Raw genomic sequence first — 115,343 nt, 5'->3', positions numbered from 1 at the left:
AGCCATGCCAGATGTCCTTCTACCTGCTATAGGTTTTCTTCTAAAAAGACCAGCGAAGTCAGGCCATGTAATAGCATCATTCTGCCCTATGGTGTCCAGTTTTCACCTTCCTCAGTTATAAAACAGGGAGTACCTGGTGCTACCTGTATCCAGGACAGACCTTGTTCTATTTTAAAGCTATTTTCTTTGTTCAGTTTAATGGAAGCAGATGTTCTTTTTGTCTTATCCGGAGCAGGTACTTGTTCTTTAGTTATGAGTTTATAAGGTTCGTTTTCTTATTTCTGTTCAATGAATTTTATTTTCGCTGATGTTTGCTTTAACACCGTCCGACGTGACTGCTTGCTTGGTTATTTCAATGTTACTTTTCCCAACACTTTTTCTGGCTTACCTTTGTTCTCAAGCTTTTTAAACAATGTTAAAGCCTGCGCCACTACCTGATCCATATTATAGTACTTATAAGTAGCCAGCCTGCCGACAAAGTGCACACCAGGGGTTTCATCAGCTAGCTTCTTGTACTTTGTGTATACTTCTGCATTTTCCGGGCGTGGTACAGGATAATATGGGTCTCCTTCTGCCTGCGGGTATTCATATACCAGACTTGTTTTAGGATGCACCTGGCCTGTCAGATATTTAAATTCTGTCACGCGAGTGTAAGCATGCTCATTAGGGTAGTTCACTACTGCAGAAGGCAAATGTAGAGGCTTGTCCAGCGTTTCATGCTTAAATTCAAGGGATCGGTAAGGCAGCTTGCCATACCTGAAATCAAAGTACTCATCTACAGGCCCTGAATAGATTATCTCCTTAAAAGGAATTATATCCAAAATCTCATGGTAATCAGTATTAAGCATGATTTTGATATTTGGATGTGCTAGCATCCTTTCAAACATAGCTGTATACCCATGCAAAGGCATAGCCTGGTACGTGTCGGTAAAATAGCGGTCATCGCGGTTTGTCCGGACAGGCACCCGCGAAGTTACCGATTTATCCAGCTCTGAAGGGTCCATACCCCATTGTTTGCGGGTATAGTTGCGAAAGAACTTCTCGTACAACTCACGCCCTACTTTGCTCACTACCACATCCTCAGAGGTACTTATGGGAGAAACTTCTTCTGCAACTGATTTAAAGAAATCATCTACCTGAAAGGACGTAAGGGCCAGGCCGTACAACTTGTTTATAGTATCCAGGTTAATCGGCATTGGCACCTCCTGCCCGTCTACGCTTGCCAGCACCCGATGCTCATAAGGCCTCCACGCTGTAAACTGCGACAGGTAATCAAAAACATCACGTGAATTTGTGTGAAAGATGTGTGGCCCATACCTGTGGACCAGTATCCCATCTTCGTTATAGTGGTCGTAGGCATTGCCTGCTATATGATTTCGCTTATCAATAATAAGCACTTTCTTGTTTAACTGTGAAGCCAGCCGCTCGGCCAGAACGCTACCTGCAAATCCTGCCCCTACTATTAAATAATCAAACATTGTTTACCTTCTGTGTCTCTTATAAACTTTTCTTACTGCTGGACTTTTGATGTGCTGCCTGTGCCAGTAACTCCACCATATCACGCCATGTCTGGTCCCAAGACATGTTAGCCATAAAAGTTTTCACATGCTCTTTCCAAGCATTGTTCTCTTGCTGCAACATAGCTGCCTCAATTGCCTCAACAAACTCCTGGGCAGTACTTGCTATGTGCACCAAGCCCTCCTCCCCATAAGGACGCACTACATCACGTATTGGAGTTGAAACGACTGGTTTTCCCGCAGCAAGGTACTCAGGTGTTTTGGTTGGGCTGATAAAAGCAGTAGATTCATTTATAGCAAAAGGTAAAAGTGCCACCTGCCATCCACTTAAATAAGCAGGCAGTTCCTGGTACGATTTACCTCCAAGGTAATGAATATTGGGGCGCTGCGGAACCGAGGCCGGGTCTATTTTAACAACAGGCCCTACTATGACAATTTGCCATTCTGGTCTAGCATCAGCTAGGGCAGACAACAGATCAAGATCCATACGTTCGTCTATCACACCAAAAAAGCCAAGCCGTGGTGCTGGTATAGAGGCCTGATCTGCTGGTTGCGGCAGTTCCTCCTTTGCCTGTGCAAAATGGGCTTTATCAATGCTGCTCGGGAAAGCATGTACCGCCTGGTGCTGCTGCTTCTTTACTTCATACAGGCTTTGGCCACCCGTAAACACCAAATCAGCTTTTTTATACAGCGCTTGCTCCAACTCTTTTAAGCGTGCCGGTGCAAACTTAAAAGCAGACAGTTCATCCATACAGTCATAAATTGTAAGCAGCGGCTGCAGATGCTCTGTAAAGCTAAGTGCCATTGGTGTATAATACCAAAGTATAGGCTTTACCAGCAATTGGCTTTCGAACATTTCGTCCAGTAAATTACGCTGTATCTGTTCTACTTGCTCTGCCTGAAGCCCATGAGGTAAATATGGTACTGCTATGTGTATGTTCTCTCCCCGAGTAGAAATATCCAGGTATGGTTCCTGCACATCACCATATATAGGTTCTTCCATAAAGAAAAGCCTGCTATAACGGGCGAAGCGGGTGAGCAGGTGCTGAGGGCGTTGGTATACAAAATCCCAGCGTAAGTGTGAAAGGCATACCACGTCAGGCATGCTCTGCAGAAAACTATCGAAGCTTTGGTTTTCTTTTCTTTTACCTTCTTTGGATGATAAACTGCCTCCTCCAACTTTCAATTCTATGTTCCCGATGTTACCTTGTACAAAATGCTCCTGTGTTTCTTTAAACATAAGTCTGCTATAATTAAATGTAAAGTTAGGGGTGCTGTCAAGCTACAGTAGCACTAGCCAGTACAGGAGCTTGATTCAGTTATTACGGTATCAATCAAAAAAAGTCAAATCAGAAGCAGTAAGCGAAGAATAAATTATTCAATTTGACCCTTTTTTTAACTTTTACATGAAATTACATAACCTTATGCTGCAATAATTAGAAACCAAACTTTAATATAAATATTTATTAATATATATGTATATAAGATTAATTGAGTAATATATATTCTCTCCTATGTTACTAAATAAGCTTTATGATTAGCTCAAAACATGCTGGCTTCCAATATCTTACTAATATAATATTTCTACAAATGAAGTTATACCTAGATGAAACATATGTTACTTATATAAAAAAGTCTCCTTTTTATAAGGCTAATAAGGTATTTGTTTTGTATTGTGCCTGTTAAAGGCTTTGCATTATAATTTAAAAAGGAGCCATGAAAACTTTTATCATTGATGATGACCAGTTCAGTTCTTTCCTGACAGAGACCATGCTGAAGATGGAGGACTTCTCAGAGCATGTGGTGACATTCTCTTCTGCTGAGGAAACACTTGACTATCTGACAGAGGACCTAGAGGTAAATGTACCGCAGGTAATGTTCCTGGACCTGAACATGCCTACTATGAGTGGGTGGCAGTTTTTACAGGCACTGAAGCCACTTGAAGATTCTATTTCAAGTAACTGCTCTGTCTTTATTTTAAGCTCTTCTATAGATTCAGCAGAAAAAGAAATGGCTAAATACCATGCAATTGTCAAGGGGTTTATCAGTAAGCCTCTTACAGAAGGTCACCTACACGAAATCAAACAAAATTTAGCGCGGGTTGCTTAATTCTACAGAATACTTCAAAAGCTAATTTGCTTTCCCTGCACCCCTGGATTTACAGGGGTTTTTATAGGATAGTGCTTTCAAAGTACCCTCTCCTTTCTTTCTATTTACCAGGAGAAAAAAAGTAGATGCAAAAAATGAAATATTGTAGCCTAAGCTTAGTAGTTTTTCTCTGTTGAGAAATTTTTCTGTTTGAGCATAAAAGCAGGGCAATTTCTTCTTCGATAGCTGGTTTCCCTTTTAAATTTTAGGGATATTGAAGAAAATAGATGTACCTTTTTTCTCCTCACTTTCTACCCAAGTCTTGCCGCCATGTAATTCCACAATTCTTTTAACGATGGACATACCCAGGCCCGTAGACTTTTGTCCTTTATTACCTGGTCTTCTGGCTTTTGAAAACCGATCAAATAAAAATGGCTGCAAACTTTTAGGAATGCCAATACCATTATCTTTTACGCAAACCAGAACCCGCTCCTTATCCTCTTCCAGTGATACGGTAATTGCGCCTCCCTCTCGGGTAAATTTAACGGCATTAGATATAAGGTTATTAAATACCTGCGTAAACAGCACTTCATCAACCTCTACATAAACAGATTCATTAGCGGATAAAAGCTTAAAACACCTGTCTAAAAGCTTCTCCGAGTGCTTGTACTCATCAAACACATTTTTAATAAGCTGCACAAGATCCAGCCTCTTCCTTGTAAGCTGCATACTGGCAGACTCCAAAAACTCAACGTTAAGGAGCGAATGAATCATATCCAGGTTATTCTTGCAAACCTGGCCAATTAGCCTGGTGTACTCATTTACCTGCTCATTACCCAATGCTTGCACATGCTTCTTCACCTCCTCATTCATAACATTAATCAGGGCAATGGAACCCTTAAGATCATGTGACAGAATCTCAAGCACAGCGCTTTTGCGGGAATTATTTTGTGCCGATAAATGCTCAAGTTCCTTTCTTTTTGTTATATCCTCGACTAATCCTACAATAAAACTTTTCACATTACCCTCGAAGATATAATAGACGAAAAGTGAAAGCCATTTAACAACGTCTTTCTGCAGCAGTATTCTAAACTCAATCTTTTTACTGCTTTCCCCATTCAGAAAATCATGGTAACTTTCTTCTACAAAGCTTCTATCATCTGGGTAGATAGAGCCCCAAAGAGACTCTTCACTATATTCCTTTTTACTTACCTCCCATATTTTCTGGAAATTAGGATTAATAAAATCCACATGCCTTGTTCTAAGATTATAAAGAAAGAAAACCTGGTCTGACTGCATAGCTAGCCGATCCAGTACAGGTAACAGAGTTAGAATATCAGCTGAATTTATTAAGCTTTGTTTGTGCATGGAATTAACCTTCGTGCTTATTCTTGTTAAAAGCCAAATATAATATAATATAATATAATATAAGTATAGAGGTTTTAAGTAAAGAAGTCCTGCCTGATTATTCAGAAGAATCTTGTACTATATTAAATTTAACCATATAGACTCCTTTTAACGCTGTTTATTGCCTGTCTTGCAGGGAAGATGTTATTACGTACATACAGACTAAGTTGCACGATGAGAAAACTTATACATAAGAAGGCTTGCAACGTGTTGAAGAATTTGGACAATATTTAAATGACAGGTACAGACAGCTTTGAATTAATTATAGAGAAAAGCCGATTTACAGAGTGTGCAAATCGGCTTTTACAAACAAAGCCTGTACTAATAGCAGCGGAATATTTTGAATGACTTTTGCCTCAGGAGTTGTGGCAATTAACTGTTAAGGACTGGTTATCATACTTAATTCAGAATAGTCCTTATTTATCATTTTTAATTGAAGGATTTAGCTCTCAAAACTTTTTTCAGCAGATGCAGGGTGTCCTTGCTTATCTGAATTTAACGCCTCCTCAATTTCTCTGTCTGTCGCTCCATTCCAGAACTTCCTGTACTCCTCAGCATTTTTCACCTGCTGTACAGGCTCCAGCTCTGGCGCCACCTTCTTTAAGGTACTTACAAGTGCTTCATACGGCCTGTACCCTACTATCAATAAGCCCGGCTGCCCCGGCTTATTGATAGTCAGCGCGGGGTAACGGCTTATCCTGTGGTAGCGTACCTGCTTCAGGTCCTCCTCAAAAGCCCTTCTGGCAGCCTCACCACTCAGTTCGTGCTCAAACTCTGTTAAATTAAGCAGATCCGGACTTTCCCTGGCAAGCTCCCTTGCTACTTCCAGGAGCACTTCTCTTTGAGATATATCCTTACCATGCAACATAACAGCCTCCCGTACCCGGCGCAGGTACATTTCTGCTGCTTCAGCAGACTGTAATCCCGCACATTTCACGGCGATACAGGATGGATAAGAAGAGACTGGAGGATTATGAAACCAAACCTTGTCCTCTAACGGCATACCACTAAGATGCTTTGCCTCCAGCCAGACAGGCCCCATCTGGATTGGCTTGTTCACGTGGTTCACCGGATCTCTGTAAGTGTTCCAGTTAGGAATAAGCCCCGCCATACGATAGCGCCACCTTATCTTGCCACTGAACTCATAGCGTAGTTTGCGCCACTGGGGCTCAAAGGCCCAGCTCCAACAGCAAAGAGGGTCGGTGTAGACCTGAATCTCCACCAACCCTGCTTCATTTTCTGATTCTTTATTTTGTGTTTTTTTATCTTCTGTCATATCAGCACCCTACGCTAAAGGTCCTTTTGTGGATACGTGCTCCACTGATTCTCCCCTTTAGGAACAGATGATTTAATGTGGCTGCTGCGCTCCTCGCTGATCTGCATGTTGAGTTTATCTGTTTCCTCCATGTTGCGGTTGGTTCCCTGTGGCTCATGGTCTTTTGTCATGCCATTGGTCTCAACCACATGTTTCACAGGATCATCCACATATAACCATTCCTCACCTGTTACCGGTGTTTGCCCCTCGTTCCATGGCCCGCGCACCTCTGCACCATTAGACATGTTAAAGTAAGAGTTGCTGTAGCGTGGGTCGCCCTGGCGCACGCCTGGCGGGAAGTTTGGAGTGATGGTTGCCAACGCTGCCTCAAACATCTGGGCATGTGCCACCTCACGTGTCATCAGGAAGCGAAGCGTCTCCTTCACGTAAGGATCATCTGTAAACTGCATCAGGTACTCGTACACGATCTTTGCACGTGCCTCTGCCGCAATATCAGTGCGCAGGTCCACGGTCAGATCGCCGTTTGCATGGATGTAGGCAGCATTCCACGGCACCCCCTGGCTGTTGGTGAGTGTAGGGCCTCCTCCGCTTAAAGTCAGGAACTGCGGATTCACCATCGCCTCATGTATTATGTTTTCTTTAGCTGCCTTGCCCTTAAGCAACTGCATAATCTCGGATTGGTCAGCCAAATCCTTCAACTCTCCGTTTACCGGGCCCAGCAGCATCTGGATAGTGGCACCCACTATTTCGAGGTGGCTGAACTCTTCTGTGGCAATATCCATGAGCATATCATACTTGTCCGGGTAAGGCTGTCGGGCAGGAAAAGCCTGCACAAAGTAATTCATGGCTGCTGCGAGCTCTCCGTTGGCGCCACCGAACTGCTCCAGCAGCATGCTGGCGAACTTCGGGTCCGGCTTAGATACCCGCGCGTTAAACTGTAATTCCTTTACGTGGTAAAACATTTAGCCTCCTTTTTAAAGTGAAACAATCTTATTACTTTACTTTTAAACGAGCAGCAGCAGCAGAAAGGTTATAACAGTCCCCAGTTCATGTGAACATCCCTGTATTTAATTAGCATTACGTTGAGCCATTATCACACATACAACTACTTGATTATGTGAAGCATTACTTACCAGTGGGGCAAAAAGGATGTCTCACAAAAGCATTAAAAATGCTCAAAGCGGCCTTTGGGCATTTTCATCAGGGCATGTATATTCGAGCAATTTTTGAAGGGGCCGGTGAAATCAACAGAAACAATTCCAATTTCTATAATAACGGGAGTAATAAAAGCAGGAAGCGCAACTTCTGGAGCCTAACTATAACCAATAATATTTTACAGTTATATATTAAACATTGGGCAATACCAGTCATAAGAGACCTGGTATCTTTTTAATGGTTTCTCGAATTAACTTTGCTTCAAAATGCTTGCAGATATTCTTATACTGAAAAAAACTATTGCTCTCTTCCTGCAAGGTTTAGCAGCCTGTACCTGTAGTTTGAGAATTCTGATTCTTTAAATAGACGGTAAATGTAGTACCTAACCCAACAACACTATTGACTTCAATTCGCCCACCAGCGTTCTCCACCATGCGCTTAACCATATAAAGTCCTACACCAGAGCCCTCCACATGATCATGAAAGCGCCTGAACATGGTAAACAATTGCCCTACCTGCTTCTCATTCATACCTGATCCGTTATCCTGTACAGTAAGCACAGCATAACCCTGTTCCTTATGGTATGCTACCTGCACTAGCGGAGAGCGTTCAGGAGAACTATATTTTATTGCATTAGAAATAAGGTTATAGACAATGCTCCTTAAGTTTTTCTCAGAGAAGTGAATAGTTTCACATTTTGTGACATCTATCTCTACCTGTGCATTTGATTTCTGAATCAGCTGCTCCAGGTCCAGTAGCACTTCCTGTACGACCTCCTGAACAATTATTGGTGTTATCTCTTTGTTATTTTCTTTCTGTAGTTTAGTAACATCTGTCAGGTTACCAATCGTTTTCTTGAAGCGTTCCACAGAGCCTTGCATCATATCCAATATTTGCTGCACTTCTGTTCTATCTTCCAGAACAAGAGAAATCTCATCTGAAAGAATTTCCAGTAACCCTTCAATATTGGCGATAGGTGCTTTTAAATCATGTGATGCCGCATAAATAAAGTTGTCCAGGTCTAAGTTAATATGCGTGAGTTGTTGGTTTACTGATAGCAGTTCCTTATTAGCCTCAGCCAATTCTTCTGTCATATTCTGCAGTTCCTGCTCTGACTGCTTTCGTTTCGTGATGTCGTTACAGGAACCTACATATCCGACAAAGGTATCATCCAAATAATGGGGTACACCTTCAGCCAGGCACCAGCGGATGGTTCCATCAACATGAAGTAAGCGAAATTCTGCGTAAAAAGGGGCTCGGGCATAGATATCATTCAAAAGCTTACCTGCAATTCGCTCCCGCTCCTCCTCCAGAATAGAAAGCACCCAGCCATTACCTAAATGAGTTTCAAAAGGCCTGCCCGTCCAGTCAGTCCATGTTTGATTGACATAAATAATAGCTCCATTCTTATCCGTCATCCATAAAGACACAGGAGAAGTATCAGCCAAGCCTTGTAGCAAAGCTTCATTCTGTTCTCCTCTCTTACGGGCCATTACCTGCTCTGTGACGTTGGTTACCTGATGAATGATATAAAGCACTTCACCTTTGTCATTAAGCACAGGCGTATTTAAAGGTAACCAATAGCGAGTTTCAAAACCTCCACCCAATGCTGCAGGGCGCTGCACATCGTAATGCTGTACCAGCATCTCATGAGGTTTACGGGTAGCCAGCACAGTTTGCAGGGAGGCTTTCAAGTTAGCAACGCCATGGGCATCAGGCACTTCGGGGTTATCAGGAAAGACTTCAAATATGTATTTACCTACAATGTGTTCCCTTATAGCAAGTGTTTCCTTCAGGTAAGCATCACTAACGGCCAGGATAATCAACTCTGAAGAGAGGAGCAGGTACAGCTCAGGCAGGTTTTCAAAAATCTTCCTGAAGGCTATGGCTTCGCCATGCGTTTCGTCGGGGGATCTACTTGGCATCAATTATTAAATAAATATAAATAAAGGTGTTGGAATAGAATACGCTTTACCCATTCCCAAGTTCCCGCAATTAGCACCTCAATTTATATATAATGACTTCTAAATTTAATTATTTAAGATAGCATTTTATGGTTTGGCAAGAACATCAACTTTATATCTTTACCCTACAAAAGCAGCATCCTGAGCTTTTCTAGCTAAGAGGTAAATAGCCGCGTTGTCAGAAATGGATAGTCTTAGTGTTACTTTACCACCACACCTGCCTTAAATATTCCTGTGCAGTGAGGAGCTTAAACTAAAGCAGGAGGAAAACCTCTTCAGCCGAATTGGTCCTTACTCCACTTATTGCTATGGGAATTACACCTTAAGATAATTTTCTATAAGATAATTTTCTATCGCCGTAATGGTTTCCAGGGGAGCACTCAGGTTTGGACAATGGCCTGAAGCATTTAAATTAACCAGCGTAGAGCCTTTGAGGATATTATGCATGTATTCTCCCACTTCAGCCGGAGCAATCATATCCTCCGCGCACTGCAGAATCAATGACTTTGTCTGTAGCTCAAGTAAATCCATGCGATTATCAGATAGAAAGGCAACCTGGGCAAAGCGTTTTGCTATTATGGAATCTGTTTTACAGAAGCTGTTAGTTAACTCCTCCCCCAGCGATGGCCTGTCCGGGTTTCCCATAACAAAAGGTGCAAAAGCACTTGACCAGCCTATATAATCAGTTTCCATAAGCTCCAGCATTGCCTGCACTTCGGCTCGTTCAAACCCTCCTGTATAGTCTTCATCGTTGATGTAGCAGGGAGAAGGCCCCACCAGCACAAGTCTCTCAAATCGCTCAGGTTCCTGAATTGCACTTAAAATACCAATCATCGCCCCCACGGAATGGCCTACATATATGGAATCTTTCAGGTTAAGGTGCCTGCATATTTCCAGTATATCCGTCGCGTATCCCTGCAAGGTAGAATATTTAGCTTCATCATAGGCAGAGGCATCAGAATCACCTGCCCCTACATGATCGAGGAGTACAATTATATATTCTTGCTGAAAGGCTGGCGTAATGTACCGCCACATGTTCTGATCACAGCCAAATCCGTGGCCGAAAATCATAGCCTGTTTTCCTTTACCAAAAACTTTTACATTGTTTCTCTTCAATGGGTCCATGCGACACTAACACATAATTAAGTATGACGGGCAAAGATAACCTTGTTGGTGTAACTAATCCAACTTGGCTAAGAATAAAGAAGGTTATTATTAGGGAAACCTTGTTTTACAAGCATACAACTGTTTGCATTAAAAAGTTTAATAAGACAAAAGAATAGTAAATCTACAAAAGGTCCTACTGCTTTAAACTTACTTAATTTTATTCAAAACTAAAAAAGTGTTTTATCATTAGTCGCTCTGGTTTAAAGTAAACTCTATAGCAGGCATATATAATACTCAACAAAATGAATATACTACAGGCTTACTTATAAGTAGCCACTTAAGCAGCGAGTTATCACGCTAACTTAGCTAAAAATACTTTTGAATACAGAGTTTGCTTCCTTATATCACTAAAACTTCTTTCTACTTTGCAGAAGATAAACAGAAGATGCTGTTGTTGGGCTAGTAGAGGTTGTGTTATGCTTTAAAAGACCTTGCTGATTGAAGCCTAATAGTGTTACTAATTTATTTGATTAACTATTTAATCAGATAAAGATCAGCTAAATTGGCTCCCAATGTTGTTAGCATAAACATATGCAACAGACATTAATGTAAAGGAATTAAAGAAAATTACGGAAGCGCTAAAAACACCTTCATGCATTGTTATTATTAGCTTTTGCTATATGCCTTCAGGAGGTTTTATTTAGATGTAGTGGCAAAACTATTCTGCGATTACTAATACAAAACTATGTGGAGTAACATTCGAATATGGCTTCAGGGCCACTATAATAAGATAATTAACAGTATTGCATTTTACCCTGCTTTTATTGCTTTGTTGTTTCTTATTTTGTCTTGTTTAGTTATTGCTTTTGACTTTTCAGAAGAAGGCAAAGAAATAAAATCGCAGTTGCATTGGCTCAGCCTGAAAGATGCTTCAACCGCCCGAAGTATTATCTCTGCTATTGTTGCAGGAGTTATTTCGCTGGCCGTGTTTAGTTTCTCAATGGTAATGATAGTACTCAATCAGGCGGCCTCTCAAATGAGTAACCGTGTACTGGATAAGCTGATAGGAAACCGTTTCCAGCAGGTGGTTTTAGGTATTTATATAGGCACTATAGTTTATGCTCTCTTTCTGCTAAGCACGATCAGGGGTATTGATTCCGGCATTTATATACCAGCTCTAAGCACTTATTTACTGATCGCAATTACTGTCTTCGATATTTTCCTGTTTATCTACTTTCTTCATTATATCACCCAATCTGTGAAGTACAAAGTAATTATTCAAAGAATATATGAAGAAACTAAAGCTGCGTTAGAGCGATCGTGTCAACTACAGCAAGAGCCTTCAGAAGCTACCTCACTACAAGGTGATCAGTTCATTTTTGCAACATCATCAGGCATCTACGAGGGTTATAACAAACGTTCACTAATTAAGTTATGCGATGAGAATGACTGTATCCTACAAATTCTGCACACCTCTGGAACATTTGTTTTAGAAGGTTTGCCAGTGTTGCAAGTAAGCAAACAAATACCCGATGAAGTAAAAGAAGCAATACTTAACACAATATATCTGCATAATAATGAATCTGTTGAAGGTAACTTCTTTTATGGCTTCAGACAGCTAATGGAAGTGGCTATTAAAGCTTTAAGCCCCGGCATTAACGATCCGGGAACTGCTATCGAAAGCCTGCGAGCTCTGTTTCAGTTGTTTTCCTACAGGGCGTGTTATTTCCCTGCTAATACCATCAAGAACAAAGAAAATAAGGCACGAATCATTACCAAAGAACTAACCTTTGAAATGATTTTTGCGGACTCAGTATTACCTATCTGGGATTATGGAAAGAATGACAGGTTGGTACAACATGAGTTGCAGCAATTGCTTACACAGCTACAATCCATAGCTCCGCATGCCATTATAGGTAAATTATTACAAGAAACTCAAAAAAGCATTAAACATAATAATGCTCTTTAAGCATTAAAATTACTCCCAAAAAAGAACCAGCACTCACTGACTCTGATGAAACATACTTCTACGCCACACCTAGGTTTCTGCAAAAAGTTACTTTTACTGCTTGTATTGGCATCCTTCACTGGCTGCATCCCCCACACAACCCACACGGCCTCACTCGGGGGCTGCCCTAATGCCCTTACTTCAGGTGAAAAAGTGTTAATAGGTGAGGCTAAAGGTGTAACAGCCAACCAATCTTATAAATTATATGAAAAACTTGCCCCACAGGTAAGCGAGACCGGACTGCTACCATCTTACGTTGTTGAGCAGGACATGTACCTGCGCATGCATGGCATAAAGCCTGACCAGGCTACTGATACCAGTAACCTGGCAAAGATGCAACAGTTAGGATATGGATATTATCTTCAGCTGTCTGTTGGAAACCTCGAGGCAGGATTAGGTTATTATTCAGACAGTGCCGATGAAATAAGACAAATGCAACAATACGAAGGACTACAGAGCCATGCTGATGATACTAAGGCTACCGTACATTTCCAGCTGTATTCCACCCAAACAAGGAATTTAATTTATACCCTCGCCACTACTACAGAAATGTCTGGAATATCCCTCCCAAATAAAGATTACGAGAATGGATACAGAGGCAAAACAACCCTAAATGTCTCTACTGTTCCTTCAGCAGTTAGCAGGGCGTTGCAAAAAGGTACTAAAAAGCTGCTCAAGAACTGTAACTGCTGTCAGTAACTTTTACTTTTGGTTAGAAACAGTTTTTTGGCAGCTTAATTATACTGCATTTTATGCTAGTGCTAGCCAGATAAGCAAAAAAGGCACAGATGGTGCCTTTTTCCTAAAGCCTTTCACTATAAGGTTTTATTTCCTTCTATTCTCTTTATAACTAGGAACTGACTATAGCCCCTGAACACTACTTCTTTGAATTTTGATTTTGAATAGCCCCATAAATAACCGGGCTAAAATACCGCAGGTTCTCAAGGACACATGCCATTCCATAGAACTTATTCGGATCAATTTCTGAATTCTCAGCCATGGCTACTAGTAGAGAGTCCAGTGTCTCTATAAATCTTTTATCAAACTCTTTTTCTGTCATTTCCATATTGTAGTGACGCTTATCCGCAAAGGAGTAACCTTTATTTTAAAAATATAATTTCATAAGAAACTATAAAAGAGACTTTACCCGAAGCAGCAGAAGCCCTATAATTTGCGCCTTGACTTTCAGCCAAACGCTGTTACTTTTATGCTTAAAAAAACCAAATCCTCACAAAGATAAACATATAGTTACCCTTCAAAGCTTTCATTTTCACAAGAAGGAATTACTTCCTATATTAACCACATTTTTATGCTCCTGATGTTGCTGCTGTACTTCTTAAGGAGCATTAAGTTAGTTATTGTCATAGAGTAATTTAAACCTATGAACTAATGCTTAAGCTTTATATTCTCATATTTATTTCGCTCATGACATTATTAAATGCCAAGTGCCAAACAACACCTGTCACAAAAGTAGCGCAGGATGTCTTTGACCTGCATTCCTCATATAAAGAACTATCACTACATAACCGACGGTTTAAACACCAGGACATTGTTCCGCTTTTGCAACAACTAGCCAAGAACCCGCTCTTCCAGGTGCAAACTGTAGGAAAGTCAGTAGAGCAGCGTGATATTTTTTTAGTTAAAGCAGGTACTGGTAAAACCAAGGTTTTACTTTGGTCGCAGATGCATGGCGACGAATCAACGGCTACCATGGCTTTATTTGATTTGTTCAATTTTCTACAGAAGACAGATAAACTGGATGCCATTCGGCAGCAGATTCTGGAGAACACGACCCTTTACATAGTGCCCATGCTCAACCCTGATGGAGCAGAAAGATTTACACGTCGTAACGCTCTGGAAATTGACCTGAACCGAGATGCACTACGGTTACAAAGCCCGGAGGCCCAGTTGCTGAAAAGTCTACGCGACAGCCTAAATCCTGAATTTGGATTTAACCTGCATGACCAAAGTCGTCTCTACACGGTAGGTACAACCTCAAAACCAGCTACCATTTCCTTTCTGGCTCCACCATTTGACCATGCACAAACTGTAGATACTGTTCGGGATAGGGCTATGCGTACCATTGTGGGCATGAACGAAGCTTTGCAGCAATTTATTCCGGGCCAAGTAGGCAAATATTCAGATGAACACGAACCACGTGCATTTGGTGATAATATTCAGAAATGGGGAACCAGTGTCATCCTGATTGAGTCCGGGGGCTATAAAGGAGACCCGGAGAAACAGTACATACGGCAGCTTAATTTTGCTTCCCTCGTTTCAGCACTACACCTTATCGGGGAAAACGGGTACACCAATTACAGCCGGGAAAACTATTACAAAATACCACAAAACGAACGCTACCTGTTTGACCTGGTGGTACGAAATGTTCGCTACCAGGATAATGGGCGTAGCACTCTTTTGGATGTGGGTATTATTCGTGATGAAATAGATGCGCCTCGAGCCAATAGAGACTTTTACTACCGCAGCAGCATACAGGAAATTGGCGATATGAGCGTTTTCTATGGTTACGAAGAAGTAAACGGAGAAAGCCTTTCACTTGTACCAGGGAAGGTTTATCCCGCCCCTTTTAAAGACATAATGGCTCTAACGGCAGCGCGTTCAAAGGAGTTATTAGCGGAGGGCTATACCACAGTTCGGGTGGAAAAGCTATCTGCTAACAACATAGACCCAATAAACCTGCCCCTGAATGTTACCAGAAAATCAAAAAAAGTAAGCCACGATCTTAACTTATACAGCGGGGCAAATTTTGTATTGAAAGATGCCAAGGGCCAGGTTCGTTACGCTATAGTAAATGGTTTTGTGTATGACCTTACAGGTACCAAACCATCACTTTTTCATGGACTGGTACTTTAATAGTGTACCCTCTAGCTATGTAAGCGTAGCATTTTTAAACAGATGAATGGAACCCAAAAATGTTCTGCTATAGTACCACCTTTGATTCAGTAGTACTATAGCAGAACATTTCTTTTCAATCCTCTATATAGTTATCAACTTATATAATTGACAGTTTCAGAAATGAGTTTAGCTTTGTATATTTCAAGCTCATTTCATACCAATCCTTTTCTACATGGTTTTAAATTATCTTTGGGCAGGTTTCTTCCTGATCGCTTTCTGCATAGCTTTGTTTCAGCTTATCTTTTTCCAGAATACCGAAATCTTTCAGAAGCTTGTAGCCAGCACCTTTGATAATGCCAAACTCGGATTTGAAATCTCTCTGGGCTTAACAGGGGTAATGACGCTCTGGCTTGGTTTAATGAATGTAGGCGAACGCGGAGGTATTATTGCTATTTTCGCCCGACTTGTAGGACCTTTCTTTAGCCGTTTATTCCCGGGGATTCCCAAAAACCACCCAGTATTCGGATCAATTCTTATGAATTTCTCCGCTAATTTGTTAGGGCTGGACAATGCTGCAACTCCACTGGGCCTGAAAGCTATGAAGGAAATGCAGGAGTTAAATACCGATAAAGAAACTGCTTCCAATGCCCAGATCATGTTCCTGGTGCTGAACACATCGGGGCTTACCATTATTCCAATAAGCATAATGGTATTCCGGGCACAGCTTGGGGCTGCTGATCCGTCTGATATATTTATTCCAATCCTGCTGGCGACATTTTTCTCTACCATCATAGGCTTGATAGCAGTAGCAATCTACCAGCGTATTAACTTACTAAACCCGGTCATTCTTGCTTACCTGGGAACATTGTTATTGCTAACTGGCGGCCTTATTTACTATTTCAGCACTATTTCTCAAGAGAAGATCAGCGTTATTTCAACGGTTGCCAGTAATGTTATTCTGTTCTCCATCATTATTTCTTTTATTACGCTGGCTTTAATCCGGAAAGTAAATGTATATGAGGCTTTTATTGAAGGGGCAAAAGAGGGCTTCACTGTTGCCATTACCATCATTCCTTACCTGGTGGCCATTCTGGTTGCCATTGGTGTATTCAGAACTTCGGGAGCGTTGGATTTACTGGTAGACGGAATGGGATATGCTTTTGCTGCGCTGGGTGTTAACACAGACTTTGTACCTGCTTTGCCTGTTGCCTTTATGAAACCTTTAAGTGGCAGTGGCGCGCGAGGCATGATGGTGGAAGCCATGAACATGTATGGAGTAGATTCTTTTGTAGGGCGTTTGGCATCAACTATTCAGGGATCCACGGAAACTACATTTTATGTACTAGCCGTTTACTTTGGCTCAGTTGGTGTCCGCAAAACCAGGTATGCACTCACCTGCGGCCTTATAGCTGATCTGGCAGGCGTTGTTGCAGCTATTTTTATTGCTTATCTTTTCTTTCATTAGAAAGAAACTTCATCTAAACTAAAAGAGACTATAAACACTGTAGCTGAGAAGATACTGAAGCAAAATAATTCCGGCTGCCTACCCATCTGACCTGTGGTTGTTGACAGTATCGCCTGCCCAATACTTTTTATAAGCATCCATCACAGTTTCCTTAGATAAGGGCTTCGAAGTAAACTCCTGGACCCCTAGTTCCTTAAAATGCTTAATATCCTCCTTGCTTGAAGCGATAGCTAACAGGAGATATACCACCTCTACCCGTTCCAGAAGACCTTCCTTATTCAATAACTGCATTAACTTCTTGCCATCCATAACAGGCATATGGTGGTCCAGTATAACCAGTTCAGGGCTGTTCGGGTTTGTTTGCCACCTCCTGGTCAGGTAGTCGTAGGCAAGCTGTCCGTCGGTTAACACTTTTACTTCTTCGGCAATCTCCAAACTACTTAAAAGTCTTGCATTCAAAAAATTTGTGGCCTTATCGTCATCAATCAATAAGATCTGTTTTAGTTTTTTCATCTTGAATGATTCTCACATCTTGCAGCCTCCTGTAACGAAGCTATTAAAAGCCAGGTTTTATTTTAGTGCCACACCACCGTTTGCAAACAACCTGATCTATAGTCATATTTTAGCTATGAACTCCTCCCCAGTTAAAGCTTTCTTATAAAAACCTTTAATAAGCCCTATATTCTTATTGCAATTATTATGTTAATTACATTACCTGCCTCAATCTCCCATAACTGCTTTATACAACTAGGCTGAAAAAATACCCCTTAAAAAGCTACTTATCTTACACCTATCAAGGGTACAAAAGCTGGCCAGGCAAATTATACTGTTAAAGGAGACATGACGATCAAAGGAATTAACAACTCTATTTCATTCCCTGCAACTGTTGCTGTAAAAGATGGCGCGGCCATAGCTAAAGGTGCCGCTACTTTGGACAGAACTAAGTTCGGTTTTTTGTTAAAGAACTACAGCTTTCTGGTTTAGTAATTTAAAATGACAGGAATAAGAACAGCCTCTTTCTTTTTGAGAAAAAGGCTAGATTACTTGTTACACAATTAATTAGTAAGACTAATCTTTGACAGGTAAAGAATAAAATAACACTGTTATAGATAACAGTGCTTAAGATCTCTGCCCAACTGTCCAGCCTTTGCGTTTTACGGGATGGCGCTCTGGTCCTGCAATAAGGCTATCGGCTACAGCGCCAGTAGTAAAGGCATAGATTCCTTTGTGCAGTAAATCAATCGCTTGTTCATCTTTAGGCCACGTCCAGGGTGGTGCACCAGCACCAGTCGCATTCTCCAAAGTTTGATCACATAGCAGGCGCAGGTTTGTAAACATAAAAGACCCTACAGGTCCTCCGAAGCCATATTCAGCCATCATCCCTCGTACGACTCCAAGTAAGATGCCTTCTCCCCAGTGCATGGTCCAGTTGAAACCTAACTTTTTAGAATCTGGCTTAGGTGAGCGTCCTAACAGCAGTTCTAAAGTATGGGCCGGTACATAGGAGTTTGGCCGCTTTGTAAGTTTCTGTTCTATTTTCTCTGCCAGAGTCATTGCTGCCACTCCAGCGGCTCCCGCAAATAAACCATAAAGTGCTGCCTTGCCTACCATAGTTTCTTTCTTACCACCCGTTTATAACTATCAGGTTGCCTGTTAACAAACATTAAATGAATTCACTTTACTTAAAACGATCAAATAAAACCGCTATTGGTTTTACGCTTGATTGAGCAGGTGGTTCAGGTAACACTTATTTTAGGCAGCATGCATTATAGCATGGGAATCAGGCAAGGCTATTATTTTGATAGATGCGGCGGCTCAACGCTCACAAAAATATCCTTTTGCCTTACCTAAAGACAAAAGGATATTGCAACATTTCTTAGGCCTCTTCCGGCTCCAGATGGACTTTAGTTTTTTTTAACTGCTTTGCTTTTGCCTGATAAATCACCATCACAAATTTGGCTTTACAGCTACTCTTCTGCTCCAGCACCTCCAAAGCAGTACAAAAGCTCTCGTTTGCCTTTTCCTTCGCCTCCTCCCCTTTTAAGAAATGGTAGTTCTGATATTTGCGCCTATCTGCAGTTTCAAAGCTTTGGGTAAAGTCCCTTACCTCAAGCTCCCGCACATGGCTTGTCTCATTAAGGTATGCTATTTTAAAACCATTCTCACACAATTCCTCAGAAGCTAAAAGGGCCGATTCAAAATCAGCAAAGCCCATGAGAAGATATCCAGTCTTCAAGTCAACAAAATTCATCGTTGTGATTATAATATATTAAGTTTGTTTTATCACAAAGGCATCTCTCCTTTGCTTTAGATTATGTACACCTTATACATTAAAGCGCCTATTTTAGTGCCGTATAAAAGCAATAATTAGCAATTTGTTTACATAATATAGTAATTTATACCGATTCAAACGCCACTTTTCATTGCTGATAAAGCACAAAAGCACCTCAAGGCACCTGTCTGTTTCCTAAACAACGATAAGCTGTTGATGCTGTGTTCTGACATCACCTATGATCAGATAAAGATGAAACTAATGCCTATACTCTAATTCCGAAGGATTGTTTTCAGAAAGAAGCAAAGGTTTGTAAAACACGTGTTACTGAAGGAGAACAAGATACTTTCAGTAAAAACAAAAACCGCTCAAAACATGTTTTGAGCGGTTTAGTTAGCTAACGTCGTTTAACCAATGCTAAATACTTTACACCATAGGCATTCTATTTTGCCTGTAGTTTATCCAGCAGTTCATATCTTGCCCGGTTAAGTTCTGGTTTTGCTACGGTAGTTACATTCAGGTGCATTACCTGCACTTTATCACCTTTGTTAGCTGCTGGCCATGTTGGCAGGCCTTTGCCATTCGGATTTCCAGTCTTTATGAAATTGGCAAAGTAGCTTTGCATCATTTCAGATACCTTATAATCCTCCGGTGTCCAGTCATACACTTTATTATAATCCAGGTTACCCATAGCGTATTCAATTTCGGCAGAATGAACCGCACCACTGGCAGGAGGCATTTTAAAGGCATTTGGGTCTTCTTCTTTCACCACACCACCAGCCAGTCCAGATGAAGCATTTCCCATTTCAGGCACCATTGGTGGGCGTGGGCGGGAAAACAGGTAACGGTAAACAGGTTCATTCGCTGTCTGGCTGTGCAAGTCTATCCACTTCCAGGTGCTGTAGGCTATAAAACGGTCTCCGGCAAGGTCAGTGGCAGCCTGTAATGCTTCTTCATCTGTGGAGGCTGCATAAACTTTCAATACCTCATCAGCTCTCTCTCCATACAACCTTCGCACTGCCTTCTTGTAATTTTCCAGCGTCGGTTTCTCTTGCCCCATCACGTACATATAATTCATTTCCTCAGAATTCCAGCCTGCCAGCAGCGGTACCTTCACCTGCTCCCCTGCGGCAAAAATGGCGGTAGGAGATTGTGGAAAGAAATAACCATCTATGGTTGCCACAAAAGGACCTGCTCCTTGTTTACCTGCTGCCTCTAAAAGCTGCTGCGCAGGTATGGCACGAAGCTCCGCCAAAGTATTTGCCCCAATGCTGCTTGCAAACTTTACCCCGTTCTGCTCGGCAACCGAAAGCGGAACTGGATCTAAGCCCGAATTCACTAAGGCTCCACTCTCCCCGATAGCACGTGCTATCAAACCTTCAGACAAAGGCGTTGCCATTTGCGCACTAACAGAAATAGAGCCAGCAGACTCACCTGCAATAGTCACTTTTGAAGGGTCTCCGCCGAATGCCGCAATGTTCTGCTGTACCCAACGCAGTGCAGCATTCTGGTCCATGTAGCCATAGTTTCCCGATGAACGATAAGGCGATTCTTTCGTCAGCTCAGGATGTGCAAAAAAGCCGAATGCGCCAAGGCGATAATTTACCGTGATAGCCACAATACCTTTCTTAGCCATGCTTTCCCCATCGTATCGGGCTTCAGAACCATCGCCGGCCACAAATCCGCCGCCATAAAAGTACACTAGCACGGGCAGCTTTTCCTTTTCAGATTTAGCAGGCGTCCAGACATTCAGGTACAGGCAGTCTTCGCTCATCCCATCGGACCGGAAACCCATATCCCCGAAAACTGCCAGTTGCATGGCGCGTGGCCCAAATTTTTTGGTGCTGCGTATACCTTGCCAGTTCTTTACAGGCTGAGGTTCCCGCCAACGTAAATCACCAACAGGAGGTGCCGCAAAGGGCACTCCTTTAAAGGAGCGCACACCGCTTTCTTCTAGGGTTCCTTCTACAAGACCATTCGCCGTTTTAGCCTGATTTGAGGCCAGGGTGCCGGAAGTTTTTTTGTTATTCTGAGCATAGGCCACAGGCATAAGCTGCAAGCCAGTTAGCATTATGATTAAGAGAGTTATGATGTGCTGCATATTTTATATTACATGTTTGTAACTGCTTTATTATTATGTTAATTTGACATAATGATAGAAAATAATTTTATCATGTCAAAACAACATAACACGTTTATATCTATATAATGTCTGGGAAAAATATCACCGCTAAACAACCTGCCGGAAAATCTTCTCCTTTCTTATCTGAACTCACGCTGGACTGTGTTATTTTAGGTTTCCATGAGGACCAGTTAAAAGTATTGCTCCTACGCTGGCGAGGCACTCAGGAATGGAGTTTGCCCGGCGGACCTATACGTAAAGAAGAGTCTGTGGATCAGGCAGCCTGCCGCATTTTAAAAGAAAGAACAGGTTTAAAAGACATTTTTCTACAACAGTTCCAACTGTTCGGCGATGTGGAGCGCTATAACCGGAATGAGATTAAAGAAAAGCTTAAGCACCTGGTCGAACCTGAAAAGTGGTTTGAGCGGGCTGTTTCAGTAGGTTATTATGCCTTGGTAGATTATCCCAAAGTGGCACCTACTCCTGATGCCTTTACAGAAGAATGCCAATGGTGGGGCATTGATGAAATACCTAGTTTACTCTTCGACCACAACCACCTTATTAAAATTGCCCTGGAGTCTCTCCGTATTCAGCTAAGCTGGCAACCTATCGGTTATAAGCTGCTTCCGGAACAGTTTACTCTACCGGAACTGCAACGGTTGTACGAAACCATTTTAGGGCGCACACTGGACCCTCGCAACTTCCAGAGGAAAATGCTTGGCCTGGGCATATTATATCGCTTAGAGACACGAAGAAAAGGAGGTGCTCACAAAGCCCCATATCTGTACCGTTTTAATAAGCAGCACTACAAAGCCATGCTAACTAAAGGCAGCCTGTTCTTTAGTTAAGTTTGTCAAAAATCAAAAGAGAGTACTTTGATGTGTTTGTCGAATTAATTTATAATCAACACTTAAACTCCACGTCATCTTTATTAAGTATAAAAGCCCCCTTATAATCCTGCCCCCGTCCGTAGTTAACGCTAAGCTAATATCCTGTACTTTTTGATATAATTTTGATAAAAATTCCGTTACTTTAGGCTGAGAAAAACAAGTTTATCTACAAAGATAGATTTTATAGAAATTTCACCCTTCATTATCCCTGCCAGATCAATAACATGGAAAACATCATTAGTTCGATTAACGACATCGTTTGGAGTAATGCACTTATTATACTTTGCCTTGGTGCAGGGATCTATTTTTCAATAGTAACCCGTTTTCTGCAAGTCAGGTATTTACGTGAAATGATTCGCCTGCTCTTCAATGGCCAGTCATCAGACAAAGGCGTAAGCTCTTTTCAGGCGTTCTCTATAGCCATTGCCGGACGTGTGGGTACAGGTAACATAGCCGGTGTGGCAACAGCCATTGCCATGGGCGGACCGGGTGCAGTATTCTGGATGTGGATGATTGCTTTCCTGGGAAGTGCCTCTGCTTTTATTGAAGCTACCTTAGGCCAGATTTATAAGCAGGTAAAAAACGGAGAATACAGAGGCGGTCCTGCTTATTATATTGAAAAGGGCCTGGGTGTAAAATGGTATGCTGTTGTTTTTGCGATAGCCACCATTATAAGCATGGCTTTGTTTCTGCCAGGCGTACAAAGCAATAGTATTGCTTCCAGCATAAATACAGCCTTTCAGATACCAGTGGCTGTAACGGGAGCTACGATTACCGTCTTGCTGGCACTTATTATTTTCGGAGGTGTAAAGCGTATCGGTAAGGTAGCAGAAATTGCTGTTCCTTTTATGGCAGGGGCATATATCTTAATGACTGTTGTAATTATCGCCATGAATATAACAGAAGTTCCCGATGTCATCAGCCTTATTGTCCGTTCTGCTTTCGACGCAGAACCTGCTTTTGCCGGGGTGTTTGGTATGGCTATCTCCTGGGGAGTGAAAAGAGGCATTTACTCTAATGAAGCAGGCCAGGGAACAGCGCCACATGCGGCAGCTGCGGCAGAAGTCAGCCATCCTGTAAAACAGGGATTGGTACAGGCATTCTCTGTTTATGTAGACACTCTTTTTGTATGTACCGCCACTGCCTTTATGATTTTGTTCACCGGGCAGTATAATGTTGTAAACCCGGAGGGGGGCTTTATTACTGAAAATCTACCTGGTGTAGCCATTGGGCCGGAATATACGCAGCAAGCTGTAAACACTTATTTCCCTTCGCTTGGCAGTGGTTTTGTGGCTGTCTCTTTACTGCTTTTTGCCTTTACGACCATAATGGCTTACTACTATATTGCTGAAACCAACCTAAGCTACCTGAACGCCAAAGGCAATAAAGTTTTGTTATGGTTATTAAGGGCTTTGATACTGGGAGCTACTTTTTATGGTTCTGTTAAAACAGCCGAATCAGCGTGGGTATTAGGCGACATTGGCGTGGGTATAATGGCCTGGCTAAATGTGGTGGCCATTATTCTTCTGCACAAACCAGCTCTTCTTGCACTTAAAGACTACAGCTCTCAGCTTAAAGCAGGAATAGACCCTGTATTTAACGCAAAGAAACTAAACATCAAAAATGCCGGTGAATGGGAAGCTCCTGAGCAGGAAGAATACAAGAAAACGTATGCAGGATAAGCTTTTGAAGCAAAGAATAGCATAAATAAAGAAGGCCCTGAAACATAGTTTCAGGGCCTTCTTTATTTATGCTATATAGGTTAACATTTTAATCAACAGGCGCTAGATACTCCCCTCTTGTTATCATCTCAAACTTTATCTTTGTTAAGGATGAATGGTAATATCAGGTAGCTTAAACCACTCCTCTGCCTCTTTTCTTTTAACGAAATAGTGCATGTCAAATTTTATTGCCTCTTTCCCATTTACCATAATGGCTGCAATGGCCATGTGAGAGTCAAGATCTTCTGGAACAACTATAGCTACTTTTTTCACCCCCAATTCCGAAAGGCGCGGCAATAGTGTTTTGCTGGTCCACCTTTGGTCATCGGGCTGTATCTGGCCAATGTTTAAGGAATTTGCAAGCCAGAATTTCAATCCCTTAGATGCTACCAGGTCCATACAAAATGTAACAGCTTCCCTGTATTGACCAGACGTAAAAGAGCCTGCCCAATTCATTATTAAAGACTCCTTCTCTTCGTCTACTTCAACAGTCAAAAAGGGAAACTCCTTATATATATAGCCCATACAACTTTCACATTTTAATAAAGCATTTACGGAAAGAGATATTTTTTGATAAAGAATATTAAAGGCTTCACCATCGGCACCGCATAATAACCTTTCTTCGGATACTACGAATAACAGGCTATCCTTCCGCATACTATTTACTCAAAAACAAGCATGTGCAAGAAGGGTATTTTATTTAGATTATAAGTTATGCGTGTTTTTTTGCTACCCGGGTTCGGCGAAGATGAATCCATTTTCGATAAAATATATCCACACATTCCAGGAGAAAAAATTTTCCTGAATCCGTGGGTATTACTTGGCAGCCAGCCCAGAACTGAAATAAATGCTCTTCGGTATGCAAGAGAACTAACAAATTGGTATGCTATCAAACAGGAGGATGTTATTATCGGCCACTCAACGGGTGGCTGGGTGGCACTCCATATAAAGCATATACTGAACTGCCCGATTATACAGATATCTTCCTGGACCGAAAGGTATAAAGTAGTTAAACCGGAAACAAAACCAGAGTTAGCGTATTGGCTAACAAAAAAGGGACTGCTGTTTAACCGGCTTACAAAGTACCTCCTGATAAAGAAAAGATACGAAAGCAAGCCCTCTGCTCCCGTCTTCGCCTCTGTGTTTGATAAGCTGATAAAGGGAAACAAAAACAATGTAAACAACCAGTTACGGTTAATCTTTGAGGATGTAAACGAACCAGTAACTGTTGAGCCCGATCTAAGGATACATGCACGCGCGGATAATATCGTACAGGTCCCTGATCAGCCATTTCATGAAGTACCGGGAGATCACTTCTCTCTGTATATCTATCCTGAAAAGGTTTATGTGCCTATTGTAGATTTTTTAGCAAAGTACCAGACTGTAAAGTAATGAAAATTATAAAAATGAAAACTACTCCTCTATCTGCTAAACAAGTAATTAACTCCTAATGTAGCAGCCGAAAATCTTAAAGCATAATTAACGTACTGGGTAACAGTTGCAGGAGGCATGTAAATGGCAGAAAGCTCGTACTTCTTGTTCAATATTATGCCACTACGCAAAGTATAAGCAACCCAAAATGGCTTTATATCAAAGTAATCTTCATATATGGTAGGCTTATATTCATAAGAAACAGAGGGGTTTTCATGTTGCCTGGTATAAGTATTGTCGGATATATGAGAATAGTATATACCAGCTCCAAGGCCAACATAAAGCTTAAAGTTATCCTTGTTGTACAGGTTATAAATTAACTGCGGACCTAAACCTATAGACTGCTGAGAAACTTTATAGGTATAACTTGTCGAGCCGCTACTATAAAAGCTTTCTTTTTTCGCTAAGGTTGAGCTTGCAGTTGCAGCAGTTGCTTCTATCCGAAGCAGCATCTTCTGTACATGCCTGTTCACAAAAATATCTACTCCAGCAGTAATCCGAGGTGAAAAACGCGCAGAGTTTTTATCTACATTGCTCATCGGATGCTTTCCCTCTATCACGGCCACGTTTCTGCTTAAGGCAATACCGGCATAGAATCTTGAGTTTTTTATTTGCTTGTTTGCGGCTGCTATTTCCGAAGTAGTACTACCATTCAATAAGCTTACTATATCATTCAGATCATAGTCTTTGTAGTCAGCTTTTTCAATAGCACGCTTCAGCCCTGGCACCCCATATTTTGCAGCCAGAACTACCAACTGCCCGATATAAATCTTCTGTGTCATTAACTGCGCATGTCCTGAAGCAGAAGAATAGTACCTGCGGTAGTACAGTTCAACAGGCTCGCCTCCGTTGTTCTCCTGCACAAAGTACCTTGTTTTAAGCTTATCCGTGTAAGACAAAAAGTTCATATTTTTTCCTTTCTCACGTAGCTTCAGAAACACCGTCATCGTATCAACTTCGGTAGTACTGGTATGGTTCAGCTCTTCAAGCTTTACGGGGTTCATGGTTACAGGACCTTCGTAGCGTTGGTAAGCTTCCATAGCGTTAATTTCAAAGTAGCTCGCAGTAGTAGCATCAAACACCTGTTTAGCCCCTCCTTCTTCTGCAGGACTGAAGGAGATAGAAGCAGGGTTTTGCACCCACTCCTTATAATCAATAAAGCCGTTAAGAGTGTCACCAGCTGTTGTAACAACATAGCCTGGTTTGTAATTTGATTGAGCTTGTATGCATAGCGGACACAACAAGAGAAGGTTGAATGGTAAAGCTAGCCGCTTCCATGTTTTCATAACTGATGATAATAAAGGATTATAGAAACACAATTATATCTAAAATAAAACAAATATCCCTATATAGTGCTTTTAATTTCCACATGATTTTGGCACCAGCCGATATTTTACTGAATTCAGGCACTCCCTTTTCTTACTGATCAATAAACCTCTACTTTTTAACTTATAGCTATGCTTACTCCTTCTTTTACTTATCCTTTACCCATTTCCAAATAAAAACAACAACCAACCTGCTTCTATAAAAGTAGTACTAGCATAATAAAGGTATGTGCTGTATGAATAAGATGAAGAAAGGGCTATGTAGTTGCTGGCTGTTACTATGCCTGTGTGTTATTCCATTTGGGTGTAGAAACACATCAACAGGCTCAAAAGCAGAGAAAACGGTTACGCTGAGAATACCGAACCACCCACTCCGAAATGAACAAGACCTGGACGTACTACTACAGCAGATTGGAGACGCACGGGTAGTATTGCTTGGAGAAGCATCTCATGGCACCTCAGAATATTACACCTGGCGCTCAGCCATCAGCAAGCGGCTAATTCAGGAGAAAGGATTTGATTTTATAGCTGTAGAGGGCGAATGGGCCGACTCTTACCGGGTGAATGAGTTTATTAAAGGGGATGCAAAAGACAGCGCAGCTGCTGTTGCGTTACTGGAGCAGTACAACAGGTGGCCCACCTGGATGTGGGGGAATTATGAGGTGGCCTCACTGGTAACATGGCTTAACGGGTACAACCAGGGTAAACCCGCCACATCTAAAGCAGGCTTCTTTGGCTTAGATGTGTATTGCCTGTGGGAGTCGATGATCGAACTTATGCCCTACGTAAAGGACGACCCTTCTCTGGTGAAGGCAGCAAGAAAAGTACACCAGTGCTTTCAGCCTTACAGTGCAGATGCCATGCAGTATGCACAGGCTGTAGCCAATGTTTCTGCCAACTGCAGGGCTGAAACAAACCGCCTCTGGAAAGAAATACAGAAACAGAGCAAGGCCGAAGGAATTAGCAAAAGAGAGGCTCAGTTTGTAGCGGAACAGAACGCACTGGTAGCGCTTAACGGTGAGCGCTATTACCGGGCAGCGGCCAGCAGCAACTCTAACTCCTGGAACATCCGGGATCGGCACATGGCCCAAACGCTGAAACGTTTGCTTAACTTTCATGGGCCAGACTCCAAAGCAATTATCTGGCAACATAATACCCACGCAGGCGATGCCCGCTATACCGATATGGCCAGTAGCGGGGAAGTAAACGTAGGGCAACTGGTGCGAAAAGAATACGGTAAGGAAAACGTCTATATTGTTGGTTTTGGCTCTTACAGCGGCTCTGTAATTGCATCCGGAGGTTGGGGCGGACCTATAAAGACAACAGAAATGCCACCTGCCACGCCAGGAAGTTGGGAGCAGATTCTCCATCAGCTAAGCCCAGTTAATAAAATCATCATCTCTAAAGAACTCAGAGAAGAAAAACACCTGAACCAACCTGTGGGCCACCGGGCTATTGGTGTCATATATAACCCTGCGCTGGAATACCTGGGCAATTATGTACCCTCTGTTATACCAAAGCGATACGATGCTTTTCTGTACATAGATAGTACACACGCCCTGCACCCGATCCAGACCATAACTGTCAGAAACGAGCCACCAGACCTCTACCCTTCTGGTACCTAATCTGTGTCTCACTTTATAAAGTATCCAGAAAACCTGTGCAATAGAAAAGGCACAAGCAAATGTCACATAGCTGTAGAGGAATAAAATGTGCATATTTGCGCTACTAACAGATAAAGATGCCATCAATAAACAAGCAGAGAGTTGCCCTTAGCGTTTTCTTCTTTCTTTCCGGATTTAATTTTTCCAGCTGGGCCTCCAGAATACCAACTATTAAAACAAGCTTAGACCTGAATGAAGCAGAACTGGGTACTGTCCTCCTGACGCTGCCGGTCAGTTCCTTGATCGGACTTCCCTTGTCTGGCTGGCTGGTTTCCAAATTAGAAACCAGAGTACCCTTAACAGTGGCCATGATCATAAATGCCGTCTGCCTTTCTTTTATAGGTTTTGCTTCTGATTCTGATACATTCACACTCGTAATTGTGCTGTTCCTGTTTGCTTTAAGCTTAAGGGTGTTTAACATCGCCATGAACACTCAGGCTATTACACTTCAGAAGCAGTTCTCCCGAAAAATAAATGGTTCCTTTCATGGCCTCTGGAGCACGGGCGGCATTATAGGTGTTGGATTCACCACCTTACTTATTTCTTTAAATGTTCCCATTGTACCGCATTTACTAACTGTGTCGGGGCTAACTATTCTTATTGTCTTAGTGTCGTACCGGCACCTGTTACGAAACGACTTATCTGCCTCCGGTAATAAACTTGTTTTGGGAAAGCCAGACCCTTATATCCTTTACTTAGGACTACTGGTATTTTTTGCTGCCGTATGTGAGGGAGGCATGTTCGACTGGAGTGGCATCTACTTTCAGGAAGTAGTGAAGGAGGAGGTGTTTACTGCCGGCTACCTGATTTTTATGTCGTTTATGGCGCTTTCCAGGTTTGTTTCAGATCGCATTATTGATAAAATCGGGATGGGCACCACCTATGTCATGAGTTCTTTACTTATCTTTTCCGGCATTGGCCTGTCTATCCTTTACCCAAGCTTCTGGCCTGCTATGGTTGGTTTCTCACTGGTTGGTTTTGGTACTGCTTCCGTTGTGCCCATGACGTATACCTTAGCCGGTGCTTCTCCGAAATACTCACCCGGCATTGCTATTTCCTTAGTCGGCACATTCGGTATTATCGGAATGCTGGCCGGCCCGCCCATCATCGGCTACCTGGCACATGCTTTCAACCTGAAAGTTTCTTTTATGGCCTTTGCCTTATCCGGTATCATGCTGATTCCAATCTCGCAATTGTTTTTTAAGTTGGAAAGGGGGAAGTTAGTTACCAAAGAGTAAGTTTTGACTCTTAAACAATGGGAGGAGTAATTAAGAACTCTGCTCTGCTATACCTTTCCAGGAACTTTAGCAAGGTGAACAAGTACAACAGCAGCTTTCCGTTTAGATGGCAACAACATTAGACTTTGTTGATACTCAATTGTTATATCAGAAGCAGGAATACATACATTTGAATCCTGTAACTGCAGGTTTAGCAAGAACTTCAACATATACTTTCAGAAGTTCGATTAAAAGCCTGATGCTGCTTTGAAAGAAATACAACAACAATCAATGGAGCGGGTTTTCAGCTCTTATTCCCTATTACAAGGTCTCTGGATTTGCATTCAATCAGCAAAGCCAGAGACCTTTAAACTCCAGATTCTGAGCCACCGATACGCCCAGCCTTAGCGTTTTACTATTGCTGTACCGGCTGCTCTACTTCCTGCGTCAACTGGATGTTGGCGACAAGTTTAATTTCTTCGCCCAGCACTAAACCACCTGTTTTACTTAAAGGGTTATAGGTAAGACCAAACTCCCAACGGCTGATGTTACCGCTTACTTCAAATCCAGCTTTTCTGTTACCGTATTCATCTTCTGCAAAGCCTCCGAATTCAGCCTGCAACTCTACAGGTTTGGTAATGCCTTTGATAGTGAGCATACCGAAGAGACTGTACACTTCGTCATGCATTTTACTAAAATAAGTGGACTGGAAATTGATGTGCGGGTGGTTCTCCGCATCAAAAAAGTCTGCTGACCTCAAGTGGTTATCTCGTGCTTCCACTTTCGTATCAATACTCCTAACATCCAGGGAAAAATGAATTTCGGCATTGTCAAAAGTGTCTCCCTGCACTGTTGCACCTCCTTCAAAGTTATTAAAAGAACCTGTTACTGTAGAAATAACCAGGTGTCTTACTTTAAACTGAACATCTGAATGTAAAGGATCGATTATCCATTTTGTTATTGTCATAGGTTTATAATTTTAATGGTTAGTTAATAAGGTGTTTCAAGGTCGAAAGATAGAATAATTGTACAATTAAATATACATGTTTAGACACCAATATGTTTAACATTTGTATCAACAACAAAAACTATGCCTTGGGTTATGGCAAAATAGCAGAACTTACATCGGGAGCTAAGTTGGTAGAGTATTCCTGATGATCAGTGGAAAGGTAACTTTTTACAGCTATGGCATTTATAAAATGTATCAAAAAGAATAAAATTGTACCTGATTTCCAAAATTTCAGCTATACACATAAACTATACTATAGTTAAGGTTTATGTTTAGGAGGGGCAGGAGTAGTTAGGTGCGGCACTGCCAAACACAACTACTCCACCAGATTCAGGTAATAACTTTACCCTCTCTCCCACTTCACCTCTGGGAATACCACCTCCAGCTGCCTTTTGATCACCCGATAGTTGCCTTTCCAGAAAGTGGCCAGGTCAGAAACCGTGGTGATAGGCTTCAGCTCTGGCGTGAGCAGGTGCAGCTCTACGGTCATTTCGCCTGCATCTACGGTTGGGCTTTGCTCCCAGGCCAGTACATCCTGCAAACGTATCTCCAGCCTGGGCTGCTCCCCGTTTGGTTTATAGTCCAGTTCTATACTAGAGCCATCAGGTAAAGCCAACGCTGCGGGAGCCAGCACGTCCAGCCTCTCCCGCTGTTCTGCATCTAAAAATTTCGCCTCCAGAATCGGCAGCAGTTCCAGGCGCATCAGGTCGTCGGGGTGTTCTATATCTACTAAGTAAGGGCGCAGCCAGTCCCAGTTCGTGAGCAGCAATGTTGGCGTGCTCACGTCGGGCCAGCTTTCCTGTGGCCGCCATTTGCGCAGGCTCAGCACGCGGTTCTGCCACTGCGTTAGCTCCCCGTTAAAGTCCAGGAGGTGTTCGCCTTCCAGTTTAATGGCTTCGGAGATGGCGGGTACGCGGTGCTTCTCATCGGGTGGCGGCAACGGTTTGCTTTGCAGCACAATGCTGCCGATGCGCGTGTCCAGCGAGGCAGTTAGCTCGCCGTCGTTTACGTCCCAATGGTAGGCCTCCTGCTGCTTTACGAGCGGTGCAAGGTCCTTGGGATTGAGCGGCGAGGCCAGGAAAATACGGCCCGGATTATCCTCACCACCGGCGTGCAGGTGCGCAATCGCCAGCCAGGGCTCGTGCGCCAGATCATCCCGGTGACCAGCAGAAGCATACTTGCCGTTTGCCAGCTGGAACTGCGCATTGTTGCCAGGGCGGGCATAAGCAATACGCTCAGGGTAACAGTGCGCCAATAGCACGCCTGTTTCGTACTCGTCGTAGTTGCCGTTCTCAGGCGCTATACTAAAAAGTGTGCGGTACGATTTGGCTACCTTCTCTATCTTACCGAAACGCTTGCCCTTCCCCTGCTCTTGGCGGTAGCGGCGCAGCGCCTGCACCCGCAGGTTTATGTCGATGCCAGCGTTGCGGTCCAGCGGGTCGCGCTCTTCCAGAATAGAAGCAATATCGGTGGCCAGCGCCAGCTGTTCAGTTTCTTCTGCTTTCAGCAGCATGTGGGCGATGCGGGGGTGGCAAGGCAGCGCGTGCATCTTTTTACCGTGCGCCGTAATGCGGCCATGCTCCAGCGCCTGCAACTGGTGCAGCATTTCGGTGGCATATTGCAGGGCAGCACGCGGCGGCGGGTTCAGCCAGGTAAGGCTTCGGATATCCGTAATGCCCCACTGCGCCATGTCCAGCACCAGCGAGGCCAGGTCAGCCTCCAGTATTTCGGGGGTGCGATGCGGGGCCATGCGCTCCTGCGTGGTTTTGCTCCACATGCGGTAAGCGGTGCCCGGGCTCAAACGACCTGCACGGCCTGCTCGTTGGTCGGCGGCGTCTTTGGAGATGCGCACTGTTTCGAGGCGCGACAAACCCGACTTCGGATCGAAGCGGGAGGTTTTGCCGAAGCCCGTATCCACTACAATGGAAATACCTTCTATGGTAAGGCTGGTTTCGGCTATACTTGTTGCCAGCACTACTTTGCGCTTGCCGTTGCGGTCGGGCAGAATGGCGGCCAGTTGCTTATTAAAGGGCAGCATACCGAACAGCGGGTGAATAGCAAAATCGCGGAGCTGCCGCCGCAGGAGTTCCTCCACCTTTCGGATATCGTTCTCGCCTGGCAGGAACACCAGCACATCGCCTGCCTTTTCCTGCACGGCCTGCTGCACCACTTTGACAGTCATTTCGGGCAGCATGCGGTCGTCGGCATCGCCAGTGTAAATCGTCTCCACGGGGTACTGCCGTCCCATACTTTGCGCCACAGGGGCGTTCAGCATTTTCGTAAGCTGGGGCATATCCAAAGTAGCCGACATTACCAGCAGGCGCAGGTCAGAACGCAGCGTGTGCTGTGCCTCCCGACTCAGAGCCATGGCTACATCGGCATGGATGCTACGCTCATGAAACTCATCGAAGATCACGATGCCAATACCTGTCAGGGCACGGTCGCTGTGGATCATGCGCGTCAGGATGCCTTCAGTTACAACCTCGATGCGGGTTTTATCGGAGATGCGGGTCTCGAAGCGGATGCGGTAGCCAACGGTCTGGCCTACCTCCTCGCCCAGCAGCTGTGCCAGGCGCTCGGCAATGGTTTTGGCCGCCAGGCGCCGGGGCTCCAGCATAATGATCTTCTGGTCTTTCAGCCAGGGCTCGTCCAGCAAAGCCAGCGGCAGCAAGGTGCTTTTACCGGCTCCCGGAGGGGCGTTTACGATCAGCGTATTCTGCGCCGCCAGGTGCTCCCTAACGGCAGGTATAATCTCCCGAACGGGTAGGTCTGTGGTAAATGGGTTGAAGGGCAATGTTTGTATTTATTAATTTATATAAGACTTTGTAAAAATAAAGACATTTGTAAATGCATCTATTTGTTTCTCATTCGAAATAGGAATTAAGATATTATGTTATATATTATTATATTTACATTGAAGTATTCTTTTAGAGTTATATGACATTAGATTTAGTAAAGGAACACTTATCTAATAATTTTATAGGTATTCTGGCTGCAAAAAGGTTTTGTTATTTAACGAAACCACCTGTAGATAGCGGTATAGATTATACTGTTAACTATAATATTGCAAGATTAAAAAATGGTAAAACTTCTTATTTTACTGCACCTCACCAAATAGACCTACAATTAAAGGCAACTACTGAAAAAAGTATAAGTGTTGTGGAGGACCATATAATCTACGATCTAAGAGCGAAAAATTACGATGATTTGATTGACCGGAGAGACAATGGTTTCTTTCCACTTATTTTAATATTATTCATACTTCCTGAAGATGAAAATGAATGGGTCAACTGTCTTGAGGACCAATTAGTTTTATGTAGAAGTGCTTATTGGTTTTTGCCTGATTCCACTTATCAAGCAACATCAAATGTAGGAACAAACAGAATTCGTATACCGCTAAGCAATAGACTAGATATTGACTTTTTTGATAAAAAAATAAAAGACTGGATTCCAGAATGGAAGTAAATAATCTTAGTTATAGAATATACATGCTTCTGAAGAAGAACAGGTGGTCATATAAAGGTGAATTTGATAACAAGTTTTTTTATATGAATCCACCTTCAGACACTTCTAATGAACAAAAAATCAAGATTGCATTACCGATAAGTTCTAAGAGTAAAAACTTTTATAGGTATATGAAAGGCATATTAGACTTTCTGTTAGAAACACACCAGAATGATAAAAGGAAAATACTCCATTTGATAACTTTAAATGAAAATTTAAAGCACAGGTTTGATAAAAAATGGATAATTCCCGAGATTAGAAGCCAAATACCAAGCTCAAATAAATTTGATATATATATACCGTTCATTAAGATTTAGAGTTCAGCAGTATTGACATTAGACTCAGATGGCTTCGGCCATCATGAAAGGCGAGTCGCCTTTCTGAGAGGAACCGGTTTTCAAGCCGTTTAGTAAATAAATGTTTGTTTTGCGGAGCAGAAACAAATCATTTATTTACACGCGCTGCGGGGTTTCCTCGCGCGTTGACCTCTCTTTTTTTTTGGCACCGCTGTTCGAACGCAATGTTGATTCGACATTTAGTAATGTTAGCTGCTGAACTCTTTTATGAATTGGGTTAAATATCAAACTAATTTTATCAATAGAGCTAGTGATCGTGGACTTGACGAAGGCACTATAAATTTCTTATTAGCTTATGCTAAAGCTCTATATGATAATGAGCTACCAATAATCTTTGATAAATACCACTTAGCTAACTTAGTAGGATATAAAGTATCGTACTTAGAAAGAGCAACAAAGAATACATCTCGCTTTTATAAAACCTATGAGGTTCCTAAAAAGCAAGGAGGAAAAAGAATAATATCGGAACCACTTCCTAGTTTAAAGCACATTCAGAAATGGATTTTAGTTGAAATACTTAATAAACTGAAACCTAGTAAATATGCAAAGGCGTTTATAAAGCGTAGAAATACAAAATCGAATGCTGTATTCCATAGGAATAAGAATATAGTTCTAACTATAGATATAAAGGATTTCTTCGGATCAATTAAAGCTCCTGCTATAATTGATTTATTTAAGAAGCTTGGATATACAAATCATTTATCTTGTTTATTAGGGGATTTGTGTACTCTTAATGGAAAACTACCACAAGGTGCTTCAACTAGCCCTGCTTTATCAAACCTTATATTTTTTGAAGTTGATAATAAAATTTCAGACTACTGCTCTAGCAATAATATATTTTATTCAAGATATGCAGATGATCTAACTTTCTCTGGCGACTTCAATGTTGGTAAGATGATCACTTTTGTCAGAGAATGTTTTAATGAAGCCAACTTCACTATCAATGAGGAGAAGCTAAGAACAAGAAGACCTCATCAAAGGCAGGAGGTTACCGGTATAGTCGTAAATCAGAAATTACAAGCTCCTAAGGATTATCGCAGACATTTTAGACAAGAAGTTTATTACATTAAGAAGTACGGTCTACAAGGTCATTTAGAATTTATTAAAGAAAAGCGAAATAATTATTTACTTCATCTTATAGGCAAAGGGAATTATATATACTTTCTAAATAAGAATGATATATATGTCAAAGAAAGTTTAATCTTTTTAAAAGAGTTATACTTCAAAATGATGAGGTGAAATCCCACATTAAGAACCCTGCAAATTCCGCTGCTGGCGCGAGCTTGTAGCTCGTGCCTTCTATTTTCCACGCAGCTATACCTTCANAGTTATACTTCAAAATGATGAGGTGAAATCCCACATTAAGAACCCTGCAAATTCCGCTGCTGGCGCGAGCTTGTAGCTCGTGCCTTCTATTTTCCACGCAGCTATACCTTCAGCTAAAATCATAGTACGAGCTACAAGCTCGCACTAGCATTGTAATGTTAGCATTGCATTCTTAGCATCGCAATCCTAGTGTAGCAATTGCACTAGCACAGAAATACGATTAGCAGCTGTTCAAAACCTGTAACGTTCGCATTACAGTATGACTTCGCTGGCGCGAGCTTGTAGCTCGTGCCTTTTACTTTCCACGCAGCTATACCATCAGATAAAGTAACAGTACGAGCTACAAACTCGCACTAGCATAGAAATACCTTCAACGAACGAAAAACAATACTGAACCTAAAGAGCCCTTGCAGCTCGCGCCTTTTAACTTTCCAAGCAGCTATACCTCTAGCGAAAGCAAAGAAATTTCTGTTAGTCATTTTTCCTACTCAACAGCGTTTGCCGAATAATGGAGACACGAGCTGCAAGCTCGCGCCAGCAAGGCCAGCAAGTTTCTTATGCTAGTGCTGGTAAATATAGCTTTGCCAGCCTTATTCTTGAATTTCAGAGATGAAGACAGCTTCTGAACCTGAATGTAGCTTTAGCCAGTATAATCCCACATGAGCCGGAAGTATAAATTTCATAACAAGGAAGGGCTGTACTTTGTAAGCTTTGCGGTGGTGTACTGGATAGATGTGATTACGCGAGAAGAATACTTTGCCATACTTACTGAGAGCCTGGATTACTGCCGCAAAAACAAGGGCATGGAAATCTATGCCTGGTGCATTATACCAAACCACGTGCATCTAATTATCCGGGCCAAGGCCAACAACCCGAGCGTGCTGCTGAAGGAGCTGAAAACCTATACTTCCAAAGCGCTGCAGAAAGCCATTGCCGAAAACCCGCAGGAGAGCCGCAAAGAGTGGATGCTTTGGCTGATGGAGCGGGCTGGCCTGAAGAACAGCAACGTAAAGCACCGCCAGTTCTGGCAACAGCACAACCAGCCCATCGAGCTGTGGAGCGCTGCCGTCATAGACCAGAAAGTCGACTACATTCATAACAACCCCGTTGTGGCTGGTTTTGTGTCGGAGCCGGAGTATTGGAAGTATAGCAGCGCAATTGACTTTAGCGGCGGGAAAGGGGTACTGGAGATTGATGTTGCCTGAACAATGGAGGCACGAGCTGCAAACTCGCGCCAACTTATTAATAGGGTACTTTACTTGCTCCTTATTGTCTTGCATAAAATTACGCCGAAGCACCACCAGATGCTTAGAATTTCGTAACTTTAGAGTATGAACCGAACAGAAACACTCGAAGAGTTTTACAAAACTAAGCTTAACTGGGTGCCCGATACTATCCGGAAAGAAATAGGGCATTTCAACGTGTTTAAACTCGATGATTTTGTCGGTTGTCACTCCAAACCTATTCCGTATAGCCGCAAAGACTATTACAAGATCAGTCTGATTATCGGCAGAAACAAAGTACACTATGCCGATAAAGTAGTGGAGATACAAAAACAGGCGCTGTTGTTTGCCAATCCGCAGATTCCGTACAACTGGGAGCAGGTGGATGCGCAACAGTCAGGTTTCTTCTGTGTCTTTACCCCTGCCTTTTTCCATCATTTCGGCAACTTAAACAGCTATACCATGTTTCAGCCTAACGGTACACCTGTATTTGAGCTGACCGATGAACAGGCAGCCAAAATAAAGGCTGTGTTTGAACGTATGTTCGAGGAAATAGACTCTAGCTATACGCACAAGTACGATGCCCTCAGATTACTGGTATTAGAGATCCTGCACCAGACTGCCAGAATGCAACCGGCACAGCAGGCTGAAAAACAGCATACCGATGCGGCACACCGCATATCGGTTTTGTTCCTGGAGTTGCTGGAAAGGCAGTTCCCGATAGAAGATACCCGGCAGCGGGTTGCCCTGCGTTCTGCCTCCGATTTCGCCGATCAGCTTTCGATACATGTAAACCACCTGAGCCGGGCGGTGAGAAAAACCACGCAAAAAACCACTACCGATCTGATTGGCGAGCGCCTGCTACAGGAAGCTAAAATCCTGCTGAAGCACACCGACTGGAACGTGTCTGAAATAGCCTTTGCACTGGGCTTTACCGAAGTAACGCATTTCAATAACTTCTTTAAGAAAAAGCTGCAGCTAAACCCCACGCAGTTCCGGAATGTTAGCATTTCGTAAGGTATGGTTAGCTTTTCGTTACCTGAGGGGCTACTGCCATACTACCTTTGTTCCATCACAAAAAACAAAAACGATGGACACAAAGAAAGTATGGCTTGTTACAGGCGCTTCAAAAGGTTTGGGGCTTACCTTTGTTAAAAAACTACTCGCAACCGGTTACCGTGTAGCGGCTACATCCCGCAACGTGCAGTCGTTGGTGGCAACCGTAGGGGAAGCCTCGGATGTGTTTCTCCCCCTGGAAATGAGCTTAACAGAAGAAGCAAGTGTAAAAGAAGTTATTGCCAGCTGCGTGCGCCACTTCGGGCAACTAGATGTGGTAGTGAACAATGCCGGTTACGGTTTAATTGGTACGCTGGAAGAACTGAGCGACGAAGAAGTGAAGGCAAACTTTGATGTGAATGTATTTGGGTCGCTGCATGTGATCCGGCACGCTACACCTTACCTGCGCCAACAAAAGTCTGGGTACATCTTTAACATTGCTTCTATCGGCGGCTACACAGGAGGCTTCCCCGGCTTTGGCATTTACTGCGCCACCAAGTTTGCCGTAGCAGGTTTTACCGAAGCGCTGGCAGAAGAAATGAAGGCCTTTGGCGTACACGTATCGGTGGTGTATCCGGGTTATTTCCGCACAGATTTCCTGTCGGGCGGCTCTGTAAAAACTGCTGCCACCCCGATAGCGGCCTACGAAAGTGCCCGTGCCGTAGAACAGGCGCATCTGCAGGAGATAAACGGCAACCAGCCAAACGACCCTGAAAGAGCAGCCGAAATTTTGATAGAGCTAAGTGAGCTGCCGGAGCCACCTGTGCATTTGTTCCTGGGCAAGGATGCGTATCAATTCGCTACACAGAAAAACGAGCTTATCCGGCAAACCATGGCAGACTTTGAAGCTTTAGCTACCTCCACTGGGATTGTTAAAAGCTAAGCTCTCGCTGGCGCAAACTTATGGATGTCTGAGAAATGTAGACACCAGCTGCAAGCGTAGCAGCACGAGCTAAAAGTCCGCACTAGCGGAGGCACCTGATCTCATCCTGTGGCACTTTTTTGATATTGACCCAGATAACCCGTTGTTATTCCCTTTTAAGCCGTACACTATAGTATGATAGAAAACAAATTTCCCATAGGGTCTGATGTGTTCGCAAAAGTGAATCCAGACCTAATATTAACTATCCGCCAATACCTGAAACGTATCTATTACTGTACTGTAAAAGGGCAGCCTTCGCAGAAGGACCTAGTTTACTTTGAGCGGGAGTTAGTACCTGTACCGATAAATTAAAAATAAAGCCTCTGCTAAAACAGAGGCTTTTTTACGAATCTTAAACCGTTACCAGGAGCTTAATCTTCGAAGCCTTCCCGTAATCCTTCTAGGTGGGCATAACATACGGGGCTGCTGTTTTCCTTCCGCTCTGCCTTTTCCTTTACCAGTGCATCGTAGTTGTCTGGGGTAGCTAATATCCTGCACTTCGGGTAAAGTACTACGCCCCGCCGGATGATCTTACTATTCACTTCTATCTCCTGCGCATTTACCCCTTCTGCCCCATATACATGAATCGTGAAGAAATGATAGTTCGTTTTTTTCGCGTATCCTTCTGCCGTTATCCTACCGGTTATAGTCCGCTCCCCTATAAAGTCCGATGCCTTTCCTGCTGTATAAGGCGTGTACACCGACTCCGTCCATGCTACTTTACATCCTACTGTCAGATTCATAATCCTGCTATGTGCTTTACTAGCTTTACGTTTAACGTGTCGCAAACTACTAATTTCCTGGCGCACTTCTTTTGGTACGTCCTACACCGTCCGCTGGCGCGCACTTGTAGCCTTATCCTTTCCTACTTACGCAGCTATACCTCCAGCTTGCGCAACAGTACGAGCTATAAGCTTATATTAGCGAAAATAATACACGCGTAAAGCACTTACGCTGGCGGACTCCCATCCTTTCCAAAACCTGTAAGCTGCTGTTCAAAATGCAGTCTGGTACATGAGCAGGAAGCATAAACTATTCGGACTTAATGGCTACAGCAGCACGATAAACAGCAAATCATCTTAAGGCTCATAAATAACTACCCTGAAAAAGCTAAAGCGGCTCATGGCTATTTACCCATTTGTAGCTACTTACAGGTAAGTAGCTATTTCTGGATTTGTAATTCAGAACTCTGGAGAACCCCGATTTGCAATCCGTTTTAAACACACTCAGGCACTTTCGGGTGTACAATCCGAAACCAATTCCTATCTTGTGCACCTGTTTTCAGTGTTAAAAATATAAGGCATTGCGGTACTTCTTCCATATCGGCTACAACGGAGTGAACTACAGAGGCTGGCAGCGCCACCCCTACGGAATAAGTGTGCAGCAAGTGCTGGAAGAGTGCCTGCAGAGAATCCTGAAAGCCCCTGTTGCTATTGTTGGCTGTGGAAGAACTGATGCGGAGGTACATGCCAGCCAGTTCTTTTTCCATCTGGATGTAGAAAAGCCGTGGGAATTCGATATGCTTTTCAGGATGAACAAAGTGTTGCCTCCCGATATTGCCATATTCGATGTTATTCCGATGGAAGGTTTGCCCCACGCCCGGTTCGATGCCGTGCAAAGAAGTTACGACTATTTTATCCATACGTATAAAGACCCGTTCCTGAGCAACGCCAGCTCGCTATACCTTATCCGGAACCTAAACTTGGACGCTATGAAAGCGGCAACGGCCCTGCTCCCCCTTTACAGCGACTACCGCTGTTTTTGTGTTACGCCAGCGGAGCATAACACCACCATCTGCCATGTAACAGCGGCCAGGTGGCTCTCCGACAGCAAAGGCGACAGACTGCGCTTCCAGATTTCGGCGAACAGGTACCTCAGCAGGATGATCAGGGTTATAGTCGGCAAACTCCTCCAGGTAGGAATGGGCACCTTATCTATTGCAGAATTTGAAAGCTACCTGGCCACAGAAAAAGCCCCCAAAGCGCTGACGCCTGCCTATCCGCAAGGGCTCTATCTCTCTAAGGTTACCTACCCTTTCCTGGACCTTCCAGTGCGCAGTTCTTTTGCTGCTGCCCTGCTGCACCAATCGGATTCCTATTGGCAGGCGCTTTGAGCAAATCGTCTTAAGTAGCCCACGCAACCCGCCACCAAGTATCAATTAGTATTTAAAGGCTTCATTATTTAAAAATCTTGAACTTCCATTTCCTGCTACAGGGTAAAACACTTCTGCCAGGTGCACCAACGAAGATTTTTTGTCTGAGCGTTCAGCGAATGGAGGAAGCCCCCTCTGTTATTGTCTTATCAAGTAGAAATTAAGGCCCAGCCGGCGAGGCGAAAAGCCTGCTAAGAATAACGTGCTTCACAAGTTGCAGAGAAGTTTGCAGGTACATATAACAGATTATGCAATGGAAGCTACATCATACAATATACTTATGCGTTATTACCCGAAGTATAAGATGCCACACTCCCAACACTAAAGCGCATCTGCTTCCACTCCTAAAAAGATGTTTACACAACCAATTGCGTCCATCGTTGTATATATTCATTTCAAGATAACTTCTCTTCTAAACCACTTGCATACTATAGGATCTGCCAAAAACAAATTTGACCTGACTGCTTTCCAACTGATAGGAGACCAGTACGATGGGGTCTTCTTTGTTTATGACCTTGATGACAGGAAATTCATTTATCTGAACGAAGCCTTTGAGCCTGTCTGGAAAAGAAGAGTGGACGAGGTTATGGAGCACCCGGCTTCGTTGCTGGATAGTATCCACCCCGAAGACCGTGACCATGTAGTAAAGAATTATGAGAAGCTGCAAGCAGAACGCCTAAAACTACGCATGCAATTCCGGGTGGTGTGGCCTTATACTACTGATAGATGGATTCGGCTGAAAGTGTACCCCTTAGCGCAGAACGGACAAACGAGCTGGGTGGCTGGTATGGCCGAGGATGATTCTTCCCGCATGAAGAACATTTTTAACATGCAGAAGATAAATGCCCGCAAGGATTCTATGCTGGAGATTCTGTCGCATGACCTGCGGGGGCCTATCGGTATTGTACAAGGCCTTGCCGCCGCTATTGAAGAAGACCTGCCAAAGTCAGACGTTAGTCAGAGCCAGAGACATTTACAAATTATTCAGCAGATCTGTCAGCGTAACATTGATCTGATAAGGGATCTGGTTCATCAGGAGTTTCTGGAATCATCTGAGGTAGAGTTAAGCAGAGAGCGACTAGACCTGGTGTGGGAGATTAACAAAGTAATTGCACAGTACCGGAATGCACAGGAAAGCCTGTCTAAAGTTTTTGAACTTACCTCTTCACAGGAGCAGGTATATTGCAAAATAGACAGCATGAAATTCATGCAGGTGATTAACAACCTCATCTCCAATGCCATCAAGTTCACCCCCGACGGCGGTATAATCCGCATACATGTTGAGAAAAAGAGAAGCGAGGTTCTCATTACTGTGCGTGACAACGGCATAGGAATTCCTGAGAAGCACCATCCCTATTTATTCGATAAGTTTACCGAAGCCCGCCGGCCAGGGCTTAAGGGAGAGGAATCTGTGGGACTGGGTAGGTCCATCATTAAAAACATTGTCGAAATGCACAAAGGCAAAATATGGTTTAAAAGTGAAGTAAACAAAGGCTCTTCCTTTTTTATCCAGCTCCCCATCTAGAAGCAAGAAGTTGACAGTAGTGCTTCGTGTGTTCTTTCAAGGCAGTTTCAAGATTGGGTAAGATAAGGTGGCTTGCGCTTAGAAAAGAGCTATCTTTTAAAAAGCTCAAGTTACTTTTTGCTTTCTGTCTTAAAAGCTTCCCCACTCCTATCCCCTCCTCAGAAGAAAATATTTAAGCCTTCGCGTCTTTCTCCTTCTGGGAGTGCCAAGGGGTAGGTTTCCGGCATAAGGTGTTTTACTGATTCGAAGCAACGCAACTTGCGTTAATAATGTAACTCCGGCTGTGTGGCAGGAAGGCTTTAGGATAATTTTCCTTAATTTGTCTCCCGTAAAATCAAAACCCTGTCTCTCCTTAACCTAAACACATGAAACCACTATTGCCTGTCCTTCTCTTCGGCTTGTTCCTTATGCAGGGTTGCACAGCCCCTCCCGATGACTCCGCAGCAACGGAGAACAAGGACATAACTTTGCAGGAATACCACGATAGCTCCAACAGGGCAGATGAACTGAGCGGAGGTGCGCGCATGATTAAGATATCCACCCCTAAAGGTGATTTTAATCTGTGGACGAAGCGGGTAGGCAATAACCCGACGATGAAAGTACTGCTATTACACGGCGGCCCCGGCGGCACACACGAAGCCTTTGAGTGTTTCGACAGCTACCTGCCGACGGAAGGCATTGAGTACTATTACTACGACCAGCTGGGCTCCCATTACAGCGACCAGCCAAACGATACCAGCCTCTGGAGCATACCCCGTTTTGTAGAGGAGGTTGAACAGGTGCGCAAGGCTTTGGGCCTGAACCAGGACAACTTTTACCTGCTGGGGCACTCCTGGGGCGGCATACTGGCGACGGAATACGCTCTAAAGTATCAGGATAACCTGAAAGGCCTGATCATCTCGAACATGGTGTCGAGCGTACCAGCCTATAATACGTATGCCGATGAAGTGCTAGGTCCGCAAATGGACCCGCAGGTACTGGCTGAGGTAAAGCAGATAGAAGCGAAAAACGACTTTACCAACCCCAGGTATATGGAGCTGCTGCTGCCAAACTTTTATACGCAACATGCCCTGCGTATGCCTATAGAGCAGTGGCCAGACCCTGTAAACAGAATGTTTAACCACATGAACCAAACCGTTTACGTGCAGATGCAGGGGCCCAGTGAGTTCGGTATAAGAGGCAATGCCTCGCTCCTGCACTGGGACAGGTCTGCTGATCTTCCGAAGATAAAAGTACCTACCTTGACTATAGGCGGCCAGCACGACACTATGGACCCCGAGCACATGAAATGGATGTCCACGCAGGTACAACAGGGCCGCTACCTCCATTGCCCCGAAGGCAGCCATATGGCGATGTACGACGACCAGAAGACATACTTCACGGGCTTAACCCAGTTTATAAAAGATGTCGATAGCGGCACAATGCAGAAGTAACCTATATATCTTTGATACGAATGCAGGCATGACAGTTAAATGATATGCCTGCTTTTGTTTTGTTTAGAAGTCAGTTTTTAACTCCTTAGAAATAACAACGTGAACATGAAAGATTCGGGAGTAATGTTCTACATTTTGCAAAACCATTTATATCGTTACCTGCCAGGTTAGCATTCAGTTAAGCAGCAGTTTTATCGATAGTAACATTTTAGAAACCAATGGCACTGCTATTAAATTATATCTGAAGCTTAACACAAGATACGAATCAAGGCTATCCAACAGGTTCAGACTGCAGGCTTTAAAATAACTACTAATCCCTCATCTTAAAATTACATTTAAAAAATTATTTGCTTCACACATCCTGCTGTAACCTGCTTCCAAGCGAATACCCTTTGTAAAAATAATCATATTTTAAAAATAAAATCAGTAACAATTTTTATGCATGTTGCACCACTAGGTTTTGACACAGACTTTGCTACTCTAAATTTAAAAAGTACATCGCCTTATCTTTTTAGTGTTTTTGATTAAAAAAACTAAACATTTACGTAAAAATAAACGTTAGTTTCTATATCCAAGTAAAGTTTCAGAAACCTGGAGGTCGTTTACTCTTGGTTATTTACACCAAGTTACACCTCAACAAGATTATATTAATTCTGTGTGCATCTTCTGTTAAAAGATGAATACATTAATATAAAATTGCACTTTTTGGCTAAAATTCTATTAATTTATCCATATATCAGAATTAATAGCTATTTTAGAGATAACTCATTGCTGTATAACGCTTATCATATCATTAAACCATGAAGAACAAGTTTAAGGCCGTTTCAAGTTTTATTTATTTTAGTATCGGAGTATTTATAGTGGGGTGTTCGGCTGAAAGTAAAGTGGTTAATGAGACAAAATCAGAACAGGTACTGCCTGTTACACAAATTATTTCTAAAGACACTGTCCTACAACATCAATACGTGGCCGATATACAGGCCGTGCAAAATGTAGAGCTTCGGGCACGCGTGCCAGGCTTCCTAGAGAAAGTGTATGTGGATGAAGGACAGGAGGTAAAAAAAGGCCAACTGCTCTTCAAGATAAATGACGAAGAATATAAAGAAGAGTTGGCAAAGGCCAGGGCAAATCTGCAAAGTACTCTGGCAGAAGCGAAAGGAATAAAACTGGAAATAGACCGACTACGGATGCTGGTTGAGAAAAACGTAATCTCTAAAACAGAGATTGACGTAGCCCAGGCAAAACTTGATGCCGCAAACTCCAGAATCGGCGCAGCCCGCTCCTCAGTATCCAACGCCGCTATTAAACTGTCCTACACTAGTGTTAAAGCTCCTTTCGATGGCATTATCGACAGGATACCTCAAAGAACAGGAAGCCTGATAGAACAAGGCACTTTACTTACCACCGCCTCCAATATCAGCGCTATTTTCGTTTATTTTAATGTTTCCGAGAACGAATATCTGCAGTATGTAAAAACAGAAGCAGACAACCCCGAAAAGAACAGTAACAAAGTAAGGCTAACACTTGCCGATGGCAGCCCCTACCCTTACGAAGGAAATATTGAGACTGTAGAAAGTGAGTTTAAATCCGGTACAGGTTCCATCGCTTTCCGGGCACGCTTCCCCAATCCTGATAAAACGCTGAAGCACGGTGCTAGTGGTAATATTATACTCTCTAATGCTGTAGAAGATGCAGTACTGGTGCCTCAGAAAGCTGTGTTCGAGATTCAGGATAAGAACTATGTCTTCCTGGTAGACTCTACTAATCAGGTTAAAATGCAAAGCTTTGTTCCCCGCACCCGCTTTTCGTCCTTTTATATAGTGGAATCCGGGCTGAAGCCCGGAGACAGAATTGTGCTGGAAGGCATACAGAGTGTAGAAGCAGGTACGCGTATTACCCCGAAGCATGTGGGCATGGATAGCCTGATTGCCGCCACTCTATAGTTGAAATTTGAAGATGAATGCTTTTAAGACCTTGCTGTAATGTTTGATATTTTTATACGAAGACCCGTACTCTCTCTTGTTATTTCCCTTTTTATTGTCTTGCTGGGAGTACTTGCCTTTTTTACCTTACCTGTAGCCCTGTTCCCCGATATAGCACCACCTACAGTTTCCGTAAGGGCTAAATACCGTGGTGCCAATGCCAGTGTGGTGGCAAACACCGTTACCACTCCGCTCGAAAAAGCCATTAACGGTGTGCCCGGTATGATGTATATGTCTTCTGTATCAAGCAATAGGGGTACCGCTGGCATTAAAGTTTATTTCGAGGCGGGTGTAGACCCTGATCAGGCAGCAGTAGAAGTACAGAACCGTGTAACAACCGTTGTAAGTAACTTACCCGAAGAAGTAATCAAAGCGGGGGTTACAACAGAGAAAGAGGTGGAAGGCCTGCTGCTCTACATTAACGTAATGAGCGAGGACCCCGAACTCGACGAAAAATTCATCTACAACTTTGCCGACCTGAACATACTACAGGAGCTACGGAGAGTGGATGGCGTTGGCTTTGCTGAGATCATGAGTACCAAGGATTACTCCATGCGCGTGTGGCTGAAGCCTGACCGTATGACAGCCTATAAGGTTTCCACCAATGAAGTTATAAATGCAATCCAGAACCAGAACATAGAAGCCGCCCCGGGTCAGACGGGTATCAGCTCCGGTAAAACACCACAAATGCTACAGTATGTGCTGCGCTACACAGGTAAGTTCTTTGAGCCCGGACAGTATGAGAAATTGGTGATAAGAGCCAACGACGACGGCTCTGTGCTGCGGCTAAGCGATGTGGCTGACATTGAGCTCGGTAACCTGAATTATGGCCGTATCTCTAAAACAGATGGCCGCCCAGCCGCCTCGCTCATGATTATTCAGCGGCCAGGTTCCAATGCCAGAGACGTAATTGAAAGGGTAAAGGAACGGATGAAGGTTATAAAAGCCAACTCCTTCCCTCCCGGCATGGATTATAAAGTGACCTACGACGTGTCCCGATTTCTTGATGCCTCTATCGAAAACGTACTGCACACGCTCATAGAGGCCTTCATCCTGGTGTTCATCGTTGTATTTATTTTTCTGCAGGATTTCCGCTCTACACTTATTCCGGCACTTGCCGTGCCAGTGGCTTTGGTTGGTACGCTGTTCGGCATGGAGATGCTGGGCTTTTCGCTTAACCTGCTCACCTTGTTTGCACTGGTATTAGCCATTGGTATAGTAGTGGATAATGCCATCGTGGTGGTTGAGGCGGTGCATGCGAAAATGGAGGAAGAAGGCATGGACCCACGCGAAGCTACTTTTGCTGCCATGCATGAGATCAGCGGGGCCATTCTTGCTATTACCCTGGTCATGTCTGCCGTGTTTATTCCTGTTGCTTTTATGTCAGGTCCTGTAGGTATATTTTACCGTCAGTTCTCACTTACGCTCGCTATTGCCATTGTTATATCAGGTATAAACGCTTTAACGCTTACGCCTGCTCTCTGCGCTATTATGTTGCGTAACACACATCACGAAAAGAAGAAAAAGAACCTGCTACAACGCTTCTTCGGAGGCTTTAACAAAGGCTATAATGCACTTTCCAATAAGTACAGAGGCAGCATCTCTTTCCTGGCAAGCCGCAGGCTTGTTACTGTTGCCATGCTTCTTGTTTTTATTGGCGCCACTTGGGGAATTGCGGCTATCTTACCTACCGGCTTTATTCCGACGGAAGATCAGAGTGTGGTTTATGTAAATGTTACCGCACCTGCGGGAGCGACAGTAGAGCGTACCGAACGCGTGCTGGACGAAATTAACCAGGTTACCGCAGGCTTAACAGAGGTAGAATCCTTTACTTCACTAGCTGGCTATAGCCTTTCTACAGGTTTGTCGGGCGCCTCTTTTGGTATGGCCATGGTTAACCTGAAAGACTGGAGCGAACGGGAGGAACCTATAGAGGAAACTATCCGGAAACTAGAGGCAAGAACAAGGAACATCACGGATGCCCAGATTGATTTCTTTCTTCCTCCTACGGTGCCGGGCTTTGGTAACTCCAGTGGTTTCCAGATGAAAGTGCTGGACCAGACTGGTAGTGGAAACTTACAGAAGATGGACCAGGTAGTAGACCAATTCGTTCAGGCGTTGAAAGAGACTCCTGAGATTAATACTGCTTTTTCTGAATTTGACCCTAATTACCCGCAGTACATGATTCATGTAGACCAGGATATGGCTGCTAAGAACGGGGTAACTATCAACCAGGCCATGAGTACACTCCAAACTCTTGTGGGGGGCTTGTATGTTTCAGACTTTGTACGTTTCGGGCAGATGTATGATGTAATGGTACAGGCAGACCCGAGGTACCGTGCCAAACCCGAAGATGTACTGAAACTACAGGTAAAAAACGAGGACGGTGAAATGGTACCTTATTCTACCTTCATCAGCATGGAGAGAATGTATGGACCAGAGCAGCTTTCCCGCCATAATATGTATACCTCGGCAAAAGTGAAAGGTGGCCCCGCCCCCGGCTATAGTAGCGGTGACGCTATTGCTGCGATAGAGAGAATTGCTGCTGAAACGTTGCCAAGAGGCTACAGCTACGACTGGTATGGTATGACCAGGCAAGAGGTGTCCTCAGGTAGCCAGGCTATTTATATTTTCATTATTTGCCTGGTGTTTGTGTACCTTCTTTTGGCTGCCCAGTATGAGAGTTTTTTACTTCCATTACCGGTTATCTTATCTTTGCCAACAGGTGTATTCGGTGCCTTTCTTGCTTTACACCTGCTCGGGCTTCAGAATAACATTTATGCCCAGGTAGCCCTGATTATGCTGATTGGTTTATTAGGTAAGAATGCCATTCTGATTGTGGAGTTTGCCGTGCAAAGGCGCCAGGAAGGACTTTCGGTATTACAGGCCGCCATGGAAGGCTCTGTGGCAAGGCTGCGCCCTATCCTGATGACTTCTTTTGCCTTTATTGCTGGACTAATACCGCTTTGCATGGCTACAGGTGCAGGTGCTCTGGGTAACAGGTCTATTGGTACAGCGGCAGCCGGAGGTATGTTAATTGGTACCATATTCGGCTTGTTTCTAATTCCTGGCCTGTATGTGCTCTTTGCAAGTATGATCAGTAAGAAGAAAGAAAAACAGAAGAAAACTGAACCTATAACAGAAGAAGTAGAAGTATCCGTTTCCAATAACTAAGTAATCATAATATGTCCTTCCCTAACCCTTTAAATAAACTTTTATGCTTCTTTTTCTTATTGTCGCTGGTTTCCAGCTGTAAAGTTTTTTCTCCTCCGCAGCCTCAGCCGCTGCCTGCGCGGGCAAAAATGCCTGACTCTTTCAATGAAAGCACCGACACTACCAGCCTGGCAGATCTTTCATGGAACAACTTTTTTAATGATGAACACTTAGTCAGCCTTATTGACATAGCGCTACAGAATAACCCTGATCTAATGGGTGCTTATCAACGGATGGAGGTGGCCCGTGCAAATTACGACATTGCCAGGGGAGCAATGTTGCCCTCTCTTGATGCTCGTTTCAGAGCCAGGTCAGGAAATATTTATAACAATTTGCTAAGCGGAACAATCTACGGCGACCGTAATACAGTTACGCAAACCCAGAATCATTTTCTGGGACTGCAAAGCACCTGGGAAATCGATCTTTGGGGAAAGCTGAAGAACCGGAAGAAAGCGGCCTATGTGCGTTTCCTGGCTACAGAAAAAGGACAACAACTATTAACAACAGAACTGATAGCCGAAGTAGCCCGGCTCTATTACGAGTTACTGGGCCTAGACAATGAACTGGAAGCTATTGACAACAACATTGAGTTGCAGGAAACGGCACTGGAGATTATCAAAATACAAAAGATAGGCGGCAGAGCTACAGAACTGGCTGTACAACAATTTCAGGCCCAGTTACTGCGCACTAAAAGTTTAGGGTTTGAGAAGCGGCAACGGATTACGGAGGTCGAGAATCAGCTTAACCTTTTGCTAGGAAGGTATCCACAACCAATAGCAAGAGGTGAATCTATCCTTTTACAGCACTTACCCGATGTAGTTAATGCAGGTGTTCCATCAGACATGCTGCTTCGCAGGCCAGACATACAGCAGGCAGAACTGGAATTACTCGCAGCCAAAGCTGATGTAGAGGCGGCACGGGCAGCTTTTCTTCCTTCGTTCACCATTACGCCTTATGCCGGATTCCATACCCGTAGTTTACCTTCTATATTTAACACACCGGAGTCTTTGGTGTTGGGCTTTTTAGGGGGCGTAACAGCCCCGATCTTCCAGAACAGGGTTATCCGGTCAGACTACAACAAGACTATTGCTCTAAATAAAGAGGCTTTTTATTCTTACCAAAAAAGTATCCTGACAGGATACCAGGAGGTAGTATCTAATCTACAGAAAGTAGAAAACTACAAAAGTGCTTACGCTCTCAGGGAACAGGAGGCAGAAGTATTAACCAACGCCGTCAGCACTTCTAATGATTTGTTTATGGCAGGATATGCGACTTATCTCGAAGTAATCACAGCGCAGGGAAGCGTGCTGGATGCAGAGTTAAGTAAAGCGAATACACGTAAAGAAATATTCTTAGCTCTGATAGATCTCTACCGTTCCCTGGGTGGCGGCTGGAAATAAAACTGGCGAACCCTATGTTGTACATTTACTGTAGCACTGAGACAATACCTTGTACAAAGCTTCTCTTTTCTGCCAGCCAGCGTTAGCAAAATGGTTTTACCAGTTCCGAAAGGTGCTTCCACAATAGAAGGAATAATCACTCTTTAAGTACATACTTTCTGAAAGGGAGATTTACTGGGAATAGTAAAAGGTATGGGTGCTAAAACATAGTTATCTTTCCGAAGATACACAGCAGCCTCAATCTCCACTATTTCCCTATAATGGGAGGTATAACAAAGCAGCTTAATTAAGCTTAGTATAAAGGTTAAGCGGAAAATTGTTTGGGGTTATGGGTATCTACATTCGTTCTCGATGTTCAGCAGCATAAGTAAAAATTCTTGTCAATCATATCTCTCCATCAGAACCACTATTTGTTGTAAGTTTGTAATACGAATTTAAATAGCCACCACGAACAGATAATTGATGAGACTGATTGGAAACATCCTTGATATAAAGCAAAACAGGGAAAACGGGAACAAGGATATAGAACTGCATATCAGCAGGGTAAATTATATCACTCAAAAAAAAGATGGACGTTTTTTTCAGCCTTTCGAATATGAAGATGAGTTGGAAACGCCGCTGGTTATTACTGGCGACCGCCTGGCACGCATAGATTATAAACACCAGGAAGAGGGAGACTTTGAGTTTAAAGTGTACGACCTGGAGGCGGAGGAGTATGTTCTAAATGAGGATAAGCAACTTTCGCTTACCCTAACTTACGATTTTGATGCAGATCTGCACATCCTGACTTCTCTGTACTATGAAATTAATATTTCGAACGAGGAGTTTGAACAGCTAAAGTGGGAGCGTGCACAGGCACGTAAGCAACAGAAAAAGCGCGGCAGACGCTAAATCTGCCGCGATATAGAGAATATTTAAGAACCTTTTTTGCCAAGAAAAATACCGTAGGCTACCAAGCCGGCAGCAGCGGCAAAAACAAGATACTGCTTCTGTTTAACCGGAAGAGTTTTGTAAAAATCAACCCCTTTTTCCGGGTCATTCATAATATCTTTTACTTGTGAAGGTTCCTCTACAAGGTTTTTCAGAGAATTTGTACTGTTGTTTTCCATTGTGTCATTAATTATTAGTTATTTTAAATAGATACGGTACTTGGCCTGTAATAGATATGCTGTTCCAGCTCTAATATCAATAATCTTCACTACTTCAACTATCGCTTTCCAAGTTCACTTAAAATAGCTCTCAGTGATGTAAGTTCAATCCTATTGATCCAGTTGAGGCTATCGTACAGCTAATTATTAATAGCATCCTTTTTTGTACAATGCGACTACCTAAGCTATAAAAAGTAAAGGCCCTGCTTTAAAGCAGGGCCTTTACTTTTTATAGCTCTATTGATTTTAATAATTGCTTTGTCTCTCCGCGCGTGACTCCAGGGCTTTTAACTCATGTTCTGCTGCTTTTAGCCTGTCTTTGGCCGCTTTTTCACGTTCTTCAGCTTCGTCTGTGTATCGTTCTGCCTCTTCTACTTGTCTCTTTAGTTCCTGTATCTCTCTCTGTTGAGCTGCCACAACCGGGTCATTAGAAACGCTGCTATTACCTGAAAAAACAGAGCAACCAACCATAAAAGGAAACAACGCGACCATAGCTCCACTGGCAATTGATTTATATGTAAAAGACTTCATATGTCAAATATTTTGTTTGTTACTATTATACTTTACGGGTATAGTACAATACAGGTTTTTTACTAGCTATATATACCTAATTGTACCTCCAGGCCATCATTCACATGAATTTATTAACTCTGTTGGCAACAGCATAAAAAAAATGATTACCTAATTTGTATTCTACTATTTTTAAGCAAAGAGCCTCAACACATTTTTCAGTATAAAGTACATTTTAAAATTCAAAAGAACATCTTTAAAGCTAAACCTGTAACTAATGCAACTATGGCAAAAGGTGCCAGTCAGAGTAAAAGCACTAAGGTGATTTAGTGCTTTCTGCCCTTATTTAGTTTCTTCTTTACTTTTATCATTACTTTCCCAACGGCTATATAATTTGGCAAAAGGATATCCGGTTAAGCCATGAACAATGGTTGACCCAAATACTATAAGGCTTCCCACAACCCAAACCTCATGCATTCCGGTTTTAGAAAGAGTCAGCGCCATATAATATATAGCCGCAACACCGATTGGGCCAAACCAGCCAACCATTACCAAATCAGCTTTTTTTGGCAACTTTTTAAGGAAAGGGCCTAAAGCAAAAATTACAGGCAAACGCCTGAACAAGAGTACGGCAACAACAATTATAACTGCATTCCAGCCAAGCGCCCACCAGTCAGACCAAGGCAGCACCAAACCAAAAAGCACAAAAATCGGAATAGTGAAAATGCGCTCCAGCGATTCCTGAATTTCTTCCTGTTCCAAATCTTCATCCTTATCCAATACTAAGTTAGCCGCAAAACCAGCGGCAAAAACACCTAAGATGCCATTCGATTTTATTATTTCCAGCAGCCCCAGCACAGTAAACCCCAGCGACAGCGAAAAAGACAGCAGTACGGATTTTGTCATCCAATTGATATTACGGGCTTTTACAAGTAACTTACCTGCTGTGTAGCCAATAAGTACACCAAATAAAATTCCACCGCCAGTTTCCCAAAGTACAGGCTTCAGCAACCATTCCTGCCAGGCTCCTTCTGGCTTCTGAAGCAACAATAAAGGCAGCAACACCAGCGGAAACGCCATGCCATCATTAGCCGCCGATTCAAAAGAAATAGCATGGCGCACCCGGTCTGGTATAAGTTGGCGGGCTGTTTCACCCGACACAACGGTAGAGGAAACTACCGGGTCTGTAGGCGTAATAACAGCACCTATCAGCAGGCAAATCAGCCAATCAAAGCCAAAAACCAGACGCATGAGCAAGGTAGAAAGAGCACACATTCCCAGCATCCCAAAAAAGAGAAGTATTGATTGCAAACGCCAGTGCTTTTCTGCATAGCTTTTGGGAATCCGGAAAGCAGTAGCCATAAGAGCCATACTGATAGTAAGCTGGCAGGCAGCATCCAATATTTTTTCAAATGGTCCCCACTTATGCATGTCGAGCAGATTTAATACTGCCGGCCCCAGTACAATGCCCATAGCCAAGGCTATAATAGGCTCACTTAAAAAAGATCTTTTTATTTTTTTATAAATAAACCCCATTACCAGCACCAAAAAGCTAGTACAGGCTAAGGCTAAAATAAAGTCTTTCATTTGATAATAAATTAAGCAGTATGCAGAATAGTTTACTATATAGGCCTGGTGCAGGTTCTACAATAACAAGGTTGATTAGTCGCCACTGTCATTTTGGAAAGATTTATGAGATGCAGAAGGTGGCTTACCAGAGAATCAGTACAAACCTAAAGCTAATTACAAAACAACAGGCCTTTTAAGCTAGAAGAGTTCAGTTCAAATAAGCTTCGATAGCTCGTTTGTTCGTTTTCGCTGCACATTTTTTTGTATCAAACAGGAATGTTACTCATCTTGCGCATCCAAAATTTTTAAAATAAACTTCTATAATGAAAGTCAAATACACATACCTTGTTGCAGCGTTATGCCTGTTCTGCCTAAGCTGTACTTCATCAAAAAGCAATTTGGATAAAACGAATATATTACCGGCAACTGCTTTGCAGCCTTATGGAAGGTTCATCTTGAATAATGAGCAGAACCTGGAGCTTATCAGTTCAGCAGTACACTTTGGGTTTAGCTTTGAAGGAAGCGAAGCCAGTATTTATGCCTCTATTCCTGATGCTGAAGGTCATAGTTACCTGCAATATGAGTTAGACGGTGAGTATCAGGAAAGAGTTAAGGTATCTGGAAACTCACAGGAACCAATCGTGATAAAAGCACCTACTGATGGCGAACATACGCTATGGGTATATAAAGCTACCGAAGCACACACTGGCCCCATTGTTATAGAAAAAGTAACCGGTGAAAACATAAAATCTATCCAAAAACCTGCTGCTCCAATTATAGAATTTATTGGAAACAGTATTACCTGTGGTGCTGCCGCCGATCCTTCGGAAGTAGCTTGTGGCACCGGGGAATATCATGATCAGCATAATGCCTACATGGCTTATGGCCCCAGAGTAGCCAGAGCATTAGATGCTAATTTTGTATTAAGTTGCGTAAGCGGCATTGGTGCCTACCGTAACTGGAACAGCAACGGCCCTACTATGCCCCAGGTATATGAAAAAACTGACTTTCAGGAGAACAGTGCACAACAATGGGACTTTGGCACATTTACACCTGAAGTAGTAAGTATCGCATTGGGCACTAACGATTTCAGCAATGGCGATGGTATAAAAGAAAGGTTACCTTTTGACAGTGCGAGCTTTGTAAGCAGTTATATAAACTTTGTAAAGCTTGTAAAATCCAAATACCCGGAAGCCCAGATAGCTTTACTAAGCAGCCCGATGCAGAACGGCGACAGCAGAACCAAACTGAAAAACTGCCTGACTGCCATAAAAGAAGAAGTTGATGCAGCTTACCCGTCTGATAAACCAGTAGCTATACACATTTTCCAGCCGATGCAGGCAAGAGGTTGCACAGGGCATCCTAATGTGGAAGATCATGCTATCCTTGCAGAAGAGCTGGTTCCTTTTTTTAAACAGTTGCTTTAACCAAAAGTCTTTTTCTTCTACTTATAGAAACATACTGTCTTCTGCCTGAATTTTATTTAAACTTTGCCAAAGAGGACAGACCACATAACCGAAGCCACTTTCAGGTGCTGAAAGTGGCTTCGGTATTTTTAAAAGTAAGATTACAGAAAGCCTTTATTTTTTAAGTTTCTAAAAATCTTTTTTCCTGTATTCAGAAAGCAGTGTGATGAAGAAAAGCTGACCCGTTTCTGTTGCCACACTAATATGCGTAAACAATCAGCACCGTTGTAGCAGAAGTAACAGAGTCAGTTGAAGACATCTATTACCAGACAATGCGTAGGCTGAAAGAAATGACTAAGTTACTTGGCAATTTAGACAGCCACTTCAAAGAAACTAATCCCCCGGAAGTTGCTGCCTTATGCTTCCGAAAGTTAGAAAGAGCCCAAGTGGTGCAAAGTTGTGGCTTCAAACTGAGTTGCTTAGCGGAAACAAACAGTTCGAGAAAAGAAGCTAAAATAACACCTTTCAGCTTCTTTTAGGTTGTAATGTAGCTGATGCAAAATGATGATGGCTCATTCATTCATCTATTTAAAAATATATTTTCTACCTTTAAGCAGCTATGCTGCCTGAGGTGGAAATCTGAGAGTGGTGTCTAAGGTAAAAATAATGTTTTTGGTAAAAAGGCTGTTATTGACATGTAGCTGAACTAAGCAACATGCCTGGCTTAACCTAGGCGTAGTATCATCGTTCATATAAGGGAAACTTTTAACTGCACCAGGCTGGTCACCTCCGACTAATTAAAGACAAATATGACAAAAGCTGCTTCTTTTACGCCGGAAACACTCAAGCTATTTGAAGCCGTACCAGATTCATACCTGATTTTATCACCTGATCTTACCATTCTTACGGCTAGTACACCTTACCTGAAGGCAACTCTTAGAGAACGTGAAAGCATACAGGGCAAAAATATATTTGAGGCCTATCCCAATAATCCAGCCTTATCTAATTCTGATCCTACAACAAACCTTCGTCATTCCCTGGAGTGGGTACTACAGTATAAACAGCCTCACCAGATAGGGCTGATTCGCTATGATATTACTCAACCAGGGCTACCAGATAGCTTTGAGGAGAAATACTGGAGTTCATCGAATACACCTGTCCTGGATAGTGAAGGGAATATACAATACATCATCCATAAGGTTATTGATGTAACAAAACAATTAAAGACCGAAAATCAGGTAAAGGAATTTGAGCAGCAGCTTGCGCAAGCGCAGGGGCAGCAGGAAATAATTAATGCAGAATTAATAGTTGCCCGAGCTGATGCAGATCGTGAACGGGAAAAATTATATGATGTACTGATGCAGGCTCCGGCCATGATCTGCATTTTTAAAGGACCAAAGCACGTGTTCCAACTTGCTAATCCTCGCTACCAGCAGCTGGTCGGCGACCGCCCTCTGCTGGGTAAACCCATAGCCGAGGCAATGCCTGAGCTGGCTGGGCAGCCTATATTTGAGCTGCTGGACCAGGTGTATACTACCGGAGAAAGTTTTCATGCCCACGAAATGAAGGTGCAGTTAGACCACAACAACTCCGGCGAGTTAGGAGAAAACTACTACAACTTCACCTACCAAGCTACCCGCAATTCTAATGGTATTATAGATGGTATTTTGGTGTTTGCCTACGAAGTGACTGCACAGGTGGAGGCCCGGCAGGAGGTCGAGCAAAGAGAACAAGCGCTGCAAGTGCTCAATGAACAACTGACAGCGGCCAATGAGGAAATAAGAGCTGCTAATGAAGAACTGTCACAAACGCAACTGCAGCTTCAGGCCTTTAATATAGAACTGGAAGAGCGGGTAACAACCCGGACAAAAGAACTACAACTTTCTAAAGCAGAAACAGAAGTGCAGCGAAATCGCCTGCAGAAACTCTTTATGGAAGCTCCCGCTCCAATATGTGTACTGAATGGAGAGGATTTTATATTTGAATTAGTTAACCCTGCTTACCAGCAACTGCTGCCAGGCCGCAGGTTATTAGGCAGTTCTATGTTAGGTGAAGCCTTGTCTGAACTAGCAAGTCAACCCTTTGCCAATATGCTGCGGCACGTTTACCGAACGGGGGAAACAATGGAGAGTAAAGAAGAGCTTATTAGTGTGGCCCGGCATGAAGGAGCGCCTCAGGAAGAACGTTACTTCAATTATATACTACAGGCCCGGCGAAACGAAGAAAAGCAAATTAATGGTATCATAGTTTTTGTCCATGAGGTAACAGAACAGGTTGAGAGCCGGCGCACTGTTGAGCGAAGCGCCAATCAGTTACAACTTATAACTGATGCCTTGCCAGTGCTGATCGGTTATTTAGATAAAGAGGAAAAATATCGTTTTGCAAATAAGGCCTACGAACCTTGGTTTGGACAAAAGCCCCAGGACCTGCTAGGTAAACCTGTTCGCAAAGTGGTTGGGGAAAAAGCATACCAAGGGGTAAAAGGGTACATCAAACAGGCACTCGCTGGAGAAAGGCTTGACTTTGAGAGCAGAATGCCTTACCGGGAGAATTTTGTAAAATATATTCATACTAGTTATGTCCCTGATGTTAAGGAAGGAAATGTAGCAGGATTCTTTACCTTGGTTAACGACATTACTGAACAGGTAGAGGCACGGCAAAAGCTTGAAGAAAGGGAAAAGGAAGCACAAGCTCTTACCATGGAACTGGCTGCGGCCAATGAGGAACTTCGTACGGCGAATGAGGAACTCACCCGCACAAACGTTGACCTGGACAACTTTATTTATACAGCCTCCCACGATCTAAAGGCTCCTATCTTCAACATTGAGGGCCTGATGCAGTTGCTCATTGACTCCCTGCCCTCTCAGGTGCTGGCAGCACATGGGCTGACAGGTGTCACGGGTATGATTAAAGAATCCATTGAGCGCTTCAAACGCACAATTGAACACCTGACAGAAGTAAGTAAACTACAAAAAGAAAATAACCATGACGCTGTACTGGTCGATCTTTCAGAAGTAATACGGGATGTAAGGCTTGATCTTTCTTCTCAACTAAAGGCTGCTGAAGCTGAGCTGGAAGTAAATATAGACACCTGCCCTGGCATTCACTTCTCTGAAAAGAACCTGCGTTCGGTAGTCTACAACTTACTATCCAATGCTATTAAGTATCGCTCTCCCGATCGAAAACTTAAGATACAGATTAATTGCAAATCTGAAGAGAAATATGCCATTATCACCGTCCGCGATAACGGGCTGGGTATGGACTTACGCAGAAGCCAAAAACTTTTTACTATGTTTGGGCGCCTGCACGACCACGTGGAAGGTTCTGGCATTGGCCTCTATATGATTAAGAAGATCGTTGAGAATGCCGATGGCCGTATTGAAGTGGAAAGCCAGGAAGGTATTGGTACTACCTTCAGCGTTTACTTTAAAAACTGAAGCCGGTACGGTAAGCTTGTTAAGTAAAATGTTAACTTTTTAAGCCAGAAACCCAATGACTAAGGTCTTCTATGTCTTAGTTCAATGGGCTTCTGGCTTTTTAGGTTTACTAGCAGAGCAAAGCGCGGAGAAGCATATGTACTTTACTACCTGACACATATTGATTCAGAATCACGCTGGGGCTACTGTAAACCTGCAATATAGCTTAAGGCAACTACACTAATCCTTATTTCGGCGTAACAACACTAGGACTGCAGTGGTTAGAGCAGCACATACAGCTGCTTTTTGCAGTAAACCTTTACGGTTATATTTCCATTCTGCTTTGTAACCTTTTTCTGCAAAAATGTTGGGCACGTAGCCACGTTTCAGGTCATCAATAACTCCTTCCACTACATCTACTCGGTCTGCCATAATCAAAGGTAACCAGTGCGCAAAGCTTCCTTCTCCATAATTGAAAGCATACCGCCTGATTATGCCACTCAGCCCTCGCGGTGGCTTAGATGTCCCAAAAACAGCTGTTATGTTTGGTCTTTCAATAGAATGCAATACTTCAACATCAACAGGTTGCTGTGCAGGCCGTTTCCAACTATAGCCACTATGGTCGTCGTTAGAACGTTTCCTCATCGGGTAAGTAGGGTCGTTCTTAGGGTCAGCATCTACGCCCCATCCTTTAATATGTGAATAGTCTTTTGTTTTATTTTCCATAATAATGCTTTTTATACCTTGGCAGATGGTGGAATAAGAACTGGTTTAATACAGTTGTCCAGCTTATTTGCAAAAATGCGATAAGCATCGGACACTTCTTCTAAAGGAATGTGGTGCGTTATAAGGGCTTTCGGATCAAGAGTACCATTTTGTATATGATCAATAAGCCTTGGTAGCAGACGCTTTACCGATGCCTGGTTTCCACGGATCGTAAGACCTTTGTTCAGGGCATTACCGATAGGAATAAGGTTACCCGTAGGACCATACACACCTACAACAGAGACAACACCTCCTTTTTTGGCTGAGTTAATGGCCCATTGCAGCGCTGTGGCAGAACCTGCCTGCATCAGTGTTTTTCTACCTGTAAATGTTTGCAAAGCACTGCCCGCGGCTTCGGCACCAACCGCATCGATACAAACATCTGCACCCAGCGACTCGGTTGTTTTTTTTATGAATACCACAGGGTCTTCAATCGATTTGAAATTATAAGCCTCGCATTGCGCATACTTCCGCACAAAATCAAGCCGGTACTCCTCCTGATCAAAAACAATAACGCGTCCGGCCCCAAACAACCAGGCACATTTTGCCGCCATAATGCCGATAGGGCCTGCTCCAAATATTGCCACAGTGTCCCCCTTCTGAATGCCACCCATCTCTGCGGCCTGGTAACCAGTTGGCACAACGTCTGTCAGCAAAACAGCATCATCCGGGTGCATCCAATCCGGTAATACTGTAGGGCCAACATTGGCATAAGGCACACGAACGTACTCTGCCTGCCCACCATTATAGCCTCCGGCTATATGCGAATAGCCAAATATACCTCCAACAGCCGTAGCCTGAGGATTTGCTTCATGACAGTTCCCATACAGTTCCTGCTTACAGAAAGTACACTCTCCACAAGCAATATTGAAAGGCACGATCACCTGGTCTCCCACTTTCAGCTTGTGTACATCAGCCCCTATTTCTTCTACTATGCCAATAAACTCATGCCCAAAAGTCTCCCCTACACGGGTATCCGGCACATTGCCATTGTATAAATGCAGATCAGACCCACAGATACAGGAGCGGGTAACCCTCACAATGGCATCCTGCGGATGCAGTATTTCGGGCATAGGTTTATTACGATCGAGGCGGACCCTTTTAGGCCCCCGGTAATCCATTGCTAGCATAAGTATAGTTCCTTCCGGTTAATGTAAGACATATAGTACTATTTTAATGTTCTTCCAGAATGCTGCTTATCAGTGCAATATTCTGAATGATGTATAAGTAAATACTAATCTGCTATTTCAATGTTTCAGTAACTTTTTAAATAACAGGAATTATGAGTTTATACATCCTCCTTTATAATGTTGATGCTGTATAAAATAAGAGCGTTGGAGCAGGAAAAGTAAATACTTATATAAGTTCGGTTTTACAGGAGGTTTTAAAATCAGATCAGCATCATTAATAGTTTATGATTTCCTGCCAAATATTTTATAAAGAACCACCTCCCCTTCAATTATAAGTATGACATTACCGTGCATTAAATGCATGTAAGCCTAAAGAAGTGGATATTCAGCGTTGGGTAAACCTTACCGGCTACGCAGCGTTTTAACATATCTACCAACTTATAGCACAATAAATTATGTAATTATTTTGCGCCCATGTCACACTTTTTCATAGCAACACCTTTTCATCCTGTCAGCAGAAAGTACTTATGGGTGCGTATCAAATGTCTGCAACAGATAAAACAATAACAACTAATTCTTATATAACAACAATGTTCCCTGTACTATGGCAAATAATAAAACACAAAGCCAAAAGAATACTGGTTTTCAGATCAACAGAACAAAGCTCAAAACAGCCACTGCCGCGCAACAGGACCTGCACAACCTGTCTACGCCCGCCAGGCCTGTAGTAGACCCGGCTGATGTAGTGGTACCCGATGGGTATAAGATAGAACCTATAATGGTGGGCCTCTCCTTTCCTACTGATGTCTCCTTTTCAGATGATGGTACTATATTCGTAAGCGAAGGCGGCAGTTCCTGGCCTACCCGCCCCTATATGCCAGCGCGGGTTATCGTGCGACACCCTTCCGGAGATACAGAGGCCATCAGCATGAATGTGCATGCAGGTCCCAGAAGTGTAACATGGCGCGACGGTGAACTTTATATGGCCTTTAAAGGCGGATATCACATGCAAATCGCTAAATACAACCTGAGCACCAGAGAGTTAAAAATACTGATAGACCAAATTCCAAGCGGAGGCTGGCATGAACCGGGAGGACCTGTCTTCGGTCCGGATGGTATGATGTATTTTGGCCACGGCTCTGTTTCGCAACAGGGCGTGGCGCTGCCTGCGGGCTTTACCGTAGACCTTGCCAAGCACCCCAATGCGCACGATGTGCCGGGGCAGGATGTAACACTGACAGGTAATAATGTCAGGAGCCGCGACCCGAGAATGCCTTATCCTTTTATGGTAGATACGGGTGCTTTTAAACCTTTCGGCACATCGGCCAAAAAGGGAGAAGTGATAAAAGGAGAGCTGTTCTGTAACTCAGCAGTGTGGCGCTCCCGCCCTGATGGCTCAGACGTAGAGCTACTGGCCTGGGGCATACGCAACCCCTTTGGCATGGCAATCAGTGACGGAGGTGAATTATATGTAACAGACAATGATTTTGAAGAAAAAGGAGAGCGAGCAATTGCCAATGACCCAGACCGCATCTGGCATATTAAGAACGCTCGAAAGCCATTTGGTTCTATAACAACACCTGACTGGTACGGTTTCCCTGATATTTGTGGTGATGGTTTGCCGGTTAACCACGAGAAGCACCTGCCCAGCCGTGGAACTGCAGCGGAACTGCTACTCGAAAACCCTCCTGAATGGGCAGGTCCGGCCGTCTTTCTGGAGCAGCCACACTCCTGTATGTGCAAAATGGACTTCTCCCGCTCTGATGCCTTTGGTTATAAAGGAGAGCTTTTTGTGGCGGAATGGGGAGCACTGGCACCCCTTAACTCTCCGCGTCCGGAAGACCTGGACCATGGCTTTCGTGTAATTCGGGTGGACGTACAGAAAGGCACAGCAGAGCCTTTTATGCACAACAAAAAGATGGGACCAGCATCCACCTACGGCGGCGGCGGCATTGAGCGGCCTGTTTCCTGTAAGTTCAGCCCCGACGGCAAAAGCTTATATGTGCTGGACTTTGGGGTGGCAAAAGTAACACCTGGCAATATGCTGGCCTTTGCTCATACCGGAGTACTTTGGAAAATATCAAGAAAGGAGGACAACAATGAATAACACTACACAAGCCCCAATAATACTTATTGAACTGGACCAGGAAACCAGAAGCAAGCACCTTGATCGTGCCAAAGCATGGTTCGATAATGTGCTCCTGACACAGGCATCAAACCGGAAGCTGCTGGAAGACACAGTGGAGAAAATAGAGGAACCACATATAAAGCAATATCTAACAGAGATGGTCGAACAGGAGAAAAAGCATGAAGAGAAAGCAAGGGAGCTATTTTCTTTAATAGACAGGGAGCCATCTGATGTACGACAATTACTGGGGGAAGTAATGGGCAAGGCACGGCAGGCCTTAGGTGACTTTATAGCTGTTGCGGGTGGAGCCAAAGGGCCCTGGCAGGACCTGCACCAGGTTTATCTTTCTAATTACAACTCTTTGGGAGCCTTCGCAGTGGCAGAGCAGTTGGGTCTGGCACTAGGCATTCCCCGCATTGCTGAAATTACTTTCGGGGTGATGGCAGAAAAATCGACCAGCCAACTACTTCTACAGGAATGCGTGCTGGAAATGAGTTCCATGTCTATATTATACAAAGAGGATTTTTAAAGTTAGCTGCTGTACGTTGCTCAATAAGAGAGGTATACTGTGATCAGATTCTGTTTCGGTCTGCCTCTCTTTTGGAGCTTACAGTATTATTAACAGGCTTACTACTGCACCTGGTGGAATATTGGGAACCAATACTACTTCTAATTTAAGGTTTTGCAGTTGCTTACATTATCACTATTACAAACATCTGTAATACTAATATTTATACATAATAGTAATAAACCCAAGCTGCTTTCATCTCATAAATTTCCTAAATCTGGCAAAAGACATCAACCCTATAAATTGCACTCCGTTTTATACTTTATAAAGAAAGTATAAATAAAGGCACATGAAAGACACAAGAGGAAGACAAGCAGAAAAACCGAGTGAAATACCTGGGGCTGGATGGAAAGAAGTGATGTTAAGGGTAAAAGATCAGTTAAGTACTGATAACATAAATATAGTTGCTGCAGGTGTAGCATTTTACTTTTTTTTAGCACTTTTCCCTACTATAGCGGCCATCATCTCTATTTACGGGCTATTAACAGAGCCTGCCCAAGTAGAGCAGCAAATGGAGCAACTTACTGCTTTTTTACCACAGGAGGCACATCAGTTACTAACAGATAGGCTGCGTAGCGTAGCGCAAAAGTCTAGTACGACACTGGGCTGGGGAGTGTTATTAAGTATTCTCCTAAGTTTGTGGAGTGCCAACAGCGGCACAAAGTCCTTGTTCGAAGGTATCAATATCGCCTATGACGAACGGAACGACAGAAGTTTCTTTAAGCTAAACGCGCTGACCTTACTTTTTACACTTGGAGGGATTATAATAGGCAGCATCAGCATGGCTTTAGTCGTTGCTTTTCCAGCCATTATAGATAAACTGGGACTACCTGGGGGGGTTACCACAGTTCTCCAACTGGGAAGATGGCTTTTGCTGATTGCAATTATCATGTTGGCTTTAGCGGTTATTTATAAAGTCGCCCCTAACAGAGATAATCCTAAATTTAAGTGGGTAAGTTGGGGATCAGCTGTTGCCACCATTCTATGGGTGATAGGTTCCCTGTTGTTTTCATGGTATGTAAACAACTTTGGTAACTATGGCGAGACTTACGGCCCTGTAGCCTCAGTCATAATCCTGATGCTATGGTTTAACCTTACAAGCTTTATTATCCTGCTGGGAGCAGAAATTAACTCTGAACTGGAACACCAAACAGCTAAAGACACTACTGTAGGTGAAGAAAAGCCTATGGGCAGACGCGGTGGTTACCATGCAGACCATGTGGCAGACGGATCAGATAATCAATAGTAGTGTTACAGAGAGTACATACTCTGAAAACCACCAGGTTAGGGTAGCTCGTAAAAACGCTTAAACCCCATCAATAACTAAAAAGGCTCTTAAACACAACACAAGTGTAGGTTTAAGAGCCTTTTTAATTTATTTTAGATTACGAACTGTATCATCCATAGATATGGACTTTTCTATGCACCAAGCGGGAAGTTAAAAACAAACCTTGTGCCGTCAGGGGTTACGCCATCTATTCGGGCCATTCCGTTTTGAGATGATTCCAGGGCCGAATCAAGCTCAGCGACATTGGCTATTCGCCTGCCATTGACACTGATAATAATAGTTCCTTCCGGAATACCTGCTGCATCCAAAAAGCCGCCACGTTGCAATTCAGTCACTATCACACCTGAATTTAAGCCATAGCGCTCCTTATAAGAATTCGGTATAGGAGCAAAAGAGGCTCCTAGCTTCGTATGTAAACCACTCTCTGAGTTATTGTTACCACTAGTAACAGCGTTAGTCGGCTCTGCCCCTTTCAACGTTACAGTTACTTCATTTTGGTTTTTTCCACGCAGGTAGGTTAGTTCCACTTTGTCTCCAGGTCGATGCCGGGCGATTCTTTCGGAAAACTCTGCTGATGAGTAAACTTCTGCGCCGTCTACGCTCAGGATAATGTCACCTGTTTTTAACCCTGCCGCAGCAGCAGCACTTCCTTGTTGTATACCTGTAATATATACTCCTTTCACTGATGCCGGATCTATGCCCTGTTCTCTTAATATCTGGTCTTCCACCGAAGGAGCCGGGAAGCTTACACCCAGATACCCACGCCGGACTTCTCCATACTCCCGGAAGTCTGCCACCACTTTTTTAGCAAGATTTGCAGGAATAGCAAAACCGTAACCTGCGTAGCTCCCTGTCTGGGAGGCAATGGCAGAGTTAATTCCCACCAGTTGTCCGTTGGCGTTAACCAAAGCACCTCCGCTGTTGCCAGGGTTAATGGCAGCATCCGTCTGGATAAAAGACTCAATAGCCGTTCCAACTGACACCTGTTGTCCATCTAGGTTGCTTTGCTGGCTCGGACGGTTCAGAATGCCAATGCTTCTTCCTTTCGCACTTACTATACCCGCTGTAACAGTGGAATTCAGCGACAAAGGGTAACCTACAGCCAACACCCATTCCCCTATCTGTACATCATCGGAATTTCCCAACTCCACAACCGGCAAATTATTTCCCTCTACTTTTACCAAAGCCAGATCAGTGCTGGGGTCTCTTCCAATCAGTTTCGCATCGAATGAACGCCTGTCAGGTAAAACAACTTCTATCTCAGATGCATTTTCTATAACATGGTTATTGGTAACAATGTAGCCATCTGCCGAAATCAAGACACCTGAGCCGGAAGCCCTAGCTGGCGTGTTCCTTCGGGGAGAGCCATAAAATTCTTCTAAAGGATTGCGGGATCCTGCAGTTGAGGAAGCATAAGTGGTTTTAATATGCACAACAGCAGGAGACACCATGGATGCAGCCCTGACAAAATCAGGATTTCCTGCTGAGGAAGTTGTTTTATTAACATTGCTGGTGAAGCCTAGGCTCTGGTTATTCTCCGGTAATGAATTGCCTAGCATCTTTTTATCTACATACCGGTATCCTGCTATAGCTACAATGGCTGAGATGAGTGCTATCAACAGAATCAAGCCTGCTTTTTTCATAACTTTTAATGGTTTCGTTTTTGTACCTCTACCCCGGCCAGCTCTTAAAGAACCGCTCCTTTCGCTCCCGCTATACAAGATGATGCTCATAATATGTGTAATCTTTGGCTTATCTATTATTATATAGTCTTTGTTTTTTAAACTCAACTCCAGCATTAACCTCTTTCAAGAAAGTTTAAAGAAATATCTGGCGTTACCGGATTAGCAGCATTATATAAGGGAAAAACAGATTATCAGGCGCTCCTGATAGACTTAATACTACGAAGCAGGTTCTTCAATGTTTAAAAGATTCAGCAGTAGCCTTACCCTATTCTCAACAATACTAAAAGCATACTAAATCTTAGAAGCCAATAGCTTAACCAAACTACTTTATATGTATAGTTTGTTATTTACTTGCATAAAGCTGTAGATAAACAGCACCCCACAGGCTTCTTAAATTTTAGCGGGAAATCAACGTGAGCCGAACAGCAGATTTAGGTAAAGATCCTATTTCATCTTTGTTCTTCCATAAGCTTTATCTTTTTAAGGTTGTTCACAGCTGCTATATTAGCTATGCAACCTATTATGGCATTCAATATAGGAGTACAATTACCGCAAAGAGTGTTAGAGATATCCAGGTTCTCCATGCTTTTTTCTTTATTTGTAGGTGATACAGTTTATGTACTTGGGCTCGTGTTTCCTGGTTTTCTGATTAATTTATTTTCTAATCAGGGAGCATCTTGCAAAAGCAAGAGTTGATTAAGAAGTAAGCCTGCTACCTGAGCTATAATCTTGAACTTTATACACAAAAAGTGCTTCCTATTAAAGCAGTTCCACATCTAAAACCAGGACTTTTCGCACCAGCATAAGAGAGGAACAGGAAGCAAAACAGCAACTTACTAGTTCTGCTTAAGTTCTTGTACTGAAGCATTCTCCCGCGACAGTGCGAAATCATCAACTTCTTTTACAGCACCTGGTTGTAAGTCACCTAGCAATGTAGCTCCAATACGTACCCGAAGCAGGCGCAAAGTCGGGAAGCCTACCGCAGCTGTCATTCTGCGCACTTGCCTGAACTTGCCTTCGGATAGAATAATAGAAACCCAACTGGTGGGGCCATGGCGGTCGTCTCTGATTCTGCGGCTACGCTCAGCAAAATCAGGGGGCGTTTGGAGCCTGAATGCTGTACAAGGCTTGGTTTCGTACCACTTCTTTCCTTCCCCTATCACCACCCCTTGCTGCAGGTTTTCAATAGCCTCATCCGTTATCAAGCCATCCACCTGCGCATAATACTCCTTCTCCACTTGCTTACTTCGGACCTGCTCACTCATTTTGCCATCGGTTGTGAGCAGTAACAAACCTTCACTATCTTCATCCAAACGGCCAATAGCCATGGTCCCTTCCGGAAAATAGTGCAGCTCTCCCAGCAGCTTTTTATTTTTATGTTCACACACGAACTGGCTGAGGTAACCGTAAGGTTTATGAATAACAAAATGTCTGTGTGTCATTTTTTGCTTCTTGCTTTTTCTTGCAGCATCTTCATAATGTCGCTACAATAAAAGATGTAAAACCATTTTCAGGCTTTTTAAACTATTCCAGCTTTATTTCCCCGAAAGTAATAGTTTTATTTTATCTGCAACTATCCTTCATGTGCTAATGTTGTCAGCAACTCCGGTTCAATGAACACCTGTTTATAGGCAGGATATTGTTTCTGAATGTTTTGCCGGATTCTGTTGATTGACTCTGCTGTGGTTGCCTGGTTATAATCTCTGCTAAAAACAACAGGTAAAACCAATACAATCTCTTCAGGTGCCAGGTACATCGATAGCGGTGTCAACACTTTTTGTGCAGCAGGATCAGCCTCTACCAAAGCCACAATAGTATCAAGTTCCTTTTGGTCGGCACTCTCTCCCATCAGCAGGCTACGGCTCTCCCGGGCCAGCAATATGGAAATGGAAATCAGGATAAGACCGATAATAATGGAGGCAATACCATCCAGGTAAGGGTTTTGCAACTGGTGCCCCAGGAAAACCCCCAGGAAAGCAACAACAAGCCCCAGCACATCAGCGGCATCTTCAAATAGCACCACAAAGGTGGAAGGATCCTTACTTATTCTCACCGCGCTCCAGAACGGCGTGCTCCCTCTTTGCCTGTTAAACTCCCGCACAGCCGTAATCAGAGATATACCATCAAAAACAATAGCCACCCCTAATACAATGTAGTTCCAGATTGGATTCTGGATAAGCACGGGATGCTGAATATGCATGATTCCTTCATACAAGGAAATGCCACCACCCACGGCAAAAATCAACAGCGACACAATAAAGGCCCAGAAGTACAGCTCTTTGCCATAACCGAAAGGTCGGTTTCTGTCGGCTGGCTTTTGGCTGCGTTTTATGCCAAACAACAGCAGCACTTCGTTACTGGTATCTACCAGAGAGTGGATACCTTCAGAGATCATAGCAGAACTGCCGGTTATACCCGCTGCAATAAACTTTGTGACAGCAATCAGCAGATTTGCCAATAAGGCAGTATAAAGAGGCACTTTAGAGGCAGCCATGTAGTATTATTAAGTTTGTTTAAGCTTTTTCAGTTCTTTCGCGGTACTCTTTAACGCCTGGTCGCTGGGCCGGGTTGACCTTTAAGAAAAGATAAATTGCTCTTAAATCTTAACATTTACTGAATAGGACCTTGTATAACCTCAGGGACCATTGAACATAGACAGCACAGCAGGCCTTGCTCCACGAAAGTGCTTCTCTTCCCTATATCTCAGCGGGATTTAGTACCTCTTCCTGTAAACCATTCCATCGCACTACCAGAGATATGGGCCGGAATTTCATGCACACCGTCAAACTCAACATAATTTACCGCTAAGCCCTGGCGCTTCAATTGTGACGCAATACGCCTGCCACAGGGGTCGATCCGCAACACAGGGTCATTCACTCCATGAGAAATAAAGACAGCAGGCTTTCCTGTATTTTCCAATGTAAAAACAAAGCCCGGAGAGAAGGCAATAAGGTGGGTAAACAGGTCTCCATTAGTTAAACCTAAACATAAGGCATACGAAGCACCATCCGAAAAGCCACCAATGGCTACATGTGCAGGGTCAATAACATACTTTTCAAAAGCAAGTTCCAGAGCCTGTTCTATGAAAATGACATCCGGTCCGAAGGCATCGCTGACAATAATATCCCAAGAGTATTTTCGCGCAGCCGGCGCTATCAGGATAATGTTGTTGGCATCGGCATACTGCCTGAGCAACGACAGCCCCTGCTCGGCTGAGCCACCAGCCCCATGTAACATAACAGCCAAAGCCGCAGGACGGCTGCTGTCATACTCTTTGGGAACGTAGATAAAACCATCCTTTTTATTGTCTAAACTGAGCTGTTCAACCCCTGTTGTAAACTCAGCTTTTGCAGTGTGCTTACCTGGTGGTGTTACAGTTAAGCGTCCTGTTTTGTACTTATCCCTTTCTGTGACCATATCTTCCCTTCCCTATTAAACCAAAATTATTTACAGGAATACGATAAAATAACAACTGCTGCTGAAGCTTTTGGTTACTTTACAAAAAAAAGCTGTCACAGGTAAACTAGCTAATAAATAAGCTTTGCAAAACAGCTTTGAATAATCTCCCTTCAAAAGAAGAGGATATAAGCATGCATTTAATAGGTTAGACAGAAGTAACTACTCTTAGCAGAGTAATCCTTTCTTTATAAAAGCGTTATATTTACAAATATCTTCTACTGTAGCAGCCGGTAGGTAGTATTTTAACTGAATAGCTGCCTGATGATAAGATGAAAAACTGGGCTGGTAATATAGTGTTTAGCACTGAAAATGTGTATTATCCTACATCGCTTGAGGAAGTACAGGGACTGGTAAAGAAACTTGACAAAGTAAAAGGCCTTGGATCCCGCCACTGCTTTAACCGAATTGCAGACAGCAAGTATAATTTTCTTTCGCTAAAAGAGCTGAATAAGGTGGTGGCGCTGGACGCTACGACGCAAACAGTTACTGTAGAGGGTGGCATAAAATATGGGGAACTGTCTCCTTACCTCCACGCAAAAGGCTATGCATTAGCTAACCTTGCCTCGCTTCCCCATATCTCTGTTGCTGGTTCCGTTATTACAGCTACGCATGGCTCAGGTGTTAAAAATGGAAATCTTGCCACTGCTGTATCGGCCCTAGAGATTGTGACAGCCGATGGTGATGTACATATCTTATCAAGAGAAACTGATGGCGGTAGTTTCAATGGGGCTGTTGTTAGTCTGGGCGCTCTTGGCATTATAACAAAAGTAACGCTCGATATTGAGCCTACCTTCATGATGCGGCAATATGTCTATGAAAAGCTACCCCTGTCACAACTACAGGAACACTTCAGAAACATTATGGCTTCAGGGTATAGTGTCAGTCTTTTTACCGATTGGGCAAGTGACTACATAAACGAAGTATGGATAAAGAACCGGCTTGATGAAGGAGTAAACTTTGAAGTACTGCCAGACTTTTATGGAGCAACAGCGGCAATAAGAAATATGCATCCCATTCCGGAATTACCCTCTGAAAATTGTACAGAACAAATGGGAGTTCCTGGCTCCTGGCATGAACGGTTACCGCACTTTAAGATGGGCTTTACACCAAGCAGCGGCACAGAGCTTCAATCTGAGTACTTTGTATCAAGTAATAATGCAGTAGACGCAATCCTTGCTGTAGCACGTTTGGGTAAACTTATAAGCCCCTACCTTTTAACTTCTGAGATACGCACCATTAATGCTGACAATCTTTGGATGAGCCCCTGCTACAAACAATCCTGCGTAGCTATCCACTTTACATGGAAGCAGGACTGGCCTGCCGTGAGTCAGTTATTACCAATAATAGAAAAAGAACTGTCTCCTTATAATGCTAGGCCACATTGGGGAAAGCTATTTACAATGCCTGCAAAAGTGCTTGAAACACGTTATGAAAGGCTGCCAGATTTTAAAAAGCTAATGGCTCAGTATGACCCGCAGGGTAAATTCCGCAACGACTTTATTAATTCGACCATCTTTAGCAACTAATAAGCAAGGTAATTACAATGATCAGGGGAATGTTCGCGAAGATCGCTTAAATAGAACCGTCAAAATAGGAAGCTTCTGAATTAACCTCTTGGCTAGTTTTGATCCTGATTGAAGATGCCAGAACCTGCCACATAAAAAAGGAGCCTGATGCTCCTTTTTTTATAGCAATTGTACTTTCAGATTAATATTTGTCTGATGTATTGGCACTACCAACAGTTTCGAAATGAGTAGCTTGTTTTATAGTCTTCTCTTTCCCATCGGCATCTTCATAAGAACGTTCCTCCACTTCTACTGAAAGGGATTTTCCTTTTAGTTCTTTAGAGTCTACCTCAGCTCCCTCTATACCTACTGCCTTTAAAAAAGAAGCCAGAATAGGTTGCCCCGGTTCGCTCAGGTAGAAGCGCTGGTTCACAAAACCATCTTCATTTTCAAGGCGGCAGTTAATAAAAGGGATCTCCTTTCTTTCGCTTTTACCTTCTTCTACTTCAGTTATGGTTACCATATGCCGGCCTTCCGGTAGAAATGGTTTTTCATTTATATTGAGTTTCATATTATCCTCTTTTTTTACTAACTAGATACGCAAATAAAGATAAAAGTTAACATACCACCTACTAATGCTAAATTATTTAGTATTAGTAGGTGGTAATAACATCCTCCAATCTCTATGGCAAGCGCCTGTTAAATTATTTATTCCTTCTGCTATCTGCCTCCGTGTCTCCTTATGTAAAAACGTTTGTCACCTTATATTAGATACATATACTACACTTCTATAAGACCAGGAGGACATTGTGTAAAATCATCTCTAAAACAGGAAGTATTTTGTTTCTAATTTACCTGCTACTCATGAGCCTTGCATTCTTTCATCAGGGGCGTTTCATTTCCTTTCTACATAAATTGCCACCAAACTACCTGTTTAAATTTAGGCAGGAGTTTGAAGAAGTCTTGATTTCTGTACCCGTTTATGCTAAAACTGGACTCCTGGGGAGAAGCAGCCAGCACCTATACAGATCTTTACTATGACATTTTTCTGTTAGGCTATCGTGGTTTTGGTAAAAGCGAAGGGGGTAATCAGCAGCGAAAAGCAATTTTATGGAGATGTACAGACAGCATACAATGTGCTAAAACAAAAGTATGCCGAAAACCTAACAGTAGTGACAGGACATTCCGTTGGAACAGCCTCAGCCGTCATGCTGGCAGCGAAAAACCAGCCCAGGCAACCTAGTTTCTGCAAACTCCATATTACAATTACAGCCTAAGAGACTTGTGCGAAACCTATATCTTTTTGAGCCTTCCTTTCTGCTAAAATATAAGTTGGAGACTTTCCGTTTCATAGAAAGCACTAAAACTCCTGTCAGAATCTTTCACGAAGACAGGGACGAAGTCATTTATCCGGTATCCATAGAAAAGCTGAAAGTACATCTGAAACAAACGGACAGGGTAACATTACTGGAAGGTCAATGACATAATAGTATGAACAGAAACTCTGCTTATCAAAAGAATTAACAATCCTGCTTTCCAGCAAGAACTAAAGCGTCAGGGGCTTCTTAATTATCTATAAAGGCATATACTTTAAAACAAAAGTCAGGCTTATTTAGTAACAATCTTAAATTAGTGTTTAAACCCATGGAAGGTATCTTCAGAAAAACCGGAAAATCGCCCCACAGTACCTATTCACCCCAAAACGAGCAGGAAGCCTGGATTGCTATTATGCATGCCTGTATAGCCGTTGACGATGATGTTGCCGATGAAGAGCTTGATGAGCTAGCTGAAACATTAGCTGGCAAAGCATTGTTTGAGGGACATGATGTGCTAGCCTACAGTAAGGCAGTCTTTTATACCCATACCCAAATAGGCAGCAAGCGCTTAATTGACTATGCAGTAGATAAAATATCACCTGAAAACCGGGCCACTCTCTTTGCCCAAACCATACAACTGGTACTTGCTGATGGTATTTTAGAAGATAGAGAAAGAGAACTTGTTGGCTACCTCTACTCAGCCCTGGACTTGGATGCAGATTTGGCAAATAAAATAGTTGACGTGATTCTTATTCTGAATAAAGACAACAGCTGATTGTGGTAAAAAGTAACAGCCTCTAGGATAGTCGTAAAAACAATACTTACTCCGAAAGCCTCACTACCACCTTACCCACCGTTTTCCCTTGCTGGAACTGGCGTATCGCTTCATGCATTTCTGCAAAGTTATATACCTGCCCAATATGCTGTGGTTTCAGCTGGAGTGCCTGTAGTTTCTGGAGCATCTGGTGCATCATGTCGGTCTGCTCGTAGAGGTAGATAAGGTTGAAACCCATGAGCGACTTGTTCTGGGTAGGCAAGCGCAGGGGATCTATTTTGGGGCGCTTAAAATATTTCCAGAGGAGCCTGGGGTAGTTAGGCTTATCTCCGTGACTGCTGAAACTAGCGTTACCGTACACGACCATCCGCCCCATTGGGGCCATCGCTTTCCAGCCTTGCATCAGAATTTTACCGCCTATACATTCCATAATCAGGCGGAGCGGGCGGTCACCCAGCGTGTTCTTAAGTTTGTCATAAAAGCTGTCAGCCCGAAGTATGACAGCATCATAGGCTTCTTCCTCCCGCAGAAAATCGACTTTGTTGGCGCGGCCTACGGTGCCAATGGTGTACGCCCCGTATTTTTTGCAGATGCGGTTTGCCAGAATACCGACACCGCCTGCTGCACTGTGTATCAGCACGGTCATGCCCTGCTGCAGATTACCCAGTTCTGTGAGAGCATAAAAAGCCGTCAGCCCCTGCACCAGGAAGCCTGCCCCTTCCTCAAAGCTCCATCCATCAGGTAGCGGAATAATATAGCGATGGTGGCTGTTGATGTGTGATACATAACCACCGAATTTTGTGGCTCCCATCACGCTGTCGCCCACTTTCCATTCCGCAACGTCCGCTCCCACTGCTATTACCTCACCTGAAAACTCCAGGCCAGGAATAAACGAACCTGAGGGAGTGGCACTGTAGAGGCCCTGCATGGCAAATACGTCGGCAAAGTTTAGCCCGATCGCCTTCACCTTCACGCACACTTCATCCGCTTTAGGCGGTTCTAACGCTTCTGTCTGTAGTTGCAGATTTTTTATGGAACCTGCTTTGGGCATGCGGTAAACCTGGCGTTCAAGCATAAGCTATACTTTAATTTTGTTTTTGAATCTGTTCTATGATTTACTCAAGTTAAGTAAAAGCAGGCAAGTACAGAAAGCAATGTATACACTGAGGTTTATCTTGGTAGGGAACATGTAGATTAGTTTGCTGGTGCGAGCTTGCAGCTCGTACCTCCCCTTTATACCAGCTTTAACCAAACTTTGATAACTTAATCATCTGTCATAAATTAACCATATAGAAGTAGTAGGCTGCTCTTAATTATGAAAAGGAACGAGCTGCAAGCTCGCACCAGCCTCAAAACTAAAATCTCAAGATATGCAGCTGTTCCTTATTTCTCCTCACAAGATTAGTTTCAAAGTGCACTTCTACTGCCTTAGTAATTATAAATTAGCTACACATGCAATAGCACCTTCTTGTAAAATACGCCTGCTTTCAACTTACCTCTATATAACGGTTAATCCAAATGTGCTACACTTCCCTCACACGATCAACGAATAACAAATTTCTACTGCTTTCCCTCGTCCATGCGCTTGCGAACGCCGTCATCTACACCTCTTCCTTCTTGCATGGGCTCGTAAAGCGAACCTGGAGTGGGTGGTGCTGGTGGTGCGTTCTCGATCTGGTATTTATGTATAATGTTGCCAGACAGCCATTCGGTGAAGCGCGGGAAATACCGATGGGAAAGCCAGGCTCCCTTTGCCTTCCAGCCCACTGGCAGTTCATTTTTGCGGCGAAGCGAAGCCCGAATAACGGCATTCACTACTTTGCGTGGCGGGTCCATAGCGGCCATGCGTGCGGTGCCGCCACTGTAGTTGGCCGCGTGCCTCCAGAAAGGTGTGTCTACGGCCCAGGGCTCCACAGTAATCACCTCTATGTTCTTATGTCCGTCAAGCCTTAGCTCCTGGTTTAGCGCCTGCCCCAGATTTAGAATTCCGCCCTTGGTAGCGGCATAAGAGGCATAGTAAGCCAACGGATTTACACTTTCGATAGAGCCCATATTAATAAGCCGTCCGTAGCCCTGCGCCCTAAACTGCCGAATGGCGGCTAGCTTCCGTAAATAAAACCCTTCAGGTTAATGTCGACAATGCGTGCCTGGTCCTCCACGGGTATTTCCCAGAAACGCCCGATGCCGCCAACTCCCGCCATATTGATCCACACATCGATTGTGCCGTATTGCTGCACCGCGGCATCAGTCAGCCGTTGCACATCCTCCGGTTTGCTATTGTCCGTAGTCACCACCAGTGCTGTTCCGCCTGCGGCTCTTATGTTACTGGCTACCTCCTCCAGCAGCTCTGTTCTACGCGCGGCTATTACCACGTTGGCGCCGTAAGCTCCCATTTTCTCGGCCACACCACGGCCAAACCCGCTGGAGGCACCCACAATCACCACAGTTTTACGGGCTATCTTACGCTGACCAGACTTCCCTAAATCCCAGGTGGCACAACCGCCTAATCCAAAGCTCAACAGCACAAACAATAAAACAAGTACCTGTGCCCGACCAGCAAGTATAGCAGTTCTGCTCCGGTTGTGCTGGTAAAAAGGCTCACCTGAGTTGCCACCACATGGCATTACCAACCTCTGAGAGGTATTTAAATTATAACCTATACCTGCTTCATTGTTCCTGTTGCGAATTCGTAACGCGGCCTTAAGCTGTTTCAGAGGAGTCATAGTTTGAAATGTAAAAGTGTGCGATTAAATAGAACGCTGCAGTATGATGTACCACAGCTATACATTTCACGGTGTATGGATAAAGAAGTTATACTTAATTATTGAGACAATAGGCTTTTGAGTAAGTACTTTTTGTGAGGCCGGGAAATCAGCAGATAGTTAAAGATAGACAACAGCTTTTTGATTACTATAGAGTATCTGCCAGGAAGGTTTATAAAAGTACCTGATATTATTTGCAAGTTATTTTATACTTTGTAATGCATACCTTGAACGTACGAAAGACAAGCATCAGTTACATTCTATAATCAATAATGAAGCAAAGCCAAAAACTCTGGAGTAGAGAAGAGTTGATATTAGCAGCTAACCTATACTGCAAGCTTCCCTTTGGAAGACTTCATCGAAATAATCCAGAGATTATACATTTAGCCCAACTCATAAATCGAACACCGAGTTCAGTTGCTTATAAATTAGTAAATTTTGCTAGTCTTGATCCTAGTTTACAGTCAAGAGGTATAAAAGGAGCACAAAACACAAGCAAATTGGATAAAGAAATATGGAATGAATTTTATCATAATTGGGACACCCTCTCTTATGAAAGCGAGAAATTAAGAGCTCATTTTGAGCATTCCACTGTTGAAGAGATTAATAATATTAATAATACAGAACTTCCAAGAGAAGGAAAAGTAAGAGAACAGCTCGTAAAAGTTCGTGTTAATCAAAGCTTCTTCAGACGCACGGTTCTTGCTGCCTACAATTCTACCTGTTGTATTACGGGGCTACAAATTTCGTCTCTTTTGATTGCAGGTCATATAAGACCTTGGGGTATAGATGAAAGCAATCGGTTGAATCCAAGCAATGGAATTGCTATCAACTCTTTACATGACAAAGCTTTTGAAGCTGGGCTTCTCACTATTACACCAGACTATAAAATCAAAGTTTCTCCATCATTAAAAGAACAGATAAAAGATAAAGAAATTGTACAGGAATATTTTCTAAAGTATGATCAGAAAGGAATAATTTTACCTTCTAAGTTTTTACCTGATAAAGAGTTTCTAGCATATCATAACAGCGAAAGGTTTATTTCCTGATGATCAACCATAACCTCCTCTCCCACTTCCAGAATATCAACACCTGGAAAAGCAAAGGCATTCGTGCGCCTCACAAGCCGCTGCTGATGCTATTGGCTTTGGGAGAAATACAAAGGGGAAACACGGGTTTTATACCTTACACAAGAATAGAGCCAAAACTGAAGGAGCTTCTCCTGGATTTTGGGCCACACCGCAAAACGCTTTACCCAAACTTTCCTTTCACGAAGCTGGCGAACGATAAGCTCTGGCAGTTTAACAAACCTGAGCTACTGGATACCAGGCAGGATTATAGTTCGAAGTTTCTTCGTGACCATGACCTCCAGGGGAAATTTCCGGATGAAGTGACACAGCAGCTAAAGCAAAACCCTGAGCTGCTACGGAGTGTGGCAGAACAGCTCCTGGAGCAGAACTTTCCTGACACGCTGCACCAGGATATACTCGATGCAGTTGGCCTGAACATCGAGATCAGCAGAGGAAATTCACAACAGAAACAGGTAAAAAAACGAGATCCGCTTTTCAGAGAAAGTATACTGAAGGCCTACGAATACCAATGTGCCGTGTGCGGTTTCGGTGTTTGGCTGAAGCATAAAATTCTGGCACTGGAGGCCGCACATATCATGTGGCACCAGGCGGGCGGACCTGATGTGGAAGTGAACGGCCTGGCCCTCTGCGCCACACATCATAAATTGTTCGATTTAGGCGCATTTACATTAAATGAGGATTTAAGAATGTTGGTTTCTGATGAAGTAAATGGCATTGGAGCTAACGAGTGGCTCCTTCAGTATCATGGTAAGTCTATTAGACCTCCTCAGAAGAAATCTTTTTATCCTAACCCGGCTTTCACCTTTTGGCACGTAAACGAAGTCTTCAAGGGAGGATATAGAGACTTATAATATCCATGCTATTAATAAGCCGGCCTTCAATAACAACTTAAAATACAGTCATCTCTAAGCAGAAAAAAACGTACCTTTAGGTAAAATTAAATATTATACCCATGGGAAAGTCACAAGATTCTAAGAAAGAGGTAAAAAAGAAACCTGCTAAAACCACCAAGGAAAAGCAGGCTGCCAAGCAGGAAAAGAAAAAGAATAAGTACGATTAATAGACTATAATAAATTATGATCGGGTTGAGCGTCAATAGATAAACAAGTGCTTCCACTACAGAAAAAGTAGGTTATAGCTACCATACCATTGCTTGGTTTCTCATAAAAGATCAGCTATAGTAGCCGCTGTACGCACAGCGGCACTAAGTATTACTATAGAAAAATTTTGCTTGCTACGAAGTTAAGAACAGGAGAGTAGCTGAAAGGCTGCAATAGAGCCAGGCAGCTACCAAAAAGCTTTTTCTTAATTCTAAATACTTCTTTATAGCTGCCATTTCTCTCTTCCACATAAATCATTAACATCAACTCACGTAAACTTAAGCTCTGCTTTTAACTGGTTAACCACCATAGGAATTACTTTAGAAACAAGTTGAATATTGGCTGCTATTTCGGAGATGTTTTCTTCAGCTTTGGCACTATTCTCTATCTGCCGGACTACATCCTGCAACTTCACAATATGCATCAGATCGATAGTAGGCTTAAGCTTATGCGCTGCTTCACTTAGTCCTTGCCAGTCCTGCAGCTTGTACTTTAACTGCATATCTGAAACAACAGCAGGAACAGTATCTACAAAAAGTTGTTTAGACCTTTTAATAAAGGCTTCTTTCCCTCTGGACATTTTGTGAATAGTTTTCAGGTCGAACAAGGGCTCCATCTGCTCGTCTTCCTCGCTTACCAAAGCAACATTCCCTTGCTGTAGTTGTAGTGCCCCGGATTTCCTTTTCACATGCCGGGCAATAGTCATAAAAAGCTTCTCTTCTTCAAAAGGCTTTGTGACATAATCATCCATGCCCGTACCCATGTACTTCTCGGCATCACCTTTGATAGCATTGGCTGTAAGAGCAATAATAGGAACATTGGCCTTGAGCTGATCCGGCAATTGCCGGATTTGCTGAGTGGCATCCAAACCATTAAGCTCAGGCATCTGAACATCCATCAGCACCACATCATAATTATTTTTGGAGGCTAAAGCCACAGCTTCTTTACCGTTACAGGCAACGTCTACACTTACTCCCCAGCTGCTCAGGATCGATTCTGCCAGGTAAATATTAATTTCGTTATCCTCTGCCAATAACACACGAATATGACCAAGGCTTTGATAATCGATTTCAGGCTTTTCAGCATTTTCTAGAAGTTCATTGCTCTTAAGGTAAGTGAGGACGAATCGGAAAGCGCTGCCCATCCCCTCCTGGCTGTCTACCCAAATGTTTCCTCCCTGCAGCTCCACCAGGTTCTTACAGATATTAAGTCCTAACCCAGTCCCCCCATACTTCCTTGTAATGCTGGAATAGGCTTGTGTAAACCCTTCAAAAACCGCCTGTTGCTTACCTTCCGGTATACCAATACCGGTGTCGCTCACACTAAATTCCACTGTCACGGCTTCATGGGTGTCTTCAATTATAGTAGCAGACAAGCGCACCGTTCCATCATCCGTAAATTTAAGAGCATTGTTTAACAGGTTAAGCAGAACCTGTTGCAAACGGTAAGGGTCTCCCAAAACAGTCGAATGCACAAACGGCAGGGGCTCCAGCACATAAGCTATTTCTTTCTCTTCAGCCTTGTACATTAGCGTAGTAAAGGCGGCTGTTATTGTTTCTGAAATATTGAATGGAATGTGTTCAATATCGAGCTTACCAGCCTCAATTTTAGCAATGTCAAGGATGTCGTTGATAACAACCAGCAGGTTATCAGATGAGCTTTTTATAATCTTCAGGTAATTCTGCTGCATCTCGTCCAGAGAAGTCTTACCTAATAGGGCTGCCATACCCAGAATACCATTTAAAGGAGTTCTTATCTCATGGCTCATGTTAGCCAGAAAATTCTCTTTAACCCTGGTCGATTCCTCTGCCGCTTCTTTTGCCTGTTTAAGCTCTTCTTCCATCAGCAAGCGTTCCGTCAGGTCATGCCCGATAGCTATAACATAAGGCTCAGCACCACTTTCTTCTACTTTATAACAATAGAAATGCAGGAAACGAGCTTGTTGATCCTTATCTAAAACAGAGAAAACACCATCAAAAGAGACATGCTCCTGCAGATAATCAAGATAACTATCGATAGAAGCTTTCTGCTCAACTGGTAAAAACGCCTTCAATGCTTTACCGATAATTTCCTGTTCTGTATATGCCAGGTTCTTTATGGAGAAAGGGTTTACAGATAATATATTCCCTTTCATGTCATGGCTTAATATATAAGCCTGGCTGTACTTTATCAGATCTTTATACTTCTTCTCACTGATAAGCAGCGCCTCATTAGCTCTCCTTCTTTGTGTAATATCCCGCGTAGAAGACTGCAGTTTAACTACTTGCCCCTTGTCACCAACAATAGGCCTGATGTTAGTCTCTACCCAGATATAAGAACCATCTTTCCTGCGTTTACGGTGCTGTGTAATAAAATTTTCTTTATTACGCAGCACCTTCTCTCGCCTTAACTCATGAATATTTTGCACATCTTCCGGATGTGTTATATCATATGGTGAAGTTCCGATCAGTTCACTCTGAGAATAACCAAATAGCTCCTTAACGGCACTGGACAAATACACGTAAGTTCCGTCTGCTTCATGGAGGCAGATAAGGTCTTTGGAGTTTTCAGATAACAGCCGATACAGCTCTTCTCTTTTCTCCAGCTCTTCTTTCGCCAGCTTTTCTGCAGTAATATCTAAAGACATACCCAGAATATGTGCTGCGCCAGATTCAAGGATGAGAGGCTTTTTAATGGTACGCAGCCATATAACTTCGCCGTTGCTTTTAGTAAGTTTCTCCTCATAACTCTGAGTCTCCATTGTCTGAAGCAACAGCTTATCCGTTTCAGTGAATTCAAACACCTCATCCTCCTGGGTATGGACATCACGATCAGTTTTACCGATGATGTCTTCGGGTGCACGTCCAAAATGCACTGCAAAAGCTTTGTTAACGAAAGTAAACTCGCCTTTCTCGTTCTTAACAAAAACGAGGTTTGAACTGGTGTTCATCACCTGTCTGATAAGCTCATCCTTTTCCCTTATCTGCTTATCACTGGTTTTCTGCTCGGTAATATCACGAACAATTACCAGAACTTTTTCAGCTTCATATTTTTTAATGCGGGCCTCCCTATACCTAAGGCCACAAGCTGTTTCAATAACGTATTCAGCAGAAATAAGAGAGCCAGTATTTAGTGCTTGGTTAATTTTCAGCAGAAGCTCATGTGCTAAGTCTGGAGGCAGCATTTTTTGCAAAGCACTACCAACTATTTTATCCTGTGGTAAAACAGTAGCAACCTGGTTTGAGTTACTCATTTCCAGAAACTCACCATTACGGCTGACAATAAACATTAAGTCAGGAATGGCAGCCAGAATAGCCCGGTTTTTAGCCTCGCTGGCTATAACTTCCTGTTGCACTTTCTTCAGCTCTGTTGTATCCAATCCGTTGGCAATCATAAAGCGAACCTGCCCCTGCTCGTCCAGAAGAGGTTTAATTATACGCAGAAAGTGTAGTGTCTCTCCTTCTCTGCTTAGCAAGGTTTCCTCAAACTCAACCATCTGCTTTTCATGCAGCGCCTTTGCCAGGTGCTGCGCTCTCCGGCCTATAAACTCTGGCGACAGGTTCCGGAAAGCCCCGTACTCCTCCTGGGTCTTTCCAATAATCCACTCTCTTACCTCCTTGTCTTTAAATGCCTTTAAGTTTGCGTACTGGATCCTGAGTTCTTTGTCAAAAACAACTATATCTGAAGGTAAATTATTTAAGATAGTTTCGTAATATCCTTTTTGCTGAGCCAGTTCCTGTTGGTGCAACTTTTGTTCTGTAATATCCCTTGCAGAACCTATTACCTGTTTTACCTCGTTGCCTGCATTACGCTTGTAAACAGACTCACGGCAACGCAACCACCTTATTTCTCCATCTTTGTTCCGTACTCTATATTCTACTTTAACTATTTCACCATTTCCGGCTTTAGACATTTGTTCTTCATGAATCTCCATTTTATAGAGGTCTTCTTCGCACACAATTGAAGCAAAGAAATTACCTCCCATAGCATCTATGTCAGCTTTTGTATAGCCTAAAACACTAAGTACCTGCTCGTTAAGGTATATATTTTTCCCAGCCTCAAAATCATTTATATAAATTATATTGGGAACAGTTCTGACAATGTTATTTACGAAATTCTGACTCTCTGCCAGTGCCAGATCTCTTTTACGAACTTCTGTTAAGTCATGAAAATAGATATTAATATAGCCATCTTCAGGAAAAGGAGAGGTTACTACATGGTAATAGCCACCTTGTATATAAATAACTAAATTGTAGCGATTTATAGCTTCTTCTGGTTTACTAACAGTACGTTGAACCTTTCTTTGTAAAGCAGCCAATTTCTTTGGGGATAATTTTCGAAGTTGTTGTTGAGCAGCCAAGTTAGCAAACAGAATCTCCCCATTATAACTTAACCTTATAAGCGGATTAGGACATTCATCCGTAAGATCAGACTTTATTTTATAATCAGGGTCGGGGTGTTTTACACTTATCTCGCGGTAAAGCCAGGCTGTTCCGTAATGCTCCGGAGCATATTCAACAGGTATTGCCTCACATACTATGGTGTTCCCGTTTTCATGAACAAATTCAAGGTGGAAGTTTTCGTCAGTAGCCTGTGTTATGGCACTGGTCAGAGGGGCAAATGCTACTATATCTAGCTGTGCCAGTAGCGACACATCTTCACCTATATACGCTTGGGATGCATCGGGCAATTGAAACAACTCACCAAAACGTTTATTGACATAAACTACTTTGTTACCGGCATCTGCTATAAGTATGGCATAGCTCAATTTTTCCAGAAAAGCAGTACCAGGGAAACTGAAACAGCCTTGTTCGTCATTAAAGTCCTCACCTCTTCTTTCCTGTAAAAGTTGCTCTGCCTTTACTCTCCTTTTTTGTTCAATTTCCAACTGCTGGCGAAGCAAATATATTTCCTGCTCTACTTCCATAAATACAAATTAAAGTAGTGCAAAAATATACTATTTCATAAAGTAACCTAACCTATATTGTTATATAATTTTACTTTTAATTTTGAGTTACAACACTAAATAAACATTACAATAAGAACAGAGAGACTGACTTTTTGTAACTTCTTAATGATTTACAGCTAACACTTAACCTATCAAATTAAATACAAAAAGTCCAAATTGTTTTTTACCTGTAAGAATCTTGATCATAAAATAAATTCTAAAGGGACATCCTACCCTTAAGCTAAACAATAATTCACTACAATTTTAAATAATTTTTAACTGCAATAATTCACATACACCAACCATAGGGTTAATAAAGGGAGAAAAAACATAGCTCAGGGAATAGGCCTGCAACTGGAGAAGCAGATACTGCTCCCTGGTCCACTAATAACAGAATAACAGCTATTATTGCATATGCTGACTGATGAAGTACACCCGGAGCAATAAATAAACTATCAAATTATTTAAATAGCATGTTCTGCCGGGACTGTGCTTTAAGGTAAAATCAGTAGCTGTTGGTAATGAAGCAAAAAGTTAAACAGCCTTAAGTTCCGGTATAGGAAAACCATTGCACTTAATATGCAACATCACTACCACACGATCAACTGACAACTAATATTTTCATAAACAATTTCACTCAAGCTTCATTCACTATTGCTGAAGGTGTTTAGTATAAATTTAGTATTACAAACTCTCTACTACAGCCAGGAACTAGTTTATCAACAACAGACACGTTATACTATAGCTATAGCTAACCCTATACTTAACTTCGTCCGTACAACTTATTATGCTGGAGTTATCCAGTGGTTGATAAAATGATGTTTCACAAAAGAGAAGGAGAAAAACCATGTCAGATAATAAAGATAATATCAGCAACGAATTGAACACACACGCAGGAGTAAGCGGACAGCAGCCCGGCCAACAAACAGGCCCTGTAGGTGGTAGTGCCGAAAATACGCGCGGAGAGAATAAACCAAGCAGGGAAGGTACAACTGGTGGTGCCAAACCAGGAAAAGCTAGCCCTGATAAAGATACACAGGAAAATGCCACCACTACAACCCGTGGTGCAGATAGCTCTGACAAAGAATTTCGCAATAACCAGCCCAACGCCAGTACACTAAAAGGGCAGAAAAACAACGAAGGCTTAGGCAATGAAAAATAATTGGCCTAGCCACAAATAAATATTAACATATAGCTTTAAAACTACAAAAGACCCGGGTAAAACACTCGGGTCTTTTGATTTTCAGACACAGCATGAGTCCGAAATGTTTCTCTATTTTAGATTATCCAGCACTTTATACATTTTATGTACAACTGCTGAAGAGGAGCCACTATAATTATTAACTAGGAAGGAGAAAATATATTCCTTCCCGTCTTTACTTCTATGGTAGCCACAATACCCTCTTACACCTCTTATAGACCCGCTTTTCATTTTCATGCTATTATAAAGTGGCAGAGCTGTATAGAAACCGTTGAACCAGGCTTGTTTCCGGGCATGCTGCAAAATACTCACCTGCGCATGTGTAGTTACCCTGTTCAATGGCGAAAGGCCGGAGCCATCCACTAGACTTACTTCTGTTTCCGGTATACCTTTTTGCTTCCAAAAGTTTCGAATTAACTCTATCCCTTCGTTAGTAGAACCATTCCCTTTATGTTTTGAGGCCATTGTTTTCAGTAAAGCTTCTCCGTACAGGTTAATACTCTTTTTATTGAACCAGTAAATAATGCTGTCCAGCGGGGGTGACGTTACAGTATGAAAGGTAGTACAGCTACTGATAGGGAAGTTTAGTTTATTTTGTTCCGCCGCTGTTTGCGGAAGCCTTATACCTAAAAGCTTAAGCGTATCTGCTAAGGTGCCTACAAACTGACGAGAAGCAATAGGTACAGCTCCGGAAATCTTAAAGCTGTTTTCGTTGACAGGAATAGTACCTCTGATAACGCCAGTTGCTGCACTTAAAGGAAAATAAATATACGCATTATCACCCGTACCAGCCGCTGCAGAAGTAAGTTCCGACGTTAACGAATAGCCATGCAAGGCCGGTACGGTTTTAACAATGGTAACCGGGTCGCCTATTTGTTTACCTGATTTTAAAAGAACATCGTATTGGTTCTCGCGCCAGTTCAGCTTGGCTGGTCCTGCCCCGTAATAATTGCCTATGTCCTGCCATATCCAGCCATCTGGTACTGTTTCTTCGTCCCAACCTTCATTAACCAGCAGCACTTCATTAAAAGACTTTATTCCTGTTTCCCGGATAGCCTGGCTTAGCTTTTTTAAGACAACACTCTCTTTTGTATCACGCCAGCGCCAACTGCCAAAAGTAGGGTCTCCGCTCGGGAAAATCAGAAGCGACGACTTCTCTTTGTTGTTGAGGTAAGCAAATGTTGTCTCGTACTGGAAATCTGCACCTAATAGCTCATAAGCACTTACACTTGTAATTACTTTCATGGTAGAAGCCGGAGCTAAGCCAATCATTGCGTTTCTGTCAAACACTACATGCCCCGTTTTCGCGTCCACTACATACAAAGAGGCGATGCCATTGCGCAGTTGCGGGTCGTCCTGAAAAGCTTTGAAGGCAGCTGAAAGTTTCTCCGTAACAGTTTGAGAACAGGCCAATGTGTGCACCAAAGTGCACGCTACCATTAAGGTTAATTTTGCTATCAGTTGTTTCATCACCTTAAAGTAAATAATAAATCCAGTGCGAAACCAACCATAGCTTTAAGAGTTGTTCATAAGTTGCTGCTGCCATAAGCTATATAGTTACTGTTAATCATCGGGCTTAAACAGCTTAAGCAATAAAAGGTTAAATGCCCTCTACCATTCCCATTCTTTTCTGGCACATCCCACTAAATTCAACTATTCTTGCAGACTTTTTGTTAAAGAACCAAGCTGGTAAAGTCACAATAAAAGAACATACTTTAACAGAAATAAAACAATCAAAACCGATACTTTATGCAGAGCCTAAGCTCCAAAGAATATAAAAATGAGTTTGTAAGTACATTCGATGGCGATGAAAGTGGTGACTTAAAACCACGGCAAACACCGGGAGTCTTATATAGCAAAGCCATTCCTACGCCTGTGAAGCAACCAACACTGCTGGCTTGGTCAGAAGATCTGGCGAAAGAGTTGGGAATACAAAAACCGACAAACCAGAAGGAGGTTGATATATTGGGTGGGAATCATGTTACAGCTTCCATGCATCCGTACGCGGCCTGCTATGCCGGGCATCAGTTCGGGCATTGGGCAGGCCAGTTAGGTGACGGCAGAGCCATAACATTAGGTGAGTGGGAAACGGCTGCCGGCACAACATGGGAATTCCAGTTAAAAGGTGCAGGCCCTACACCATACTCACGCAGGGCCGATGGCAGGGCAGTACTGAGATCTTCTGTCCGGGAATATCTGATGAGTGAAGCCATGCATTACCTGAGTATTCCTACCACCAGAGCTTTGAGCCTTGTTGCTACCGGTGACCCGGTACTGCGCGATATGTTTTACAATGGAAATGCAGCTTTTGAACCTGGAGCCATTGTAATGCGTGTCGCCCCTAGTCTTTTACGCTTCGGAAACTTTGAAATGCCAGCTGCCAGAAAGGAGACAGAGAACCTCAGAAAGTTGGTTAACTGGACGATAGACCGCTATTATCCACACATACAGGGAGAAGGAGAAGAAAGAGTTCTTGCCTGGTTTAAAGAAGTGGTGGAACGAACAGCCAATTTAATGGTGGAGTGGCTACGGGTAGGTTTTGTACATGGCGTTATGAACACCGATAACATGTCTATTCTGGGCCTTACCATCGACTATGGCCCCTACTCTTTCCTAGATGATTACGACCCTAATTTCACACCTAACACTACCGATTTACCGGGCAGAAGGTATGCTTTCGGAAAGCAGGCTTCCATTGCTTACTGGAACCTGGGTTGCCTGGCAAGCGCAGTTGCCTCGCTTTTACCAGACACCAAAGCTTTAGTGGAAACACTGGAGGCTTACAGCGATGTTTTTGCCAGTAAGTACTTAACCATGATGGGGAATAAGCTGGGGCTTGATCAGGTACAGGCAGCGGACACCGAACTTATAGAGCAATTTGAAAAAGTACTTTCTACTATCAAGCCTGATATGACTATTTTTTACCAGCTTCTCATTGACTTTCCGCTTACCATAGAAAATGAGCAGGATGTTTGGAGCCACTTTCAGGATAGCTTTTATAAAGATACTGAATCTGAAGAAAGAGAAGCTTTCTATAGTTTGATAAAAGCTTATGTAGCGCGAATCAATAAGAATACCTGTTCAAGAGAAGAGTCCAAGAAGCGCATGAGAGCAAGCAACCCACGCTTTATCTTAAGGAACTACCTGCTGTCTCAGGCAATAGAGGAATTGGAAAAAGGTGAAAACAAGCTATTTATTCAGTTGCAGGAGGCTATTAAGGAACCTTACTCCAGCAAGTTTGACGAGTTCTTTGCCAAAAGACCTGAGTGGGCAACAAAAAAAGCTGGTTGCTCTATGCTTTCCTGTAGTTCATAATATGCAGAACATCTGGAGGCTGCTTAAGCACCCTTTTTAATATAAGCTTCATAACTTCGAACTGATCGGGGCTATTTCATGTTTAACAGAAGAACAGGCAAAAACAAACAAAAGAGTCTTAATATTGCCTCTTTTAACACAGGATATCTTTGCTATTTAATGCTTTAAGATAATTTGGTTACTGCATCTACCCCAAACCAATATAAAGCCTCACCCATTTAAAGGCTCCAGCCATCACAGGCTTAAATACAATCATAGAAATAAAGCAGGCTTCAAATTGATAAACTATTATATTTGCATCTTTAGCAAAGTAAAAATCTTAAACTAATCGTCAGTATCACAACTAATCTATGTCTAAACAAAATTCGATAAAAAACATGTCGAACTGGAAAAACCACCTAAGACTACTACTTTTTGGTACCGCTACAGCATTCGGGTTCGAAGCTTCGGCACAGCAAAGCGGCGCAACACCGGCTTCTTTTATAGATAAGAGTAACATGGACCTGACTGTAAAGCCAGGTGATGACTTTTACACTTATGCCAATGGAACCTGGTTAAAAAACAATCCTGTTCCGGCAAAAGAAACCCGTTGGGGAAGCTTTAACCTACTGCGTGATTTCAATATTAATGCAGTTAAAACTATTCTTAATGAAGCCGCTGCAGATACAAAGGCTCCTAAAGGCTCTGTACAAAAACGCGTAGGCGACTTCTATGCCGCCGCTATGGACAGCGCCGCCATTGAAAAGCAGGGATATTATCCTATTAAAGCAGATCTTAAGAGAGTGAAATCTGTTAAGGATATAAACGGTGTATTAAGTGAAGTGGCAAAACTTAGAACTTCTGGTGCTGCATCTCCAATGTTCGGCTTTTATGTAGGCCAGGACCGTAAAGATGTAAACAACATGGTTCCCCAGCTTAGCCAGGGCGGTACTACCTTACCTGACCGCGATTATTACCTGAAAGATGATGCACGTAGCCAGAAAATTCAGGATGCATATAAAACCTACATCACGACACTTTTTTCTTTAACCGGTACTCCGGAAGCAGCAGCTCAGAAGAAGGCAGAGACTATCTTTAACCTTGAGAAGAAGATGGCTGAGGCCCAAATGAGCCGTGTAGAGATGCGTGACCCATACAAGACTTACAATAAATTTGCAATAGCCGATTTCAGCAAAACTACTTCAAACATTGAATGGAAATCGTTGTTGGCTAAAATGAAGGTAAGCGGAGAAGATACAATCCTGGTAAACAACCCTTCATTCTTCAAAGATCTGGATGGCCTGCTGACAAGCACTCCTATTGAAGACTGGCAGACTTACCTTCAGTGGAATGTGCTTAAGTCTTCTGCTCCTTACCTGAGCTCTCCGTTTGTTGATGCGAACTTTGCTTATACTCAAGCTTTGAACGGACAAAAAGTACAAACTCCTCGCTGGCAGCGTATGTCGTCGCTTACTGACCATACGATTGGTGAATTGCTGGGCCAGGTATACGTGAAGAAGTACTTTAAACCTGAGGCGAAGGAAAGAATGCAGGAGCTGATCGGGAACCTGATCAAAGCTTACGAAATCCGCATCAACAACCTTGAGTGGATGAGCGCTACGACCAAAGAGAAAGCACTTGCTAAACTACATGCCTTTACACCTAAAGTAGGTTATCCTGACAAGTGGAAAAACTACGATGGTCTGGAAATCAGCCGTAAGTCTTTCTTCCAGAATGTACGTAATGCCGGCCAGTGGGCTTACAACGACATGGTAGGCCAGCTAGGCAAGCCTGTTGACAGAACTAAGTGGGGAATGACTGCACCAACTGTAAACGCTTATTACAGCCCAGTTATGAACGAGATTGTGTTCCCAGCCGGTATCCTGCAGTTCCCGTTCTTCGACCCTAATGCAGACGACGCCGTCAACTACGGTGGTATCGGAGCTGTTATAGGCCACGAGATTTCTCACGGTTTCGATGATTCAGGTAGCCAGTATGACAAAGATGGTACCTTGCGAAACTGGTGGACAGATGAAGACCAAACCAGGTTTAAGGAAAAAGCACAGGCTCTGGCAACTCAGTATGATGCTTATACCGTTTTAGACACGATTCATGTAAATGGTAAGCTGACGCTTGGCGAGAACATCGGTGACCTAGGCGGACTGAATGCCGCTTACGAAGCTTTTAAAATGACTAAACAAGGTCAGTCTAATGAAAAGATTGATGGCTTCACACCAGATCAGCGTTTCTTCCTTTCTTGGGCACAGGTATGGAGAACTAACATTCTTCCTGAAAGTGCAGCACAACAGATTGTAACAGACCCACACTCTCCGGGTGAGTACAGAACAATTGGTGCACCTGTAAACATGGATGCCTGGTATGAGGCGTTCAATGTACAGCCAGGCGATAAGCTTTATAAAGCACCAGAAGAAAGAATCAGACTCTGGTAATAAAGTCAGCTGAATAGCTACCTTACTTTGGTTTCAAAATGCTGCTCCATCATGTATTGGAGCGGCATTTTTTATTATTAGCATATCCCAAGCAGCTTCATCACCTCTCCTTCTCCCACAGTAAGCCCATCTCTTTTATGAAACATTCTTAATCATATACGCAACTTTATCGTACTCATGATTATAAACTTTTTTGTACTTAACCTAACTTAATATGCAATTTTACTCTACAGCCCAGGAAGATCTCCTTTTTGATGCTGCCCGAAAAGGTGATGTGGATTATTTAACGCAACTCATCGAGAACAAAGCAAATATCAATGTTCAAAATGCCAAAGGTTTCACACCTTTGATTATTGCTTGTTATGATGACCATTTAGAAGCAGCCAAAGCATTAATAAATGCTAATGCCGAAGTAAATGCGCAGGATGCCAGTGGAAACACAGCTTTGATGGGAGTTTGCTTTAAAGGATATCCGGACATAGCCCGTCTTTTGATTGAAAACGGAGCTGATTTAAACTTACAGAACGGTAATGGTGGTACAGCTTTGATGTTTGCAACTTTATTTGGAAGAAATGAACTGGTAAAAATACTCCTGGAGTACAATGCCGATACAACCATTCAGGATGTCCGGGGCCTGACAGCTTATGATCTTGCCATACAACAAGGTAATGAAGAAGCTCTTAAGCTATTGCAACAGCATACGTAGAAGTTTAAGAACGTCGAGTTTTCATGACATCTCATCGCGCGAGGCTCCAGCCTCGCGTCTACTGTTCCTGGGCCTCTGGCTCTTTTAATGTAAAGTTATCAAACAAAGGCACTCCTGCTGCAAATGCTCAACTTTGCAACTATACAATAATAACTTCATCTATAAAATAAATGCACAAGCCTCTTCTTTAAACAAGAGATAGTCTTATCTCCTGTGCTTTCGTACCAAATAGAGAGACAAACAAGAATATATGGCTTCAGCAAAACTTACCGCTAAAGATTTACTTACCCTCGGCTTCCCTTCCGGTAAACCAGTTACTATTGCCCTGCAACTAATAGATACTTATTATACTGATCTGGCCCGTAACCATCAGATAGAGTTACTGCAGGATGTGCTAACTGCACCGGAACAGTATAAGTTACAGGCAACTCTGGGGCCGCTGGCACAAGCCATACTCACACAGAAATCGTCTGGACCTATAGAGCTAAAGCCGGGAAAGCAGAAATTTGCCATCTATGGTGGAGAAAACATTGAAGGAGGTGCTCTTCACCAGATGGAACTGGCCATGCGTTTGCCCATTGCGCAGGCAGGAGCCCTGATGCCAGATGCCCACCAGGGTTACGGGTTACCAATTGGTGGTGTACTGGCAACACATAATGTCGCGATACCATATGGGGTAGGGGTAGACATTGGTTGCCGCATGTGCATGAGCATTTATGATATTCACACTGGTTTTATAGATAAAAACCAAGATAAGCTTAAAAAGATGCTGCTCGATAATACCCGCTTCGGCCACACTTCCTTTAAAAGGCCCATGAACCACCCTGTTATGGATAGACCTGAATTCTCTGAGCTGCCCATTGTGCGGGAAATGAAAGACAGGGCTTATCAGCAATTGGGCACCTCAGGCGGCGGTAACCATTTTGTAGAGTTTGGTACTGTGGAAATACATGATGTCAACAATGACCATGACCTGCCAAAGGGGAAGTACCTGGCAATTCTCTCCCATTCAGGTTCCCGCCGGTTAGGGGCCAACATTGCCGGTTACTATACAAAAGTGGCTATGGATGCCTGCCAACTACCACCTGATGCCAAACACCTGGCTTGGTTAGACCTGGACACGGAGGCCGGGCAAGAATACTGGTTAGCTATGAACCTTGCTGGTGACTACGCCTCTGCCTGTCATCATCAGATACACGAGCGTCTGGCGAATAAACTAACGGAACAACCAATGGCTGTGATTGAGAACCACCACAACTTTGCCTGGAAAGAGAAAGATGCTACCGGCAAAGAGGTTATCGTTCATCGTAAAGGGGCAACACCAGCAGGTAAAGGCGTGATGGGTATTATACCCGGCTCTATGGCCACACCTGGCTTTATAGTACGTGGCAAAGGGGAAGCTGCTTCTATTAATTCCGCCTCGCATGGAGCCGGACGCCTTATGTCCAGAACAGAGGCTAAAAAAACGCTCTCCCTTCCCCAGGTGCGCAAGTACTTGCAGAAAGCTGGGGTAGATGTTCTAGGCTCCGGCCTGGATGAGGCCCCAATGGTTTATAAAGATATCAACAAAGTAATGGCATCACAGCAGGACCTCGTGGAGGTAGTGGGCACTTTCCATCCTAAAATTGTGCGTATGAATGGGGATGAGAAATATATAGAGGTAGATTAAGCCAAAATTAATAAGCAACATATAAACAGAAAGCAGGCTCAGAAAAACAGGAAAAACTAAGCAAGTAACCGAATGCTAAGAACTCAGGTTGATTTTTCCTTATTAAAAAGGTAATTCACCACTACATAGAAGAAGCCAAAAACGTTAGCAGTCGTAGTCGTAATAAGGGCGATTAAAACAGCATCGGAATATATAAGTTTACCCATACCGCCTAAAATTACCACCACAAGGATGCAAAACATCCATATAACTGTTACTCTAAAAATTCTGTCTGCAAAATTTTTCCTGGCTTCGTTGTCGTCTCTTAACCTTTTCAGGCGCTCCTTCTGCAGTTCTCTGTTAAATTCTTCGTTTACAAACTCTACCTCATCAGCAATAGAACCACTTACACTTACAGGTGAAGCAAACTGTTTCCGTATAACTTCCTTTATTTCTGCTGCGGGCTTTACTGCAGAAGTTGCTGCTGACGGCTTAGTTTCACTCATGAACTTTAAGCGGCTAATAAATTTTCAAAATAGTCTTTAATGTCTTTGTTATCAATCGGTACACTTAAAGTGCCTGGCTGGTAGACTCTGGACCAGGGAGAATCCTCGGCATGTGTCCAGTTCGACAAGGCTAACGCACCAATATCTTTTGTTGCTTCCCAGGTATATTCTACAGCATCTTTTGCTTTATCGTCAAGCTCATAAAGTACATTGTCTTTCGGTATGGCAAAACATAGGTCTGTATCTCTTATAGGGCTGCTGCCATATAATTTGAAATCCTGGTAAATATCCGGAACAACAGGCCCGAAACGCCAGGCTTCAAAGTTTTCCTGAATAAGCGGCTCTCCATTATATTTTGCCAGATGATAACCATGAGCAAAGAAAACCATCTTCTGTAACTTCATCTGAGTTACAAACTGGCCGGATTCAATCCCCTTCTTAACAAGGGCATAAGCAATATAAGATGCAGGATATGGCATGTAAATTGTATACTGACTTTATGCAAGTTAGCAAAAGAATTATGATACATAATACAGTGCATCATAATTAAAAGTTTAGGAGATAAGCGAATGTGCTTTTAAGCACTGAAGACATTATAAGCTATTCATTTTAAACCATTTAACTAACGATTAGTAGGAAAAACAAATAGCACTGTGCTATATATATTCAATGATAAATACTACTTTTGCGTTCTTTTAACCAGTATTAAAGTATCCTAATGGAAGTTAACATTACCGAATACATTAACGTTGATTACGATAAAGAGCGACATTTTCTTTATACTTCAATGCACAGAACCATTAGTAGCGAAGAATTAAGGAATACAATATCGTTTGTCGCAAACTTTATCAAAAATGAAAACGTTAAGTACTGGATTGCTGATACCCGCTTATTAAATGGGATTCTGATTAGTGACCAGCTCTGGGTGCTTCGCAAAATAGTGCCTATAGTTATCAAATCTGACTTGCAAAAACTAGCTCAGGTAGGCAACAGTGATATTTTTCACTATATGTCTTTTGAGAATTTGGTACAGCAAGCTTATAAAATGTTTAATACTGGTATTGCCTTTGAGCAGTTTATAACATATGACGCCGCCCTTGACTGGATAGCTCTTCCGGAATAGAAGGATTATAAAGCCTATTCTCTGCCCCAACCTTTTAACAATTGGCTGTAATATAACTTAAGGCAGGCTTTTGTGCTTATTATACAATCCGTCCTGCACACTTCTTTAACTATAGTTTAACGTTTGTCAACAGAAGGCCAAACTTTTAAAAACAGAAGTATTTCAGCAAAGTGAGGCTGAAAGTTTGTTCAGGCTCTTTTTTCATCAAAACATTACTGGTAAAATAGCTTTGCCCTGTAACGCACGAGCCACTGCAAGGGTAAACATAGTTTAAACATCAAAGGACCAGCAATAGCATATCAGCCACAAAACTATAGTATGAGTAAGTTCGACATATTGATCGTAGGAGCAGGGGCTTCGGGGCTAATGGCTGCACGGCATTTAGCTAAAGCAGGTTATAAAGTAGCCGTACTGGAAGCACGCGACCGGACTGGAGGGCGTATCTATACACAGAGAGCAGCAGGTTTTTCTGTGCCTATAGAAGTGGGAGCAGAATTTGTGCATGGTAATTTGCCGGTAACACAGGAAGTTTTCAAAGAAGCAGGTATCTCTTTTTTTGCCATGGAGGGTAAATCTTATCAGGTAAAACATGGGGAACTACAACAATCTGATGAGTTTATAGATAATTACCAGGAGCTGATTAAAAAGCTAAATAAGCTTGAGGAGGATTTGACCTTAGCGGCCTTCCTGGAAAAATATTTTAAGGAAGAACAATACACTGGCTTACGGGAATCTGTTACAAAATTTGCAGAAGGTTACGATGCTGCCAACATACAGCAACTAAGCGCAATGGCCCTGCGGGATGAACTGCAAAGTGGTGGTGCCACCAATTCTTACTTTCCGAAGGGCGGCTACAGCCAAGTATTGGATTTTCTTGCAAATGAAGCACAGGCATCAGGTTGCGTCATTCATCTGTCACTTATAGTGCAGGAAGTACGCTGGCAGGCAGGCCACGTAGAGGTACTTTGCGAGCAAGAACAGTCTTTTACAGCCTCTAAAATATTAATTACAGTACCACTGGGTGTGCTACTTTCAGAGCCTGGCAGCAAAGGACACATCAGGTTTACCCCTGCCCTTCCCGAAAAGTCTGCTGCACTACAAACTTTGGGTTTCGGCCCGGTGATTAAGATTTTACTCGAGTTCAAAACTGCTTTTTGGGATAATGAAAAGAATAAGCAACAAGTTAGCCAGCTACCTGAACTAAGCTTCTTATTTTCAGATGCCACCCCAGCTCCTACCTGGTGGACACACTTTCCCGAAAAAACTCCTTTACTTACAGGATGGATATCTGGTCCTCTGGCAGAAAAGCATAAAGATTTAACAGAAGACGACATTATCACAGAAGCACTGAAATCTCTTGCCTATATCTTTGAAACCGATACCAGCTTTTTGCAAGGGCAGCTTATCGCCAAACAAGTAGTGAACTGGGTGACAGACCCTTTTGCCCGTGGTGCTTATACCTATGCTACCGTAGCGTCAAAAAAAGCCAGAAAGGTACTGACACAGCCGCAGGATAATACCCTCTTTTTTGCTGGTGAAGCCTTATATGAAGGAGAAGCAATGGGTACAGTAGAAGCGGCTCTGGCTAGTGGGCACGAAGCGGCTCAGCAATTGCTTGGTTCAGTTGTTAAAGAAAGATAAGGTTTATTATTAACTTGGGTCGAAGGCATTTATAAGAAGTTAAGCCTTATTATTATTATTATTATTATTATTATTATTATGCCCCTGGTGGAGCAAAGCATAATCAGCAGGTGTGTCTATATCTATGCTGCCCTGGGGAAACGGTATAGAGGCAACAGCATTGGCATGTTTAAAAAGCAGCTTCTTCGCACCCTCCTGCCCTTTTAAGGAAAGTAAATCAGGAAAAAAAGCTTTATCGAAAAACACAGGTGCGCCCAAGGTTTTGTTATAGGCGCAGGCGATAATTCCCTTTCCGGTTGCATAATTAGCTTCTATTAACTTATTCAGTATAGCAGGCTCCACAAAAGGCTGGTCGCATAACATAAGTATAACTCCTGTTACTCCTGCATGCATCTTTTGCAACGCCGAGAGACCAGTTCTTATTGAAGCGCTCATCCCCTCCTGCCATTCGGGGTTTATGATAAGCTGCACAGGCTCCTGAGCTACCTCCGGCCGAACAGCCTCAGCATTAGCTCCCAATACCACAACCACCGGCTTACCGTCTGAATTAAGTGCAACCTGCACAGCATGTTGCAAAAGACTTTTTCCCTGAAACTGTACTTTTTGCTTAGGTTCTCCTAACCTGGTGGATGCTCCTGCCGCCAGTACGATAATACCAATCATATGTGCTTTTGTGTTCCCTACGAAAGAACTACTTGGTTGCCCGGTTTTGATTCGCGTTCATGAATTGTGTCTCGTTTTTCCCGTAAGAAGGTACCTGCCTTTTTAGATAATACCGCTTTGATCTCTGCCATAACTGATAAAGCAATTTCCTCAGATGTCTCTGCGCCTACATCAAGCCCAACAGGTCCATATACACTGGCCAGGTGTTCATTGTTTATCTCCATTCCCTCCTCCTGCAACTCATCTAGCATACGGTTCAGTTTCTTTTTAGGCCCCAATACACCTATGTAAGGAAGCTGTAAAGGCAAAAGCTGCCGTAACATAGCCAGGTCATAGTTATAGTTATGAGTCATAAGTAAGAAAATCGTTTGGTCGTCTTGCCTCACCTGGTCAAGAACTTTATCAGCTTTAGAAACCAACACTTTTCCTGCCAATGGAAAACGCTCTACTGTCGCATAGTTAGCCCGTCCGTCCACTACATTAGTCTCCCAACCCATAACAGCTGCCATTTGAACCAGAGGCATTACATCGTTCCCAGCCCCAATGACAACAAGCGAAACTGGAGGTTTTAAAAATTCTATGAAACCTGTTAGCGGCTGCGCTTGTGTAGCATATTCCTGTATGGCAGAAGCTTTATTCCGCATTACTTTTCGGGCATCTGCTAACAGTTGAGGCTGTAAATCTTTATCAAAACAGGAGCCTGTAAGCTTTTCATTTTCATATAGAAAAAAACAAGTCCCCGGCTGCTTGGCTCTTTTATTCTGCAGGCAAAACAGGGTAACCAGTACACCTGTTTGTCTCTTGCTTAGAAAGAGTTTAAGTAACTGGATCGGATTGTCAGGATCTTCTACATTGATAGGCTCTATTAGAATCTGGATAATACCGTTACAGCCTAAGCCTACTCCTAGCTTGGCATCGTCGTCGTCAGTTGTGTCGTAAGTGACCAGCATAGCCTGTTGCTGCGACATTACCAATCGTGCCTTGCGTAAAGCGTCTCCCTCCAGGCAACCACCACTTATGGCTCCGGTTAATTTACCGTCTTCAGTTACCAGCATACGCGCACCAGGCCTGCGATAAGACGACCCCTTAACATGTACCACTGTTGCCAAGGCCATCTGCTTTCCCTCTTCCTGGGCTACATCAGATGCTCTCACTATATCACTTATTTCTTTCATTCTAAACTTAACTAAACAACTAATATGCTGTTACTTTCGGTTAAAAAAGTATATCCCGGCACCCAATCCGGCAATTATGGCTGCACTTGTTAAGGCTACCCTTCGTTGCTCACCAGGAGAACGCCACCCGCCTTCAATACCTGTTTCAGAGCCAGATGGCTCGAACAGGCTATTATCTGAAACAGGTGCTGTTTTAGCTCTGTGAAAGTAATTTTCCATAATACCTGCCATCAAACGGCGCGTAAGGCCAGGCAACAACTCATACGAAAATCTGAGGAAATTAGCCGATCCCCCTACTGTTACAGCCTCTTTCGGATAAGTTGCCAGCGCAACCATAGCCTCGGCAACACGCTGCGGATCATAAACAGGCGGAATAGGTTTTATTTTTAATCCAATGTAATTTCCGCCATGCTGAAAGCCGGGAGTATCAATAAAAGCAGGAAAGACATCGCATATATGAATATCAGGCCATTTCAGTAACTCTCCGCGCAATGCACCTGAGAAGCCCCGCAAACCAAACTTACTGGCTGCATAAGCTACAGTGTAAGGTTGCGGTACCCAGGCACCTACCGAAATCGTGTTAATCAATATACCATAACCTTGCTCTTTGAAATAGGGTAGCACAGCATAAGCACCATGCATATGCCCCAGCAGGTTTGTCTTTATCACCTGCTCATGTGCCTCCATAGGTGTTTGAGTAAATTCACCCACGGCACCAATACCGGCATTGTTAATCCAGACATCGATCCGGCCTGCCAATTCGTGGGCTGCCTGTGCCAGGTGCTGCACTGCATTTGAGTCTGTAACATCTGTTTTTACAAAAACAGCTTTGGCACCCAAGGCTTCGCATTCTGTCACCACTTCAGCTAAGGCATCATCCCGCCTTGCAGCTAACACAAGAGTAGCACCGCCACGTGCAAATTCTAATGCTGTCGCACGGCCTATACCACTAGATGCCCCAGTCAGGACCACCACTTTTCTATTTAAATGCTTAGTCGTTTTCATAACCTGGTAGATTTAACATTGTTTTTTGCAGGAGAAAGAAGGCTACAGCCTGCAAACAGAGTTCTACAGGCTGTAGCCTTCTTCATTACATTGCTTTGTCTAAAGTAATAGGCAGATCGCGGACACGCTTGCCAGTTGCGTGAAACACAGCATTGGCAATAGCCGGAGCAACACTTACAATACCTATTTCACCCAGGCCTTTCGCTCCGATAGGGTTAACAATATCATCATTTTCTTCTACAAATATCACATCAATGTCATGTACATCGGCATTAACAGGAACGTGATATTTATCGAGGTCGTGATTCATGAACCGGCCCAAGTTATTGTCCATTACTGTTTCTTCTTCCATCGCCATACCTATGCCCCAGACTACACCGCCCAGTATCTGGCTTTTTGCTGTCTTTGGATTCATGATACGACCACCTGCAATAGCACTGACAACACGCGTAACTTTGACGGTTCCTAAATCTTCATCAACTTTTACTTCCACAAAAACTGCTGAGTGAGCATAGCGACCATAGTTACTTTGCCCCTTATCAGGCTCATTTGAAACATCCTCTTCTATTCCTTCAAACCCACCTTGATTGATGATGTCTGTAACAGCAACCCCCTGGGCAGGATTGTTTTTAAGCTTGATTTGGCCATCCGCAAAAATTATATCCTTAAACGTAACACTGGCAAGCGGTGAACCTGGCATTTGCTGAGCCAGCTTTAAAAGCTTTTCACCTACTTTATCACATACAGCTTTTACTGCAGAGCCAACAGAAGAAACTGTCCAGGAGCCACCTTCTAAAGGAGACATCGGCAGAGAAGAGTCACCAAGTTTAAATGTAACATCCTCCAGCGGCATACCAAGTGTATCAGCAGCAATTTGCGTCATAACTGTATAGGTACCTGTACCAATGTCAGCTGTCGCGCAACTAACAGTCAGTTTACCATCGGCAGATAAAACTGCTTTGGCAGCAGCAGGCTTCTGGGTCGCTTCCCAGGCTCCATGAGCCATTCCCCAGCCAATCAGGTTATGGCCCTCCCGCATAGAACGTGGCTCTTTGCTTCGTTTATTCCAGCCAAATTTTTCTGCCCCCTGCCTGTAACATTCGCGCAGTTCTTTGCTGGAAAACGGTTTGTCTTCGTTCTGGTCTCTTTCTGAATAGTTCTTCAGGCGAAACTCCAATGGGTCCATGCCTACTTTATATGCAAGCTCGTCCATTGCGCATTCCAGGGCATATATACCGGTAGCTCCGCCTGGTGCACGCATATCAAGCGGTGTATATACATCCAGAGCCACTAGTTTATGGCTAACTTTAACATTATCACAATGGTAAAGTACGCCCGGCCATATAACAACATTCTCGCTGTAATCTTCAAACTTAGATGTCTCCGCAAAGGCATCATGCATGACAGCCTCTAGTTTACCGTCTGTAGAAGCCCCTAAAGCAAACCGCTGTACTGTTTTAGGGCGATGCCCAAAAGAAAACATTTGCTGGCGTGTCAGCACTACCCTTACTGAACGCTTCAGCTCACGTGCCGCCAGTACTGCTAAAAACAACTGATACTGCGGCCGTAGACCGGAGCCGAATGCTCCCCCTACAAAAGGTGATATAACATGCACCTCCTCCATCGGAAGAGCGAAAGCTTTGGCAATGTACTGCTGGCTATTCTGCACCCCCTGAACTTTATCATAGATAGTCATCTTGCCACCATCTCCCCACACCACTGTAGAAGCATGCATCTCCATAGGGTTGTGGTGTTCGCTTGGATGTGCATATTCTGTTTCGATTTTGACAGCGGCACTAGCCAAAGCTTCGTCCGGATTGCCCCAAGGCTCTGGCGGAGGGTTGGACTTATACTGCTCAGGCACGTAAGCCTTTCCTATGTTAGCTTCAAAATCGGTATCAAACTCCTGCGTTACGTACTCAACTTTTACTAAAGATGCGGCATACCTTGCCAATTCAAAAGTGTCCGCTACCACAAGCGCTATAGGCTGCATGCTAAACTGCACTTCGTTGTCGTACAGCGGACGGAATGGGGAACCCGGAGGCGAGTCTTTATCCTGATAATTTTTATCGCCCCAGATATAACCAGGTCTGTTTTCGTGAGTAAAAACCTGTAACACGCCGTCCAGCTGAAGCGCCTGGCTGGCATCAATGCTCTTTATTCTTCCTTTGGCAATGGCACTGCTTACAACGAAACCATACGTAAGATCAGGTGCACTGAACTCAGCTGCATATTTTGCTTCTCCTGTTACTTTAGCGCGACCATCCACGCGATTGGCCGGTTTTCCTATTTGGTTTGTTATCATGATTTTTCCTCCATTTCTAAGGCTTGTTCTAGGGCACGTACTATAGCGCGTTTTGCAAGCTCTATTTTAAAATCATTGTCTCCGTATCCTTTTGCACCCTCTATGTAAGCTTCGGCTACTTTCCGGAAGTTTTCCCTCGTCGCTTGCCGGCCATTTAACAAAGCTTCTGCTTCAGGCTTTCTCCAGGGCTTATGAGCTACCCCTCCAAGCGCAATACGAGCTTCTTTTATGGTGTCGCCTTCCATATCTAAAGCGGCGGCAACCGATACCAGTGCAAAAGCATACGAAGCACGATCGCGTAGCTTTATATAAGTGTAATGGTCGGCAAAGCCTTTGGCAGGTAAGTCAATTGCTGTAATAATCTCGTCATCTCCCAGGTTACTGTCTATATGTGGCGTATTGCCAGGCAGTCTATGGAACTCAGAAAGCGGAATGGTACGCTCCCCATTAGGGCCTGTAACACGTACAGTGGCTTCGAGCGCGGCAAGAGCCACAGCCATATCGGAAGGATGTGTGGCAATGCAATGTTCGCTGGTACCTAAAATAGCAAGGTCGCGGTTATATCCCTGGATGGCAGAACAGCCTGTTCCAGGTTCACGCTTATTGCAAGGTGTATCCGTATCGTAAAAGTAGTAACAACGGGTGCGCTGCAGTAGATTTCCGCCGTCGGTAGCCATATTGCGCAATTGTGCTGTAGCACCAGCCAGTATGGCATGAGAAAGCAATGGGTAACGCTTCTCTACCTGCTCGTGATAGGCTGTATCGCTGTTAGTTACAAGTGCTCCTAGCCTTAAGCCACCATCATCTGTCTCTTCAATAGTGTCTAAAGCAAGGCGTGTAATATCAACCAAACGACTCGGCCGCATCACCTGTATCTTCATTAAATCGAGTAGGTTAGTGCCACCTGCTATAAACTTTGCTCCTTTATCTGCAGCCACCTGGCTTACAGCATTACCGACATCCTCTGCTCTGGTATAGTTAAAACTTCTCATTGTGCCTGGCTCCTTTCTAATGCTTCCTGAACTACCTTTACAATATTATTATAAGCTCCACAGCGGCAGATATTGCCACTCATCAGATCGCGGATATCGTCCAGTGTTTTGGCTTTGCCTTCATTTACCAGTCCGATTGTAGAGCAAATTTGTCCTGGTGTGCAGTACCCGCACTGGAAAGCATCATGGTCTATAAAAGCTTGTTGCACCGGGTGAAGCTCGCCATCTTTTGCCAGTCCCTCAATGGTCGTAACTTCAGAGCCATCTTTCATAACAGCCAACGTCAGGCAGGAATTAATTCGCTTGCCGTTGAGAAGAACCGTGCAGGCCCCACATTGTCCGTGGTCACATCCTTTCTTTGTGCCAGTGAGGTCCAGATGCTCCCGTAATAAATCGAGTAAAGATGTCCAGGGAGCAACTTCTAAACGATGTTCCACACCATTGATGGTGAGCGTAATAGTGTTTTTAGGAGGTAAAAATGGCGTGTGTTTTTCAGCAGTTTCATTTTGTGGTTTGTCTTTCATGTTAGCTGGTTCAAATGGTTTTGAAGATAAAAGTGAGTAGCTCTGGCCATGGAGCTTTGATAGCTGTACTTTACATTGAGCGGTCCTACTAAATCTGCATCTTTACAAATACCTATTTTAAAAGCTTTGTACTTAAGCAGCTAAATCAGTTGAACTTTATCAGCAAGATCTAGTATTCCTTGAGTCTTACGCAGGCTTAGAAATATATGTTAACAGAGAGACTGTTGTTTTTATAGCTGTTGATTTTTACAGTACTCTATCTACCTGAGAAGAGGGGATGAAGAGTTAAAAGGGAAGGAAATTCTAGCTTAAGCCAAAGTAGTTAAATTATATTTATTACTTTAATTACCTTTTGAGGGTCTGACAACTATTAAAGTTATCCTAGCAGAGTTTGTTTCATAAGGTCACATTAGCTGAGGCTGTAAATAGTTTTGATCTTCTTCAGTAAACAAAAGAGGCTGCCTTAATAAGGCAGCCTCTTTTGTTTACAAACTTTATAGCAAATAGAACTTTATTTCTTAACTGCTTTAGCTGGCTCTTTTACCTGTGATGCATTAGACTCTGCACTTGTCACAAGCATGTTGCCCTCAGCATCCAGCTCCACTAAGTCATAACCAAGCTTTTCTAAACCTGGTTTTATGGTTGCTTTATCTCCAACCAACACAATGTTCATTTTATCTGTTGGCAGGTACTTTTTAGCTATAGCATTAAGTTCTTCTTTGGTTATATGCTGAAGAATCTCATTCTGTTTTTTTAGATAATCTTTATCCAGGTTATAACGCAGCAGGTTGTTCAGGAAAGAAGCTTTCTGAAAAGAGGTTTCATACTTACGGGCATAGCTCTGCCCGATAGCCGTCTTCAGGTAAGCCAGTTCTTCGTCAGAAATGCCTTTTTCTTTCATCAGCTTAATCTCCTTCATAAACTCCACCACTGAGCTGTCTGATGCATTGGCACGCACACCTGCAGCAGCTGTAAACGGACCAACTGTTTCAGAACCGGAGAAGCCAGAGCGGGCACCATAGGTATAGCCCTTACCTTCGCGCAGGTTTTGATTGATACGGCTGCTAAAATCTCCTCCTAATATAAAGTTCATCAAGCCAGCTTTGTAATAATTACCTGTAACGTCATAAGGCAAAGCCATATAGCCAATCCTTATTTCAGTTTGTGCAGCATTCTCTTTGTCTACTAAATATATCTTGGTTTTATCGATGGTAGCAAAGGTAGTATTAGCCGGAATTTCTACAGGCTTCTGAGACCATTTATCCAGGAAAGATAGTTTCGGTAAAATTTCGCTTTGCTCCGTATCTCCCACCACCACTAAACTGGTTACAGACGGCGAGAAATTAGCAGCATAAAACTTCTTCACATCATCTAAGGTAATATGGCTGACACTGGCAGTAGTTCCTACTTCCGGCACGGCCATAATATTCCCCTCACCATAGAGCAGCTTATTATAAACATTATTGGCAATAACTGTTGGCTGCGTGCTTTGGTTAGCAATAGCTTCTAAACGCTGCTTTTTCAAACGGTCAAAGTCTTCCTGGGCAAAGCGAGGGTGCAACATACGCTCCTCTAAAAGCTCCAGCGTAGCATTCAGGTTCTTCACCAGCGACTGTACAGAAACAGTCATTTCATCTTCATCACTATCAAAAGAGATGGAGCTACCTAACTTCTCCAGCTGATTACTGATCTCCTCTGAAGTATAATTTTCAGAGGCCTCGTTAAGCATTTCAGCCGTTAATGATGCAATACCAGCTTTAGAAGGGTCTTTGGCTTCCAGTTTATGTCCCCTTCTGATTGAGAATAACAAGGTTACGGTTGGCACTTCACTATTTTTCGTACCAATCACTTTAATGCCATTATGCAGCTTGTCGGTCCAGAAAGGCGGTACTGTTACCACTGGGTTAGGCCCCAGGGGAGGTTGTTTGCTTCGGTCGAAATTATCTTTGGCTTTCACATAAGTAAGACGTGCATACTGGTCTTCAGGAGCCTGGTAGCCACTCTTATCTATTTTGAAATTATCAGCTTTGGCCACGGCATCAGGCTGGCCTTTGGGCACTACACTCAAGATAACAGCATGTTTGCCTTTAATATACTGGTTGTACACGCGCATCACATCCGCTTTGGTCAAGGCCTGTATTGCCTTTAACTCTTTTGGTAGCTGGTTCGGCTCTCCTGTAAATGTTTGGTGCGCGGCCAACTGGGAAGTTTTACCTGCCACACTGGAAAGCCTGTTTATCAGGTTTGCTTCGTAAGAAGATTTAAAACGGGCCAGGGCATCATCCGTCACGCCATTCTTCTCAAACTCAGCAAAAGACTCCCGCACCTGCTTTTCCATATCAGCAAGCGTCTGGTCCGGGAAAGTCAAGACAGTAACAGCGAATTGCCCTGCCAGTTCTGCACTGTAGTTACTGGCTCTGGCAGTGTTTGCTTTCTGCGTCTTCACCAGGTTCTGGTACAGGATAGCGTTCTTTCCGCCACCCAATATCTCCGATAAGCAATCCAAAGCGACCTCATCTGGATGGTATGCCGGTACAGAAGGATACACCATCTGCAGCATCGGTAAACGGATATTATCCTCATATGAAATGTAACGGTCATTAGGTAGAACAATAGCAGGCAGCTCCATCTTTTCTACTCCAGGTACACGCGGTATAGTACCAAAGTATTTCTCTGCCAGTTTTACTACCTCCTGTGGTTTTATATCGCCTCCCACCGTTAAGGTAGCATTGTTAGGACCGTACCAACGCAGAAAGAATTTCTTTAAGTCTTCTACATTTCCGCGGTTCAGGTCTTCGATATACCCAATAGTAGTCCAGGAATAGGGATGACCATAAGGATATAAAGCCTCCGCTATTTTTTCAGAGGCCAGACCATAGGGGCGGTTGTCGTAGCTCTGGCCTCGTTCATTCTTTACTGTTTCCCGCTGTATTTCGAACTTCTTCTGTGTAACAGCATCAAGTAAAAAGCCCATTCTGTCAGCTTCTACCCAGAGAGCTGTTTCCAGCATGTTGCTCGGAACGGTTTCATAGTAATTTGTGCGGTCACGGTTTGTAGATCCATTAGGTACAGTACCTCCTGCTCCTACTATTATTTTATCTATAGCCCCCTCTGGTACGTTTGTAGAGCCTTCAAACATCATGTGCTCAAAGAAGTGCGCAAAACCTGATTTACCAATTTCTTCCCGGGCGGAACCAACATGGTACGTCATATCCACATGCACCATAGGGTCTGAATGATCCTCGTGCACTACCACGGTCAATCCGTTTGGTAACATATATTTTTGGAAAGGGATAACCAGTTCATTGCCTTTTTTTGCCACTTTCTCTACCAGCTTCGTTTTAGAAGCAGCTTTTTGTGCCTGTAACTGTAGTGGCAATGCAGCCGCTACGGCACAGGCCATAAGTGTTAATTTTATTTTATGCAACATATAAGTTAACTTGTTCTATTGCTAAAGGTAAAAGTACAAACTTTACACAACTACTCTTATTCGCGGGATAATAGATCACCAGTTTGTGTTTGACAGCTTCGTTAAAAACAGACATAAAGCATGTGTAACGCTTAACTGTACATGCTAACACCTGTTATAGCAAATGAATTCATGAAGCCACACTATAAAGCGGCTATAAAGTTTAAAAACCTCTGTGCTTCGGTACCCTTAGAACACTTATTCCTGTAAAGAAATCCGCTGGTACCAGACTCCGCTTTTATCTTTTTCTTTAATTGTATAAGCTATAATCAAATTACCTGCATCCACAGGCATTATAACCGGATGAGTAGCGATAAGAGAATCTGGTGTAAGATGGCTACTACGTACTTGCTTTCCTTCTTTATTCCTTAGTTGCAGGCCGATCCAGTTATAGTAAGAGCTCCCTCGCTGCACCCGCTCATCCCATACAATAGCTAAATCCCCATTCCCGTAACTGGCAATCTGAGGGTGCTTGGCGGATGGAAGGTTGCTTACAGTTTCTCTGGGGGAAAAGCTTTTTCCGTTTTCCAGATGACTGTAAAAAACACCACTTCCACCTCCCATAGTATACCAGGCAAAGTGCATTCCCATGCTGTTTGATGTCATGGTAGGCCCTGTGTGCGGGCAACCGTCAATAGCCCAGTTGTCGGCACTAATGCGCTCTGGCTTAGAAAAGCTTTGCCCATTGTCTGACGATACCAAGTGCATCATATCCCGAATGCTGTCATTTAAGATGCCCCTATAAGCAGCATGTAGCTTACCAGCCTCGTCCACATATAAAGCTGTGCGGCAGCATTGGCAAAGTTGCTGATCAATTACTTTTTCGTTAACAAAGCCCTCTCTGCCCCTGGTGCTTGCATAATATAAAGAAGAACCCTCTTTGTCTGTTTCCTTCCTGGAATCCAGCCAGATAGCGGCTATTTCACCATTTGGCAGCAGCGTCATGTCAAAATAACGCTCATCTATGCTGTTTTCTGCATTCTCAGCCAATTGCTTTGGTTCAGACCAACTCTGGCCTCCATCAAAAGATTGTGTATAAAAGACCAAACCTGCATAACTATTTTCCGGGTTAGGGTTACTTACAGCGAACATAGCCATCATGTCTCCATTGTCTTTGAAAATGATTTTAGAAAGGTTTTCCTCATGCGGATAAATACCTTTGGTTGTCGGAATAGCTTTGGGGGCTTTAAAAGTTTCACCTCCATCTTTAGAGACTGCATAAGTCAGCAGGTACGAGTCAGTGGAATCCTGTGCCTGCACCCAACAAAGCACAATGTTTCCCTCCTTATCATGCGTTAGGTAAGGGCAAATACCACTTTGAACAGGGTTAGAAATTTTTGTAGCAACAGGCTCCTGCTTTGCTGGCTTTGTCTGGCAACCTACTGTCAACACAAAAAGAAAAAAAACAAGTATTGCGGATATTTTTTGCATATTAAAGCTATAAGAACTCTTGTTAAGAGAGAAAAAAGTGTGTTTCAATTCCATAAAAAGATAAATAGGTTATTTCTTTCCGGTAAAGGTGTAGCCTACTCCGACATTAAAGATGCGCGGATTACCCTGTCGATAACTCTTGCCATAGGAGTATTTGTCAACAGTGGTGGCATAAAGCTGATTAGTTACGTTAGTAGCATTCACCCACAGTTCAACTCCATGAAGGGTATAACCAGCGCGGGCATTAAGTAAGTCGTAGCCATTATAATATTCTGTGTTAGCTGCATCCATGTAATATCTGCCGATATGCTGCCATTCCAGACTTAAGCGCAATCCTTTAGCAAAAAGAGGTTTATAGGTAATTTCGGCATTCCCCATAAAACGAGGTGCTGTTGCCATTTCGTTGCCGGCGTAGTCAGCACCTTCCAACTCATAATCCTTAAACCAATGGCGGACATTGGTTCCGCTAATGCGCAACGCAATAGTTTCAGCAGGCACGTATTTAAAGGTGTATTCAATACCTCTGTGATTTGTTCTGCCTGCGTTCTGGTTTTGATAAGAGCCGTCTGGCAACCGTACAGAAATAATTTCATTTCTCCCCTCTAACTGATACACACTTACATCCAGATAGCCCCGGCTTTGGGCAAAGCTGAGCCATCCGCCTGCTTCGTAGTTGGTGTAATTGGAGGGCTTCAGCACCGGCACCTTCACACCTCGGTAAAGATCAGAGATTTGAGGGGGAGCAAAACCAACGCTATAGTTCACATAGGTTCCCTTGTTTCTGCCAAAGTCATAGGTAAGGCCTACCTTTGGCGTAAGGTTCTCGAAGTTGTTCTTCTCGTCAGGGGCACCTGTAAAAGCACTGGGAGCGAGTTTATTATTGAAGTTATAGTCTAACCTGTCGTAGCGGAGCGCTGCTACCACTTTTAATCTTTCCGTTGGGTTAATTTCAAATTGTGTGTAAGCAGCAGTGTTAAGCAAATCAACAGAATAGCTTGTCAGCAGGGAATCTGTTTCAGTATAGCTTGTATATAAACCTGAGGTGTTTCGGTCTACATCTATGAAACGGGCATTATACGTAGCGGGGCTATAATCCAAGCTTATCCCTCCTATTAGCTGTGCTTCCAGAAATGAAAAAGCTTTTCTATGCTGGCTTATCAGACCATAACTTCTAAAAGCATCTTCATTTATCTCTCCTCTTGCTTTTAATGGATTTCCAGCAACACTTTTTATCGCATAAAAAGGATTCTGGGCAATGGCATTATTCCGCAGGAACAGCGTAGTCTGCGTGCTGTTGGCAGCATTCCATTGGTGTTCTAAAGTAGTGCGTAAGCGCAAAGCTTTTACTTTTCGGTAAGTAAAGGTATGCAGGCTGGAATATTCCTTATTGAAAAAGTGAGTACTGTCTATACCGCCTGTCTGTTCTGTTTGATAATCTACGAGTGTAGCAGAAGTAACTAGTTTACTGTTTTCACTGAAGCGATAATCAGCTCTAAGTGTTAAGGCCAGTTTATCAAAATCGCTGTGGCTGATGTAACCATCACGCTGGGCAGCATAGTATCCTCCTACATAAACCCCAAGCTTGCCATAGGTATCAGAGTAGCTAAAATCAGTGCGCTTGTACCCCTGATTGCTCATTTCTGCCTGTAGCCTGGCTACAGGAACCTGTGATGAAGCCTGTGTAATAAAGTTAATGGCTCCTCCAATGGCTTCACTTCCATATAAAGAAGAAGAAGGGCCTCTTATTACTTCTATGGTTTTTAAGGCAGCCATGTTTATCTCAATCAACGCATTGTGGTTAAAGTCACCTGTCGTTCTGATCGGGATTCCATCTTCTAGGTATAAAAAGAGACTGTTATAACCTATGGGCTGCCGAATAGCCATTGTGTGCTGCTCATTCCCAAGATTAACCATATACACGCCACTTACCTTATTCAACAATTGATCAAGAGAAACCGCTTTTGTATCATTTATAACCTGTTTAGAGATAGCGCTAATAGCTACGGGAGCTTCTGTCCGTACTTGTGCTTCCCGGCTGGCAGACACAATTACCTGGTTCAATTGGTTAACTGCAGGCTGTAACTGAACAAGCAGAACACCAGGAGTTACAGGCATCTTAAGAGACTTATAACCTATATAAGAGACAACAACAGAGTCTGAATCGGTTTGCGAGGTTAAGGAGAAGCTACCATCTGAAGCAGTAAGCGTTCCCTGCTCCGGAGCATGCGCCAGCCGTATACTTACGCCTGCCAGTGCTTCCTTTGTTAAAGCATCGACAACTGTACCTTTGCTTGCCATTTGAGCACAGGCACAGTGATGCAGCACCATGAAGAACACGATGCTAAAAAATATTTTTTGCATTATTGGATTTACAGTTTAATAAAGAACATACAGGCACAAGCAGCAGGCTAACTAACCAGCATGTGCAGCAGCATTTTTAATCCGCTTACAAACGGAACATTGAAGTCTTGAATTAAACAGTAAACTGAGGTGGATGAAAAATAGAAACCATTTCCTGACTGGAATGGCTGAAAGGATAAGGGGGGAAAGAGGAATCCGGGACAGCAGGCAACACTGATGGGAGCAGAAATAAAGCTTGGCAATAAAGGTTTATCTCAAACTTTTGTTTCTGGTTACTGTCTGCTGCTTTATTCTCTGCCTGCTCCGCTTTCTTTAGCTTTTTAGCTAAGTAGCATTTACCGTTACAGTGCAGCTCAGGTTTGTTTTTGTTAATGCAGAAAAATTCAATAATATAGTTTCTGTTTGCCTGATAGTCTACCACAATCATCACTTTGCTGAACACCTGTAGCAGCATTACGAACAGAAGCAATATGGTAGCGGCTCTTTTCAAGAATATAATAATGTGTAGCAAAAGTAGCAGCCTGCCTCTTATCTTAAAAGCTTTTAAGCAGATTAGTTACCAAAATCTATAAAGCTTCTGATATTGAGAAGCTGTTACTATGATAAAGTTTAAAAAGGATTAGCACCATAAAGTATAATAAAACCAATTTTATGTGTATATTTAATCCTGCCATAACTCTTTATTCTATAGAGCAGCCATTAGAAATACAACATTCTGTTTCCGTTCCATTAAAAATATTTGTTTGAAGTTGATACTTTAAACTGATTCAGTAAGAAGTAATAAACCTATAAGAAATGTTCAAAAAGGCTATACCTTTTATATAAGACAGAGGAGATAAAAGGTTAATCTCATGCTATTGTAGCGACAATTTCAGCAGATTAACTAACTTTGCTTTGCAAGAGTAAATAAACAGGTATGATTTTATCATTTATTATATTACTAATAAGCTATAAATAGTTTGTATGGCAACCACAGCTGATATTAAAAACGGAGTATGTATGGAGTTCAACAACGACTTATATGTTGTTACAGAATTTCAGCACGTAAAGCCAGGTAAGGGACCTGCTTTCGTCCGTACAAAATTGAAAAACATCAAAACAGGAAAAGTAATAGATAACACTTTTTCTGCAGGCCATAAAATTACGACAGCCCGTGTAGAGCAGCGTCCGCACCAGTACATCTATAAAGACGACCTGGGCTATAACTTTATGGATATGAATACTTTTGAGCAGATTGCCCTGGAGGATAAAATGGTTCCTTTCGCTGACCTGATGAAAGAAGGACAGGAAGTAACAATCCTGTTCCATGCAGAGACAGAAACTCCTCTAACATGTGAGATTCCTCCTTTCGTAGAATTAACAATCACATATACAGAGCCAGGCATTAAAGGCGATACAGCAACTAATGCTTCTAAACCAGCCATTGTTGAGACGGGTGCTACTATCCAGGTACCACTTTTCATTGGACAAGACGAAAAAATAAAAGTAGACACACGTACTTATTCTTACGCAGAAAGAGTAAAATAACACATGAAAGCTAAAGAAATCCAGGAACTCATCGACTTCATCGCCAAATCAGGGCTGAACAAAGTTAACATCGAAACAGAAGAATTTAAGATCTCGGTTAAACGCGAACCAGACCAAAAAGTAAAATATGTTAGTGGACCAGCAGCTCCTGCAGCTTCTGCGCCATCCTCTGTTGCCCCAGCCCCTCAGGCTGCACCGGCAGCAGCTCCGGCAGCGCCAACAGCACCTGCTGCTTCTGAAGAAAGCAACTACGTTACTATTAAAGCTCCTATGATTGGTACATTCTACCGCGCATCTGGCCCTGACACACCTGTTTTTGTTAATGTAGGTGATGAAATAAAGCAAGGCCAGGTGATCTGTATTATTGAAGCCATGAAGCTGTTCAACGAGATAGAGTCTGAAGTATCGGGTAAAGTTGTAAAAGTACTGGTAGATAATGCCTCTCCGGTTGAGTACGACCAGCCGCTGTTCCTGGTAGACCCAAGCTAATTTATTGATTTGAAAATGTGAAGAATTGAAAATGGAGATGGTACTTTGATCGTCTCCATTTTTATGTCATTTCACTGTGTATCTCTACATTTCCAAATCTACAGATCTACAAATCAGAAATTATGTTTAAGAAAATATTAATCGCCAACCGTGGCGAGATCGCATTGCGCATTATCCGCACTTGCAAGGAAATGGGTATAAAAACTGTAGCGGTATACTCAACGGCAGACAAAGAGAGCTTGCATGTGCGCTTTGCTGATGAGGCTGTATGTATTGGCCCTGCCTCAAGTTCACTATCTTATCTCAACATCCCGAATATTATAGCAGCTGCTGAAATTACAAATGCCGATGCTATTCACCCGGGTTACGGCTTTCTTTCAGAGAATGCAGAATTCTCCCGCATCTGCGCTGAAAACAACATTAAATTTATTGGTGCCTCTCCTGAAATGATTAACGCCATGGGCGACAAAGCATCGGCGAAGGCAACCATGAAGAAGGCTGGTGTACCAACCATACCGGGCTCTGACGGATTGTTAGATACGATGGAAGAAGGTGTTAAGCTGGCTAATAAAGTGAAATACCCTGTTATACTAAAAGCGACTGCCGGTGGTGGTGGCCGTGGTATGCGTATCGTAAGAAACGATTCAGAGTTTGAAAAAGCCTGGAACGACGCCCGCACTGAAGCAAAAGCAGCTTTCGGTAACGATGGTATTTACCTGGAGAAGTTTGTAGAAGAACCACGCCATATCGAAATTCAGTTAATAGGTGACCAGCACGGTCATGTAGCGCACCTTTCTGAACGAGACTGCTCTATTCAGCGCCGTCATCAGAAACTGGTGGAAGAAACCCCGTCTCCTTTCATTACAGATGAACTCCGTGATAAAATGGGGCAGGCTGCCATAGCAGGGGCGCAGGCTATTAACTACGAAGGCGTAGGTACTATTGAGTTCCTGGTAGATAAGAACCGTGACTTCTACTTTATGGAGATGAATACCCGTATTCAGGTAGAGCACCCTATTACAGAAGAAGTAGTTGATTATGACCTTATTAAAGAGCAGATTAAGGTTGCAGCAGGACATGAAATCAGTGGTAGGAACTATTACCCTAAAATGCACGCAATTGAGTGCCGTATAAATGCGGAAGATCCTAAAAACGGTTTCCGTCCATCGCCAGGTAAAATCACAAACCTGCATGTACCAGGTGGCCACGGCGTACGGGTTGACTCACATGTTTATTCGGGCTATGCTATTCCGCCAAACTACGACTCTATGATTGCGAAGCTTATTGTAACTGCGCAAACTCGGGAGGAAGCATTAGTTAAAATGAAGCGGGCTTTAAGTGAGTTCGTGATAGAGGGAATCAAAACAACTGTTCCTTTCCACCTGAAGCTGATGGATGACAAAGGCTTCAAAGAAGGTAACTTTACAACTGCTTACCTGGATAACTTTGACTTCAGTGATTTGTAGTTATTCCAAACACATCAAAAGCAAAAGGCTCGCATATATTGCGGGCCTTTTGCTTTTGATTAAAAGATTACGCCTCCCTAATAAAACAAAGAACTTTACCAGCTTTTCCATGATATATCAAAGGATATGGAACACTTGATATTCTTTTAAAACTACTTAGCTACAGAACAACTAATACCTTTCGAACTACAGCAATGTCTCATATAGCACAGCGATAGCTAAGCTTCAGGTAGCTACTGTGAAGTTCCTTATTAATAGATGGCAGCAAACAGTCCCAAGCTAAGGAGTAATGATAAGAGGATGTTTACTATGGCTGGAATCTTTTTCTCTCGAACTTCTTTAAAATCTCGCCTGCCTATATTCCCAGTAAGAACTGCAAGTAGCATAATATTTAGGATGGTCAATGCTTCATTAATGAAGCCCCATAAACTTCTAATTCTTAACGCCATAGCTTTATATTGATAGATCTCCCTTAAAATACGAAATGTAATCCTTCTTCAAAAATCAAATCAATATTTTCTAGATAATGGTTGAGCTATGGTATGTCTTTGATGCACTATAGGTTTTATTGTAAATTTAATTCTTTCTATCGAGCTGTTAAGAAACAGTAAAATAGTCCTCCGAAAACATTAATAATGTTATGGGCTATAATACTGGGTATAATAGCATTGTTTTTGCTCTCAACAATGCTATTGCTGCAACCGTAGGTTAAATATATTACAGTTGTATCAAAGCATTGCTTATACCTCCTAATGAAACAAATAATATATTTTTCCTAAAAAAGATCAAAAAACGGTATTACGCGGTTCTTTTCGATAAACTGTACAAAGGAAATTAGTTAACATAGCATTCCAGTTCCAGTTCAAAATTTTTATTACAGTGTTGGCTTGTTCTAAGGTACTATCACAATCTTACCTGTGGTATGTGCTGTTTGTATCTGTTTAAGCGCCTCAGCAGTATCTTCCAAAGAATAAGTATTACTTACATGTACTATCAGCTTACCTCCATCTGCCAACTTTCTTAAATGATCCAGCTCAGTTGTATTAGGCTCTACAAATACATACTGAAAATCGATTCCTTTATCTAACTCCTGCCCATGATTTAGTATAGACACCAGTTTGCCCGAAGACTTTAGTGCTGATAGGCTTTGCTTTAAGGTTTCACCGCTGGCACAGTCAAAAACCAGATCTACACCATCAGGTAAGATAGCTTTAACGGCATCACCAATATTGGTATCTTTATAGTCAACTGTATAATCAGCACCCAACTCTTTCATAAAGGCATAGTTCTTCTCACTAGCTACCCCTATCACCTGCGCGCCCTTTTCTTTTGCCAGCTGAATAGCTAAACTGCCTACTCCACCGGACGCACCCAATATAAGCACCGTCTGGTTTTGCTGTAGGTTTCCGGCATCGAACAAAGACTGGTAAGCAGTAAGGCCAACCAGAGGAATACCAGCTGCCTCCTCCCATGAAATATTTTGAGGTCTTAAAGAGATATAACTCTCCGGTATAACCACATATTCGGCAAAGGTACCATGTTGTACAACAGCTCTGCGGGCATAGGCATATACTTCATCCCCTACATTAAACCTTCTGGCACTATACCCCCTATCTTCCACCACACCTGCCACATCCCAACCCGGAATAATAGGAAAAGAATAAGGTAAAAAGTCTTTTAGATACCCTTCTCTAACAGCATTGTCAACAGGATTCACACCTGCCGCTTTTATACGAACCAGTACCTCTCCTTCTTTCAGTTCAGGTACATCTATTGTCTGTATCTGTATTTTATCTGTTCCGCCAAACTCCTCATATGTTGCTGCTTTCATTTGTTTTGCCATAGTGTGTGCTAATTTTGTTTATTGTTAAGTAACAGGCATCTTTTACCATAAGAAAGCAGGATTAGTTTTGTAAAACTTTTCACCGTATTAAGACTTTAGAGCAACAGAAACAGCTTTACACATAGCAAACCCTACCGGAACTATAGTTTTCTTCTTTTGTTTTATTATTAATTATGAAATATTTTGTAGAGAAAGGCTCTGTTGTCAGAGAAATATGGGGAAAAGGAGATACAATTCTCTTCATTTTTGCTGGTGCCTCTGCTGAGTTTGCTTTAAACAAGGCTGTCGATTGGCTTTACTTTACAGGCAGGCTTCCTGCTGACCCGCTTGGCAGGTTATTTTCTACTGTAGCTTATGCCCGCCAGATTGTTTTTTCTGAATTGGATGCCG

General features: G+C 43.0%; 92 protein-coding genes (1 of these 92 only partly in view). 46 read left to right on the top strand and 46 right to left on the bottom strand.

The genetic code is table 11. The features are described from left to right. Positions 1-347: 347 nt before the first annotated feature. Together glf and LN995_RS11325 are read right to left on the bottom strand one after the other, a co-directional pair. Positions 348-1,478, bottom strand: coding sequence for a UDP-galactopyranose mutase (glf, locus tag LN995_RS11330; protein WP_229961177.1), 1,131 nt, complete (start codon positions 1,476-1,478; stop codon positions 348-350). A gap of 19 nt (positions 1,479-1,497) precedes the next feature. After that, positions 1,498-2,757: a glycosyltransferase family 1 protein gene (locus tag LN995_RS11325; RefSeq protein ID WP_229961176.1), complete on the bottom strand. Its 1,260-nt coding sequence runs from the start codon at positions 2,755-2,757 to the stop codon at positions 1,498-1,500. A gap of 476 nt (positions 2,758-3,233) precedes the next feature. Between LN995_RS11325 and LN995_RS11320 the strand changes: the two genes are divergently transcribed. Continuing rightward, positions 3,234-3,626 carry a response regulator gene (locus LN995_RS11320; RefSeq protein WP_229961175.1) on the top strand — a complete coding sequence of 131 codons (393 nt, stop codon included), beginning with the start codon at positions 3,234-3,236 and terminating at the stop codon, positions 3,624-3,626. Between the two features lie 237 nt (positions 3,627-3,863). Here LN995_RS11320 and LN995_RS11315 read toward each other — a convergent pair whose 3' ends face one another. From LN995_RS11315 to LN995_RS11295, 5 genes are all read right to left on the bottom strand, one after another. Beyond that, positions 3,864-4,904 carry a PAS domain-containing sensor histidine kinase gene (locus LN995_RS11315; protein WP_229961174.1) on the bottom strand — a complete coding sequence of 347 codons (1,041 nt, stop codon included), beginning with the start codon at positions 4,902-4,904 and terminating at the stop codon, positions 3,864-3,866. Between the two features lie 550 nt (positions 4,905-5,454). Further along, positions 5,455-6,288, bottom strand: coding sequence for a DsbA family protein (locus LN995_RS11310; protein ID WP_229961173.1), 834 nt, complete (start codon positions 6,286-6,288; stop codon positions 5,455-5,457). Positions 6,289-6,302: 14 nt separating this feature from the next. Then, a complete protein-coding gene (locus LN995_RS11305; RefSeq protein WP_229961172.1) occupies positions 6,303-7,250 on the bottom strand; it encodes a manganese catalase family protein in 948 nt (315 codons plus the stop codon). A 513-nt stretch (positions 7,251-7,763) separates the two neighbouring features. Beyond that, a complete protein-coding gene (locus tag LN995_RS11300; protein ID WP_229961171.1) occupies positions 7,764-9,368 on the bottom strand; it encodes a PAS domain-containing sensor histidine kinase in 1,605 nt (534 codons plus the stop codon). A gap of 354 nt (positions 9,369-9,722) precedes the next feature. Next, positions 9,723-10,532 (bottom strand): alpha/beta fold hydrolase, encoded by an 810-nt coding sequence (locus LN995_RS11295; RefSeq protein ID WP_229961170.1) that lies wholly within the window; start codon positions 10,530-10,532, stop codon positions 9,723-9,725. Positions 10,533-11,259: 727 nt separating this feature from the next. Between LN995_RS11295 and LN995_RS11290 the strand changes: the two genes are divergently transcribed. Further along, positions 11,260-12,483 carry a DUF2254 domain-containing protein gene (locus LN995_RS11290; protein WP_229961169.1) on the top strand — a complete coding sequence of 408 codons (1,224 nt, stop codon included), beginning with the start codon at positions 11,260-11,262 and terminating at the stop codon, positions 12,481-12,483. A 45-nt stretch (positions 12,484-12,528) separates the two neighbouring features. After that, the gene (locus tag LN995_RS11285; protein WP_229961168.1) at positions 12,529-13,221 is read left to right on the top strand and encodes a hypothetical protein; all 693 of its coding nucleotides are present in this window, start codon (positions 12,529-12,531) and stop codon (positions 13,219-13,221) included. A gap of 178 nt (positions 13,222-13,399) precedes the next feature. On the opposite strand, the gene LN995_RS11280 is transcribed toward LN995_RS11285, so the two are convergent. Continuing rightward, positions 13,400-13,588 carry a hypothetical protein gene (locus tag LN995_RS11280; RefSeq protein WP_229961167.1) on the bottom strand — a complete coding sequence of 63 codons (189 nt, stop codon included), beginning with the start codon at positions 13,586-13,588 and terminating at the stop codon, positions 13,400-13,402. 359 nt (positions 13,589-13,947) lie between these two features. On the opposite strand from LN995_RS11280, the gene LN995_RS11275 reads away from it, so the two are divergent. Together LN995_RS11275 and LN995_RS11270 are read left to right on the top strand one after the other, a co-directional pair. Further along, positions 13,948-15,396: a M14 family metallopeptidase gene (locus LN995_RS11275; protein WP_229961166.1), complete on the top strand. Its 1,449-nt coding sequence runs from the start codon at positions 13,948-13,950 to the stop codon at positions 15,394-15,396. 214 nt (positions 15,397-15,610) lie between these two features. Then, positions 15,611-16,843 (top strand): nucleoside recognition domain-containing protein, encoded by a 1,233-nt coding sequence (locus LN995_RS11270; RefSeq protein WP_229961165.1) that lies wholly within the window; start codon positions 15,611-15,613, stop codon positions 16,841-16,843. A gap of 78 nt (positions 16,844-16,921) precedes the next feature. Here the strand turns inward: LN995_RS11270 and LN995_RS11265 are convergent, their stop codons facing one another. Further along, on the bottom strand, positions 16,922-17,356 hold the full coding sequence (locus LN995_RS11265; protein WP_229961164.1) for a response regulator: 435 nt from the start codon (positions 17,354-17,356) through the stop codon (positions 16,922-16,924). Positions 17,357-17,635: 279 nt separating this feature from the next. Here LN995_RS11265 and LN995_RS11260 point away from each other — a divergent pair, with 279 nt between their 5' ends. Next, positions 17,636-17,827 (top strand): YceI family protein, encoded by a 192-nt coding sequence (locus tag LN995_RS11260; protein WP_317206947.1) that lies wholly within the window; start codon positions 17,636-17,638, stop codon positions 17,825-17,827. Positions 17,828-17,962: 135 nt separating this feature from the next. On the opposite strand, the gene LN995_RS11255 is transcribed toward LN995_RS11260, so the two are convergent. The 3 genes from LN995_RS11255 to LN995_RS11245 form a co-directional block, all read right to left on the bottom strand. Beyond that, positions 17,963-18,454 carry a hypothetical protein gene (locus tag LN995_RS11255; RefSeq protein WP_229961162.1) on the bottom strand — a complete coding sequence of 164 codons (492 nt, stop codon included), beginning with the start codon at positions 18,452-18,454 and terminating at the stop codon, positions 17,963-17,965. A 265-nt stretch (positions 18,455-18,719) separates the two neighbouring features. Further along, positions 18,720-19,094 (bottom strand): hypothetical protein, encoded by a 375-nt coding sequence (locus LN995_RS11250; RefSeq protein WP_229961161.1) that lies wholly within the window; start codon positions 19,092-19,094, stop codon positions 18,720-18,722. A gap of 463 nt (positions 19,095-19,557) precedes the next feature. Further along, complete coding sequence (locus tag LN995_RS11245; RefSeq protein WP_229961160.1) at positions 19,558-21,216, bottom strand: carboxylesterase/lipase family protein; 1,659 nt, start codon at positions 21,214-21,216, stop codon at positions 19,558-19,560. Positions 21,217-21,323: 107 nt separating this feature from the next. On the opposite strand from LN995_RS11245, the gene LN995_RS11240 reads away from it, so the two are divergent. After that, entirely contained in the window at positions 21,324-22,085 is a 762-nt protein-coding gene (locus tag LN995_RS11240) for an NUDIX hydrolase (RefSeq protein ID WP_229961159.1), read from the top strand. 266 nt (positions 22,086-22,351) lie between these two features. Next, positions 22,352-23,809: an alanine/glycine:cation symporter family protein gene (locus tag LN995_RS11235; protein WP_229961158.1), complete on the top strand. Its 1,458-nt coding sequence runs from the start codon at positions 22,352-22,354 to the stop codon at positions 23,807-23,809. 144 nt (positions 23,810-23,953) lie between these two features. Here LN995_RS11235 and LN995_RS11230 read toward each other — a convergent pair whose 3' ends face one another. Continuing rightward, on the bottom strand, positions 23,954-24,373 hold the full coding sequence (locus LN995_RS11230) for a hypothetical protein (protein WP_229961157.1): 420 nt from the start codon (positions 24,371-24,373) through the stop codon (positions 23,954-23,956). Positions 24,374-24,562: 189 nt separating this feature from the next. On the opposite strand from LN995_RS11230, the gene LN995_RS11225 reads away from it, so the two are divergent. After that, the gene (locus tag LN995_RS11225; RefSeq protein ID WP_229961156.1) at positions 24,563-25,240 is read left to right on the top strand and encodes an alpha/beta hydrolase; all 678 of its coding nucleotides are present in this window, start codon (positions 24,563-24,565) and stop codon (positions 25,238-25,240) included. Between the two features lie 29 nt (positions 25,241-25,269). Here the strand turns inward: LN995_RS11225 and LN995_RS11220 are convergent, their stop codons facing one another. After that, positions 25,270-26,565 carry a hypothetical protein gene (locus tag LN995_RS11220; protein WP_229961155.1) on the bottom strand — a complete coding sequence of 432 codons (1,296 nt, stop codon included), beginning with the start codon at positions 26,563-26,565 and terminating at the stop codon, positions 25,270-25,272. 275 nt (positions 26,566-26,840) lie between these two features. Between LN995_RS11220 and LN995_RS11215 the strand changes: the two genes are divergently transcribed. Next, positions 26,841-28,229: an erythromycin esterase family protein gene (locus tag LN995_RS11215; RefSeq protein WP_229961154.1), complete on the top strand. Its 1,389-nt coding sequence runs from the start codon at positions 26,841-26,843 to the stop codon at positions 28,227-28,229. Between the two features lie 116 nt (positions 28,230-28,345). Next, the gene (locus LN995_RS11210; protein ID WP_229961153.1) at positions 28,346-29,506 is read left to right on the top strand and encodes an MFS transporter; all 1,161 of its coding nucleotides are present in this window, start codon (positions 28,346-28,348) and stop codon (positions 29,504-29,506) included. A 394-nt stretch (positions 29,507-29,900) separates the two neighbouring features. Here the strand turns inward: LN995_RS11210 and LN995_RS11205 are convergent, their stop codons facing one another. Both LN995_RS11205 and hrpB read right to left on the bottom strand, forming a co-directional pair. Further along, positions 29,901-30,452 (bottom strand): YceI family protein, encoded by a 552-nt coding sequence (locus LN995_RS11205; RefSeq protein ID WP_229961152.1) that lies wholly within the window; start codon positions 30,450-30,452, stop codon positions 29,901-29,903. A 385-nt stretch (positions 30,453-30,837) separates the two neighbouring features. Beyond that, on the bottom strand, positions 30,838-33,288 hold the full coding sequence (hrpB, locus tag LN995_RS11200; protein WP_229961151.1) for an ATP-dependent helicase HrpB: 2,451 nt from the start codon (positions 33,286-33,288) through the stop codon (positions 30,838-30,840). 143 nt (positions 33,289-33,431) lie between these two features. Here hrpB and LN995_RS11195 point away from each other — a divergent pair, with 143 nt between their 5' ends. The 6 genes from LN995_RS11195 to LN995_RS11170 all read left to right on the top strand — a co-directional run bounded on the left by LN995_RS11195 (position 33,432) and on the right by LN995_RS11170 (position 39,193). Beyond that, the gene (locus LN995_RS11195; protein WP_229961150.1) at positions 33,432-33,959 is read left to right on the top strand and encodes a DUF4365 domain-containing protein; all 528 of its coding nucleotides are present in this window, start codon (positions 33,432-33,434) and stop codon (positions 33,957-33,959) included. A 602-nt stretch (positions 33,960-34,561) separates the two neighbouring features. After that, positions 34,562-35,593 carry a reverse transcriptase domain-containing protein gene (locus tag LN995_RS11190; protein WP_229961149.1) on the top strand — a complete coding sequence of 344 codons (1,032 nt, stop codon included), beginning with the start codon at positions 34,562-34,564 and terminating at the stop codon, positions 35,591-35,593. A 746-nt stretch (positions 35,594-36,339) separates the two neighbouring features. Beyond that, positions 36,340-36,885: an REP-associated tyrosine transposase gene (locus tag LN995_RS11185; protein ID WP_229961148.1), complete on the top strand. Its 546-nt coding sequence runs from the start codon at positions 36,340-36,342 to the stop codon at positions 36,883-36,885. Positions 36,886-37,011: 126 nt separating this feature from the next. Continuing rightward, the gene (locus LN995_RS11180) at positions 37,012-37,920 is read left to right on the top strand and encodes a helix-turn-helix domain-containing protein (RefSeq protein ID WP_229961147.1); all 909 of its coding nucleotides are present in this window, start codon (positions 37,012-37,014) and stop codon (positions 37,918-37,920) included. A gap of 73 nt (positions 37,921-37,993) precedes the next feature. Continuing rightward, positions 37,994-38,842, top strand: coding sequence for an SDR family NAD(P)-dependent oxidoreductase (locus LN995_RS11175; RefSeq protein ID WP_229961146.1), 849 nt, complete (start codon positions 37,994-37,996; stop codon positions 38,840-38,842). Between the two features lie 174 nt (positions 38,843-39,016). Next, complete coding sequence (locus tag LN995_RS11170; protein ID WP_229961145.1) at positions 39,017-39,193, top strand: hypothetical protein; 177 nt, start codon at positions 39,017-39,019, stop codon at positions 39,191-39,193. Between the two features lie 59 nt (positions 39,194-39,252). Here the strand turns inward: LN995_RS11170 and LN995_RS11165 are convergent, their stop codons facing one another. Continuing rightward, entirely contained in the window at positions 39,253-39,624 is a 372-nt protein-coding gene (locus LN995_RS11165; RefSeq protein ID WP_229961144.1) for a hypothetical protein, read from the bottom strand. Positions 39,625-40,184: 560 nt separating this feature from the next. Between LN995_RS11165 and LN995_RS11160 the strand changes: the two genes are divergently transcribed. The 7 genes from LN995_RS11160 (at position 40,185) to LN995_RS11130 (ending at position 51,477) form a co-directional block, all read left to right on the top strand. Continuing rightward, entirely contained in the window at positions 40,185-40,994 is an 810-nt protein-coding gene (locus LN995_RS11160; protein ID WP_229961143.1) for a tRNA pseudouridine synthase A, read from the top strand. Positions 40,995-41,454: 460 nt separating this feature from the next. Then, positions 41,455-42,558, top strand: a complete 1,104-nt coding sequence (locus tag LN995_RS11155; protein ID WP_229961142.1) for a PAS domain-containing sensor histidine kinase — start codon at positions 41,455-41,457, stop codon at positions 42,556-42,558. 365 nt (positions 42,559-42,923) lie between these two features. Next, positions 42,924-43,991, top strand: a complete 1,068-nt coding sequence (locus LN995_RS11150) for a proline iminopeptidase-family hydrolase (protein WP_377469312.1) — start codon at positions 42,924-42,926, stop codon at positions 43,989-43,991. Positions 43,992-44,791: 800 nt separating this feature from the next. Next, positions 44,792-45,934, top strand: coding sequence for an efflux RND transporter periplasmic adaptor subunit (locus LN995_RS11145; RefSeq protein ID WP_229961141.1), 1,143 nt, complete (start codon positions 44,792-44,794; stop codon positions 45,932-45,934). A 39-nt stretch (positions 45,935-45,973) separates the two neighbouring features. Beyond that, positions 45,974-49,147 (top strand): efflux RND transporter permease subunit, encoded by a 3,174-nt coding sequence (locus tag LN995_RS11140; protein ID WP_229961140.1) that lies wholly within the window; start codon positions 45,974-45,976, stop codon positions 49,145-49,147. Between the two features lie 11 nt (positions 49,148-49,158). After that, on the top strand, positions 49,159-50,586 hold the full coding sequence (locus tag LN995_RS11135; protein WP_229961139.1) for a TolC family protein: 1,428 nt from the start codon (positions 49,159-49,161) through the stop codon (positions 50,584-50,586). 462 nt (positions 50,587-51,048) lie between these two features. Further along, the gene (locus LN995_RS11130) at positions 51,049-51,477 is read left to right on the top strand and encodes a hypothetical protein (protein WP_229961138.1); all 429 of its coding nucleotides are present in this window, start codon (positions 51,049-51,051) and stop codon (positions 51,475-51,477) included. Between the two features lie 23 nt (positions 51,478-51,500). Here LN995_RS11130 and LN995_RS11125 read toward each other — a convergent pair whose 3' ends face one another. The 3 genes from LN995_RS11125 to LN995_RS11115 all read right to left on the bottom strand — a co-directional run bounded on the left by LN995_RS11125 (position 51,501) and on the right by LN995_RS11115 (position 53,831). Then, positions 51,501-51,695 carry a hypothetical protein gene (locus tag LN995_RS11125; RefSeq protein WP_229961137.1) on the bottom strand — a complete coding sequence of 65 codons (195 nt, stop codon included), beginning with the start codon at positions 51,693-51,695 and terminating at the stop codon, positions 51,501-51,503. A 285-nt stretch (positions 51,696-51,980) separates the two neighbouring features. Beyond that, a complete protein-coding gene (locus LN995_RS11120) occupies positions 51,981-52,265 on the bottom strand; it encodes a hypothetical protein (protein ID WP_229961136.1) in 285 nt (94 codons plus the stop codon). A 321-nt stretch (positions 52,266-52,586) separates the two neighbouring features. Continuing rightward, complete coding sequence (locus LN995_RS11115) at positions 52,587-53,831, bottom strand: cation:proton antiporter (RefSeq protein ID WP_229961135.1); 1,245 nt, start codon at positions 53,829-53,831, stop codon at positions 52,587-52,589. Between the two features lie 380 nt (positions 53,832-54,211). On the opposite strand from LN995_RS11115, the gene LN995_RS11110 reads away from it, so the two are divergent. Further along, a complete protein-coding gene (locus tag LN995_RS11110) occupies positions 54,212-55,240 on the top strand; it encodes an SGNH/GDSL hydrolase family protein (RefSeq protein WP_229961134.1) in 1,029 nt (342 codons plus the stop codon). A 788-nt stretch (positions 55,241-56,028) separates the two neighbouring features. After that, on the top strand, positions 56,029-58,656 hold the full coding sequence (locus LN995_RS11105; RefSeq protein WP_229961133.1) for a PAS domain-containing protein: 2,628 nt from the start codon (positions 56,029-56,031) through the stop codon (positions 58,654-58,656). 219 nt (positions 58,657-58,875) lie between these two features. On the opposite strand, the gene LN995_RS11100 is transcribed toward LN995_RS11105, so the two are convergent. Beyond that, complete coding sequence (locus LN995_RS11100) at positions 58,876-59,361, bottom strand: hypothetical protein (protein WP_229961132.1); 486 nt, start codon at positions 59,359-59,361, stop codon at positions 58,876-58,878. An 11-nt stretch (positions 59,362-59,372) separates the two neighbouring features. Further along, a complete protein-coding gene (locus LN995_RS11095; protein ID WP_229961131.1) occupies positions 59,373-60,530 on the bottom strand; it encodes a zinc-dependent alcohol dehydrogenase in 1,158 nt (385 codons plus the stop codon). Between the two features lie 604 nt (positions 60,531-61,134). Between LN995_RS11095 and LN995_RS11090 the strand changes: the two genes are divergently transcribed. The 3 genes from LN995_RS11090 to LN995_RS11080 all read left to right on the top strand — a co-directional run bounded on the left by LN995_RS11090 (position 61,135) and on the right by LN995_RS11080 (position 64,472). Next, on the top strand, positions 61,135-62,637 hold the full coding sequence (locus LN995_RS11090; RefSeq protein ID WP_229961130.1) for a PQQ-dependent sugar dehydrogenase: 1,503 nt from the start codon (positions 61,135-61,137) through the stop codon (positions 62,635-62,637). Then, positions 62,630-63,187 (top strand): hypothetical protein, encoded by a 558-nt coding sequence (locus LN995_RS11085; protein WP_229961129.1) that lies wholly within the window; start codon positions 62,630-62,632, stop codon positions 63,185-63,187. Before LN995_RS11090 ends, LN995_RS11085 begins: the two co-directional genes overlap by 8 nt. 328 nt (positions 63,188-63,515) lie before the next feature. After that, the gene (locus LN995_RS11080) at positions 63,516-64,472 is read left to right on the top strand and encodes a YihY/virulence factor BrkB family protein (RefSeq protein ID WP_229961128.1); all 957 of its coding nucleotides are present in this window, start codon (positions 63,516-63,518) and stop codon (positions 64,470-64,472) included. 173 nt (positions 64,473-64,645) lie between these two features. On the opposite strand, the gene LN995_RS11075 is transcribed toward LN995_RS11080, so the two are convergent. The 4 genes from LN995_RS11075 to LN995_RS11060 all read right to left on the bottom strand — a co-directional run bounded on the left by LN995_RS11075 (position 64,646) and on the right by LN995_RS11060 (position 69,616). Continuing rightward, entirely contained in the window at positions 64,646-66,157 is a 1,512-nt protein-coding gene (locus LN995_RS11075; RefSeq protein ID WP_229961127.1) for a trypsin-like peptidase domain-containing protein, read from the bottom strand. Between the two features lie 878 nt (positions 66,158-67,035). Next, complete coding sequence (locus tag LN995_RS11070; RefSeq protein WP_229961126.1) at positions 67,036-67,641, bottom strand: pseudouridine synthase; 606 nt, start codon at positions 67,639-67,641, stop codon at positions 67,036-67,038. A gap of 131 nt (positions 67,642-67,772) precedes the next feature. Continuing rightward, positions 67,773-68,693, bottom strand: a complete 921-nt coding sequence (locus tag LN995_RS11065; protein ID WP_229961125.1) for a cation diffusion facilitator family transporter — start codon at positions 68,691-68,693, stop codon at positions 67,773-67,775. Between the two features lie 209 nt (positions 68,694-68,902). Further along, positions 68,903-69,616, bottom strand: a complete 714-nt coding sequence (locus tag LN995_RS11060; protein WP_229961124.1) for an alpha/beta hydrolase — start codon at positions 69,614-69,616, stop codon at positions 68,903-68,905. 311 nt (positions 69,617-69,927) lie between these two features. Between LN995_RS11060 and LN995_RS11055 the strand changes: the two genes are divergently transcribed. Further along, the gene (locus LN995_RS11055; protein WP_229961123.1) at positions 69,928-71,184 is read left to right on the top strand and encodes an FAD-binding protein; all 1,257 of its coding nucleotides are present in this window, start codon (positions 69,928-69,930) and stop codon (positions 71,182-71,184) included. Positions 71,185-71,365: 181 nt separating this feature from the next. Here the strand turns inward: LN995_RS11055 and LN995_RS11050 are convergent, their stop codons facing one another. Continuing rightward, a complete protein-coding gene (locus LN995_RS11050) occupies positions 71,366-71,734 on the bottom strand; it encodes a hypothetical protein (protein WP_229961122.1) in 369 nt (122 codons plus the stop codon). Positions 71,735-72,224: 490 nt separating this feature from the next. Here LN995_RS11050 and LN995_RS11045 point away from each other — a divergent pair, with 490 nt between their 5' ends. The 3 genes from LN995_RS11045 to LN995_RS11035 all read left to right on the top strand — a co-directional run bounded on the left by LN995_RS11045 (position 72,225) and on the right by LN995_RS11035 (position 73,254). After that, positions 72,225-72,440: a lipase family protein gene (locus tag LN995_RS11045; RefSeq protein WP_317206946.1), complete on the top strand. Its 216-nt coding sequence runs from the start codon at positions 72,225-72,227 to the stop codon at positions 72,438-72,440. Between the two features lie 7 nt (positions 72,441-72,447). After that, positions 72,448-72,645 carry a hypothetical protein gene (locus tag LN995_RS11040; RefSeq protein WP_229961121.1) on the top strand — a complete coding sequence of 66 codons (198 nt, stop codon included), beginning with the start codon at positions 72,448-72,450 and terminating at the stop codon, positions 72,643-72,645. Between the two features lie 162 nt (positions 72,646-72,807). Beyond that, positions 72,808-73,254 carry a tellurite resistance TerB family protein gene (locus LN995_RS11035; protein ID WP_229961120.1) on the top strand — a complete coding sequence of 149 codons (447 nt, stop codon included), beginning with the start codon at positions 72,808-72,810 and terminating at the stop codon, positions 73,252-73,254. Between the two features lie 46 nt (positions 73,255-73,300). Here LN995_RS11035 and LN995_RS11030 read toward each other — a convergent pair whose 3' ends face one another. From LN995_RS11030 to LN995_RS21900, 3 genes are all read right to left on the bottom strand, one after another. Further along, positions 73,301-74,329 (bottom strand): alcohol dehydrogenase catalytic domain-containing protein, encoded by a 1,029-nt coding sequence (locus LN995_RS11030; protein WP_229961119.1) that lies wholly within the window; start codon positions 74,327-74,329, stop codon positions 73,301-73,303. Positions 74,330-74,814: 485 nt separating this feature from the next. Then, entirely contained in the window at positions 74,815-75,306 is a 492-nt protein-coding gene (locus LN995_RS21905; protein ID WP_262910467.1) for an SDR family NAD(P)-dependent oxidoreductase, read from the bottom strand. A 47-nt stretch (positions 75,307-75,353) separates the two neighbouring features. Then, positions 75,354-75,977 (bottom strand): SDR family NAD(P)-dependent oxidoreductase, encoded by a 624-nt coding sequence (locus LN995_RS21900; RefSeq protein ID WP_262910466.1) that lies wholly within the window; start codon positions 75,975-75,977, stop codon positions 75,354-75,356. 311 nt (positions 75,978-76,288) lie between these two features. On the opposite strand from LN995_RS21900, the gene LN995_RS11020 reads away from it, so the two are divergent. Together LN995_RS11020 and LN995_RS11015 are read left to right on the top strand one after the other, a co-directional pair. Beyond that, positions 76,289-77,065 carry an HNH endonuclease gene (locus LN995_RS11020; RefSeq protein WP_229961118.1) on the top strand — a complete coding sequence of 259 codons (777 nt, stop codon included), beginning with the start codon at positions 76,289-76,291 and terminating at the stop codon, positions 77,063-77,065. Beyond that, positions 77,065-77,958 (top strand): phosphorothioated DNA-binding restriction endonuclease, encoded by an 894-nt coding sequence (locus tag LN995_RS11015; RefSeq protein ID WP_229961117.1) that lies wholly within the window; start codon positions 77,065-77,067, stop codon positions 77,956-77,958. Before LN995_RS11020 ends, LN995_RS11015 begins: the two co-directional genes overlap by 1 nt. A 517-nt stretch (positions 77,959-78,475) precedes the next feature. Here LN995_RS11015 and LN995_RS11010 read toward each other — a convergent pair. Continuing rightward, on the bottom strand, positions 78,476-83,113 hold the full coding sequence (locus tag LN995_RS11010; RefSeq protein ID WP_229961116.1) for a PAS domain S-box protein: 4,638 nt from the start codon (positions 83,111-83,113) through the stop codon (positions 78,476-78,478). A gap of 868 nt (positions 83,114-83,981) precedes the next feature. On the opposite strand from LN995_RS11010, the gene LN995_RS11005 reads away from it, so the two are divergent. After that, on the top strand, positions 83,982-84,296 hold the full coding sequence (locus LN995_RS11005; RefSeq protein ID WP_229961115.1) for a hypothetical protein: 315 nt from the start codon (positions 83,982-83,984) through the stop codon (positions 84,294-84,296). Positions 84,297-84,407: 111 nt separating this feature from the next. Here the strand turns inward: LN995_RS11005 and dacB are convergent, their stop codons facing one another. Continuing rightward, entirely contained in the window at positions 84,408-85,805 is a 1,398-nt protein-coding gene (dacB, locus tag LN995_RS11000; protein WP_229961114.1) for a D-alanyl-D-alanine carboxypeptidase/D-alanyl-D-alanine endopeptidase, read from the bottom strand. A 279-nt stretch (positions 85,806-86,084) separates the two neighbouring features. Between dacB and LN995_RS10995 the strand changes: the two genes are divergently transcribed. The 4 genes from LN995_RS10995 (at position 86,085) to LN995_RS10980 (ending at position 92,454) form a co-directional block, all read left to right on the top strand. Next, entirely contained in the window at positions 86,085-87,650 is a 1,566-nt protein-coding gene (locus LN995_RS10995) for a protein adenylyltransferase SelO (protein WP_229961113.1), read from the top strand. A 377-nt stretch (positions 87,651-88,027) separates the two neighbouring features. Next, on the top strand, positions 88,028-90,079 hold the full coding sequence (locus LN995_RS10990; protein ID WP_377469298.1) for a M13 family metallopeptidase: 2,052 nt from the start codon (positions 88,028-88,030) through the stop codon (positions 90,077-90,079). A 214-nt stretch (positions 90,080-90,293) separates the two neighbouring features. Further along, a complete protein-coding gene (locus LN995_RS10985; RefSeq protein ID WP_229961112.1) occupies positions 90,294-90,785 on the top strand; it encodes an ankyrin repeat domain-containing protein in 492 nt (163 codons plus the stop codon). Between the two features lie 250 nt (positions 90,786-91,035). Continuing rightward, the gene (locus tag LN995_RS10980; protein WP_229961111.1) at positions 91,036-92,454 is read left to right on the top strand and encodes an RtcB family protein; all 1,419 of its coding nucleotides are present in this window, start codon (positions 91,036-91,038) and stop codon (positions 92,452-92,454) included. An 83-nt stretch (positions 92,455-92,537) separates the two neighbouring features. On the opposite strand, the gene LN995_RS10975 is transcribed toward LN995_RS10980, so the two are convergent. After that, a complete protein-coding gene (locus LN995_RS10975) occupies positions 92,538-92,939 on the bottom strand; it encodes a hypothetical protein (protein WP_229961110.1) in 402 nt (133 codons plus the stop codon). Between the two features lie 5 nt (positions 92,940-92,944). Next, a complete protein-coding gene (locus LN995_RS10970; RefSeq protein ID WP_229961109.1) occupies positions 92,945-93,418 on the bottom strand; it encodes a Panacea domain-containing protein in 474 nt (157 codons plus the stop codon). Between the two features lie 239 nt (positions 93,419-93,657). Here LN995_RS10970 and LN995_RS10965 point away from each other — a divergent pair, with 239 nt between their 5' ends. Both LN995_RS10965 and LN995_RS10960 read left to right on the top strand, forming a co-directional pair. Beyond that, a complete protein-coding gene (locus LN995_RS10965) occupies positions 93,658-94,062 on the top strand; it encodes a hypothetical protein (protein ID WP_229961108.1) in 405 nt (134 codons plus the stop codon). A gap of 318 nt (positions 94,063-94,380) precedes the next feature. Then, the gene (locus tag LN995_RS10960) at positions 94,381-95,703 is read left to right on the top strand and encodes a flavin monoamine oxidase family protein (protein ID WP_262910465.1); all 1,323 of its coding nucleotides are present in this window, start codon (positions 94,381-94,383) and stop codon (positions 95,701-95,703) included. Positions 95,704-95,742: 39 nt separating this feature from the next. On the opposite strand, the gene LN995_RS10955 is transcribed toward LN995_RS10960, so the two are convergent. The 10 genes from LN995_RS10955 to LN995_RS10910 form a co-directional block, all read right to left on the bottom strand. After that, the gene (locus LN995_RS10955; RefSeq protein WP_229961107.1) at positions 95,743-96,366 is read right to left on the bottom strand and encodes a nucleotidyltransferase family protein; all 624 of its coding nucleotides are present in this window, start codon (positions 96,364-96,366) and stop codon (positions 95,743-95,745) included. 17 nt (positions 96,367-96,383) lie between these two features. Further along, entirely contained in the window at positions 96,384-97,541 is a 1,158-nt protein-coding gene (locus LN995_RS10950; protein WP_229961106.1) for an XdhC family protein, read from the bottom strand. A gap of 30 nt (positions 97,542-97,571) precedes the next feature. Then, on the bottom strand, positions 97,572-98,546 hold the full coding sequence (locus LN995_RS10945) for an SDR family oxidoreductase (protein ID WP_229961105.1): 975 nt from the start codon (positions 98,544-98,546) through the stop codon (positions 97,572-97,574). Between the two features lie 85 nt (positions 98,547-98,631). Next, on the bottom strand, positions 98,632-100,851 hold the full coding sequence (locus LN995_RS10940; RefSeq protein WP_229961104.1) for a xanthine dehydrogenase family protein molybdopterin-binding subunit: 2,220 nt from the start codon (positions 100,849-100,851) through the stop codon (positions 98,632-98,634). Further along, on the bottom strand, positions 100,848-101,843 hold the full coding sequence (locus LN995_RS10935; RefSeq protein WP_229961103.1) for an FAD binding domain-containing protein: 996 nt from the start codon (positions 101,841-101,843) through the stop codon (positions 100,848-100,850). The genes LN995_RS10940 and LN995_RS10935 overlap by 4 nt, the downstream gene beginning before the upstream one ends. Beyond that, the gene (locus LN995_RS10930) at positions 101,840-102,367 is read right to left on the bottom strand and encodes a (2Fe-2S)-binding protein (protein ID WP_229961102.1); all 528 of its coding nucleotides are present in this window, start codon (positions 102,365-102,367) and stop codon (positions 101,840-101,842) included. The genes LN995_RS10935 and LN995_RS10930 overlap by 4 nt, the downstream gene beginning before the upstream one ends. Before the next feature lie 511 nt (positions 102,368-102,878). Next, positions 102,879-105,797: a M16 family metallopeptidase gene (locus tag LN995_RS10925; RefSeq protein ID WP_317206945.1), complete on the bottom strand. Its 2,919-nt coding sequence runs from the start codon at positions 105,795-105,797 to the stop codon at positions 102,879-102,881. A gap of 237 nt (positions 105,798-106,034) precedes the next feature. Next, a complete protein-coding gene (locus LN995_RS10920; RefSeq protein ID WP_229961101.1) occupies positions 106,035-107,267 on the bottom strand; it encodes an exo-alpha-sialidase in 1,233 nt (410 codons plus the stop codon). Between the two features lie 69 nt (positions 107,268-107,336). Beyond that, positions 107,337-109,628, bottom strand: a complete 2,292-nt coding sequence (locus LN995_RS10915; RefSeq protein WP_229961100.1) for a TonB-dependent receptor — start codon at positions 109,626-109,628, stop codon at positions 107,337-107,339. Positions 109,629-109,740: 112 nt separating this feature from the next. Beyond that, positions 109,741-110,097: a hypothetical protein gene (locus tag LN995_RS10910; RefSeq protein WP_229961099.1), complete on the bottom strand. Its 357-nt coding sequence runs from the start codon at positions 110,095-110,097 to the stop codon at positions 109,741-109,743. Between the two features lie 494 nt (positions 110,098-110,591). Here LN995_RS10910 and efp point away from each other — a divergent pair, with 494 nt between their 5' ends. The 3 genes from efp to accC all read left to right on the top strand — a co-directional run bounded on the left by efp (position 110,592) and on the right by accC (position 113,110). Continuing rightward, positions 110,592-111,155, top strand: coding sequence for an elongation factor P (gene efp / locus LN995_RS10905; RefSeq protein WP_229961098.1), 564 nt, complete (start codon positions 110,592-110,594; stop codon positions 111,153-111,155). Positions 111,156-111,158: 3 nt separating this feature from the next. Then, positions 111,159-111,644, top strand: a complete 486-nt coding sequence (gene accB / locus LN995_RS10900) for an acetyl-CoA carboxylase biotin carboxyl carrier protein (protein ID WP_229961097.1) — start codon at positions 111,159-111,161, stop codon at positions 111,642-111,644. 122 nt (positions 111,645-111,766) lie between these two features. Continuing rightward, the gene (accC, locus tag LN995_RS10895) at positions 111,767-113,110 is read left to right on the top strand and encodes an acetyl-CoA carboxylase biotin carboxylase subunit (RefSeq protein WP_229961096.1); all 1,344 of its coding nucleotides are present in this window, start codon (positions 111,767-111,769) and stop codon (positions 113,108-113,110) included. 251 nt (positions 113,111-113,361) lie between these two features. On the opposite strand, the gene LN995_RS10890 is transcribed toward accC, so the two are convergent. Beyond that, positions 113,362-113,559, bottom strand: a complete 198-nt coding sequence (locus LN995_RS10890) for a hypothetical protein (protein WP_229961095.1) — start codon at positions 113,557-113,559, stop codon at positions 113,362-113,364. Between the two features lie 443 nt (positions 113,560-114,002). Beyond that, entirely contained in the window at positions 114,003-114,941 is a 939-nt protein-coding gene (locus LN995_RS10885; protein ID WP_229961094.1) for an NADP-dependent oxidoreductase, read from the bottom strand. A gap of 185 nt (positions 114,942-115,126) precedes the next feature. On the opposite strand from LN995_RS10885, the gene LN995_RS10880 reads away from it, so the two are divergent. Beyond that, positions 115,127-115,343, top strand: partial view of an oxygenase MpaB family protein gene (locus LN995_RS10880; protein ID WP_229961093.1) — the start only. The gene runs 548 nt beyond the window's last position; the window shows 217 of its 765 coding nt (coding positions 1-217); the start codon lies at positions 115,127-115,129; its stop codon lies beyond the right edge, outside the window.

The sequence above is a fragment of the Pontibacter silvestris genome (assembly GCF_020907275.1).
GTDB lineage: Bacteria > Bacteroidota > Bacteroidia > Cytophagales > Hymenobacteraceae > Pontibacter > Pontibacter silvestris.
The sequence above is the reverse complement of the archived record's forward strand: the minus strand, read 5'-3'. Positions and strand labels throughout refer to the sequence as shown.

What these genes read in the sequence shown, in the direction of transcription:
- LN995_RS10930 (WP_229961102.1), bottom strand. Translation starts at nt 102,367, where the DNA reads ATGAAAGACAAACCACAAAATGAAACTGCTGAAAAACACACGCCATTT.
- LN995_RS11100 (WP_229961132.1), bottom strand. Translation starts at nt 59,361, where the DNA reads ATGGAAAATAAAACAAAAGACTATTCACATATTAAAGGATGGGGCGTA.
- LN995_RS11265 (WP_229961164.1), bottom strand. Translation starts at nt 17,356, where the DNA reads ATGAAAAAACTAAAACAGATCTTATTGATTGATGACGATAAGGCCACA.
- LN995_RS10960 (WP_262910465.1), top strand. Translation starts at nt 94,381, where the DNA reads ATGAGTAAGTTCGACATATTGATCGTAGGAGCAGGGGCTTCGGGGCTA.
- LN995_RS11195 (WP_229961150.1), top strand. Translation starts at nt 33,432, where the DNA reads ATGACATTAGATTTAGTAAAGGAACACTTATCTAATAATTTTATAGGT.
- LN995_RS11270 (WP_229961165.1), top strand. Translation starts at nt 15,611, where the DNA reads ATGGTTTTAAATTATCTTTGGGCAGGTTTCTTCCTGATCGCTTTCTGC.
- LN995_RS11180 (WP_229961147.1), top strand. Translation starts at nt 37,012, where the DNA reads ATGAACCGAACAGAAACACTCGAAGAGTTTTACAAAACTAAGCTTAAC.
- LN995_RS10945 (WP_229961105.1), bottom strand. Translation starts at nt 98,546, where the DNA reads ATGAAAACGACTAAGCATTTAAATAGAAAAGTGGTGGTCCTGACTGGG.
- LN995_RS11130 (WP_229961138.1), top strand. Translation starts at nt 51,049, where the DNA reads ATGAGACTGATTGGAAACATCCTTGATATAAAGCAAAACAGGGAAAAC.
- LN995_RS11175 (WP_229961146.1), top strand. Translation starts at nt 37,994, where the DNA reads ATGGACACAAAGAAAGTATGGCTTGTTACAGGCGCTTCAAAAGGTTTG.
- LN995_RS11325 (WP_229961176.1), bottom strand. Translation starts at nt 2,757, where the DNA reads ATGTTTAAAGAAACACAGGAGCATTTTGTACAAGGTAACATCGGGAAC.
- LN995_RS11060 (WP_229961124.1), bottom strand. Translation starts at nt 69,616, where the DNA reads ATGGTCACAGAAAGGGATAAGTACAAAACAGGACGCTTAACTGTAACA.
- LN995_RS11240 (WP_229961159.1), top strand. Translation starts at nt 21,324, where the DNA reads ATGTCTGGGAAAAATATCACCGCTAAACAACCTGCCGGAAAATCTTCT.
- LN995_RS11070 (WP_229961126.1), bottom strand. Translation starts at nt 67,641, where the DNA reads ATGACACACAGACATTTTGTTATTCATAAACCTTACGGTTACCTCAGC.
- LN995_RS11225 (WP_229961156.1), top strand. Translation starts at nt 24,563, where the DNA reads ATGCGTGTTTTTTTGCTACCCGGGTTCGGCGAAGATGAATCCATTTTC.
- LN995_RS11095 (WP_229961131.1), bottom strand. Translation starts at nt 60,530, where the DNA reads ATGCTAGCAATGGATTACCGGGGGCCTAAAAGGGTCCGCCTCGATCGT.
- LN995_RS11085 (WP_229961129.1), top strand. Translation starts at nt 62,630, where the DNA reads ATGAATAACACTACACAAGCCCCAATAATACTTATTGAACTGGACCAG.
- LN995_RS10890 (WP_229961095.1), bottom strand. Translation starts at nt 113,559, where the DNA reads ATGGCGTTAAGAATTAGAAGTTTATGGGGCTTCATTAATGAAGCATTG.
- LN995_RS10935 (WP_229961103.1), bottom strand. Translation starts at nt 101,843, where the DNA reads ATGAGAAGTTTTAACTATACCAGAGCAGAGGATGTCGGTAATGCTGTA.
- LN995_RS10995 (WP_229961113.1), top strand. Translation starts at nt 86,085, where the DNA reads ATGCAGAGCCTAAGCTCCAAAGAATATAAAAATGAGTTTGTAAGTACA.
- LN995_RS11165 (WP_229961144.1), bottom strand. Translation starts at nt 39,624, where the DNA reads ATGAATCTGACAGTAGGATGTAAAGTAGCATGGACGGAGTCGGTGTAC.
- LN995_RS11320 (WP_229961175.1), top strand. Translation starts at nt 3,234, where the DNA reads ATGAAAACTTTTATCATTGATGATGACCAGTTCAGTTCTTTCCTGACA.
- LN995_RS10990 (WP_377469298.1), top strand. Translation starts at nt 88,028, where the DNA reads ATGTCGAACTGGAAAAACCACCTAAGACTACTACTTTTTGGTACCGCT.
- LN995_RS10970 (WP_229961109.1), bottom strand. Translation starts at nt 93,418, where the DNA reads ATGCCATATCCTGCATCTTATATTGCTTATGCCCTTGTTAAGAAGGGG.
- LN995_RS11145 (WP_229961141.1), top strand. Translation starts at nt 44,792, where the DNA reads ATGAAGAACAAGTTTAAGGCCGTTTCAAGTTTTATTTATTTTAGTATC.
- LN995_RS11215 (WP_229961154.1), top strand. Translation starts at nt 26,841, where the DNA reads ATGAATAAGATGAAGAAAGGGCTATGTAGTTGCTGGCTGTTACTATGC.
- LN995_RS11245 (WP_229961160.1), bottom strand. Translation starts at nt 21,216, where the DNA reads ATGCAGCACATCATAACTCTCTTAATCATAATGCTAACTGGCTTGCAG.
- LN995_RS11125 (WP_229961137.1), bottom strand. Translation starts at nt 51,695, where the DNA reads ATGGAAAACAACAGTACAAATTCTCTGAAAAACCTTGTAGAGGAACCT.
- LN995_RS11280 (WP_229961167.1), bottom strand. Translation starts at nt 13,588, where the DNA reads ATGGAAATGACAGAAAAAGAGTTTGATAAAAGATTTATAGAGACACTG.
- dacB (WP_229961114.1), bottom strand. Translation starts at nt 85,805, where the DNA reads ATGAAACAACTGATAGCAAAATTAACCTTAATGGTAGCGTGCACTTTG.
- LN995_RS11255 (WP_229961162.1), bottom strand. Translation starts at nt 18,454, where the DNA reads ATGGTAGGCAAGGCAGCACTTTATGGTTTATTTGCGGGAGCCGCTGGA.
- LN995_RS11300 (WP_229961171.1), bottom strand. Translation starts at nt 9,368, where the DNA reads ATGCCAAGTAGATCCCCCGACGAAACGCATGGCGAAGCCATAGCCTTC.
- efp (WP_229961098.1), top strand. Translation starts at nt 110,592, where the DNA reads ATGGCAACCACAGCTGATATTAAAAACGGAGTATGTATGGAGTTCAAC.
- LN995_RS21905 (WP_262910467.1), bottom strand. Translation starts at nt 75,306, where the DNA reads ATGGGCTCTATCGAAAGTGTAAATCCGTTGGCTTACTATGCCTCTTAT.
- LN995_RS11015 (WP_229961117.1), top strand. Translation starts at nt 77,065, where the DNA reads ATGATCAACCATAACCTCCTCTCCCACTTCCAGAATATCAACACCTGG.
- LN995_RS10955 (WP_229961107.1), bottom strand. Translation starts at nt 96,366, where the DNA reads ATGATTGGTATTATCGTACTGGCGGCAGGAGCATCCACCAGGTTAGGA.
- LN995_RS11020 (WP_229961118.1), top strand. Translation starts at nt 76,289, where the DNA reads ATGAAGCAAAGCCAAAAACTCTGGAGTAGAGAAGAGTTGATATTAGCA.
- accC (WP_229961096.1), top strand. Translation starts at nt 111,767, where the DNA reads ATGTTTAAGAAAATATTAATCGCCAACCGTGGCGAGATCGCATTGCGC.
- LN995_RS11275 (WP_229961166.1), top strand. Translation starts at nt 13,948, where the DNA reads ATGACATTATTAAATGCCAAGTGCCAAACAACACCTGTCACAAAAGTA.
- LN995_RS11075 (WP_229961127.1), bottom strand. Translation starts at nt 66,157, where the DNA reads ATGAAAAAAGCAGGCTTGATTCTGTTGATAGCACTCATCTCAGCCATT.
- LN995_RS11055 (WP_229961123.1), top strand. Translation starts at nt 69,928, where the DNA reads ATGAAAAACTGGGCTGGTAATATAGTGTTTAGCACTGAAAATGTGTAT.
- LN995_RS11230 (WP_229961157.1), bottom strand. Translation starts at nt 24,373, where the DNA reads ATGGGCTATATATATAAGGAGTTTCCCTTTTTGACTGTTGAAGTAGAC.
- LN995_RS11005 (WP_229961115.1), top strand. Translation starts at nt 83,982, where the DNA reads ATGTCAGATAATAAAGATAATATCAGCAACGAATTGAACACACACGCA.
- LN995_RS11295 (WP_229961170.1), bottom strand. Translation starts at nt 10,532, where the DNA reads ATGGACCCATTGAAGAGAAACAATGTAAAAGTTTTTGGTAAAGGAAAA.
- LN995_RS11285 (WP_229961168.1), top strand. Translation starts at nt 12,529, where the DNA reads ATGAAACATACTTCTACGCCACACCTAGGTTTCTGCAAAAAGTTACTT.
- LN995_RS11150 (WP_377469312.1), top strand. Translation starts at nt 42,924, where the DNA reads ATGAAACCACTATTGCCTGTCCTTCTCTTCGGCTTGTTCCTTATGCAG.
- LN995_RS11250 (WP_229961161.1), bottom strand. Translation starts at nt 19,094, where the DNA reads ATGAATTTTGTTGACTTGAAGACTGGATATCTTCTCATGGGCTTTGCT.
- LN995_RS10925 (WP_317206945.1), bottom strand. Translation starts at nt 105,797, where the DNA reads ATGTTGCATAAAATAAAATTAACACTTATGGCCTGTGCCGTAGCGGCT.
- LN995_RS11010 (WP_229961116.1), bottom strand. Translation starts at nt 83,113, where the DNA reads ATGGAAGTAGAGCAGGAAATATATTTGCTTCGCCAGCAGTTGGAAATT.
- accB (WP_229961097.1), top strand. Translation starts at nt 111,159, where the DNA reads ATGAAAGCTAAAGAAATCCAGGAACTCATCGACTTCATCGCCAAATCA.
- LN995_RS10975 (WP_229961110.1), bottom strand. Translation starts at nt 92,939, where the DNA reads ATGAGTGAAACTAAGCCGTCAGCAGCAACTTCTGCAGTAAAGCCCGCA.
- LN995_RS11090 (WP_229961130.1), top strand. Translation starts at nt 61,135, where the DNA reads ATGGCAAATAATAAAACACAAAGCCAAAAGAATACTGGTTTTCAGATC.
- LN995_RS11305 (WP_229961172.1), bottom strand. Translation starts at nt 7,250, where the DNA reads ATGTTTTACCACGTAAAGGAATTACAGTTTAACGCGCGGGTATCTAAG.
- LN995_RS10950 (WP_229961106.1), bottom strand. Translation starts at nt 97,541, where the DNA reads ATGAAAGAAATAAGTGATATAGTGAGAGCATCTGATGTAGCCCAGGAA.
- LN995_RS11115 (WP_229961135.1), bottom strand. Translation starts at nt 53,831, where the DNA reads ATGAAAGACTTTATTTTAGCCTTAGCCTGTACTAGCTTTTTGGTGCTG.
- LN995_RS11170 (WP_229961145.1), top strand. Translation starts at nt 39,017, where the DNA reads ATGATAGAAAACAAATTTCCCATAGGGTCTGATGTGTTCGCAAAAGTG.
- LN995_RS11080 (WP_229961128.1), top strand. Translation starts at nt 63,516, where the DNA reads ATGAAAGACACAAGAGGAAGACAAGCAGAAAAACCGAGTGAAATACCT.
- LN995_RS11220 (WP_229961155.1), bottom strand. Translation starts at nt 26,565, where the DNA reads ATGAAAACATGGAAGCGGCTAGCTTTACCATTCAACCTTCTCTTGTTG.
- LN995_RS11135 (WP_229961139.1), top strand. Translation starts at nt 49,159, where the DNA reads ATGTCCTTCCCTAACCCTTTAAATAAACTTTTATGCTTCTTTTTCTTA.
- LN995_RS11315 (WP_229961174.1), bottom strand. Translation starts at nt 4,904, where the DNA reads ATGCAGTCAGACCAGGTTTTCTTTCTTTATAATCTTAGAACAAGGCAT.
- LN995_RS11235 (WP_229961158.1), top strand. Translation starts at nt 22,352, where the DNA reads ATGGAAAACATCATTAGTTCGATTAACGACATCGTTTGGAGTAATGCA.
- LN995_RS10980 (WP_229961111.1), top strand. Translation starts at nt 91,036, where the DNA reads ATGGCTTCAGCAAAACTTACCGCTAAAGATTTACTTACCCTCGGCTTC.
- LN995_RS11205 (WP_229961152.1), bottom strand. Translation starts at nt 30,452, where the DNA reads ATGACAATAACAAAATGGATAATCGATCCTTTACATTCAGATGTTCAG.
- LN995_RS21900 (WP_262910466.1), bottom strand. Translation starts at nt 75,977, where the DNA reads ATGACTCCTCTGAAACAGCTTAAGGCCGCGTTACGAATTCGCAACAGG.
- LN995_RS10965 (WP_229961108.1), top strand. Translation starts at nt 93,658, where the DNA reads ATGGAAGTTAACATTACCGAATACATTAACGTTGATTACGATAAAGAG.
- LN995_RS11140 (WP_229961140.1), top strand. Translation starts at nt 45,974, where the DNA reads ATGTTTGATATTTTTATACGAAGACCCGTACTCTCTCTTGTTATTTCC.
- LN995_RS11310 (WP_229961173.1), bottom strand. Translation starts at nt 6,288, where the DNA reads ATGACAGAAGATAAAAAAACACAAAATAAAGAATCAGAAAATGAAGCA.
- glf (WP_229961177.1), bottom strand. Translation starts at nt 1,478, where the DNA reads ATGTTTGATTATTTAATAGTAGGGGCAGGATTTGCAGGTAGCGTTCTG.
- LN995_RS11210 (WP_229961153.1), top strand. Translation starts at nt 28,346, where the DNA reads ATGCCATCAATAAACAAGCAGAGAGTTGCCCTTAGCGTTTTCTTCTTT.
- LN995_RS11190 (WP_229961149.1), top strand. Translation starts at nt 34,562, where the DNA reads ATGAATTGGGTTAAATATCAAACTAATTTTATCAATAGAGCTAGTGAT.
- LN995_RS11105 (WP_229961133.1), top strand. Translation starts at nt 56,029, where the DNA reads ATGACAAAAGCTGCTTCTTTTACGCCGGAAACACTCAAGCTATTTGAA.
- LN995_RS11050 (WP_229961122.1), bottom strand. Translation starts at nt 71,734, where the DNA reads ATGAAACTCAATATAAATGAAAAACCATTTCTACCGGAAGGCCGGCAT.
- LN995_RS10940 (WP_229961104.1), bottom strand. Translation starts at nt 100,851, where the DNA reads ATGATAACAAACCAAATAGGAAAACCGGCCAATCGCGTGGATGGTCGC.
- LN995_RS11030 (WP_229961119.1), bottom strand. Translation starts at nt 74,329, where the DNA reads ATGCTTGAACGCCAGGTTTACCGCATGCCCAAAGCAGGTTCCATAAAA.
- LN995_RS11290 (WP_229961169.1), top strand. Translation starts at nt 11,260, where the DNA reads ATGTGGAGTAACATTCGAATATGGCTTCAGGGCCACTATAATAAGATA.
- LN995_RS11035 (WP_229961120.1), top strand. Translation starts at nt 72,808, where the DNA reads ATGGAAGGTATCTTCAGAAAAACCGGAAAATCGCCCCACAGTACCTAT.
- LN995_RS10920 (WP_229961101.1), bottom strand. Translation starts at nt 107,267, where the DNA reads ATGCAAAAAATATCCGCAATACTTGTTTTTTTTCTTTTTGTGTTGACA.
- LN995_RS10915 (WP_229961100.1), bottom strand. Translation starts at nt 109,628, where the DNA reads ATGCAAAAAATATTTTTTAGCATCGTGTTCTTCATGGTGCTGCATCAC.
- LN995_RS10885 (WP_229961094.1), bottom strand. Translation starts at nt 114,941, where the DNA reads ATGAAAGCAGCAACATATGAGGAGTTTGGCGGAACAGATAAAATACAG.
- LN995_RS11065 (WP_229961125.1), bottom strand. Translation starts at nt 68,693, where the DNA reads ATGGCTGCCTCTAAAGTGCCTCTTTATACTGCCTTATTGGCAAATCTG.
- LN995_RS11185 (WP_229961148.1), top strand. Translation starts at nt 36,340, where the DNA reads ATGAGCCGGAAGTATAAATTTCATAACAAGGAAGGGCTGTACTTTGTA.
- LN995_RS11120 (WP_229961136.1), bottom strand. Translation starts at nt 52,265, where the DNA reads ATGAAGTCTTTTACATATAAATCAATTGCCAGTGGAGCTATGGTCGCG.
- LN995_RS10985 (WP_229961112.1), top strand. Translation starts at nt 90,294, where the DNA reads ATGCAATTTTACTCTACAGCCCAGGAAGATCTCCTTTTTGATGCTGCC.